Source organism: Serratia plymuthica, assembly GCF_018336935.1.
In the GTDB taxonomy this organism is placed as follows: domain Bacteria; phylum Pseudomonadota; class Gammaproteobacteria; order Enterobacterales; family Enterobacteriaceae; genus Serratia; species Serratia plymuthica_B.
This window is the reverse complement of the sequence record NZ_CP068771.1, coordinates 402918-518260: the sequence shown is the minus strand read 5'-3', so window position 1 is coordinate 518260 and position 115343 is coordinate 402918. Positions and strand designations below refer to the sequence as shown.

Sequence of the window (115343 nt, the reverse complement as noted above, 5' to 3'; positions counted from 1 at the left end):
TCGCCCAATGGAACAGCGCACGACGCAGCCAGGGCGCACGCGCTACCTTTTCATGCACCGCGCTAAAGATTTTTTCGTAGAAACGCGGCACCGCACACATCAACGTCGGGCGTACCGACGTCATGGCTTCACGCACCCAGTCAGTATTCGGCAGATACACGTTCTGCGCGCCAGTGTGCATGATGAAGAAGCTCCAGGTGCGCTCAAAAACGTGCGATATCGGCAGGAAACTGAGGGAGACATCCTCCTCGTTCACCGTCAGCCGCCCATCATGCAGATAAAGCTGCGCGGCCAAATTGCCGTAATCCAGCATCACTCCCTTTGGCTCGCCGGTAGTGCCGGAGGTATAAATCAGGGTGAACAGATCCCGCAAATCGCATTCCTCAATGCGCTGCTGCCGTTGAGACTTGAAGACCTCAACGTCTGCCCCGCGCTCAAAGGCGCTCAGGTGTTGAGCAATATCGCACCCGCGCAGATCGGCAGCATCGTCAAACACGATGATATGCCTCAACTGTGGGCATACGCCACGCAGCGCAATGGCCGCATCCAACTGCGTCTGCTCGCCGACGAAGAGAATGCGGATATCCGCATCATTAATGATAAAGGCTGCCTGGGCGGGTGTATTGGTGGCGTAAAGCGGTACGCTCACCGCACGCAATTGCAGAACAGCCAAATCCGCCAGTGACCACGCCATGCAGTTATTGGCAAAAATCGCGATGCGTTCTTGCACTTCTGTCCCCAGCGCCAGCAATGCACTGGCGATGCGGTTAGTGTGGGCATCGGCCTGCCCCCAGGTGAGTTGCGTCTCGCCATCAGGAGACCATTGGCGAAAAGCTGTGCGATCGGCACGATGGGAAACCTGGTGCTGTATACGATGAGTCAGATGGTATTGCAGCAAATTATTGATCATAGCGCTCTAAGCCTGAAATGAATCAAACAGTTAACCTCGAACAGAGCATTTCACCCCGCATCTCAGCTTACACGTGTTTACTTTTTTTCGCGCAGTCTACCTACTCTCAGGCAGCGGGAAAAGAGATTTCAGCGTAGAAGTGTGAGCCAAAACTCAGCTTAACTTCATCATCCTTCGGATTGGACAATGCGGCAGTGAAAAGATTTTACACCGGCAACAAAATGCGGCCCCTGCGGGCCGGCGATTAAAATCAGTTTAAAACACCAATAAAAATAACAAACACAGAATATAAATTCACGTTAATTATTTTTCATAAAATAGACACCCTAGCTATAAAAAAGTTATTTTCCCGACTAAAACCAAGAAACATCTTAATAAAAAGCAAGATAGTTCTTAGTTTTTAAACATAAGAAAAATACCCTCATGGAAGTGTTGCCTTTCTTTAGAAACAGTACTTCCTGAATTTACTCTGCATTGCCGGCCTCAGTCAGAACGGATTTCATCCATTGATGCCCTTTATCGCGTTCGGAAGACTCATGCCAGGAAAGGTAGCAGGTCGCTTTATTGCTTGCCGCGCATAAAGGTATCGCTTTTATTTTCAGTGATGTGGCTTGTTGCTGTACCAACCATGCAGGAGCGATAGCCACCATTTCCGTCTGGGACACCAGGTTTAATACGCTATATAAATCGGTGCACTGCTGAGTAATGGCGCGCTGCATGGCCTCCTCTATATAATAAGGCTTACTGAAAGCCCCATAACTTTCCAGCGAGACCACAGCATGTTGCTCAGATAAAACTTGTTCTGGCGTGAGACTGGCGGTTATTCTCGGGTGCGCCTGCGCCACTGCCAGCACCAGTTCATCGTCGAACAATGCCACACTGCGAAAGTCCGTCGATTCAAAACGGTTGTAGCCGATAACAAATTCGACGTCCTGATAGCGTAGCTGATGTTCAATATTATTGTTAATGTATGACTTTATTTGCAAATTAAGTTGAGGGGCGATCAGTTTGACATGATTGATTATCTTGGCACCCAATCGCAAATCAAGCGGGCTGCAGAGAGACAACGAAAAAACCCGCGAACTGGTAAGTGGTTCAAACTCCGAGCCAGGCAGCTCATTTTGCACCAATTGCAACGCCTGGCGCACGGGCCCGAACAACTGCCGGGCCCGCAGAGTGGGCTGTATCCCCCGCCCGCTGCGTACGAACAGCTCATCATTGAACATCATCTTCAAGCGTGCAACGGCATTGCTCACCGCCGGTTGCGACATCCCCAACGAAGTAGCGGCCCGCGTAATATTCTGCATTTGCATCACAGCGTCAAAAACAGTCAGTAAATTAAGATCGACGCTGCGTAAATGAATGTCCGCAGGCTCTTTCACCATGGCAATTTCTGAATCATATTCAGCCATATATCACTCCACTAAGTCCTGTGTAGATAATCCTATCCCTGTGCAGAACAAACAATGTGAAACCACACTTTGTTATTCCTACAAGATAAAATCAGTTATTCCTTCAATCGACCGATAGAAACCATCGCTATACTGCCGTGGCGCAAACCGCATATGGGGTGCATATCAGAGAATTTCGCCGCAACGGGGAAAAAGGGCACCAAGATACTACTACCAAATAGTTATCAAAATTTTCAATGCCATTAAGCAGCGAAGTTTCAATTTTAATCCATACTATAAAAACATATCACTAATCGTCTAAAAACAGATATTTTCTTATGTAAAATGGGTTAATTTATTACCTTTCTTTCAACTGATAAATAAATCATATATTTTAGAACATGATCATTTACCAGGACGATATCCCCTCTCCTCTTCCGACTGCCAGATATCTTTACCGTTTCATGATAAATCTTAACCCAATAAGATGCAGAAGCAATTGCTGCGATCCATATTCGATTAATTTATGCTAAGCAGCACGCAAAACCCCACCTGCTTTTTTGCTAATCATATGCGTTTTAACCGGATTATCCTCTACTGACATCGTTGTCCAATTCACTGACGCCTGATTACCCCTTTATTCAATCAGGTGTTGACATCGCCAGGCCAATAACGTATCAAATTAGGAACGACACAATTTAAGAGAAGCTGAACCCTCATGATCCGTACTCACCGTCTACTAAGCCTACTACTTAACGCATCTTTGCGCGGTATGCTGGTGGACGGAGTTCAGAGCTGATTCAGTCCCTCACTCATAACAAACCCGCGCTACTGCGCGGGTTTTTTTTTACCCGCTTAGCGTGAAACAAACACGATAAGGAACGCCCCGATGAGCCAACAAGTCATTATTTTCGATACTACGCTGCGTGATGGTGAACAAGCGCTGCAAGCCAGTCTGAGCGTAAAAGAGAAGATTCAGATAGCCATGGCACTGGAGAGAATGGGTGTCGACGTCATGGAAGTCGGTTTCCCGGTCTCCTCTCCGGGTGATTTCGAATCGGTGCAGACCATTGCCCGTCAGATCAAAAACAGCCGCGTATGTGGCCTGGCCCGCTGCGTAGATAACGATATCGACGTCGCCGCCGAAGCGTTGCGCGTTGCCGAGGCCTTCCGCATTCACGTGTTCCTGGCCACATCGACCCTGCACATCGAATCCAAATTGAAGCGCTCGTTCGATGAAGTACTGGAAATGGCGGTACGCTCGGTGAAACGCGCTCGCAACTACACCGACGACGTGGAGTTCTCTTGCGAAGACGCAGGCCGCACGCCAATCGATAATCTGTGCCGCGTAGTGGAAGCCGCCATCAATGCCGGTGCCACCACCATCAATATTCCGGACACCGTCGGCTATACCACGCCGAACCAGTTCGGCGGCATCATCACCACCCTGTATGACCGCGTACCGAACATTGATAAAGCCATTATTTCGGTCCACTGCCACGACGATCTGGGCATGGCGGTCGGCAACTCTATCGCCGCCGTACAGGCAGGTGCACGCCAGGTAGAAGGCACGTTGAACGGTATCGGTGAACGCGCCGGCAACACCTCGCTGGAAGAAGTGATCATGGCGATCAAAGTGCGCCAGGACATCATGAACGTGCACACCAACATTAATCATCAGGAAATCTTCCGCACCAGCCAATTGGTCAGCCAGCTGTGCAACATGCCGATTCCGGCCAACAAAGCTATCGTGGGTTCCAATGCCTTCGCCCACTCCTCCGGCATTCATCAGGACGGCGTGCTGAAGAACCGTGAAAACTACGAAATCATGTCGCCGCAGACCATAGGTCTGAAAGACGTGCAGTTGAACCTGACCTCCCGTTCCGGCCGCGCTGCGGTAAAACACCGCATGGAAGAGATGGGCTATAAGGAACAGGACTACAACCTGGACACTCTGTACACCGCTTTCCTGAAGCTGGCCGACAAGAAAGGCCAGGTATTCGATTACGATCTGGAGGCTTTGGCCTTCATTAACAAGCAGCAGGAAGAGCCGGAACATTACAGCCTGGGCTATTTCAGCGTGCAGTCCGGCACCAACATTATGGCCACCGCTTCGGTGAAACTGATCTGCGGCGATGAAGAAAAAGCCGAAGCGGCAACCGGCAACGGCCCGGTCGACGCGGTTTATCAGGCCATCAATCGCATTACCGATTACCCGATCGAATTAGTGAAGTATCAGTTGACCGCCAAAGGCCAGGGCCGCGACGCGCTGGGCCAGGTTGATATCGTGGTGTCCTACAACGGCCGCCGCTTCCACGGCGTGGGTCTGGCGACCGACATCGTGGAATCCTCCGCCAAGGCGATGGTGCACGTATTGAACAATATTTGGCGCTCCCAGCAGGTAGAAAAAGAAAAACAGCGTCTGCAGCAAAGCAAACATCAAAATAATCAGGAAACGGTGTGAACATGACGAAGACCTACCATATTGCCGTCTTGCCCGGAGACGGAATCGGCCCGGAAGTAATGGCTCAGGCGCACAAAGTGCTGGACGCAGTGCGTCAGCGCTTTGATATCCGCATCACCACCAGCGAATACGACGTCGGCGGCATTGCCATCGATCGCCACGGCAGCCCGTTGCCGCAGGCCACCCTCAGCGGGTGCGAGCAGGCCGATGCGATCCTGTTCGGTTCGGTGGGCGGCCCGAAATGGGAACACCTGCCGCCGGCAGAACAGCCTGAGCGCGGTGCGTTGCTGCCGTTACGCAAACACTTCAAACTGTTCAGCAACCTGCGTCCGGCCCGCCTGTACCAGGGTTTGGAAGAGTTCTGTCCGCTGCGTGCCGACATCGCCGCCCGCGGTTTTGACATCCTGTGCGTGCGTGAGCTGACCGGCGGTATCTACTTCGGTCAACCGAAAGGCCGTGAAGGCCAGGGCATGCAGGAACGCGCCTTTGATACCGAGGTGTATCATCGCTTCGAGATCGAACGCATTGCGCGCATCGCCTTCGAGTCCGCACGCAAGCGCCGTAACAAGGTCACATCTATCGACAAGGCCAACGTACTGCAAAGCTCCATTCTGTGGCGCGAAGTGGTGAACCAGGTTGCCAAAGACTACCCGGACGTGTCGCTGTCGCACATGTACATCGACAACGCCACCATGCAGCTGATTAAAGATCCGTCGCAGTTCGACGTATTGCTGTGCTCCAACCTGTTCGGCGATATCTTGTCCGACGAATGCGCGATGATCACCGGCTCGATGGGCATGTTGCCTTCTGCCAGCCTGAACGAACAGGGCTTTGGTCTGTATGAGCCTGCGGGCGGTTCTGCGCCGGATATCGCGGGCAAAGGCATCGCCAACCCGATCGCCCAGATCCTGTCCGCGACCCTGTTGTTGCGTTACAGCCTGGGGGCTTCTGAGGCTGCCGACGCCATTGAGCGCGCCATCAACCAGGCATTGGAACAAGGTTACCGCACCGCCGATCTGGCCGGTGAAGGCAAGGCCATCAGCACCGACGAAATGGGTGACATCATCGCCCGCTTTGTAGCTCAGGGGGCATAACATGTCGAAAACGTTATATCAGAAATTATACGATGCCCACGTGGTGTACGAAGCGCCAAACGAAACGCCGCTGCTGTATATCGATCGCCACCTGGTGCACGAAGTCACTTCTCCGCAGGCGTTCGACGGCCTGCGCGCCATGGGCCGCAAAGTACGCCAACCGGGCAAAACCTTTGCCACCATGGACCACAACGTGTCCACCCAGACCAAAGACATTAACGCCAGCGGCGAGATGGCCCGCATTCAGATGCAGGAACTGATCAAGAACTGCGCTGAGTTCGGCGTTTCGCTGTATGACCTGAACCACCCGTTCCAGGGCATCGTGCACGTCATCGGCCCAGAACAGGGCATGACGCTGCCGGGCATGACCATCGTCTGTGGCGACTCCCACACCGCCACTCACGGCGCCTTCGGTTCGTTGGCGTTCGGTATCGGCACCTCGGAAGTGGAGCATGTGCTGGCGACCCAGACCCTGAAGCAAGGCCGCGCCAAGACCATGAAAATTGAAGTGACCGGCGTCGCTGCGGAAGGCATCACCGCCAAGGACATCGTGCTGGCGGTGATCGGTAAAACCGGCAGTGCCGGCGGCACCGGCCACGTGGTGGAGTTCTGCGGCAAGGCGATTGAAGCGCTGAGCATGGAAGGCCGCATGACGCTGTGCAACATGGCGATCGAAATGGGCGCCAAAGCGGGCCTGGTCGCGCCGGACGACACCACCTTTGATTATCTGAAAGGCCGTCAGTTTGCGCCTGTCGGCGAGAATTGGGAACAAGGCGTCGCCTACTGGCGCACGCTGAAATCCGACGACGATGCCAAATTCGACACCGTAGTCACCCTGCGCGCCGAAGACATCGCGCCGCAGGTGACCTGGGGCACCAACCCAGGGCAGGTGATCGCCGTCAACCAGGCGATCCCGGCACCGGAATCCTTTAGCGATCCGGTCGAACGCGCCTCGGCCGAGAAGGCGTTGGCCTATATGGATCTGAAACCGGGCATCAAGCTGACCGAAGTGCCGATCGACAAAGTGTTTATCGGTTCCTGTACCAACTCGCGCATCGAAGATCTGCGTGCGGCGGCGGCAATTGCCAAAGGGCGCAAAGTCGCCGACGGCGTTCAGGCCATCGTGGTGCCTGGCTCCGGCCCGGTAAAAGCGCAGGCGGAAGCCGAAGGTCTGGACAAGATTTTTATTGAAGCCGGTTTTGAATGGCGTTTGCCGGGCTGCTCCATGTGCCTGGCGATGAACAACGATCGCCTGAATCCGGGCGAACGCTGCGCATCCACCAGCAACCGTAACTTCGAAGGGCGTCAGGGCCGCGGTGGGCGCACTCACCTGGTCAGCCCGGCGATGGCCGCCGCCGCTGCCGTTGCCGGCCATTTCGCCGATATCCGTGATATTCACTAAGGGGCACTACCGTGGCTAAATTTACTCAACATACCGGTTTAGTGGTGCCTTTGGATGCGGCCAACGTCGATACCGACGCCATTATTCCAAAACAGTTTTTGCAGAAAGTCACCCGCACGGGTTTCGGCCAGCACCTGTTCAACGACTGGCGCTTTTTGGACGACGCCGGTCAGCAACCGAACCCGGAGTTCGTGCTGAACAAGCCGCGCTACAAAGGGGCCAGCATCCTGTTGGCGCGTGAGAACTTCGGCTGCGGCTCCTCACGCGAGCATGCGCCCTGGGCGCTGACCGACTACGGTTTCAAAGTGGTGATAGCGCCAAGCTTCGCCGATATCTTCTACGGCAACTCATTCAACAACCAGTTGCTGCCGGTGACACTGAGCGAACAGGACGTGGATACGCTGTTCAAGCTGGTGGCCGAAAACGAAGGTACCGAGTTTGTGGTGGATCTGGAAAATCAGACGGTGAATGCCGGCGGCAAAAGCTACCCGTTCGAGATCGACAGCTTCCGCCGCCACTGCATGATCCACGGATTGGACAGCATCGGCCTCACGCTGCAGCACGAAGCGGACATCTCCCGCTACGAGGCGCAACAGCCGGCGTTTCTGAACTGATCGTCTTCTAATGCCCTAAATACCTGAAGCTGCGGCAAGGTGGCAGCTTCAGGTATGACGGGGATTACCAGTAACCCAGCCACTTCCACCACGCTCCGCCGATCAGGATCCAGATCAGCAGATTAACCACGCTCACCACAAAACCGGTTTTCCACCATTCGCCCAGCGTCACATAACCGGAACCGAAGACGATAGGCGCGGTACCGGTACCGTAATGGGTCAGCGACATCATCAGTGAAGAAACGAATGCCAGGATCAACCCCAGCAGCGCCGGCGGTGCGCCCAATGTCATTCCGGCAGCCAGAAAGGCGGCAAACATAGCGGTAACGTGAGCGGTGGCGCTGGCAAAGAAATAATGCGAATAGAGATAGATGGCGGTTAGCAAGATGGCGCCGCCGACCCAGCTCATGCCCATGTGATCGATACCGCTGCCGACGGAGTGCGACAGCCAGTCAATCAGCCCCAGCTTGCCGAGAAAACTGGCCATCATCACCAGCGCGGAGAACCACACCACCGTATCCCAGGCGCCTTTGTGCTTCAGCACGTCTTCCCAGCTCAGCACGCCGGTCGCCAGCAGCACCGCCAGGCCGATCAACGCCGCCGTGGTCGGATTGACCAGCAGCGCCGGGCCAAAGATCATCGCCGGAATGCCTGCCCACAGCACCAGCAACAGGGCAAACACCCCTAAAGTGATTTTCTCCGGCAGCGTCACCGGGCCCAATGCAGCGAGTTTTTCCCGCGCAAAACGCGGTGCGTCCGGGGTGCTTTTAATCTCCGGCGGGTACAACAGATAAAGCACCAGCGGTATCGCCGCCAACGAACAAAGCCCCGGCACCAATGCGGCGAGCGCCCACATCGACCACGACAACTCCAGGCTGCCGCCGGTGCCTTTGGCTATCAGGCTGACGATCAAAGGGTTAGACGCGGTGGCGGTAATGAACATCGCCGAGCTCACCGGGTTGATATTGTAATTCACCAGCGCCAGATAACGGCCAATCTTGCCGGAACTGTTCAGCTCCGGCCGGGATCCGAAGCTGTCGGCGATCGACTTCATTATCGGATGAATAATCCCGCCGCCACGGGCGGTATTGCTCGGGGTAACCGGCGCCAAAGTGAGTTCCGCCAGTGTCAGCGCATAGGCGATACCCAGCGTCTTTTTGCCGAACAGGGAAATAAAATAGTAACCGATCCGCGAGCCCAACCCGGTTTTGTTGAGGCTAAAGGAGATCATTATCGAGAAGCCAATCAGCCAAATCAGCTGATTGGAAAAACCGCTGAGCGCATCTTCCAAGGCCGCGCCCGGCTTGCCGGGGTTGGTGACGCCGGTTACCGCCACCAGCGCGATGGCCACCACCGAAACGGCGCCAATCGGCATCGCCTTGCCGATGATGGCGATGATAGTGCCGATAAACAGCGCCAGCAGATGCCAGGCATTGGGCTCAACCCCTTCTGGAACCGGGATGACAAACCAAATAAGCAAAGCGGCGGCAACGGCACACAGAGAGGGGACGGGTTTGAGCGGTGTTAGTTTGTCCATGGCATACCCACGTGGTCTAAACGGATCGGCATCTCAGCAGCAAGATGGGCAAGAGCGCCGCTATTGCGCTCCAGGTCCGTTTAGCTTGGGGTTCTGGCGTAATGTTCTCAATGACATGCGTCAATGTTAATGAGATTAGTGTTTACACTTCTCGTACCCGGGCGCTGATCCACAGCGCCACCACCGCCAGGGCTGTCGCCAGCCAGTAAACCGCATAGTGCCCCAGGTTTTCCACCAGCGCGCCTTGCAGCACGCCGGCCAGGATCACTCCGGTAGAAATGCTGTTGGTAAACAAGGTCGTCGCCGCACCGGGCCGCCCGGGCATCAGGTCCTGGAAATAGAGCATGCCGATACCGGCGATGATGCCGATAAATATGGCATTGAACAGCTGCAAGGCCATCAGCGCCAGCTTGAATTTAAATGCCACCAACCCGGCATAAAACAAAATGCCGGCCGCCACGGCAAACAGCATCATATTGCGTTTGCCGAAACGTTTGACGTAGTAACCGGCCAGCAGCATCGCCGGGATCTCGAGCCCGGCGGCAGTCCCCATCAACAGCCCCGCAAGGTTCTCCGGCAGGCCCAAATCGGCGGTGATATACAGCGGCATATCGATGATGTACAGAGTATTGCAAGTCCACATCAGCATAGAGGCGATAAACAGCAACCGCACATCGCGGTCTCGCCAGGCGCTGGCGGGCGCTATTGGGGCCGAAGGCGCATCGCCCCGCTCCGCCGGCTGAGTGCGCGGCACAGAAGGCAGGGTAAACCACACCAGCAAGGCGCAGATCGTGAAGGTGGCGGCGGCGATCACAAACATCCAGGTAAAGCCGTAGTTCAGCGCCAGCGTGAACGCCAGAGGTGGGCCAATCACCCACGCCAGCGACAGTTGCGCACGCATGACCGAACTGAACATCACCACTTCACGCGCCGAGTTGTCGGCATATTCCCGCGCCAGGGCGAAAATCTGCGGCATGGCGGTATTGGCAATCGCCGACATCAGCACCCCGGCGGTGATCAGCGTCAGGTAGTCGCGGTTAAAGGCAAACAACAGACAGTTGCCGACCGCCATCAGGCAACACACCAGGATCAGCGTGCGCCGGTCACCGCGCGTATCCGAACGCTTGGCCAGCAGAAAGCTGACGGCGATGCCGGCAATGGCGTTGACGGTGTAGAACAGCCCCACCCACAGCGGCCGTACCTTGACTTCGGTGGTAAGGAACAGGCTCAGCGTCGGCGCCAATAACGCCCCGGCGATCCCGGAAAGAAAAGCAATCAGCAGGAATGCGGCAAAGATGGGATTAAAGCGGCGTGGCAACCAGTACAGTCGTTTCATATCTTCGTCCCTGCCCCTAAAGCGGAAGACAAAACCTTAGGCTACGGTGAAAAAATTGCAAGAACATCATCGCGGCCAATAATAAAAAAACCAGTGGGCATGACCCCACTGGCTGGTGAACAACACCATTACTCAGAAACATTTTTGCTACCGCAACCTCAAAGATGCTCGCGGTATTGCTTGTCTGTCATATCCTTGATATCCCACTGGGTCAGGTGAGCCAGCATCTCCAACCGGGCTTGTTCCGGCACCAGCGCCAACCAGTCGGCGTGCTGGCGGCGCACTGCGCTGAAGTAGCGCTGGTAGAACTGTTTTGACAAGAAAGCTTTCATCATTCGCCCTCCCCCTTTCATTGAGGAAAATTATCGGCGTAATATGGGGAAAGATAAATTGATGAGTTGATGCCGGAGCCTTCCTCTTTTATGTCTACCTCACGTTTGCAACAGCAGTTCATTCGCCTGTGGCAGCGCTGCCACGGCGAGACCACCGACACCACGCTGCAAGAGTTGGCCGAAGTGCTCACTTGCTCGCGCCGTCACGTGCGTTCATTGCTCGGCGCCATGCAGCAACAAGGGTGGCTGACCTGGCAGGCGGAATCGGGGCGCGGCAAACGTTCGCAGCTCACCTTCCACTACACCGGCCTGGCGCTGCAGCAGCAGCGAGCGGAGGAGTTGCTGGAGCAGGACCGCATCGATCAACTGGTACAACTGGTCGGCGATAAAAACGTGGTGCGGCAAATGCTGCTGTCCCAGCTTGGGCGCAGCTTTCGGCAGGGTAAACACATCCTGCGCGTCCTCTACTATCGCCAGTTGTACAACCTGCTGCCCGGCTCGGCGCTGCGCCGTTCGGAAATTCACCTGGCCCGGCAGATCTTCAGCGGCCTGACGCGGATAAACGAGGAAAATGGGGAACTGGAGTCGGACCTGTCGCATCACTGGCAGCCGCTGACGCCCTTGCACTGGCGTTTTTATCTGCGCCCGGCGATACATTTTCATCACGGCCGCGAACTGGAAATGGACGATGTGATTCACTCCCTTACTCGTCTGATCCCTCAGCCGCTGTTTTCGCATATCGAGAGCGTGACCTCCCCGACGCCTTTCGTGATTGACGTGCGCCTGCACAGCCCCGATTACTGGTTGCCCTGGCTGCTGGGCAGCGTGCCTGCCATGATCCTGCCGCGCGAGTGGCAAAGCCTGCCGGAATTCTCGCGCCATCCGGTGGGTACCGGGCCATACAGCGTGGTGCGTAACCACCGCAGCCAGATGAAAATCCACGCCTTCGATGACTACTTCGGCTACCGGGCACTGATTGATGAGGTGAATATCTGGGTGTTGCCGGAGATCACCGAAGAGCTGGTGCATTCCGGCGTGCAACTGCAGGCGGATGACACCGGCAACAACGAACTGGAAAGCCGGCTGGAGGAAGGCTGCTATTTCCTGCTGTTCGATCAACGCTCGCCTTTGGCGGCCGATCCGGCCATTCGCGGCTGGCTGTGCGAGCTGATTAATCCCATCTCGCTGCTGAGCAACGCCGGGCCGATTTATCAACGCTATTGGTCACCGGCCTATGGCATCCTGCCGCGCTGGCATCACAATCGCGCGCTGGCGCAGCAACCCAAGCCGGCCGGGCTAACCGAGTTGACGCTGACCTACTACAGTGAACATTCGGAATTCCACGCCATTCAACAGGCCATTGAACCGCTGCTGGCGCTGCATGGGGTGCGGCTCAACGTGCAGATGGTGAGCTACGACGCCTGGCATAAAGGGGAAGCGGTCAGCGATCTGTGGCTGGGCAGCGCCAACTTCTACCTGCCGCTGGAGTTTTCGCTGTTCGCCACCCTGTATGAGCTGCCGCTGATGCAGCACTGCATGAATGAAGATCTCGCCGCAGATGCGGCGCTGTGGCGCGCCAATGCCCTGCCGCTGGCGGATTTTTGCCAACGGTTGGTCAAGGGTCACCAGTTACACCCGCTGTTTCATCACTGGCTGCAACTGCATGGTCAGCGCAGCATGCGCGGCGTACGAATGAATACCCTTGGCTGGTTTGATTTTAAATCCGCCTGGTTTGCGCCGCCGGAAGCATAAGCGCCTTTCGCCGACGTCCGTTAATCTCTACAATAGCGCCGTCTCAACGGGGTGCAAAAAACGATTCATTGCTGAGATATACCCAAAATAATTGGAGTTGCAGGTAGGCGGCAACCGAGCGAATCCCCAAGAACATAGAATTCCTCTGTGACTGGGGTGAGAGAGAAAAGCCAACACCGCTGCAACTTCAAGTATGAAGGGGATAAACCCGTCGAACCTGATCCGGTCAATACCGGCGGAGGGATTTGAGCATAGCGACCCGGTGTAATCACCTCGCCCTCAGATACCTTTGCCCCCTTATCTTTCAGGAGTGCAAAGTGGTCAAAAAAAGCCTGCCCTTATTACTGTTGCTGTGCGCCGCCGTACCGGCGTTTGCCAAGCCAACGCTGACGGTCTACACCTATGATTCCTTCGCTGCCGACTGGGGCCCTGGCCCGGCGGTGAAAAAAGCGTTCGAAGCCGACTGCAACTGCGAGCTGAAATTCGTCGCGCTGGAAGACGGCGTTTCGCTGCTTAACCGCTTGCGCATGGAAGGGAAAAACAGCACCGCCGACGTGGTGCTGGGGCTGGACAACAACCTGCTGCAGGCCGCGCAACAAACGGGTTTATTCGCGCCAAGCCGCGTTGACGGCGCCAAACTGAGCGTGCCGGGCGGCTGGCAGGATAAAATCTTCGTACCTTATGACTACGGCTACTTTGCCTTCGTTTACAACAAAGAAAAGCTGAAGAACCCACCAAAGAGCCTGCAGGAACTGGTCGACGGAGACCAAAACTGGAAGGTGATCTACGAAGATCCGCGCACCAGCACGCCAGGCCTGGGCCTGCTGCTGTGGATGCAGAAAGTGTTTGGCGATAAAGCGCCGGAAGCCTGGCAGAAACTGGCGAAGAAAACCGTCACCGTCACCAAGGGGTGGAGTGAAGCCTACGGCCTGTTCCTGAAAGGCGAAGGCGACCTGGTGCTCAGCTACACCACCTCCCCGGCGTATCATTTGATCGAAGAGAAAAAAGACAGCTACGCCGCGGCCAATTTCAGCGAAGGCCATTATTTGCAGGTGGAAGTGGCGGGCAAGCTCAAGGCCAGCAAGCAGCCTGAGCTGGCGGAACGCTTCATGCAATTTATGGTGACCCCGGCGTTCCAGAACACCATTCCAACCGGTAACTGGATGTACCCGGTGATCAAGACTCAACTGCCGGCGGGCTTTGATCAAATGACCATCCCCCAGACCGCGCTGCAATACAGCGCCGAAGAGGTCGCCAAACAACGCGGTAGCTGGATCCGGGCATGGCAAACCGCCGTCAGCCGCTGATCCCGCACTGGCTCTGGCCGGGGCTGCTGGCCGCTGGCCTGATCCTGGCCGTCGCCGCGCTGGCGATGGGCTCGCTGTGGCGGCACGCACCGGAAAGCGATTGGCGTGGCCTGTGGCAGGACAGCTACCTGTGGCACGTCGTTCGCTTTACCTTCTGGCAGGCGTTGTTGTCCGCGCTGATCTCGGTGCTGCCCGCCATAGCGCTGGCCCGCGCGCTGTATCGCCGCCGCTTTCCCGGCCGGCAGTTGCTGCTGCGGTTGTGCGCCATGACGCTGGTTCTGCCGGTATTGGTGGCGGTGTTCGGCCTGCTCAGCGTGTATGGCCGACAGGGCTGGCTGGCATTGCTGTGCGGCTGGCTCGGCATCAACTACAGTTTTTCCCCCTATGGTCTGCAGGGCATCCTGCTGGCGCATATGTTCTTCAATCTGCCGCTGGCCGCCCGCCTGCTGTTGCAGGCGTTGGAAAACATTCCGGTCGAACAGCGCCAACTGGCGGCCCAGCTTGGCATGAACGGCTGGCAACAGTTCCGCTTCGTCGAGTGGCCGGCGCTGCGCCGCCAAATCCTGCCGAGCGGCGCGCTGATCTTCATGCTGTGTTTCGCCAGCTTCGCCACCGTGCTGTCACTGGGCGGCGGACCACAGGCCACCACCATAGAACTGGCGATCTACCAGGCACTCAGCTATGACTACGATCTCAGCCGCGCCGCCCTGCTGGCGCTGATCCAGCTGGCGTGCTGCCTGGGCCTGGTCGTGCTCAGCCAGCGGCTAAGCCAGGCGCTGCCGGTCGGCAACACCCAGGCCCATATCTGGCGCAATCCCGAAGACAGCCTGTGGCGTCGCGCCGGCGATTTTCTGCTGATCGCCGCCGCCCTGCTGTTGCTGTTGCCCCCGCTGCTGGCGGTGATTGCCGATGGCGCCAATCAGACGATGGTCAGCGTCCTGCAACAGCAGGTGCTGTGGCAAGCGCTGTTCACGTCACTGCGTATCGCCCTCGGTGCCGGCGCGTTGTGCGTGGCGTTGACCATGATGCTGCTGTGGAGCAGCCGCGAACTGAAGCTGCAACAGCGGCTGCGCTGGGGCCAAACGCTTGAACTGAGCGGCATGGTGATTCTGGCGATGCCGGGGATAGTGCTGGCCACCGGTTTCTTCCTTCTGTTGAGCGATACTGTCGGGTTGCCGCAATCGCCCTATGCGTTGGTGATCCTCACCAATGCGCTGATGGCGGTACCCTACGCCCTGAAGGTGCTGGAAAACCCGATGCGAGACCTGGCCGAGCGTTACAATCCGCTGTGCCTGTCGCTGGATATGCACGGTTGGCAGCGGCTGCGGCTTATCGAACTGAAAGCGCTGCGCCGCCCGCTGGCGCAGGCGCTGGCTTTCGCCTGCGTACTGTCGATCGGCGATTTCGGCGTGGTTGCCCTGTTTGGCAACGAACAGTTCCGCACCCTGCCTTTTTACCTCTATCAGCAGATCGGCGCCTATCGCAGCAATGACGGCGCGGTCACCGCACTGTTGCTTCTGCTGCTGTGCTTCCTGCTGTTTACCCTGATCGAACGCTTACCGGGCCGCCATGATAGAGCTTGAAAAACTGACCTACCTGTATGAACACTTGCCGATGCGCTTTGACCTGCGTATTCAACCGGGTGAACGTGTCGCGGTGCTCGGCCCCAGCGGCGCGGGTAAAAGCACCCTGCTCAGCCTGATCGCCGGTTTCCTGCCGGCCGCCAGTGGCAAGCTGCTGCTGAACGGCAGCGACCACACCGGTACGCCGCCGGCCAAAAGGCCGGTCTCGATGCTGTTTCAGGAAAACAACCTGTTCGCCCACCTGAAGGTAGAGCAGAACATCGGATTGGGCCTTGACCCCGGGCTGCGGCTGAACGCGGGCCAGCAACAACAGTTGGCGCAGATTGCCCGTCAGGTGGGGTTGGAGGAGCATCTGCAGCGCCTGCCGTCGCAGCTTTCCGGCGGCCAGCGCCAGCGTGCGGCCCTGGCCCGCTGCCTGATCCGCCAGCGGCCCATCCTGCTGCTCGACGAGCCTTTCTCGGCACTCGACCCCGCACTGCGCAACGAGATGCTGCAACTGTTGCAAGAGGTTTGCGACCAACGCAACCTGACGCTGCTGATGGTGTCGCACAACCTGGATGACGCCGCACGCATCGCGCCGCGCACCCTGTTGGTGGTCGACGGGCGGATTTATTACGACGGCCCCACGCAAGCGCTGCTGGACGGCAGCGCACCGGAAGCGCGGGTGCTGGGCATTTTGCGCAAACCGTGATCTGCGGCGCGTTTTTTATGCTGAGTAAATAAACCTGTTGTGCGAATTTTTCGCCTGTGGTTTTATAAAAACCTGACTTTTATTACTGATGATAAGGTTCCCTGTGATCGCATCCTCGCTGACTTCGACCCTACTAGTTACCGCGCTACCAGCCGCGGTGATGGTCGTCGTGCGTGTGGTGGTGGTCGTCGGCAATGCGCCGTAGGGTCCGAATCAACGCATCGATTCCCAAACCCCGCCGGCGCAAACCGGGCGGGGTTTCTTGTTTTAGCCCCCTGCCCAGAAAAGCGAACCGGCCCTGAGAAAGGATAGGAACATGGCAATTTCGGGCACGCCACATCAAGGCCAACGCTTCACCGGCGCAGAACTGATCGTTCATTTGCTGGAGCGCCAGGGCATCACCACCGTAGCCGGCATTCCCGGCGGCGCGGCACTGCCGCTGTATGACGCGCTGAGCCAAAGCACCCGTATTCACCACGTGCTGGCGCGCCACGAACAGGGCGCGGGCTTTATGGCACAGGGCATGGCGCGCGCCAACGGCAAGGCGGCGGTCTGCATCGCCTCCAGCGGGCCGGGGGCGACCAACCTGGTCACCGCCATCGCCGACGCCAAACTCGACTCCATCCCGCTGGTGTGCATCACCGGCCAGGTGCCCTCTTCAATGATTGGCACCGACGCCTTCCAGGAAGTGGATACCTACGGCATCTCGATTCCCATCACCAAGCACAACCACCTGGTGCGCGACATCCGCGAACTGCCGCAGGTGATCTGCGACGCATTCCGCATCGCCGAATCCGGCCGCCCCGGCCCGGTATGGATTGACGTGCCGAAAGACGTACAAACGGCGGTGATCGGTCTGGATGAACTGCCGCCCGTCGCGGTGCCTGACGCAGCGCCGGCCTTCGAAGCCGCCGCAGTGGCGCAAGCCGCGGCGATGATCAACCAGGCCAAGCGCCCGGTGCTGTATCTGGGCGGCGGCATTATCTGCGCCAACGCTTACCAACAAGCGATTGAGCTGGCCGAACGCGCCAACCTGCCGACCACCATGACGCTGATGGCGCTGGGCGCCATGCCGGTGCAGCATCCGCTGTCGCTGGGCATGCTGGGGATGCATGCGGCCCGCAGCACCAACTTTATTCTGCAGGAAGCCGATCTGCTGATCGTATTGGGCGCCCGCTTCGACGATCGGGCGATTGGCAAAACCGAACAGTTCTGCCCTAACGCCAGCATCATCCACGTGGATATCGATCGCGCCGAACTGGGCAAGGTGAAGCAGGCGAATATTGCCATTCATGCCGACGTCGGCCAGGTGCTGCAACAGTTGTTGCCGCAGATTGAAGCGCAGCCGCGCAGCGAGTGGCTGGACACCGTCAACGGCCTGAAACGCGAGTTCCCGTTCAGCATGCCCAACGCCGAAGATCCGCTGAGCCACTACGGGCTGGTGCTGGCCGCCGCGCGCTGCGTGGATGAAAGCGCCATCATCACCACCGACGTGGGCCAGCATCAGATGTGGGTGGCGCAAGCCTATCCGCTCAGCCGGCCGCGCCAGTGGCTGACCTCCGGCGGCCTGGGCACCATGGGCTTCGGCCTGCCGGCGGCTATCGGCGCGGCGCTGGCGGAACCGCAGCGCAAGGTGCTGTGCTTCTCCGGCGACGGCAGCCTGATGATGAACATTCAGGAAATGGCCACCGCCGTCGAGCACGATTTGGACGTGAAGATTATCCTGATGAACAATCAGGCGCTGGGGCTGGTGCATCAGCAGCAAACCCTGTTCTATCAGCAGCGCATCTTTGCCGCCGCCTACCCGAAACGCACCGATTTTATCAAGATTGCCGCCGGTTTCGGGCTGGACACCTGCGATCTGAACGCCGCAGAAGATCCGCAAGCCGCGCTGGCCGAGGCTATCCAACGCCCTGGCCCGTGCCTGATCCACGCGCTGATCGATATCAATGAAAAAGTCTTCCCGATGGTGCCGCCGGGCGCCGCCAACATCGACATGATTGGAGAATAAGCCATGTCAGAACAACACAATAATCCACAGGTGATCCTTGAGCTGGCGGTCCGCAACCATCCCGGCGTGATGTCGCACGTGTGCGGTCTGTTTGCGCGCCGCGCCTTCAACGTAGAGGGTATTCTGTGTCTGCCGCTGAAAGACGGCAAGCAGAGCCGGATCTGGCTATTGGTCGCCGACGATCAGCGGCTGGTGCAGATGATAAGCCAGGTGGAAAAACTCGAGGACGTGCTGCAGGTAAAACGCCACAGCGAAGACGTGCGGGTGTTTGAACAGTTGGAAGCGTTCTTCCAGTAATTAATGTGGACAAGTACCAGGTCGATTTCACGCAGCAGTATTGTTCGCTGCCGCGTGAAAAACGACGGCGATATCAACCGGCCAGGACTTTCCACAACAGGTGACGATACACCGGCATCAGCGGCTGCTGGTGCAGGTAATAAAAGGTGCCTAACGCCAGTATCCAACTCAGCACGCAGGCCATCCGCAGCCGTACCGGCGACAGCCAGTTGCTCAGCCGATCGGCGCTGCGCTTGCCCTCACGCCACCAACGCCAGCTCAACCAGGCGGCCAGCCAAATCAACACCACCACCGCAAACAGCAACCATTTGAATAACGCGCTGTTGGCGCTGGCGGGAATGTCTATCGCCACGCCGGCCAGAATACCCGGGAAGAAATAGACCGGTGGCCAGGTGATGCAGCCGATAATGTTAGGCAGGGCGAATTTGTAGGGCGGCAGGTCAAGCATACCGGCCACCATCGGCACCAGCGGGCGCGTCGGGCCGACAAAACGACCAATCAGAATGGTCGCCATACTGTGTTGATGCAGCGCGTGCTCGGTCTTGTCCAGCATCGCCTTGTTCTTTTTTAGAAATGACCAGCGGTGCAGCGGCCCCTTGAAGGCGCGGCCGATAAAGTACGAGATCCAATCCCCCAGCAGGCAACCGAGGATCCCCGCCGCCCAGGCATAATAGAAATCCACCTGGCCGCTGCCGATCAGCGCACCGATGCTGGCCATCATTACCGTGCCGGGCAGTAACAACCCCACCAGCGCCAGCGATTCCAGAAACGCGACAAACATGACGACCATCAGAGTGAAAGCCAATGACTGGGTGATCAAATGCTGCAGATAGGCTTCCATATACCTCTACTCGTTATCAAAAGCGCGTGGGCGTGGGATTGTCCGGTGCAGCCGGAGGTGAGTCAACCGATGAATTGTATGCGTTTTTGGCAAAGCTGCCCGGCAATGGACAATTACTGTATAAAAACCCATACTATACCCGTCATACTTCAAGCTGCAGGTACGTTGGCTTTCCTCGCTCACCCCAGTCACGTACTGGGTGTACGCTCCCGGGGATTTGCTGCGTTGCCGCCTTCCTGCAACTCGAATGATTTAGGGTATATCTATTTTTCGCACGCAGCCAACAACGCTACAGCTTGAAAGACGAAGGGCTATATGATGTCACCGCAACAGGGTTTCCTGCTCACCCGCCACTGGCGCGATACGCCCGCAGGTACCGAGGTGGAGTTCTGGCTGGCGACCGACCACGGGCCGCAGCAACTTCGTCTGCCGCCGCAGACCTCCGTAGCCTTTATCCCCGCCGAACAACGCCGGCGCGCTGAGCTGTTGCTGCGCGAAGAGCGGCAACTGGAGCTGAAAACCCTGCCGTTGACCGACTTCCATCACCGCCCGGTACTGGGGCTGTATTGCCGCCAACATCGTCAATTAATCAAACTGGAAAAGCTGCTGAAAGACGGCGGCGTGAACGTCTACGAAGCCGATATCCGCCCGCCGGAACGCTACCTGATGGAGCGTTTTATCACCGCGCCGGTGTGGTTCAGCGGCCGGCCCAATGGCAGCGGCCCACTGCTCGACGGCCAGATGAAACCGGCGCCGGACTACCGCCCGACGCTGAAAATGGTCTCGCTGGACATTGAAACCACCGCCCACGGCGAGCTGTATTCAATCGCGCTGGAAGGTTGCGGCCAACGCCAGGTGTACATGCTGGGGCCGGCCAACGGCGGCAATGAACCGCTGGATTTCGAGCTGGAATACTGCACCAGCCGCCCACAGATGCTGGAACGGCTGAATCAGTGGCTGGAACGGCACGATCCGGACGCCATCATCGGCTGGAACCTGGTGCAGTTCGATTTACGCGTGTTGCAAAAACACGCCGAGCGCTATCAAATCCCTCTGCGGCTGGGCCGTGGCGGCAACCTGCTGGAATGGCGCGAACACGGCTTCAAGCAGAATCACTTTTTCGCCTCTGCCGCCGGGCGGCTGATTATCGACGGTATAGAAGCGCTGAAGTCCGCCACCTGGAACTTCCCTTCTTTCAGCCTGGAGTACGTCGCGCAGGCGCTGCTGGGAGAAGGCAAATCCATCGATAACCCCTACCAGCGGATGGCGGAAATCGATCGGCGTTTCGCCGAAGACAAACCGGCGTTGGCGCGCTACAACCTGAAGGACTGCGAGTTGGTGACGCGGATTTTCGCCAAAGCCGAGCTGCTGACCTTCTTGCTGGAGCGCGCGACCGTCACCGGGCTGGCGGCGGACCGCAGCGGCGGTTCGGTAGCCGCATTCAGTAACCTGTATATGCCGCGCATGCACCGGCTGGGTTTTGTGGCGCCCAATCTCGGCGAACAGCCGGAGGAGCACAGCCCCGGCGGCTTTGTCATGGATTCCCAACCCGGCCTGTACGATTCGGTGCTGGTGCTGGATTACAAAAGCCTGTACCCGTCGATCATCCGTACCTTCCTGATCGATCCGGTCGGGCTGGTGGAAGGTATGCAGCACCCGGACGATGCCGATTCCGTACCCGGTTTTCGTCACGCGCGTTTCTCTCGCGGCAAACACTGCCTGCCGGCGATCGTCGAACAAATCTGGCAAGGGCGCGAGGCGGCAAAGCGCCAACAGAACAAGCCGTTATCCCAGGCGCTGAAAATCATCATGAACGCGCTATACGGCGTGTTGGGATCGAGCGGTTGTCGCTTTTTCGATCCCCGGTTGGCTTCGTCGATCACCCTGCGCGGCCATGAGATCATGCGCCAGACGCGTGAACTGATCGAGGCACAGGGCTATCAGGTGATCTACGGCGACACCGATTCCACCTTCGTCTGGCTCAGGCAACCGCACGGCGAACAGCAGGCGACGCAAATTGGCAGGGCGCTGGTGCAGCAGGTAAACCAATGGTGGCAGCAGCATCTTCAGCAACAATTCGGGCTGGAGAACGCGCTGGAGCTGGAGTTTGAAACCCATTACTCGCGCTTCCTGATGCCCACCATCCGTGGCGCCGAACAGGGCAGTAAAAAACGTTATGCCGGGCTGATCGTCAAACCCGACGGCAGCGAAGAAATGGTCTACAAAGGCCTGGAAACGGTGCGTACCGACTGGACGCCGCTGGCGCAGCAGTTCCAGCAATTGCTGTACCAGCGCATATTCAAACAGCAACCGTATCAGGATTTTGTGCGCGAATACGTCAGCAAAACGCTCAACGGCGACTTTGACGATCGGCTGGTCTACCGCAAGCGCCTGCGCAGGAAACTGGACGAGTATCAGCGCAACGTGCCGCCGCACGTCCGCGCAGCACGTATCGCCGACGACTATAATCGTCAACAGGGGCGACCGCTGCAATACCAGAGCGGCGGCTGGATCAGCTACGTCATGACCGTGGCCGGGCCGGAACCCCTGGAGACCCAGCAGTCGGCGATAGATTACCAGCATTATCTGGACCGCCAGTTGCAACCGGTGGCAGACGCTATACTCCCTTTTCTGCATGACGATTTTACCACGCTGGTCACCGGGCAGATGGGGCTATTCTGACATTGCGCCCGCCATGCGGGCTTTGGCGAAGGGTTAAGAAAAATCATCGGGTTTTGCAGGTGACGAACGCGCCGCCTTCCATTACCATAGCGCCCTTCCCAAATTCTGAACCACGCTGCGCCCATGCCGTCTCGCGACGCCCGCATGGCGTGAACAGCTATTGCCCGTCAAATTAAAATAAACCGGGATTAGCAAACGTTTGATACAGGTGCCGCGGCCCTCCCCGCCCGGTAACAAGACTTACTTAAAAAGAATCGAGCCGACAATATATGCCTTTTACACTTGGTCAACGCTGGATCAGCGATACGGAAAGCGAATTAGGTCTGGGAACCGTCGTGGCGCTGGATGTGCGCATGGTTACCCTGCTTTTCCCCGCAACCGGTGAAAACCGACTCTATGCCAGAAGTGACTCGCCAATCACCCGCGTGATGTTCAATCCGGGCGACACCATCAGCAACCACGAAGGGTGGGAGCTGCAGGTAGAAGAGGTCAAAGAGGATAATGGCCTGCTGACTTATATCGGCACCCGTCTGGATACCCAGGAAAGCGGCGTGGCGATGCGCGAAGTGCTGCTGGACAGCAAGCTGACCTTCAGCAAACCGCAGGACCGTCTGTTCGCCGGCCAGATCGACCGTATGGATCGCTTCGCCCTGCGTTTTCGCGCGCGTAAATACCAGAGCGAGCAGTATCGCCTGCCGTTCGCCGGTCTGCGCGGCATGCGTGCCAGCCTGATCCCCCATCAGTTGCACATCGCTTACGAAGTCGGACAGCGCCACGCGCCACGCGTACTGCTGGCGGATGAAGTCGGTCTGGGGAAAACCATCGAAGCCGGGATGATCATCCATCAGCAACTGCTGGCTGGCCGTGCCGAGCGCGTCCTGATCGTGGTGCCGGAAACGCTCCAGCATCAGTGGCTGGTCGAAATGATGCGCCGCTTCAACCTCTATTTCTCGCTGTTCGACGACAGCCGTTACTCGGAAGCCAAACTCGACAGCAGCAATCCGTTTGAAACCGAACAATTGGTTATCTGTTCGCTGGACTTCGTGCGCCGCAACAAACAGCGCCTGGAAGAACTGGCGGACGCCCAGTGGGATCTGCTGGTGGTCGACGAAGCCCACCATCTGGCCTGGAGCGAAGACGCGCCAAGCCGCGAATACCAGGTCATCGAACAGCTGGCGGAACATATCCCCGGCGTACTGCTGTTGACCGCGACCCCGGAGCAACTTGGCCAGCAGAGCCATTTCGCCCGTCTGCGCCTGCTGGATCCAAGCCGTTTCCACGATTACCGCGAATTCGTCAGCGAACAGCAAAAATACCGCCCGGTCGCCGATGCCGTTACCCTGCTGCTGAGCGGTGAGCGCCTGGCCGAAGACAAGCTGAACATGCTGGGCGAACTGATCGACGAGCAGGACATCGAACCGCTGCTGAAAGCCGCCAATAGCGACGCCGACGGCGCCGAGCAGGCGCGCCAGGAACTGGTCACCATGCTGATGGACCGCCACGGCACCAGCCGCGTGCTGTTCCGCAACACCCGCAACGGCGTGAAAGGCTTCCCGCACCGCAATCTGCATCAGATCAAGCTGCAGCTGCCGACCCAATACCAGACCGCGATCAAAGTGTCCGGCATCATGGGGGCGAAGAAAACCGTTGAGGCGCGCGCGCGCGACATGCTGTACCCGGAGCAAATCTATCAGGAGTTCGAAGGCGAGAACGCCACCTGGTGGAACTTCGATCCGCGCGTGGAGTGGCTGCTGGACTACCTGGTCGCCAACCGCGATAAGAAAGTGCTGGTGATCTGCGCCAAGGCCGACACCGCGTTGCAACTGGAGCAGGTGCTGCGTGAGCGAGAGGCGATCCGCGCTGCGGTGTTCCACGAAGGGCTGTCGATTATCGAACGTGACCGCGCCGCCGCCTACTTCGCCTCTGAAGAAGACGGCGCCCAGGTGTTGCTGTGCTCGGAGATCGGTTCCGAAGGCCGCAACTTCCAGTTCGCCAGCCACCTGGTGATGTTCGACCTGCCGTTCAACCCGGATCTGCTGGAGCAGCGTATCGGCCGTCTGGACCGTATCGGCCAGATGCATGAAATTGAAATCATGGTGCCGTACCTGGAAAACACCGCCCAGGCGGTGCTGGTACGCTGGTTCCATGAAGGGTTGGACGCCTTTGAGCACACCTGCCCGACCGGCCGCACCATTTATGACAGCGGCTACGAGCAGTTGATCGGCTTCCTGGCTGCGCCGACCGAACATGAAGGGCTGGACGAATTCATTCACGCCTGCCGCCAGCAGCACGACCACCTCAAAGCGCAGCTGGAGCAGGGCCGCGATCGCCTGCTGGAAATGCACTCCAACGGCGGCGAGAAAGCTCAGGAGCTGGCGGAAGCCATCGCCAATCAAGACAACGACGTCAACCTGGTGGGCTTTGCGCTTAACCTGTTCGACATCGTCGGCATTAACCAGGACGATCGCAGCGACAACCTGATTGTGCTGACGCCGTCCGATCACATGCTGGTGCCGGACTTCCCGGGCCTGCCGCAGGACGGCTGCACCGTCACCTTCGATCGCGAGCAGGCGCTGTCGCGTGAAGACGCGCAGTTCGTCAGTTGGGAACACCCGATCATCCGCAACGGCCTGGATCTGATCCTGTCCGGCGATACCGGCAGCTGTGCGGTGTCCCTGTTGAAAAACAAGGCGCTACCGGTCGGCACCTTGCTGGTCGAACTGGTGTACGTGGTTGAGGCGCAGGCGCCGAAACACCTGCAACTGACTCGCTTCCTGCCACCGACGCCAATCCGCATGCTGATGGACCGTAAAGGCACCAACCTGGCGGCGCAGGTCGAATTCGAAAGCTTTAACCGCCAGTTGAACGCGGTCAACCGCCATACTTCCAGCAAGTTGGTCAACGCGGTGCAGCAAGACGTACACGCCATGCTGCAACAGGCGGAAAGCCTGGTTGAAGACCAGGCGCGCGCGCTGATTGAACAGGCGAAACAGGAAGCGGACGACAAGCTGAGCACCGAACTGGCTCGTCTGGAAGCACTGAAGGCGGTTAACCCAAACATCCGTGATGACGAAGTGGAAGCGCTGGAGTTCAACCGTAAACAGGTGTTGGTCAACCTGAATGAAGCGGGATGGCGCCTGGACGCTATCCGTCTGGTGGTGGTCACTCACCAGTAACCTGCGGCACGGGGAACTCCGGTTCCCCGTACAGTCACTTTCGGCGGAGCCAAGATGGAACCCTACAATCCCCCTCAGGACCCGATGCATATCCTGTATCAGGATGAGCACATTATCGTGGTCAACAAGGCGAGCGGCCTGCTGTCGGTGCCCGGCCGCGCGCCGGAAAACAAAGACAGCCTGATGACGCGCATTCAGGCCGATTTTCCGGCCGCCGAATCGGTGCATCGCCTGGATATGGCAACCAGCGGGGTGATTGTGGTGGCGCTGAACAAGGCCGCGGAGCGTGAGCTCAAGCGTCAGTTCCGCGAGCGCGAGCCGAAGAAATCCTATATCGCCCGCGTGTGGGGCCATCTGGAGCACGATGAAGGGCTGGTGGATTTACCGCTGATTTGCGACTGGCCGAACCGGCCGCTGCAGAAGGTGTGTTTCGAAACCGGCAAAGCGGCGCAAACCGAGTATCTGGTGCTATCGCGCGATGCCGATGGCAGCACACGGGTAAAACTGACGCCGATCACCGGCCGCTCTCATCAGTTGCGAGTGCACATGCTGGCGCTGGGCCACCCGATCCTCGGCGACGGGTTCTACGCGCATCCCGAGGCCAAGGCGATGGCGCCGCGATTGCAGCTGCATGCGCAGGAACTGCGCATCACCCATCCGGCATTCCAGACGCCGATGCATTTCCGCGCCGAGCCGGATTTCTGATAGCCCAGGGATACCCTAAATAATTCGAGTTGCAGGCAGCCAACACACCTGCGGCGCGAAGTATGACGCCGATATCCCCTAAATAATTGAAGCTGCATCAAGGCGGCAAGCCTGAAAATCCCCGGGAGCATAGGCAACTATGTGACCGGGGTGAGCAGGCGCAGCCAACAAAGAGGCAGCGTCAAGTATGACTGATCTATACCCTAAATAATTGGCGTTGCATCGAGGCGGCAAGCCTGAAAATCCCCGGGAGCATAGGCAACTATGTGACCGGGGTGAGCAGGCGCGGCCAACAAAGAGGCAGCGTCAAGTATGACTGATCTATACCCTAAATAATTGGCGTTGCATCGAGGCGGCAAGCCTGAAAATCCCCGGGAGCATAGGCAACTATGTGACCGGGGTGAGCAGGCGCGGCCAACAAAGAGGCAGCGTCAAGTATGACGGGTATCGTTATTTGAAGCCTTTCTCGCGTTTGATCAGATCGTATGCCGCCTGAATCTCCTGCGCTTTCTGCTTGGCCATTTCCATCATTTGCGGCGGCAAGCCTTTCGCCACCAGTTTGTCCGGATGGTGTTCGCTCATCAGTTTGCGGTAGGCGCGCTTGATGGTGGTGGCGTCGTCACTGCTGCTGACGCCCAGCACTTTGCAGGCATCTTCCAGCGTTGGCCCGCGCTGCGCTTGCTGATAGCCGCCTTGCTGACCGCCGCCAAACTGACGCCCGCCTTCCATCATGCTGAGGAACTGATCGAACTGCGCACGTGAAATGCCCAGTTCTTCAGCGATCACATACAGCACCTGACGTTCGTTCGGATGCAGCGAGCCGTCGGCAAACGCCGCCTGGATTTGAATTTCCAGAAACATCCGAATCAGGTCAAAACGGCCGAAACAGATGCTGCGGAACTGCTGCAGCGTCTCTCTCAGCGGGAACTGGCTCTGTTTGCCTTCGCGAAACGCCTGCTGCGCCGCCGTACGGGCTTCACCGTGCAGTTGCAGACGATCCATAAACAGGCTGGCGATCTGAATATCCGCCTCGGTAACGCGCCCTTTTGATTTGGTCAGGTGACCCATCACCTGAAAAGTGGTGCGGAAAAACAGCGTTTGCCGCGTTTGCTGATCGGCGAAAAAACCCCGGCTGCGCTTATTGCTGCGCGCAGTGTCGATCATATGACCGACAATCAGCCCCAAAACTACACCCCAGAATCCCGCGCCAGCCCAAATGGCAACGATGACCCCGAGCAGTTTTCCCCAATACTGCATATACTCCTCAATTATCATGCCGAAAGCCGCCGGCTCCCTTGTGTCTTAGATAAGGGTTAAGGCGATTTTTCCCAGGATTTGGATTATCATACCTGTCATTTATGTTTGCGCCTAACGACGACGCAAGTAAACGGCAGGATTTAACACTAGCGCAACGCAGATGAGTGATATAGTCTCTGACCGTTTGCCGGACATGACGCCTCTGATGACGGAACACCAAAACCGCGTATGAAAAAAAGTTTCCCAACACTGCTGGCCACAATGATTTGGACGGCACTCTACAGTCAGCATGCGCTGGCTGATCTGGCCGAGCAATGCATGCTTGGCGTTCCTGTTTATGACAAACCGCTGGTCAGCGGCGATCCGAACAGCCTGCCGGTCACCATCCATGCGGATGACTCCAAAGCAGACTATCCGAAAAGCGCCCTGTTCACCGGCAACGTGAATATCGAGCAAGGCAACAGCACGCTGACTGCCAAGCAAGTGGAGCTGAACCAGACGCAAAATCCGGGGCAGACCGAGCCGGTTCGTACCGTGACGGCAACCGGTGATGTGCACTACAGCGACAATCAGATCAAGCTGAAAGGCCCGAAAGCCTGGTCAAACCTGAACAATAAAGATACCGACGTCTATGAAGGCGACTACCAAATGGTAGGCCGTCAGGGGCGCGGCGACGCCGACAAGATGAAGATGCGCGGCGCCAACCGTTACACCATTCTGGAAAACGGCACCTTTACCTCTTGTTTGCCTGGTGATAACAGCTGGAGCGTCGTCGGTTCCGAAGTGATCCACGACCGCGAAGAGCAGGTCGCTGAAGTCTGGAACGCCCGCTTCAAAATCGGTGGCGTACCGGTGTTTTACAGCCCGTACCTGCAATTGCCGGTCGGCGATAAACGCCGGTCAGGCTTCCTGATCCCGAATGCAAAATACGGCAGCAACAATGGCTTTGAGTTCATGTTGCCGTATTACTGGAACATCGCGCCAAACTTCGACGCCACTATTACGCCGCACTATATGTCCAAACGTGGCCTGCAGTGGCAGAACGAATTCCGCTATCTGGTGCAACCCGGCCTGGGCCTGATGGAGTTCGACTGGCTGCCGGACGACAAGGAATACAGCAAGGACAACCCTGACGACAGCACACGTTGGTTGTTCTTCTGGAGGCACAACGGCGTCATGGATCAGGTGTGGCGTTTCAACGTTGACTACACCAAGGTCAGCGACTCCAAATACTTTACCGATCTGGACTCGAAATACGGTTCGACCACCGACGGCTACGCAACGCAGAAATTTAGCGTTGGCTACGCCATCGACAACTGGGATGCCACCTTAAGCTCCAAGCAATTCCAGGTCTACGACGACACCGATCGCGCCAATTCAGAATCCTATAAAGTGCAACCGCAGTTGGACCTGAATTACTACAAAAACGATCTCGGTCCATTCGATTTGCGTATTTACGGCCAGGCGGCCAAGTTCACCAGCGTCAACCCGTACAGCCCGGACGCCACCCGTTTGCACCTGGAGCCAACGCTCAGCCTGCCGTTGACCAACGGCTGGGCCAGTCTGAACACCGAAACCAAACTGCTGGCCACCCATTATCAGCAGGATATTCCCGACGGTTTCGCCAACAACTACAAGAGCCGTACCGGCAACGATGCGCCAGGCCTAGAGGATTCGGTCAACCGCGTGTTGCCGCAGTTCAAGGTCGACGGCAAAATGGTGTTCGACCGCAACATGAACTGGTCGGAGGGTTATACCCAAACCCTGGAGCCACGCGTGCAGTACCTGTACGTGCCGTACCGCGACCAGAGCAACATCTATACCTACGACACCACCCTGCTGCAAACCGACTACTCCGGCCTGTTCCGCGACCGCACATACAGCGGCCTGGATCGCATCGCTTCGCAGAACCGTGTTTCCACCGGTTTAACCACGCGAATTTATGATGATGCGCTGGTTGAACGTTTTAACGCATCCGTAGGTCAAATCTACTACTTCAGCCGTTCACGCACCGGTGACCAGACAAGCGGTTACGATAACAATGACGATACCGGCAGCCTGGCATGGGCTGGCGATACTTATTGGAAGATTGATGACCATTGGGGCCTGCGTGGCGGGATGCAGTACGATACGCGTCTTGCCAGCATCTCATTGGGTAACGGCGTGCTGGAATACCGTAAGGATGCAGAACGCGTTCTGCAGTTGAACTACCGCTACGCCACGCCGGAATATATCCAGACGGCGCTGAACACCGCGCAGGTTCCAGCCTATCAGGACGGGATCTCTCAGGTGGGCGTAACCGGCAGTTGGCCGATTGTCGATCGCTGGTCAATCGTAGGCGCTTATTACTACGACACCCGCGCGCAACAGTCCGCCGATCAATTGCTCGGTCTGAAGTACAACACCTGCTGCTGGGCAGTGACTCTGGGCTATGAGCGCAAGATCACCGACTGGAACAACAGCAACCAAAGCAGCGTTTATGACAACAAAGTTTCATTCAATATCGAACTGCGTGGCCTGAGCAGCGATCATAGCCTGGGCTCCGCGGAAATGCTGCGTTCCGGCATTCTGCCTTATCAGCGTGCATTTTGATGCTTTGTATACCCGTCATCTTTCAAGCTGCAGCGTTGTTACCTGCACTTGCTCACCCCGGTTACTTACTTGAGTAAGCGCCTGGAGATGAGCAAGTTGGGCGCCTGGCCGCAACTTGAAAGCTATAGGGTATAGCACTTTTGAAAACGAGAACTTTCACCCGCATTTGCGGATTACAGAATGGGAAATGTATGAAGAACTGGAGAACGCTTATTCTCGGATTGGTGGTTTGCGCCAATACCGCGTTCGCAGCACCCCAAGAAGTGGATAAAGTCGCCGCCGTCGTGGATAACGGCGTAGTGCTGGAGAGCGACGTCAGCAGTCTGTTGCAATCGGTGAAGCTCAACGCACAACAGGCCGGCCAGCAATTGCCGGATGACAATACGCTGCGTCACCAGATCCTCGAACGTCTGATCATGGATAACATCCAGCTGCAGATGGCCAAGAAAATGGGGATCGCCGTTTCCGATGCCGATCTGGACAAAGCCATCGGCAATATCGCCGCACAGAACAAAATGAGCATCGATCAGATGCGCAGCCGCCTGGCGTACGAAGGGTTGAACTACAACACCTATCGTTCCCAGATCCGCAAGGAAATGCTGATTTCTGAAGTGCGCAACAACGAAGTGCGCCGTCGCGTCACTATTCTGCCTCAGGAAGTGGACGCGCTGGCAAAACAGGTTGGCGCCCAGAACGGCAGCGATACCGAGATGAACATCAGCCACATCCTGATCCCGCTGCCGGAAAACCCGTCGCAGCAGCAGGTTGACGAAGCGGAAGCCATGGCCAAAAAGCTGATGGGTGAAATCAACGGCGGCGCCGATTTCGGCAAGCTGGCGATCTCCTATTCTGCCGACTCCCAGGCGCTGAAAGGCGGCAACATGGGCTGGGGCAAGCTGCAGGAAATCCCTACCCTGTTTGCCGAAAGACTGGTTAACGCCAAAAAAGGCGACGTGGTCGGCCCAATCCGCTCCGGCGTCGGTTTCCACATTCTGAAAGTGAATGATATCCGCGGTGCCAACCAGTCCGTATCCGTGACCGAGGTTCATGCACGCCATATCCTGCTGAAGCCTTCCGTGGTACTGACCGACGATCAGGCGCGCGCCAAATTGCTGGCGGTAGCCGAAGCGATCAAGAGCGGCACCGCCAAGTTTGCCGACGAAGCCAAACAGCTTTCTCAGGATCCGGGTTCTGCACTGCAGGGCGGCGATCTGGGCTGGGCTTCTCCGGACATTTACGATCCGGCCTTCCGCGATGCGTTGATGAAACTGAGCAAAGGCGAAGTCAGCCAACCGGTTCACTCGTCCTTCGGCTGGCACCTGATTCAGTTGCTGGATACGCGTCAGGTGGACAAAACCGACGCTGCGCAGAAAGATCGCGCTTACCGCATGCTGTTCAACCGCAAGTTTGCTGAAGAAGCGCAGACCTGGATGCAGGAACAACGTGCTCAGGCTTACGTGAAGATCCTTGACGGTAATGCACAACAATAATCGCATAGTCATCACCCCCGGCGAACCCGCCGGGGTTGGGCCGGATTTAGTGGCAGCGCTGGCGCAACAGGATTGGCCTGTTGAGCTGGTGGTGTGCGCGGATCCGGCCTTGTTGCTTGAGCGCGCCCGGCAGTTGAACCTGCCGTTGCAGCTTCGCGACTATCAGGCGGGCCAACCCGCCCAGCCGCAGCGCGCAGGGACCCTGACGGTGCTGCCGGTCGCTACCGCTCATGCGGTGGTGGCGGGCGAGCTGAACGTGGGCAACAGCGCCTACGTGGTGGAAACCCTGGCACGCGCCTGCGACGGTTGCCTGAACGGTGAGTTCGCCGCGCTGATCACCGGCCCGGTGAACAAAGGCGTGATCAACGACGCCGGCGTGCCCTTTATCGGCCATACCGAATTCTTTGCCGATCGCAGCGGTTGCGATCGCGTAGTGATGATGCTGGCAACCGAAGAACTGCGCGTGGCGCTGGCGACCACTCACCTGCCGTTGTTGGCGGTGCCTGGCGCCATCACTCGTCAAAGCCTGTTCGAAGTCATTCGCATCCTCGACCACGATTTGAAAACCAAATTTGGCATCGCCCAGCCGCAGATTTATGTCTGCGGATTGAACCCGCACGCGGGGGAAGGCGGCCATATGGGGCGCGAAGAGATCGATACCATCATCCCGGCGCTCGATGCGTTGCGCGAGGAAGGCATCGTTCTTATCGGCCCGCTGCCGGCGGACACCCTGTTCCAGCCCAAGTATCTGCAACATGCCGATGCGGTGCTGGCGATGTATCACGATCAGGGTCTGCCGGTGCTAAAATACCAAGGGTTCGGCCGGGCGGTAAATATCACCCTCGGTTTGCCTTTTATTCGTACCTCGGTCGACCACGGTACCGCTCTGGAACTGGCCGGCACCGGCACCGCCGATGCGGGCAGTTTCAAAACGGCCTTGAATCTCGCCATTAAAATGATAATTAATTGTAATGAATAACAGAGTCCACCAAGGGCACTTTGCCCGCAAACGCTTTGGACAAAACTTTTTAACCGATCAGTTTGTCATCGATAGCATCGTCTCCGCCATTCACCCGCAGCCGGGCGAAGCGGTGGTTGAGATCGGCCCCGGCCTGGGCGCACTGACCGAGCCGGTCGGCGCACGCATGGACCGCATGACGGTGATTGAGCTGGACCGCGATCTGGCGGCCCGCCTGGCAAACCACCCGCAGCTGAAAGACAAACTGACCATTCACCAGCAAGATGCCATGACGGTGAATTTCGCCGAAATGGCCGAGCAGGCCGGCCAACCGCTGCGCGTGTTTGGCAACCTGCCGTATAACATTTCGACGCCGCTGATGTTCCACCTTTTCAGCTATACTCAGGCCATTCGCGACATGCACTTTATGTTGCAAAAAGAGGTAGTCAACCGCCTGGTTGCCGGCCCGAACAGCAAAGCCTACGGGCGTTTGACCGTGATGGCGCAGTACTACTGCAACGTGATCCCGGTGCTGGAAGTGCCACCAACCTCGTTCACGCCGGCGCCGAAAGTGGACTCCGCCGTGGTACGTCTGGTGCCGCACCAGGTGAACCCGAACCCGGTGGGCGACGTGCGTATGCTGAGCCGCATTGCAACTCAGGCATTCAACCAACGCCGGAAAACCGTTCGCAACAGCCTGGGCGATCTGTTCACCCCAGAGCAGTTGACGGAATTGGGTGTCGATCCGGCGTTAAGAGCAGAGAATATTTCTGTGGCGCAATACTGTAAGCTGGCTAACTGGCTTTCAGCCAACCCCGCGCCGCAGCAATAAGGAGTAGTGGTTATGATTGATTCGCCCCGTGTATGTATTCAGGTACAAAGTATCTACGTGGAATCACAGTCGATACCTGAAGAAGAACGTTACGTCTTCGCTTATACCATCACCATCCGCAACCTGGGGCGTTTCAACGTGCAGCTGCTGGGTCGTTATTGGCTAATCACCAACGCCAATGGCCGCCAAACCGAAGTTCAGGGCGAAGGCGTGGTCGGCGAACAGCCGCTCATCCAGCCCGGCGGCGAATTCCAATATACCAGCGGCGCGATCCTTGAAACGCCGCTGGGCACCATGGAAGGCCATTACGAAATGGTTGATCATCAGGGTCAACCGTTCCGCACCGCTATTCCCGTGTTCCGCTTAGCTATCCCAACGCTGATTCACTAACTATGTCGACATATCTTATCGGCGACGTTCATGGCTGTTTTGATGAACTGCAGTCGCTATTGGCTCAGGCTGCCTTCGATCCGCAAAACGATCGGCTGTGGCTGACCGGCGATCTGGTCGCCCGTGGCCCCGGTTCTCTGGACGTATTGCGCTACGTGCGTTCGCTCGGCCCTGCAGTGCGCATGGTGTTGGGCAACCACGATCTGCATTTGCTGGCCGTCTATGCCGGCATTAGCCGCAACAAACCCAAAGACCGCATCACCCCACTGCTGGAAGCCCCGGACGCCGATGAGCTGATCAACTGGCTGCGCCGCCAACCGGTGCTGCAGGTGGATGAAGAGCTTAAACTGGTGATGGCGCATGCCGGCATCACGCCACAGTGGGACATCGAAACCGCCCAGGTGTGCGCCCGCGAAGTAGAAGCGGTACTGAGCAGCGACAGCTATCCGTTGTTCCTGGATGCCATGTACGGCGATATGCCGAACAATTGGATCCCGGAACTGAGTGGGTTGGCGCGCCTGCGTTTCAGCACCAATGCGCTGACGCGCATGCGTTACTGTTTCCCGAACGGCCAGCTCGACATGATCTGTAAAGATGCGCCGGGCACTGCCCCTGCGCCGCTGAAACCCTGGTTTGAATTGCCGCGTTTAGTGGATCCTGAATACACCATTATTTTTGGTCATTGGGCATCGCTGGAAGGTAAAGGCACGCCAGAGGGCATCGTGGGCCTCGATACCGGCTGTTGTTGGGGAGGCGATCTGACCATGTTGCGCTGGGAAGACCAGCAGTACTTCACTCAACCTTCGAACCGCCGCGACATACTCGACGGCGCGAATACGCTGGCAGCGTCATAATAAAACCGGGGCAGTTCGACGCTGCCCCGGCCTTTTCTGCTTTTAAGCTTAAGCGCCAATCACCCCGCCATCCTCACGCGTAATCATCAATACTGACGAACGCGGACGCGGGCTGTTGTTCGGGAAATGAGAATCGCCTTCTTCCCCTGGGTGCTGCACGTTGACGAACATCGTCTTGTAATCCGGCGTGAAGGTGATGCCGGTCAGCTCGCACGATTTCGGCCCAACCATAAAGCGGCGGATTTCACCGCTCAGCGGGTCCCCCACCAGCATTTGGTTATTTCCCTGCCCGGCATAATCGCCCTTGTTGCTGTACTTGCCGTCGGTGAGGATCCACAGGCGCCCCGTCTTATCAAAACCCAGCCCGTCCGGGCTGTTGAAGGTGTTATCCGCAGTGATATTCGGCGAACCGCGATTGACCCCTTCCGGGTGCGCGATCGGGTTGCCGCACAGCGCATAAATATCCCAGGTAAAAGAGGTGGCGGTGGCGTCGCCGCCCTCATCCCAGCGGATAATCTGGCCGTAAACGTTGTTCGGTCGCGGATTGGCGGCGTTCAGCGGCATCCCTTCCTCGCCACGCTTGCTGTTATTGGTCAGCGTGCAATAAGCGCGCCCGTCATGAGGGTTCACGGCGATCCATTCAGGGCGATCCATTTTGGTCGCCCCCACCTGCGCCGCGGCCTTGCGCGCGAAGATCAACACCTCCGCCTCATCGCGGAAGCCGTTTTCCGGCGTCAGGCCGTTTTTGCCGAACTCCAGCGCAATCCAGCGCCCCGTCCCCTTCAGCGGCGTACCGGCAGCGTCACCGTCAAACTGCGCCACATACAGTGTGCCTTCATCGAGCAGGCTGCGGTTATTGGCCGGATTGGCGATATCGACCAGGCCCCTGGAGACATACTTATAGATATGCTCGCCACGCTCGTCGTCGCCCATGTACACCACCAGACGCCCGTCTTTGGCAACGGTCACTGCGGCATTTTCATGCTTGAAGCGGCCCAGCGCAGTGTGTTTGATTGGCGTTGACGTGGGGTTCATCGGGTCGATTTCGACGATCCAACCGTGGCGGTTGAATTCGTTCGGGTTCTTCGCCACGTCAAAACGCTCGTCATAGTCCGGCCAGTTGCGCTCGGGTTCGCTGACCTTCAGCGTATAGCGCTTCTGTTCCGCCGTGGTCTTGTAATCGGCCTGGTGGGTACCGAAATAGGTATCGAAATTCTCTTCGCAGGTCAGATAGGTGCCCCAGGGAGTTTTGCCGTTGGCGCAGTTGCCGAAAGTGCCCAGCACCTTGCGTCCGCTGGGATCGGCCGCGGTTTGCAGCAGCGGATGACCGGCGGCCGGGCCGCTGAACTGCATCTCGGTGTTGGCGGTGATACGGCGGTTATAGCGCGAAGGGCGCTCCACCTCCCAGCGTTGGCTATCCCCGGCGCGCTTCACCGCCACGATGGAAACGCCGTGCGCCGCCTGGGATTTACGTACGTCCTCCAGGCTGGTGGCCTTGCTGCCGCCGTGGGCGAACAGATATTGCTCGTTAACGTATTCGTTGTTGATGGCCATCACGCCGTGATTGTCATCAATCGGGAAGAAGCTCATGCCGTCATTGTTGTCGCCAAACTGTTTTTCCTGATCGGCAGCGCTGTTGTTGCCCTGGGGGTCAAACGCGGCGGCGCCCTCCACCAACGGCTCCCCCCAGGAGATCAGCACCTCGGCGCGATACCCCGGCGCGATCACCACCTCATCCGCAGTGGAGGCCGCAATGCCTTTAAAGCCCAGCAGTTTGTTCGGTGGCAAATCCTCGGCCAGCGCCTCGGCGGAAACCGTCCAGATGCCGCCGCCAAGGAAACCCGCCAGGCCCACGGCGCCCGCGCTGCCGAGCAGCAGTTTACGACGGGTGGGATCGGTCAGGCGGTCGGCGTCTAATTGCTCAATTTTGCTCGTCATGGTCTCATTTCCTTTTTTAATGGCGCCGCGATCAAGATTCACCAGAGTTGCCGGGCGCTCGAAGTTGAGCTTCATACTAATCAGGAAGTGTGACGGAAATGTTACGACCAAAGGGTGCGAAAACGACAAAGGGCACAATCTCTTGTGCCCTTTGGGAGGAGGTGACTAACGCCCGAAAATCAACGGCGCTCTAAAATCTCAAAGCAGTAGCTGTGAGAGTTCAGTTCGTCAGCGTCATGGAATTCGCTGAACGAAGTTTCCCACTCGTCCGGCTCATAGTCCGGGAAATGGGTGTCGCCGCCGACTTCGGCGTCGATATGCGTCAGATACATGCGGTCAGCACGGGCCAGGAACTGGGTGTAGATATGCCCACCGCCCATGACCATCACTTCTTCGACATCACCGGCCGCAGCCAGCGCTTCGTCCAGAGACGTGGCCCAGGTCACCCCGGTTTCACTGCCGGGACGGCTGCTTAAAACGATGTTATGGCGGCCCGGCAGCGGACGACCAATGGACTCGAACGTTTTACGGCCCATAATAACCGGTTTATTCAGCGTGTTACGTTTAAACCACGCTAAGTCCGCCGGCAGGTGCCACGGCATGGCGTTTTCCATGCCAATAACGCGATCCGCCGCCAAGGCAGCGATCAGGCTGATAATCATTGTTAAACCCTGTGTAGGCAGCAAAATTGCTCACACTATACGTAAAGGCCTATCTGCCGTCGATAGGCTAATCAAGCAAGATGAATATATAAGATAGCTCTTATCAGCATATCTAATAACCCGCGTTTACGACCCTCGGATTTTATACCCCAGGACGTTTTCTATACAGCCACAACCCCGGCAATGACAGCCCTATCGATAACGCGCCAACGATAAAACACGCCTTGAGAAAATGGGTCATCATGGTAGCCATCAGCGCCTCGCTGTAACCCAGGTGCGAAATCTCCACCACGGTGATCATCGCGGTATAAGCGGAGATGCCCGGGAACATCGGGATCACCGCCGCCACGGTAAACACTTTCGGGTGCGCCAACAACCAACGCGACCAGTAAATACCGATCATGCCGATTAAAATCGCCGCCAGAAAAGACGCCCATTCGATGTTCATGCCCGCATGGATCATCAGCATGCGCGAGCCCCGGCCTGCCGCGCCGAGCAGAGCGCAGTAGCGCAGCGCGCGCAGCGGCACGTTGAACAGCATAGCGAAACCCAGCGCCGGCACCGCCGCCAGCAGCATCTCTTGCAGCAAAGCCCACAACAGACTCATGACCACCCCCGCAAATCCCACAGCGACATCGCCATCACCACGCCGATACAGGTAGCCAGCGTCAGCAGGCTGGCCATCGCCCAACGCGCCAATCCGGTATTGACGTGGCCTTTGAACATATCCGCCACCGCGTTAATCAACGGGAATCCCGGCACCAACAACAGCACGCTGGCGGCCATCGCCACGGTGGAGGTTTCGCTGAACGTCGGTAACCGCAATAACAAGCCGGAAACCGAGGTGGCGACAAACGCCGTGAGACAAAAGTTTATCAGTGGATTCATATGGCGGGCTGTGAGCATCTGGCGCACCCACATCGCCAGGCCGCTGGCGATAAAGGTCACGGCAAACGCCTTGTTGTCGCCGCCGTTCAGCATGCTGAAACAGCCGCACGACAGCGCCACCATCAGTACCACCAGCCAGCGCGGATAGCGCAGTGGGCGAATTTTCGCAAAGCGCCTGGCGACATCGTGCGCATCCGCCAACCGATGCTCCGCCAGAATGACGATATGCTGCACCTCGGTCACCATCTGCATATTGATGCCGCGATCGATATTTTTGCGCGTGGTGGTCAGGCATTCGCCATGACTGATGGTGGTCAACACCACCGCATTGGCCGAAATGGAGCTTTCCACGCTGTCCATGCCCAGCGCTATGCCCAGCCGGGTCGATAACTGTTCCACCACCATGCTTTCGGCGCCGTGCTGCAACAACAGCAAAGCGCATTGAATGCACAGGCGAGTGATTTCACGTTGTTGCCGGTGCGGCTCCGGCATTTCTATCGTTGTGGTTTGATTCATAGTGTCCCATGGTGCGCCCTGAATAAAAGTTCATCATATTGCCTAACGGGATCCCAATGGGTTGATGCTAATCAGGAGAAGCGGCGTTATTATCGGTGCAATTACGCCTTTTGTGCAGAGACTCAAACCATGCTTGAAACTTCGCTGTTCGTCGCCGGCATTGCCGCCCTGGGCATGCTGTCGCCCGGCCCGGACTTTTTCCTGGTGATCAAGAATGCCGCTCGCTATCCGCGGCCCGCTGCCATGATGACCGCCTTCGGGGTGATCTGTGGCGTCGCGACCCACATGTCTTACTGCGTTGCCGGGTTGGCGGTGGTGATCACCACTACGCCGTGGCTGTTCAACGTGCTGAAATATGCCGGCGCGGTCTACCTGATCTGGGTGGGCATTCAGGCGCTGCTGTCGCGTGGGGGCGGCAAGATGAACGTCGGTAACCTGCCGCAGCAGCAAGTGAGCCTGAAAAGCGCTTTTGTGCAGGGTTATCTGTGCAATCTGCTCAACCCCAAAGCCACGTTGTTCTTCCTGGCGGTCTTCACGCAGGTGCTGCAGATCGACTCCGGGCTGGGCGAAAAACTGTGGTATGCGGGGATTATCCTGGGCCTGTCCGCCGTCTGGTGGCCAGTATTGGTGTTCTTGTTCCAGAGCGGACCGGTGCGTCGCGGGTTGGAAAAAACGCAGAAGGTGGTCGACAAGCTGCTGGGCGGCATGTTGATCGCGCTGGGCATCAAGGTCGCGCTAAGCTAATTTACCCTTCATACCTGTCGCTGCCGCGTTGTTGGCGGCGTACATTTACCCCGGTCACTTGGCTCACCAAGCTCCCGGGGATTCACGTACTTGCCGCCTAGCCGCAGCACCACGTATTTTGGGTAAACAATATCATTGTGATTATCCCTTGGCTTCCACCACCTCGTCTTCCGGTGCCTTGCCGTCGATACTGCCGCGCCAGCCGGTTTGCGGTACCTGAGCCAACCGGTTTTGATCCTGCTGAATGGCATTGCTGAGCATTTCTTTCGCCCGTTGCAAGGTGGCAATACGGAATTCCGTATCCTCGTAATTTTCCATCATCGCTTCCAGCATCTGCAGGTTGTAACGCCGGAAAGTATCCGCTTTCTCCCGCGCCTCGTAGGCGTCCAACCCCAGCAGCTCCAGCGCCTCTCGGCCAATGCGCAGCGAACTTTCGAAGGTTTCGCGTTCCGGGCTTTCCACCCCTAACTGCCGCAGTTGATACCAGTGATCGACATCGCGCGCGCGCGCCACGATTTTCAGGTGCGGGAAGTGTCGCTTGGCCAATTCGGTCAGTTGCAGGTTGGCTTCCACGTCGTCGATGGCGTTAATCAGCACCTTGGCATGTGCCGCGCCCGCCGCCTCCAGCAGATCGGCGCGGGTGGCGTCGCCGTAAAACACTTTGGTGCCGAATTTTCGCAGCGTTTCTATGTGGTCAGGATCGTGATCCAATACCACGGTGTGGACGCCGTTGGCCAACAGCAAACGGCCGGCAATCTGGCCGAAACGGCCGAAACCGGCGATGATCACGCTGGCGTTTTCTTCATCAATCACATCCGCCGGACGTTCGTCCTTCGGCGCATTTTTCTCCAGCCTTGCGGCCACCACCAGTAACAGCGGCGTCGCCGCCATCGACAGAGCGACCGCCAGCGTCAGCGATTTAGCCCAGTCCGCCGGCAACACGCCGGCCAGCTGCGCGGCGCCGAAGATCACGAAGGCAAACTCACTGCCCTGCCCCAGCAAAATGGCAAACATGCCGCGCTGGCGTTTCGGCACGCCCAGCCACGGCCCAATCAGCCACAGCAACGCCGCCTTGATCAACATGAAACCCAATAACAGCGAAGCGATCAGCAACGGATGGTGGAACAGAGTACCGAAGTCGATCGACATGCCGACACCGATAAAGAACAGCCCCAGCAATAAGCCCTTGAAGGGTTGAATGTCGCTTTCCAGCGCATGACGATATTCCGAACTCGCCAGCAGCACCCCGGCAAGGAACGCGCCCATCGCCATCGACAGCCCGGCCATTTCCAGCAGGATGCCAAAACCGAATACCAGGAACAGCGCCACGGCGCTGAACACTTCACGCATGCCGGACCGGGCGACAAAGTGCAGCAACGGGCGGGTGACATAGCGGCCGAGCAGCACCACGATCGCCAGCGCGCCCACCACCTTCGCCGCCGACAGCGCGAACGCGCCCAGGGTGGTGGTGGCGCCGCTGCTGGCCAACAGAGGGATCATCGCCACCAGCGGGATCGCCGCGATATCCTGGAACAACAGCGCCGCGAACGAGCTGCGGCCAATCGGCGCCGGCGTCAGGTTACGCTCGCTCATCGCCTGCATGGCGATGGCGGTCGAAGACAGCGCCAGCGTCAGGCCAATCAGCAGCGCCACCTTCCAGTCCAGCCCGAGGAAATAACAAAACGCGCTCAGCGCCAGCCCACACCCCACCATCTGGATACTGCCACCGCCAAACACCGAGGCGCGCAGCGTCCACAACCTTTTAGGATCCAGCTCCAGCCCGATGATAAACAGCATCAGCACCACGCCAATCTCGGCGAAGGTCAGAATAGACTCTGCGTCGGAAACCAGCTTCAGCCCCCAGGGGCCGATAATGCAGCCGGCGATCAGGTAGCCGAGCACCGAGCCCAGCCCGAGACGCACCGCAATCGGCACGAACAGCGCGGCCGATCCGAGATAGATCAGCCCCTCAATCATCATGTTGTGATTATCCATGGCCGACTCCCTGATCCGCAGGCTCACTGTGTTCCATCAGATACTCTACCAAACGCTGGCGGTAGGCCTCGCCGGCGGCAATCAGCGCCGGTTCGTTGCAGGTAAAGGTATTATGCACGGCAAAGTAGGGTTGCCAGTTCATGCCGCAGTAGAGTGCGGTCGCCTGCAGCGGCTGCCCCAGCGCGGCAAAATTTGGGTAATCGCCCAGTTCGAAATGATGCTCGTCCCCGCCGCTGGTCACCGCCCACAGACAATCTTTGCCCACCAACGCATCGCCGTCATGGCCATAGGCCCAGCCGTGCTCCAGCACCTTGTCGATCCACAGTTTCAGCAGCGGCGGCAGGCTGTACCACTGCATGGGATGTTGAAACACCACCATGTCGGCGCGCGCCAGCGCACTCTGCTCGGCGTTGATATCGATGTTGAAGTCAGGATACAGCTCATAGAGCGAGCGTACTTCCACGTCAGGAATGTCTTTTACCGCCTGCAGCAGACGGTGATTGGCATGCGAATGCCGGGGATACGGGTGAGCGTAAATAATCAGAATCATGGGGGGTTGTCGTTCCTTCATTCCTTGCCAATGCTTCAAGCATATACCAATCACACAGAGTGACAGTTTGGTGAATGATTGATAGCGGAAATTTCTAATTCAAGGCAACAAATTTGCTGAACAAGATAAAAAAATAAGGGCGCTGCATGTGCAGCGCCCTCAGGCATTACGGCATCACTGAATTACTTGGTGATACGAGCGTGCAGCTCCTGCACCGAGGTAACCTGCTCGGTCGGATCCGCTTTCAGCGCCATCGCGGTGGCAAAGCCGCCGTTCAGGGTGGTGTCGTAATGCACCTTGTACTGCAGCGCGCTGCGGCGAATCAGCTTGGAATCTTCAATCGCCTGACGACCCGCCGTGGTGTTTACGATATAGGTGTACTCGCCATTCTTGATACGGTCTTGAATGTGCGGACGGCCTTCATGCACCTTGTTGACCAGGCGCGGGTTAATGCCCGCCTCGCCCAACACCACCGCAGTGCCGTGGGTCGCGTCCAGCTCGAAGCCCTGTTTCAGCAGGCTTGCCGCCAGATCCACCACGCGGGCCTTATCGCCTTCACGCACCGACAGCAGCGCACGGCCTTGTTTCTTCATGCCTGACTGGCTGCCGAGCATCGCCTTGGAGAAGGCCTCCGCGAAGGTGCGGCCCACGCCCATCACTTCCCCGGTAGAACGCATTTCCGGCCCCAGAATCGGGTCGACGCCAGGGAACTTGTTGAACGGCAGCACCACTTCTTTCACTGAATAGTAAGGCGGGATAACTTCTTCCGTCACGCCCTGCTCGGCCAGCGTCTTGCCCGCCATGACCCGTGCGGCTACCTTGGCCAGCGGCACGCCGGTGGCTTTGGAAACGAACGGCACGGTACGTGCGGCACGCGGGTTGACTTCAATCAGGTAGACTTCGTTGTTCTTCACCGCGAACTGTACGTTCATCAGACCGCGCACCTGCAGTTCGAACGCCAGTTTCTCAACCTGTTGGCGCATCACGTCCTGAATGTCTTTGCTCAGGGTGTAGGCCGGCAGTGAGCAGGCGGAGTCACCGGAGTGCACGCCCGCCTGTTCGATATGCTCCATGATGCCGCCAATCAGCACGCGCTCACCGTCGCAAATGGCATCGACATCCACTTCTACCGCGTCATCCAGGAAGCGGTCCAGCAGCACCGGTGCGTCGTTGGATACGCTGACGGCGTTCTGGAAGTAACGGCGCAGGTCGATTTCGTCGTAGACGATCTCCATCGCACGGCCGCCCAGCACGTAGGAAGGACGCACCACCAGCGGGTAACCGATGCCGGACGCTTTCTCTACCGCCTGTTCGATGGTGGCAACGGTGGCGTTGGCCGGCTGTTTCAGGCCCAGACGATGTACCGCCTGCTGGAAACGCTCACGGTCTTCGGCACGGTCAATCGCATCCGGGCTGGTGCCGATAATCGGCACGCCAGCGGCTTCCAGCTCACGCGCCAGCTTCAGCGGAGTCTGGCCGCCGTACTGCACGATCACGCCTTTCGGCTTCTCGATGCGCACGATTTCCAGCACGTCTTCCAGCGTCACCGGCTCGAAATACAGGCGGTCAGAGGTGTCGTAGTCGGTGGAGACGGTCTCCGGGTTACAGTTGACCATAATGGTTTCGTAACCGTCTTCGCGCAGCGCCAGCGAGGCGTGCACGCAGCAGTAGTCGAACTCGATGCCCTGGCCGATACGGTTAGGACCGCCGCCCAGCACCATCACTTTCGGACGGTCGTTGGTCGGGTTGGACTCGCACTCTTCTTCATACGTGGAGTACATGTAAGCGGTGTCGGTGGCGAATTCCGCCGCGCAGGTATCCACACGCTTGTAAACCGGGTGCAGGCCATAACCGTGGCGCAGCTTGCGGATTTCGCTCTCTGCTACGCCGGCCAGCGTAGCCAGGCGCGCATCGGCGAAGCCTTTACGCTTCAGGGTACGCAGGAACTCGTGGCTCAGGCCGTTGATGCCGGATTCGGCAACCTGCTCTTCCAGACGCACCAGCTCTTCAATCTGCACCAGGAACCAGCGGTCAACGTTGGTCAGGTTAAACACGCCGTCTACCGACATACCGGCACGGAACGCGTCCGCGATGTACCAGATACGGTCGCAACCGGCATCTTTCAGTTCGCGACGGATTTTGGTCAGCGCTTCCGGATCGTCCAGGCTCACTTTCGGGTCGAAGCCGGTGGCGCCCACTTCCAGACCACGCAGCGCTTTCTGCAGCGACTCTTGCTGAGTACGGCCAATCGCCATCACTTCGCCGACGGATTTCATTTGAGTGGTCAGGCGGTCGTTAGCGCCGGCAAATTTCTCGAAGTTAAAGCGAGGAATTTTGGTGACCACGTAGTCGATGGACGGCTCAAACGACGCCGGAGTGCGGCCGCCGGTGATGTCGTTCATCAGTTCGTCGAGGGTGTAACCCACCGCCAGCTTGGCGGCGATTTTGGCAATCGGGAAGCCGGTGGCTTTTGACGCCAGCGCCGAAGAACGGGACACGCGCGGGTTCATTTCGATGACGATCAGGCGACCGTTTTTCGGGTTGACCGAGAACTGCACGTTGGAACCGCCGGTTTCCACGCCGATTTCACGCAGCACCGCCATCGAGGCGTTACGCATGATTTGGTATTCTTTGTCGGTCAGCGTTTGCGCCGGCGCCACGGTGATGGAGTCACCGGTATGGATGCCCATGGCATCGAAGTTTTCGATAGAGCAGACGATGATGCAGTTATCGTTCTTATCGCGCACCACCTCCATCTCGTACTCTTTCCAGCCGATCAGCGATTCGTCGATCAACAGCTCTTTGGTCGGCGACAGATCCAGGCCGCGCTCGCAGATCTCTTCGAACTCTTCGCGGTTGTAAGCGATGCCGCCACCGGTGCCGCCCATGGTAAAGGAAGGGCGGATGATGCACGGGAAGCCAACGTCAGCGGCAACCGCCAGCGCTTCTTCCATATTATGCGCGATGCCGGAACGCGCGGTATCCAGGCCGATTTTCTTCATCGCCACGTCGAAACGGCGGCGGTCTTCGGCTTTATCGATAGCGTCGGCCGTGGCGCCAATCATGGTCACGCCGAACTCGGCCAGCACGCCCTGACGTTCCAGCTCCAGCGCACAGTTCAGCGCGGTCTGGCCGCCCATGGTCGGCAAGACCGCATCCGGGCGCTCTTTTTCGATGATCTTGCGCACCACTTCCCAGTGGATCGGCTCGATGTAGGTCGCATCGGCCATTTCCGGGTCGGTCATGATGGTGGCCGGGTTGGAGTTGACCAGAATGACGCGGTAACCCTCTTCACGCAGCGCTTTACAAGCCTGGGCACCCGAGTAGTCGAACTCACACGCCTGGCCGATAACGATCGGGCCAGCGCCGAGGATCAGGATGCTTTTTATATCAGTACGTTTTGGCATTTTTTCGCTCCTCGAACCCGTTTACTCTCTGCTGCTCTCGGTGATGCTTCGTCAAAACCGGCTCAAAATGCTCATTTACTGAGTGTAAACGCTGCTTTTTCGCCTATTTTTTCCTTGCCTGACCTTCGCTCGCGACGAGACTAAACATGTTCTTGATTATTTGGCGTTAGAACGGTAAGTCTCGATCAGTTCGATAAAGTGGTCGAACAGCGGCGCAGCGTCGTGCGGGCCCGGGCTGGCTTCCGGGTGGCCCTGGAAGCTGAACGCCGCTTTATCGGTGCGGTGAATGCCCTGCACCGTGTGGTCAAACAGCGATTTGTGCGTGACGCGCAGTTCGGCCGGCAGGTTATTTTCGTCCACCGCAAAACCGTGGTTCTGTGCGGTGATCATCACGCAGTCGTTATCCAGATCTTTCACCGGATGGTTACCGCCGTGGTGACCCAGCTTCATCTTCACGGTTTTCGCACCGCTGGCCAGCGCCAGCAGCTGGTGGCCGAGGCAGATGCCGAACACCGGAATGTCGGTTTCCAGGAACTGTTTGATGGCGGTGATGGCGTAATCGCAAGGCTCCGGGTCGCCCGGGCCGTTGGACAGGAAAATGCCGTCCGGATTCATCTTCAATACTTCATCTGCCGGGGTCTGCGCCGGCACTACCGTCAGGCGGCAGCCGCGATCCACCAACATGCGCAAGATGTTGCGCTTGGCGCCGTAGTCGTAAGCCACCACGTGGAACGGCAGCTCGGAGGCCGGCTTGGTTTCCGGCAGGTCGCCTTCAAGCGTCCAGCTACCCTGCTGCCAGCTGTAGGCTTCTTTGGTGGTCACTTCTTTCGCCAGATCCATCCCTTTCAAACCCGGGAAACCCTGCGCCTTGGCCAGCGCCAGCGCGGCGTCCGGTGAATCGGCGGCGATGATGCAGCCGTTCTGTGCGCCTTTCTCGCGCAGCAGGCGGGTCAGCTTGCGGGTATCGATATCGGCAATCGCCACGATGTTATGACGCTTCAGGTATTCTGACAGGCCTTCTTCGCTGCGGTAGTTGCTGGCAATCAAAGGGAGATCACGAATGACAAGGCCTTGGGCGTGTACCGCGGAGGATTCTTCGTCGGAAGCATTGGTGCCGACATTGCCGATATGAGGATAAGTAAGAGTAACGATCTGGCGAGAGTAGGAAGGATCAGTGAGGATTTCTTGATAGCCGGTCATCGACGTATTGAAGACCACTTCCCCCACTGCCGTACCCTCTGCCCCGATGGCCCGACCGTGGAATTGGGTTCCGTCTTCCAGAACCAATAGCGCTGACTTAATCAAAACACCCTCCGAGGAATAATCAATCACAATATCTGCATATTAATTCAGATATCGCGATCTAAATCAATGCAAAAACCGCCATCAAGGCCAATTTTTGGCAAATTGGGCGCATTTTAATGATGAGTGCTCCACTTGTCTAGCCAAAGCGCCATTTTTTCTCTTATTTTTGCACTTCTCGACGTTTAATAGGGTCAGCAGCCATAAAAACACAGCTAAACTCGGGTGGGTAAACGGTTGCGAGGAAGAATGACAAAAAAACACCTTTCCAAAGGTCTGTTATCGGTTAAAAAGTATCTTTCAGGGAAATTACTCGCCACAAAACACAAGTAAACTATAAAAAATAATAATTAATTAAAGAAAAATAGGTCAATGCTTCATTTTCAATGTTAAAAAAAAGGACAATAAAATTATTGTCCGTTAATCATAGCCTTATGATAAATACAACCACATCACGATGGTATTCAAATCGATTATAACTGGTCCAATCCGAGCACGTCACGCATATCAAACAGGCCTTTATCGCGATCATGCAACCAGGATGCTGCCCGAACCGCACCAGTGGCAAAAGTCATGCGACTGGAGGCCTTATGGGTGATTTCTACCCGTTCTCCGATGTCGGCAAACATCGCGGTATGCTCCCCGACGATATCGCCGGCACGAATGGTGGCGAAGCCTATGCTCTTGGGATCGCGTTCGCCGGTATAACCTTCGCGCGCATAGACGGCGCACTCTTTCAGGTCACGCCCCAGCGCGCCGGCAATCGCCTCGCCCATGGCCAACGCCGTGCCCGAAGGGGCATCCACTTTATGGCGGTGGTGCGCCTCAACAATCTCAATGTCGGTGTAATCGCCCATCACCTGAGCGGCTTTTTCCAACAGTTTCAGCACCAGATTGACGCCCACGCTGAAGTTGGCGGCGAACACGATGCCAATCTGCTGGGCGGCGGCGCGGATAGCCTCTTTGCCTGCATCGTCAAAACCGGTGGTGCCGATCACAATCGCCTTGTGATGTTCGACGCAGAAAGCCAGGTACGCCAGCGAGCTCTCCGGCCGGGTGAAGTCGATCAGAATATCGAAGTCATCGACCACCTTTTCCAGGCTGTCGCTGACGGTAATGCCCAGCGCGCCCACGCCCGCCAGTTCACCGGCATCGGTGCCGATCAGGCTTGAACCCGGACGCGACACCGCAGCCCCCAGCACCACGCCCTGCGCCTGATGTACCGCCTGGATCAATTGGCGCCCCATGCGGCCGCCGGAACCCGCAATCGCAATGCGGATTTGTGAATCAGTCATGCTTGCTCTCTTCTTGATTAGACGCCTACTCCATAGGCTATAAGTTTAGGGTAACTGCCCCACAGGATCACCGCCAGAAGATTCATTTCATAATTAGAAAATTATGATATCCCCCGCTTTTCATCAGTAATGTTGTCAATAGGTTAACAATCGGTCAAATAAAACCCGTTTTTCAATTGTACATAATCATGCAAATTTGATGAGAGATATATGCATAAAAAAGGCGCCGCAAAGGGCGCCCGGAGAAACTCGATGACGGCTTTCAGGCGGTTAAGGCTGCCACCTCTTCGGCAATCGCCGCCAATGCATCATGGCAGGCATAGTCGGCCTGTACCAACGCCGCACGCTGCCGATAAACCGGCTGCGACAGGAGCTGCTGCACGGCCTGCCGCAATTGCGCCTCATCCGGCTCGCTGGTGTGCAGGTTAATCCCGCAGCCCGCAGCCACCACCCGAGAGGCCGCCTCGAGCTTATCTTCGCCGGTACCGGCGACAATCAGGGGCACGCCATGATCCAGCGCGTAGTTGATCGAGCCATAACCGCCATTGGTGACCAACAACGCCGCCTGCGGCAGCCAGTGCTCGAAAGAGATAAACTGCCGTACTCTGGCGTTGTCCGGCAGTTGCGCCAGCACGCCGTCAACCGGGCGGCCGCCGCTGGTCGCCAGCACCCGCACCGGTAACCCGGCCAGCGCTTTTAGCGTCGGAACAATCAACTGGCGCAGATCGACATTCGCCAGCGTACCCTGCGTCACGATAACCAACGGGCGAGGATCCGTTTCATCCCACTCGTCCCCGCCTTGCTGTGCCGCCACCGCACCGCGCAACGGGCCGATAAATCGCACACTTGCCGGCAGATCCTCACGCGGATACTCCAGCGCCGGGGTAGCCAGTTGCAAAAAGCGATTGCAGCCGCCTATCAACGCATCCGTGAACGGCTGTTGCAGCGCCCTGCCGCCGGATTGCACCATCGCGGAATTGAAACGCTGTTGTACCTCATCGATCAACGCGCGAGTGGCTTCGTCCACCAGTTGTTCGCGTTGCAGTTCGCGCGGCAACAGCGCCGGGGGAATGCGCGGCCCGTAGAAGATGGAGTCGCGTGAAGAATACGACAACGGCGTCACGCCAATGCCGATCACCGGCAGGCGGTCGCTTGCCTGCAACAGCGGCAATACCCCGTAAAAGCAGTTTTCCACCATCAGCAGATCGGTCGCCTCGGCGGCTATCGCCGCCCTGAGTTGCCGGTCCAGCAACGGGATCGGCGCGGCGAAGAAATCTTTCAGCGCCAGCGCCATCTGCGCATTGCCCGGCGGCAGCGCGGCGCGTTCGGGAAAATGCTGCTCCAGGTAACGATAATCGAAATCCACCTGCGCATCGAAAGGCACAAACTGCGCGCCCACCGCTTCGGCGCGTTCGCGGAACAGCGCACCGGTCATCACTCGCACCCGGTGGCCCTGGGCAATCAAGTGCCGGGCGATAGCCAACATCGGGTAAACGTGCCCCGGGGTGGCGACCGCCGCCATCAGTATTCTTGCCATAATGTCCCGTTACGCCTCCGCGTTGGCCGGCTTCAGCGCCAGGTTGGCGCACACCGGGTTGCTCTGAATATGCACGCGCTGCAGATGACGGGCGGAGCGGGCGGTGAAACCTTCCCGTCCGTGCAGCAGCGAGAAGTTATCCGCTACCACCACATCGCCCCGCTGCCACCGGTGGGCGTAATAATGACGGGGATCGTAGAGATGCTGTTGCAGAGTCTGATGAAAAGCCTCCTGCTCTTCCTGCGGCACGCCATGGTATTCAAGCGCATGCTGGTTAAGGAACTTCTTGCCCTCCGTCGGCGGTTCGTTGTAACGCATGATCAACCCGCTGCCGCTCGGATGCGTCACCACCAGCGGCGAACAGACCTCGCCGCCATAGTGAACCACTTGCTTGATCCGATAAGAAATAGACACCTTCAGCCACTGCGCCAGCAGCGACTCATCGGCATTGGCCAGCAGCCGCGTGGTATCCACAAAGGTGGTGCGGCCGCCTTCATCCTGCGACGGCGCCGCCACGCAGTGGAATAACTGAAACTCCGGAATGGTCGGCTTGTACATGCCATCCCAGTGCAAGGGGACATAGCTGCTGTCGAAAATGTGATCTTTGGCGTCCGGGTGCTCCTTCACGTCCAGCACGGCGCCGAACGGCCACATCATGATCTCTCCCCAACCGCCGGCATAGCGGGTCAACACCTGAGGATCGGTAAAGCCGGAATCGAAACCGCGCAGCACCAGCAGATGGTGTCTTTGCGCCAGCGCCCGCAGCGCCGCTACCGGCAGAGAGGCGATCTGCTGCCCGGGATGTTGCGGGGTCAGCACTGCGCCAAACGGGGTATTCAGTTCAATGCGGCAATTCAGTTGTTGATTGTCCATCGGTGACTCTCCTTGAAGCGAATTTGCTGCTCACACGGCAACCATGCCGTTAAAACACGCCCGCCAAGGTTGCGGGCGTAACGTGGCGCGTTACGCCACCTGAGGCTGTTCGATCAGGTAATGGCTTGGCGTGCCGCGGATCGCCACCAGCTCACCCGCCAGTCGCTGCGCGTCTTTGCGCTTCATCAGCACGAACTGGCCGTTGACGTTTACCGCCACACCGTGCCACGGCGTCAGCCAGTCGTCTTTGGTCGGCATCATATGGATGCCCATTTTCAGGCTGTCGGCGGGTTGCGGGTGGATCGACAGGCGTATCGCCGCCGGGAAATGTCGGGCCAGCAGATTGCCCCAGGCCCAACTGCGCTGTATCACGCCGCAGGCGCGCTGTTTGGCGTCTTTCTGCAATGCCGCGTTGGAGCCGCTGTAACCCGGCAACTGGCTGTCTTCATACAGAAAACGGGTAATGGCGCGATACAGCTGCAGCCCCTGCTCGTCCTGCATCAGTTGCCGTTTGATTGCCTCCTCCGGTTCGGCGTAGCCGTCGACCAGCAGTTGACGCAGCAGGTCATAATCGTCGGTATGTTCCGCCAGCCCTTCGACGTCACCCAGGTTGAACACGCTCAGGTGCGTCGCCCCCACCTCGTGCAGCAGGTTTTCAATTTCGCGCTGATAATGGTTGATGGCATCGTCGCTGACGCGGATCAAATCGCCGAACACATGACCATCGGAGCAGATCACGATATGCGCTCCCGGCGGATAATAAAGCTGGATGCGCTGACACAGAGAATTAAGGAATATCAGCGATAGGCGTTCCGCCATATCGGGAACCGCCCCTATCACTTTATTGGTATTGGGCGATTTTGTCGGGAAGGCCGGCAGCACAAATTCGAGACGCTGATTGTTTGCAATGAATGCCCGAATACGCGGCAATTGCACCTGAGAAACGACCCGCTCCTCCTCAGTATTTGACGCTTCAAGGCCGGGAAAGCGACGCCGATATTGTAATAGCTCATGCAGGATTTTTAATGACACGGTTTCAATATGGGCATTATCCACAATTAACTCCTGTTCAGATGTGGCGTAAGAGATTTATTCGCAAACGCAATAAGACTTATCAAAAAAGGAATGACGAACAGGCAATAAGTCTCACCGTGGCGTTTATCGACTTCAGGAAATATAGAAGAGATAATGCTATATTATTAGCCCTTATAATTTGCAATCTTGGTTAAGTTGAACTTAACAAACTATGAGTAATATTCTAAAACGCATGGCTATTTTTTCTAAAGTTGTCGATTGCGGCGCGTTCAGCATGGCAGCCAAAGAATTAGGCATTACCACCTCAGCCGTCAGCCAGCATATCCGCCAGCTGGAAAACGAACTGGGCATTCAATTGCTTCTGCGATCTACCCGCTCACTGAGCCTGACCGAAGCCGGCCAATGTTTTTATGAGGATTGCGTGTTGATGATCCATGCCGCCGAGCGGGGCCAACAGCGTATTGCCGCGCTGCGCGGCGAACTGGCCGGTGAACTGCGCGTCGCCACCTCCACGGAGTTCGCCACCCATTATCTGGTACCGGCGTTGCAAAGTTTCCTGGATGAACACCCGCGCATCACTCTGCGGCTGGAAATCCATGACGAAAAAATCGACCTGATAGGACAGCGGATAGATTTGGCGATCCGTGGCGGCGTGCTGGCCGATTCCAGCTACGTCTCCACCCGCCTGGCGCGCTTTCGCGAAGTGTTGTGCGCCTCTCCAGCCTACCTTGCCGAGCACGGCGCGCCGGAGACGCCACAGGCGCTCACCCGCCATCAATGGGTCACCTTCACCCCTTTGGGGAACCCGCAATTTGTCAGGCTGGTCCACGCGAATGGCGATGAACACCGGCTACGCATGACCGGGCGCTTATTTACCAATAACGGCATGGCGATGAAAGAATTGGCGCTGGCCGGCAAGGGGATTATCCGTAATTTCTTTGTCAATGTTGAACGTGAATTGCGCAGCGGTGATTTGGTGGAAGTGTTGCCTGCATGGCGGTTGCCGGAGATTAATTGCTATGCGATTATGCCGCGCCGGGACAGCCAACCATTAAAGGTTCGCCGTTTACTGGAGCATATGAAAATCCATTTAAAAGAAAAAGAACAAAATTCAGAAAATCAGTTACGCACTTAATTAAATAAGAAGTGTCTGTAACGCTAATTAATTTAGTTTATTAACTTTTCAGCCGATTGCTGACCAGCACCAGCGCGTTATTTTTAGATTGCAGCCTAATAATATTATCCTTAATAACTTTACTTTCGCCAATATAAGCGTTTATCCAAAATCAATTCAAATAGTCAGAACGAACGGGGCTTTAAGTAACAGAAAATTTGAATCAACCCCTCTCTATTTCTCAATTCTGCCATTTCCCCGCAGCTTATCCCCAAAATGCAAAACGGGGAGCTGATAGCTCCCCGCGGTAACACTTTTGCCAAAAGGCTTACTCGACCTGTCTGATATCGACACGCAGCTCTTTGGGCACTTCAAATACGATATTCTCTTCACGGCCACTGACTTCATGCACATCCACCCCGCCCATCGCTCGCAGGCGGCTGATGACGTCCTGAACCAGCACATCCGGCGCCGAAGCCCCGGCGGTCACGCCGATGTTACTGGCGTTTTTCAACCAGGCTTCCTGAATATCCGCCGCGGAGTCGATCAGGTACGCCGGCTTGCCGACGCGCTGAGCCAGCTCGGCCAGACGATTGGAGTTGGAAGAGTTCTTCGACCCGACCACCAGCACTACGTCCGCATCGCCGGCCAGGTTGCGCACCGCTTCCTGACGGTTAGTCGTGGCGTAGCAGATGTCGTCCTTGCGCGGCCCGATAATGCTCGGAAAACGCTGGCGCAGGGCATCGATCACTTCTGAGGTGTCATCCACCGACAGCGTGGTCTGCGTCATAAAGCACAGGTTCTTTTCGTCCTTCACCTGCAGCTTCCACACGTCTTCCGGCGACTCCACCAAATACATGCCGCCTTTCGGGTTGCTGTACTGGCCCATGGTGCCTTCCACTTCCGGATGGCCGGCATGGCCAATCAGGATCGCCTCGGTACCCCGGCGGCTGGCTCGCGCCACCTCCATATGCACCTTGGTCACCAGCGGGCAGGTAGCGTCAAACAGCATGGTCAGATCACGGGCTTTGGCTTCTGCCCGCACCGCCTGGGAAACCCCGTGCGCCGAGAAGATCAGAATCGACCCGTCCGGCACTTCGGCAATCTCTTCGATGAACACCGCCCCACGCTCGCGCAGGCTGTCTACCACGTAGCGGTTATGCACCACTTCGTGACGCACGTAGATAGGCGCGCCGTAAATCTCCAGCGCGCGCTCAACGATACTGATCGCACGATCAACCCCGGCGCAAAAGCCGCGTGGGTTAGCCAGCAATATTTGCATGCGTCTCCTCCTGCTGCGGGTCAATCTCCAGCACTTCGATATCGAAGCTCACCGGATGGCCCGCCAACGGATGGTTGAAATCAACGGTAATCGAATCTTCCGCTACTTCACGCACCACACCCGGCATTTCGCTGCCGTCGATGGCGGTAAACAGCATGATGGTGCCCACGTCCGGCACCCCGGTTTCCGCGAAATCACGGCGTGAGAAAAACTGGACCAGATCCGGATTCTCTGCGCCGAACGCCGCTTCCGGCTGCAGGGTAAAGGCGCATTTGTCGCCCGCACGCAGGCCGAGCAGTTGCTCTTCCAACGGAGCCGACAGGCTGCCGTCACCCAGGCGGAACAACGCCGGTTTGCCGTTACCGCGGGTCGACTCTGCCGTTGAGCCGTCTTCCAGTTTCAGCGTGAAATGAACCAATACGGCGCTGTCACCGTTAACCTGAGCCGTCATATTACTCACCTTTACTCTTTGCGCCTTTGCTCGCCGGCGACAGGAAACCTTCCAGCACAATCATCGCCGCCCCCACGCAGATAAAGCTATCCGCCAGGTTGAAGGTCGGGTAATGCCAGTTGCCCACATAGAAATCGATAAAATCGACCACGAAACCGTGCCAAAGACGATCGAACAGGTTGCCGAGCGCACCGCCGATGATAAAAGCATAGGCGATGTTGTTCAGCTTCTGCTGCGCCTGGCTGCGGTACATCATCACCAGCAGCACCGCCACGATGGCGACAGCGATGCCGGCGAAGAACCAGCGCTGCCAGCCGCCGTGATCGGCGAGGAAGCTGAATGCGGCGCCGTAGTTGCGCGCATAGAACAGATTGAACGACGGGATCAACGGCTGGGACTGGCCCAGCACGAAGTTACCGAGGATCCACTGCTTGCTGGCAAAATCCAGCACCAGCACCACTACCATCACCCATAGCCAACGCAGGCCGGTCGAACAGATTGGTTTACTCATCAGGCACTTGTTCTCAGGCGTAGTTACGCTTTTCGCCGTCGCCGGCTACGTTGATCACACAGCGGCCGCAGATGTCTGCGTGATCCGCCACCAGGCCGATGTCAGTGGTGTAATGCCAACAACGCGGGCATTTCTCGCCTTCCGCAGTGCTGAAGGCAATCTTCAGACCTTTCACCAGCTCTGATTGCTGCGCGTCCGCCGGCGCATCCGCCAGAGGTGCAACGCGTGCCGCCGAGGTCAGCAGCACGAAGCGCAGCTCGTCTTTCAGGCTATTAAGGCGCTCAGCCAGCTCGCTGTCGGCATACAGCGTGACCGCAGCCTCCAGAGAACCGCCAAGGCGTTTATCGGCTCGCGCCTGCTCCAGAACCTTGTTCACTTCGCCACGCACTTTCAGCAGCTCGGCCCAGAAGGCATCGTTCATGCTTTCGCCTTCGGCCAGGCCGAACAAGCCGTCGTACCACTCCTCGGTAAACACGTACTGCGTGCGTTTGCCCGGCAGGAAGCCCCAGATTTCGTCAGCGGTGAACGACATGATCGGTGCCATCCAACGCACCAGCGCTTCCGCGATGTGGAACAGCGCGGTCTGGCAGCTGCGGCGAGCGACGCTGTCGCTCTTCGCGGTGTACTGACGATCCTTGATGATATCCAGGTAGAAGGAGCCCATCTCGACCGAACAGAACTGCATCAGACGCTGCACCACTTCATGGAAATCGTAGTTGGCGTAGGCCTGCTCGATATCCTGCTGCGCCGCCAGCGCACGGCCGACCGCCCAGCGATCCAGCACCACCATGTCTTCCGGTGCCACGCAGTCGGTGCTCGGCTCGAACCCGTTCAGGTTGGCCAGCAGGAAGCGCGCGGTGTTACGGATACGGCGGTAAGAATCGGCGGAGCGCTTCAGAATTTCATCGGAAACCGCAATCTCGCCGGTGTAATCGGTCGAAGCTACCCACAGACGCAGAATGTCGCCACCCAGCTTGTTCATCACGTCCTGCGGACTGATGGTGTTGCCGATCGACTTGGACATCTTGCGGCCCTGACCGTCAACGGTGAAACCGTGGGTCAGCACTTCTTTATAAGGCGCCTTGCCCTTCATGGCGGTGGAGATCATCAGCGATGACATGAACCAGCCGCGATGCTGATCCGACCCTTCCAGATACATGTCGGCGCCGTGGCCGTTAAACTCAGGGCGTACGTCCACGACCGAAGAGTGGGTTGAACCTGAGTCGAACCACACGTCCAGGGTATCAGGTACTTTCACGTAGTCGGCGGCGTCGGCACCGAGGATATCGGCCGCGTCCAAATCCCACCAGGCTTGAATGCCGTCCTGCTCAACGCGTTTGGCGACTTCTTCCATCAGCTCGACGCTGCGCGGATGCAGTTGCTCGGTGTCTTTGTGCACGAACAGCGACATCGGCACACCCCAGGTACGCTGACGCGAGATGCACCAGTCCGGGCGGTTAGCCACCATCATTTCGATACGCGCCTGGCCCCATTCAGGGATCCACTGCACGCCTTTGATCTCTTCCAGCGACTGCTGACGCAGGCCTTTCTGATCCATGCTGATGAACCATTGCGGGGTCGCGCGGAAAATGATCGGCGTCTTGTGGCGCCAGCAGCATGGGTAGCTGTGAACCAGTTTTTCCACGTGCAGCAACGCACCTTTCTCACGCAACAGTTCGACGATCAGATCGTTGGCCTTGAACACGAACTTGCCATCCAGCAGCGGGTAGGTGCCGGTCAGGTAGCAACCGTTCGGCCCCACCGGGTTGGCCACTTCCAGGCCGTATTTCTGGCCGATCACGAAGTCGTCCGGGCCGTGGCCAGGCGCGGTATGCACCGCACCGGTACCGGCGTCCAGCGTGACGTGCTCACCGAGGATTGCCGGCACGTCGAAGCCCATGAACGGGTGTTCGAAGCGCAGCAGCTCCAGATCGGCGCCTTTGCAGCTGCCCAACACGCTCCACTCGCTGATGCCGGCGCGTTTCATCACGCTCTCGACCAGTTCGGCCGCCAGGATCAGGCACTGGCCTTCAACCTGCACCAGTTGATAAGCAAACTCAGGGTGCAGCGAGATAGCGCGGTTAGCCGGCAGCGTCCACGGCGTCGTGGTCCAGATCACCAGAGAAACCGGGCCGTTAAAATGGGTCACGCCAAATTTGGCCGCCACGGCAGCCGCGTCAACCGCGTGGAAGGCCACATCGATAGACGGCGAGGTTTTGTCGTAATACTCGACTTCCGCTTCCGCCAGCGAAGAGCCGCAGTCGGTACACCAATGCACCGGCTTCGCGCCTTTCAGCAGGTGGCCGTTGCTGATGATTTTGCCCAGCGCGCGGATGATGTTGGCTTCTGTTTTGAAGTCCATGGTCAGGTACGGGTGATCCCAGTCGCCCAGCACGCCCAGACGGATGAAGTCTTTCTTCTGACCTTCAACCTGTTCGGCGGCATACTCGCGGCATTTCTGACGGAATTCCGCCGGGGTGAGCTTCTCGCCCGGCTTGCCGTACAGCTGCTCTACTTTCAGTTCGATCGGCAGGCCATGGCAGTCCCAACCCGGAATATAAGGCGAGTCGAAACCGGACATCCCTTTAGACTTGATAATAATGTCTTTGAGAATCTTGTTAACCGAGTGACCAATGTGAATGCTGCCGTTCGCATACGGAGGGCCGTCATGCAAAATGAAGGATTTCTTGCCCTTTTTGGCAGTACGAATCATCCCGTACAGATCCTGCTCATACCAACGTTGCAGCATGCCAGGTTCACGCTTGGCGAGATCGCCGCGCATCGGGAACCCTGTTTCCGGCAAGTTCAGGGTATTCTTGTAGTCACTCATGAGATTCTCGTTTCCGTTTTCGGCTATTTACCCGTCACACTTCAAGCTGCATCTTTGTCGGCCGCCCTTTCTTACCCGAATCACTTGCCTGTGCAAGCTCATCGGGGTTCGCGCGGTTGCCGCCGCGATGCCACTCGAATTGTTTAGGGTAAACGATTAAACCAGTGTTTTTAACCCGAAGAACTTTCGGGCCGTCACCACATCATTGGCGATTTGCTGCTTCAGCGCATCGAGCGAAGCAAAACGCTGTTCATTGCGCAATTTCGCGCGGAGCACCACGTCAATATGGCGCCCGTAAAGATCCATTGTGACATCCAGCAGGTGGACTTCCAGCTGCTGCCGCACGCCGGCAACGGTTGGGCGCGTGCCGATATTGGCCACGCCCGGGAGCGGTTCAGGGCCCAGACCATAAACATCCACGGCATAAACCCCTTTCACCGGCGCAACCAGGCGCTTCAGCGGCAGGTTGGCGGTTGGGAAGCCAATGGTGCGGCCCAGTTCATCGCCGTGCACCACCCGGCCCGAAATGCTGTACGGATGGCCCAGCAGCGCTTCTGCCTGCGCCAGGTCGTCATCGCGCAGCGCATTGCGAATAGCCGTGCTGCTGATGCGTTGATCGCCTTCACGGAAGGTCGGCGTGCTGATCACCTCAAAGCCGTATTCTTCCCCGGCTTTCTGCAATAGCGGAAAATCGCCCTGGCGAGCTGCACCAAAGCGAAAATCATCCCCGACCATCAGGAATTTTACGCCAAGCTTTTCCACCAGCAGTTCGGCGACGAACGCTTGGGCGGTATTGGCGGCGAAACGCGGATCAAACTTGACGCACAGCAGGTAATCAACCCCCGCCTGCGCCAGGTATTTGGCCTTGTCACGCAAACGCGTGAGACGGGCCGGCGCCTTGTCCGCTGCAAACATTTCCAGCGGCTGCGGCTCAAAGATCATGACCATCACTGGCAGCCCGAGGCGCTGCCCTTCTTGTTTCAGCTGCTCCAGCAACGCCTGGTGACCGCGATGTACGCCGTCGAAGTTGCCGATGGTGAGCACGCAACCATGGTGACGTGCCCGGATATTGTGAACGCCGCGAATTAGCTGCATAGCTGGCTCAAAACAGTGGAAATCGCCGGATTATACCTTGTACAGCGGTTAAGGTTAACCCGCGATTGGTGCCTTTATGTAATAGACATACCATACCGGAGATAATCGGCAGGTGAAACGTCCTGACCGCAGTTTATCCGGCGCCATAAACGCGATTACCGACTACGGCCAATGGCTTGCGACCACCGCGACAAATCATTGGCGAATTTTCTCGCGAAAGACTGTATTCCCATGACCGAAGCTGGTAAAATCCTGCGCCATCACAACGTAGCAAGTGCCGCCCGTACAAACGGCGCTTATTTGCACAAATTCATTGACAAACGCAGGCCAAAAGGGCATATTCCTCGGCCTTCGAATTGTCCTCAATAGAATATATTTGGGAGTTGGACCTTGGCTAATATCAAATCAGCTAAGAAACGCGCCGTACAGTCTGAGAAACGCCGCAAGCACAACGCTAGTGGTCGTTCAATGATGCGTACCTACATCAAGAAAGTAGAAGCGGCAATCGTAGCTGGCGACAAAGAAGTAGCACAAAACGCATTCAACGTAATGCAACCAATCGTGGACCGCAAGGCTGCTAAAGGCCTGATCCACAAAAACAAAGCAGCACGCCATAAGTCAAACCTGTCGGCGCGCATCAACGCAATGCAATAAGCATCGTGTTGTCTGCTTGATAAAAAAAACCGGCTCAGGCCGGTTTTTTTACGTCTGTAATACCCGGTCTAGTAAGCAAACAGCGCCGAGAAATCCTTGTTGCACACCCTTTGTACCGCCGGATGCTGGATCATTCGCTCGGCAAAGATGATGTAGTACTCTTCCTGTACGCTATCAATACGCCCAATCTCCACCACGTCATCATCGTTATAAGTGTCCTGCGCATACAGCGTCGGCGCAACGAAGATCGCGTTGTGGTACATGCCAAATGTCTTCATCAGCGCGGCATCATCAAATTCGCCCAGAATCTCCACCTGAATGCCCTGGGTGTTAAACCAGTTGAGCAGTTTACGCCCCAGCATCGAACGGCGGCCGGGTATCAGCAGCTTGCGTTGCTCCAGACAGGCGGGAAACGGCAGATCCGGTGCCGGCTGGCGGCAAAAGAAGCTAATGCCGCACTCACCCAGCTTGAGCGAAAATAACCCTTCCTGCTGGCTGGAATCCACCGGGCAGTCTGACAGGATCATATCCAGCTTGTGCTGGCTGAGCTGTTCCAACAGCATCTCGTGCGTTGATTCAAAGCAACGCAGGTGAATTTGCTCGTTATCCACCACCACTGCCGTTTCCAGAACCTGACTCACCAGGCGTTTGGAAAGCGCATCCGCTACCCCCACGTCGAACAGCAGGTTGGATTCTTTGCGATAATTGACGATATCCAGCATTTCCTGGCTGAGCATGAACATCTTGTCGGCGTAACGAAAAACCAGTTGCCCCAGCTCTGAAGGCACCAGCCCACGCCCCTGACGCTTGAACAGCTTGCCGTCCAAACGTTCTTCCAGCGCTTTGATCTGGCCGGTAATGGTCTGCGGCGTCAGAAACAACGCTTCGGCGGCGCCGACCACCGAACCTTCTTTGCAGACCTGCCAGAAGTAGTAAAGGTGATTAAAGTTGATATGCGACATCCTCACGAGGTGCTCTCCTTAACGTTTCGCATCGGCAAAGGGTCTGCCGTGATGAGCGATTAATGTCCTTGCTGTATTTCAGACAACCTGTTGCTGCATTCGTCCCAAACCGAATGGCCGAAACTGAACATATTTTAGACCGAACAGCTCCGACCAGCTATTGTAGTGTTTCCCCATCAACAGGGGATCCCCTAAAGGAGTTATCTGACTCGCGGTAACGACAGGCGCAACAGACCGTATCCCACCACCGCCGCGGTAGTGGAACCAATCAGGATACCCAGCCGCGAGTAGGTGCTTAATGCCACGTCGGCATCGCCAAAGGCCAGCGAAGCGATGAAGATAGACATGGTGAAGCCAATGCCACAGAGCACAGAAACGGCAAACACCTGTTTGAACCCCATTCCTTCAGGCAGGCGGGCGATACCCAGCTTCACCGCCAGCAGGCTAAAAGTGAAGATGCCCAAGGGTTTACCGATAAACAGACCCACTGCGATCCCCATCGGCAACAGCGAGGTCAGCCCGCTCAGCGACACGCCCTGCAATGAAACGCCGGCGTTGGCAAAAGCAAACAGCGGCAGTATCAGGAACGCCACCCAGGGATGCAGCCCATGCTCCAGCGTCTCTGACGGCGACGGCCCCTTCTTCACATGCAGCGGTATCATAAAGCCGACGATCACCCCGGCCAACGTAGCATGCACCCCGGACTTCAGGATCGCTACCCACAGCACCAGGCCGACAAGCATATAGAGCGAGGTTTTCCCCACGCCGCGCCAGTTCATCAACGCCAGCACGGCAATGGAAGCCGCCGCCACGCCCAGCGCCGTCATCGACACTTCATGGGTATAAAACAGCGCGATAATCACGATCACGCCCAGGTCGTCGATAATCGCCAACGCCAACAGGAACACCTTCAGACTGGTGGGTACACGGTTACCCAACAGCGCCATGACCCCAAGGGCGAACGCAATGTCGGTAGCCGCCGGGATAGCCCAGCCCTGACGGGTGACCTCGTCCGCGCCGTTGAACATCAAATAAATCAGCGCCGGCGCCAGCATACCGCCCAACGCGGCGATCGCCGGAAATACCGCCTTGTCACGCCCGGCCAGCGAGCCTTCCATCAACTCACGTTTAACCTCCAACCCGACCACCAGGAAAAAGATCGCCATCAGGCCGTCGTTAATCCATAGCAACAAGGGTTTGCCAATCTCCAGCGAGGAGATTTTCACCATGACAGGTAAATCGAGAAAAGCGTGATAAATCCCCTGAGCCGGGGTATTGGCCATGATCAACGCGATAATCGCGGCCACAATCAGGATAATGCCGCCCGCGGCTTCCTGACGTAAAAACTGACGAATAATGTTGGTCACAATACGTCTCTCCACAGCATTGCGGGGCAGAAGAAACGCCCCGCGGACAAAATAATGGAATGAGTATAGACGCCGTTTAAGCTCGAAAAAACACGTTTATAAATGCTATAAAGATCGCAAAAACCGAGCAATTGAAGATGTGAGTCACATTTAAATGTGGGGGCGGTAAAAGGCCCGAGGCAATAAAAAACCCCGGATTCGACGCCGGGGTTTCATGCAACAAGCTAGTGAAAACAGTAAATTAACGCGTCAAATCGTCAAAAAACTTTTTCACACCGTCGAAGAAGCTCTTCGAGCGCGGGCTGTTTTTGTCGCCGGATGGGCCACCGAGGCTCTCTTCCAGCTCTTTCAGCAACTGCTTCTGCTTGTCGTTCAGGTTAACCGGGGTCTCCACCACCACGCGGCACAGCAGGTCACCCTGGCTGCCGCCACGCACGGATTTGACACCCTTGCCGCGCATGCGGAACAGTTTGCCCGTCTGGGTTTCTGCCGGTACTTTCAGCTTCACGCGGCCATCCAGCGTCGGCACTTCAATCTCGCCGCCCAATGCCGCCATCGCGAAGTTAATCGGCACTTCGCAGTACAGGTTATTGCCTTCGCGCTCGAAGATCGGGTGCGCTTTCACCTGAACCTGAACGTACAGATCGCCCGCCGGTGCGCCATGCTCACCCGCTTCACCCTCACCCGCCAGGCGGATGCGGTCACCGGAATCTACGCCGGCCGGGATTTTCACCGACAGCGTTTTGGCTTTCTCTACGCGGCCGTGGCCATGGCAGCTGTTGCAAGGGTCTTTGATGATCTGACCGCGGCCATGACAGTGCGGACAGGCCTGCTGCACGGTAAAGAAGCCCTGGCGCATTTGCACCTGGCCCTGGCCATGACAGGTCGGACAGGTGACCGGCGAACTGCCGGGTTTCGCGCCGCTGCCGTGGCAAACACCACACTCTTCCAGCGTCGGGATGCGGATCTCTTTGGTAACGCCACGAACCGCTTCCTCGAGGGAGAGCTCCATGTTGTAGCGCAGATCGGAACCGCGGCTGGCGCGGCTTCGGCGGCCACCACCGAAGATGTCGCCGAATACGTCGCCAAAGATATCGCTGAAGTCGGCGCCACCGCCGCCAAATCCGCCGCCGCCCATGCCACCCTGTTCAAAGGCGGCATGGCCGTATTGATCGTAGGCCGCACGCTTTTGCTCGTCGGTCAGGACCTCGTAGGCTTCCTTGACCTCTTTAAATTGGGCTTCGGCGTCTTTCTCCTGGTTGCGGTCAGGATGGTATTTCATCGCCAGGCGCTTGTACGCCTTTTTTATCTCACGCTCTTCCGCCGTCTTGGAGACGCCGAGAATCTCGTAATAGTCTTTCTTCGCCATTATTTCTCTTACCCTTAACATGCGTGCACGGGCGTAGAGTTGCCTCGACGCCCGTGCTGGTTTCCGGTAACGGCCTGACGGCCGTTCCGTGCCCGCTTAAGGGCGATTATTTCTTGTCTTTGACTTCTTCGAACTCAGCGTCAACCACGTCGTCGTCTTTCTGCGCCGCGTTGTCGGCACCGGCATCAGCGCCTTGCTGAGCCTGCTGCGCCTGAGCCATTTCCAGCAGCTTGCCGGAAACCTGCACCAGCGCCTGGGTCTTGGCTTCGATATCGGCTTTGTCTTCGCCTTTAACCGCAGCTTCCAGATCTTTCAGCGCCGCTTCGATAGCCGTTTTATCTTCCGCCGGCAGTTTGTCGCCTGCTTCTTCCAACTGCTTGCGGGTGCCGTGGATCAGGTGATCGGCCTGGTTACGGGTCTGCACCAGCTCTTCGAACTTACGGTCAGCTTCGGCGTTCAGTTCGGCATCGCGCACCATTTTCTGGATTTCTTCTTCGTTCAGACCGGAAGAAGCCTTGATGGTGATTTTCTGCTCACGGCCGGTATTCTTGTCTTTGGCAGACACGTGCAAAATACCGTCGGCGTCGATATCGAAGGTCACTTCGATCTGCGCCATACCGCGTGGAGCAGCCTGGATGCCGTCCAGGTTGAATTGGCCCAGCGACTTGTTATCGTTAGCGCGTTTACGCTCACCCTGCAGCACATGGATGGTTACCGCAGACTGGTTGTCTTCAGCGGTAGAGAACACCTGGCTGTGCTTGGTCGGGATAGTGGTGTTTTTGGTGATCAGCGGAGTCATCACGCTGCCCATGGTTTCGATACCCAGCGACAGCGGGGTAACGTCCAGCAGCAGAACGTCCTTCACATCACCGGCCAACACGCCGCCCTGTACCGCAGCACCCACCGCAACGGCTTCGTCCGGGTTAACGTCTTTACGCGGTTCTTTACCGAAGAAATCAGCCACTTTCTTCTGAACCATTGGCATACGGGTCTGGCCGCCCACCAGGATCACGTCCTGAATGTCGGAAACCGACAGGCCTGCGTCTTTCAGCGCAACTTTCAGCGGCTCGATGGAACGCGCAACCAGATCTTCGACCAGCGACTCGAGTTTGGCGCGGGTCACTTTGATGTTCATGTGTTTCGGGCCGCTCGCGTCCGCCGTGATGTACGGCAGGTTGACGTCGGTCTGCTGAGCGGAAGACAGCTCAATCTTCGCTTTCTCTGCGGCTTCTTTCAGACGCTGCATTGCCAGCGGATCTTTACGCAGATCCATACCCTGTTCTTTCTTGAATTCTTCAACCAGGTAGTTGATCAGACGGCTGTCGAAGTCTTCGCCACCCAGGTGGGTATCACCGTTGGTTGCCAGAACTTCGAAGGTTTTTTCGCCGTCAACGTCGTCGATTTCGATAATGGAAATATCGAAAGTACCGCCGCCCAGGTCATAAACCGCGATGGTGCGGTTGCCGACTTCTTTGTCCAGGCCGTAAGCCAGAGCCGCAGCCGTTGGTTCGTTGATGATGCGTTTTACTTCCAGACCTGCGATACGGCCGGCGTCTTTGGTCGCCTGACGCTGTGCGTCGTTGAAGTAGGCAGGTACGGTGATAACCGCTTCAGTTACCGGTTCACCCAGGTAATCTTCCGCCGTTTTCTTCATTTTCTTCAGCACTTCAGCAGAAATCTGCGGAGGCGCGATTTTCTGGCCTTTCACTTCGATCCAGGCGTCGCCGTTATCCGCCGCCACGATTTGGTACGGCATGATGTCTTTATCACGCTGTGCTTCTTCGTCCTGGAAACGACGGCCAATCAGGCGCTTGATCGCAAACAGGGTATTTTGTGGGTTAGTCACAGCCTGACGCTTAGCCGGCTGACCAACCAGAATCTCACCGTCTTGGGTGTAGGCGATAATAGAAGGAGTTGTGCGGTCGCCCTCGGCGTTTTCCAGCACGCGCGCCTTACCACCATCCATAATTGCTACGCAGGAGTTGGTAGTCCCCAGGTCGATACCAATAATTTTGCCCATCTAAACGTCTCCACTAATAAATTCATAATTCGGTCAGGTTGCTAACCTATATGCGGGCGATTTTTTGCTTTTCAACTGCCCGCTATCTCAGTCTTTCCCGCGGTCAGCAACTGCGGTTGCAAATAAGATGGGGCCATCCAACTCAGCATCAAGGGGCAAGGTGAAAAAAATTTCTTTTTTATCGTCACTCAGATCATTGTTTCCTGCTCAGGGGATCATTATGATGCCGCGCGCTCTGATGGAAGTTACGGGTTTTTCGGCCATTCAGACCATTTATGAATTTACTTAGCTATTTCCGTTAACTTTCTGTTATCGCAGAGGACATATGCACACCAACAAGTTGGCAAATCCCGGCCCGCTCGGCCTGATGGGCTTCGGGATGACCACCGTCTTGCTGAACCTGCACAACGCGGGCTTTTTCCCACTGACCTCCGTCATCATCAGCATGGGGATTTTCTTCGGTGGCCTGGCCCAGATTATGGCCGGCCTGCTGGAATACAAGAAGGGCAATACCTTCGGCATGACTGCCTTTATCTCCTACGGCAGCTTCTGGCTGAGCCTGGTCGGCATTCTGCTGCTGCCGCGCCTGGGCCTGGCCGAACCGACCGACGCGACCGTATTGGGCGTCTATCTGGCGCTGTGGGGCGTTTTCACCCTGTTCATGTTCTTCGGCACGCTGTGCGCCAACCGTGCGCTGCAGTTCATCTTTGCCAGCCTGACGCTGCTGTTCGCCCTGCTGGCGATTGGCAACATCACCGGCAACCACGCGCTGCTGAACTTTGCCGGCTATGAAGGGGTGATTTGCGGCGCCAGCGCCATTTACCTGGCCATGGCGGAAGTGCTCAACGAGCAGTTCGGTCGCACGGTGCTGCCGATTGGCCAAGTGACGGCCAAACGTGCGGAGCCCACTCTGGCAACGGCGTAATTGCCTTTGGCCTGAAACAAAAAACCCTGCGACGCAGGGTTTTTTTTAGCTGTAGGAACCGGCGCGTTGCGCCTTGGTTTCACTGTTTAAATCGCGGTGCAGGTAGATGCCCAGCAGCAACCCGATGCCGGACAACGCCAGCACGTAGTAAGCAGGCGCTAACGGGGTTAATTTCATGATCAGCGTCACAAATATTGGGGTTAAACCACCAAAAACAGCGTATGCAACATTGTATGAGAACGAAATCCCGGTAAATCGCACTTCCGCCGGAAAAGCCCGCACCATCACGTAAGGCACCGCGCCTACGACCCCAACACTGAAGCCCACCAGAGCGTAACCGGCGAACAGCATTTCCGGATGCGCCCCCACCGTCCGATAGAACAGCCAGCTGCAGCCGGCCAGCAATAAACTGCCGACGATAAAGGTTTTACTGGCACCGAAGCGATCCGCCGACAGCCCGGCGGCAATGCACCCGGCAATCAGCATGATGGTGGCAATGCTGTTAGCCTGCAGCGACAGCGCCGGGGCGATGCCAAACTGCTTTTGCAGGTAGGTTGGCGTCATCAGAATGACCACCACGATACCGGCGGACAGTAGCCAGGTGAGCAGCATAGAAACCGCCACTTCCTTGCGATGATTAAGCACCACGGATTTGAGCGGCAGCTCACTGGCCAGCGCTTTGCGCGCCTGCATCTCGACGAAGATGGGCGTTTCCTGCAGCCAGCGGCGCAAATACATCGCCACCAGCCCGAAGATACCGCCGAGCAGGAACGGGATGCGCCAGCCGCCGCCGAGAATGGTTTGTTGGCTTAATGTGGTGTTGAGCACCGTCGCGACCAGCGATCCCAGCAGAATGCCGACGGTCAGCCCGGCGGTCAGCGTGCCACAGGCGAAGCCGATACGGCGGCGCGGCACATGCTCAGCGACAAATACCCAGGCGCCCGGCACTTCACCGCCAATCGCCGCCCCTTGCAACACGCGCATCAGCAACAGTAACAGCGGCGCGGCAATGCCGATATTGGCGTAGGTGGGCAACAGGCCCATCGCCAGGGTCGGTAACGCCATCAGCAGAATACTCAGGCTGAACATTTTTTTGCGGCCAACCCGATCGCCGAAATGCGCCATCACGATGCCGCCCAGCGGCCGGGCCAGATAACCGGCGGCGAAGATACCGAAGGTCTGAACCTGTCGCAGCCATTCCGGCATGTCCGCCGGGAAAAACAGCTCACCCATCACCGCGGCAAAGAAGACGAAAATGATGAAGTCATAAAACTCCAGCGCACCGCCGAGGGCAGCCAACGTCAGAGTTTTGTAGTCTTGCCGGTTTAACCGGCGATTATTATCGTGAGGCATAGGGTACCGTCGGAAAAGGCCGTAGAAATAAAAGCCGCAGGCTTTCTGTAAACGAATTCTTACTATAGCGGCAAATTATTTTCACACCAGACGGACTGAAGCTAATCTCACAGATTGCTGAAATTTAGAGGTTTATCTCGCGGCGCGCGTTCTTCGGGCGAAATGCTGCTACCACCGTCTCCTGCGTTTCCACATAAGGCCCTTCGAGCAGTTGAATGCAATAAGGCACGCTGGCGAAAATGCCGTGCACCACCGTCTTGCCCTGCTCATCCTTCACCCCTTCCAGCGTTTCCTTGATCGACTTCGGCTGCCCGGGCAGGTTGATGATCAGCGCCTGTTTGCGGATCGCCCCCACCTGACGCGAAAGAATTGCCGTTGGCACATAGTGTAGGCTGATTTGCCGCATTTGCTCGCCGAAGCCGGGCATCACGCGATCGGCTATCGCCAGGGTGGCATCAGGCGTCACGTCGCGCCGGGCCGGGCCGGTACCGCCGGTGGTCAACACCAGATGGCAGCCCATCTCGTCCACCAGCTCGCACAGGGTCTGTTCGATAAGCGTCTGCTCATCGGGGATCAGGCGGGTTTCCACTTTAAAGGGTGAGGCGAGTGCGGCGGTCAGCCACTCTTCCAATGCCGGAATGCCTTTATCCTGGTAAACGCCGCCGGAAGCGCGGTCGGAAACAGAAACCAAACCAATACGTAATATGTCCATGCGTAACCTCTACAGCCTGATGGGTTCACTTCCCATCCTGTTATTAATCCTGAGAGTATAAAGTGTCTGCCCTCCGCCGGGCGCAGCGAGCATAAAAAAAGGCGGCCTGAGCCACCTTTTTCGCGCTGATTGCGGTAATTACAGCAGATCGGCGATCATTTTTTCCAGCTTGCCCTGGTCTACGGCAAACTTGCGGATACCGTCGGTCAGTTTCTCAACCGCCATTGGATCCTGGTTGTGCTGCCAGTAGAACTCAGGCTCGGTCAGCGCAGCAGGGCGCGCTTTCACTTCGCCGGTGTAAGCCAGTTTACGCTCCAGTGCGCCTTCGCTCTCTGCCAACTCTTTCAGCAGCGCAGGGGCAATGGTCAGACGGTCGCAACCGGCCAGTTCAATGATTTCGCCCACGTTACGGAAGCTGGCGCCCATCACCACGGTCTTGTAGCCGTGCTCTTTGTAGTACTGGTAGATCTCGGTCACGGAAACCACGCCCGGATCTTCGTTTGGCGCGAACTCTTTCTTGTCGCCATTGGCTTTGTACCAGTCGAGGATACGGCCAACGAACGGAGAAATCAGGAACACGCCGGCTTCAGCACAGGCACGCGCCTGAGCGAAGGAGAACAGCAGGGTCAGGTTACAGTTGATGCCTTCTTTTTCCAGCTGTTCCGCTGCGCGGATGCCCTGCCAGGTAGAAGCCAGTTTGATCAGGATGCGATCGTTGCTGATGCCGGCATCGTTGTACAGTTTGATCAGGCGCTTGGCCTTGGCAACGCTGGCTACGGTGTCGTAGGACAGGCGTGCGTCCACTTCTGTGGAGATACGGCCCGGAACCAATTTAAGGATTTCCAGACCGATGTTGACGGCCAGCTTGTCGGCGGCATCGGCAATCTGCTGTTCGCGATCGCTGCTCTGCTCGCGCGCCCAGGCAACGGCTTCGTCAATCAGTTTACGGTATTCAGGAATTTGAGCTGCATTGAGGATCAGCGAAGGATTGGTTGTGGCGTCTTGCGGTTGATACAGCTTCATTGCCGCGATATCGCCCGTGTCCGCAACCACAGTAGTAAGCTGGCGCAGGGAAGTTAATTTATCGGTCATGTTGGCATTATCTCATCGTTTGTGCATGAACTTTTGGCATCGTTCAACCATGCCCTGCCTTGATAATAACATGCGCAAGGCCCGGTGCAAGGCTGGAAAATCGCGGCCAGGCGGCGTTGGTTTTTTCCTTGGGCGAGCAACCGTTTACGCAGATATCTTTCGTCATTTCCGAACTAATGAAAAGGCAATAACGTGCTATCGATGAAATGAATTATGTTAAATTCTCGCCAAATTAGGCGATAGCGGCGCAGAGATGAGAAAAATCTCAATTCATCTGAATCCGACGACTCTCGGCTAAGCTCTTGTAAAAACACGCTCAAGGTATTTTCACCCGCAGTGGATACTGTGCGGTGCGCAATAAATTTCAACCAGGAGGGATCCGTGACGGACCTGATAGATTTTATAAACGCCGTTTTGTGGGGTTCGGTGCTGATTTATTTGCTGCTGGGTACGGGCATTTATTTCACCCTGCGTACCCACTTTATTCAGGTTCGCCATTTCAGCCACATGTTTTCGGTACTGAAGCACAGCAACAAAAGCGACAGCGCAGGCATCTCTTCTTTTCAGGCGCTGTGTACCACCCTGGCGGCGCGCGTCGGTACCGGTAACCTGACCGGCGTGGCGATAGCCCTCACCGCCGGCGGCCCAGGGGCTATCTTCTGGATGTGGATCGTGGCGTTTATCGGCATGGCTACCTCGTTCGTTGAAAGCAGCCTCGCCCAGCTCTACAAAACCAAAGACGATCAAGGCAATTACCGCGGTGGCCCGGCTTACTATATGGAAAAGGGCCTGGGCATGCGCTGGATGGGCGTGCTGTTCTCCCTTTTCCTGATCATCGCCTTCGGGCTGGTGTTTAATGGCGTCCAGGCCAACTCCATCGCCCAAGCCTCCGCCATCGCGTTCAACGCGAAGCCGCTGCATGTGGGGATCGGTCTGGTGTTGCTCAGCGGCATCGTGATCTTCGGCGGCATCCGTTCCGTCGCGCGCGTGGCCGAACGAATAGTACCGCTGATGGCCGGTGCCTATCTGCTGCTGGCTTTCTGGGTGATTGGCCACAACATTGATCAGATGTCGGCAATCCTCACGCTGGTGGTCAAGAGCGCCTTTGGGCTGCAGGAAGCGGCGGCCGGTGCCGTCGGCTATGGCATTTCGCAGGCCATGACCCAGGGCGTTCAGCGCGGTCTGTTCTCCAATGAAGCCGGCATGGGCTCCGCGCCCAATGCGGCAGCCTCCGCATCACCTTACCCGCCGCATCCCTCCTCGCAGGGCTACGTGCAAATGCTCGGGGTATTCATCGACACTATCGTTATTTGCAGCGCCACCGCCGCGATCATTCTCTCCTCCGGCGTGTTGGATCAGCCGACAACCAGCATCAGCGGTATCGATATGACCCAGCGGGCCCTCTCCGCCGCCGTCGGCAATTGGGGCGCGCCGTTTGTCGCCGTCGCCATTTTCTTTTTCGCTTTCACCTCGATCATTGCCAACTATGCTTACGCCGAGAGCAATCTGGTGTTCCTGGAACACAACCACCCGGCCGGGTTGACGATTTTCCGCTGCGCGGCGTTGGGTATGGTGATGTTTGGCGCCCTGGCCGAGCTGCCGGTGGTGTGGAAAATGGCCGACACGTCGATGGCGCTGATGGCGATCACCAACCTGACGGCTCTCCTGCTGCTGTCGCGCGTGGCGCTGAAACTGGCCAACGACTACCACCGCCAGCGCAAGTTGGGGATATTGCCCACTTTCGACGCCAACCGTTTTCCCGAGCTGAAACCCCAGCTTGAACCTGGCGTATGGGATAAAGGCTGACTTTTGCGGGCGTGTATCACTGCTCTCTTCCTATACCCTATGCATTTCGAGTTGGCCGCTCTAGCGCATCCATGCGCTCGCGGCATTTGTACATCCCTGTACGGCACAGCCAGGCGGTAAAGTCGCTTGCCCCAGGCGCTTACTGGAGTAAGCGCCTGGGGCCAACAACGCTGCAGCTTGAAAGGCGGCGGGTATCAGACCCATTGCCCCTTTTTCTCGCGCTTTTTGCTACAGTATCGGTTCTTGGATAAACAGGATTTGGCCATGCTCGTTATTATTTCACCTGCAAAAACCCTTGATTACGAAAGCCCGCTGGCGACAGAACGCTTCACGCAGCCCGAATTGCTGGACAAGTCGAAGCAACTGATCAAAATCTGCCGCGAACTGACGCCGGCACAAATCTCCAGCCTGATGGGCATCAGCGATAAACTGGCCGGTCTGAATGCCGCTCGCTTCAGCGACTGGCAGCCTAAATTCACCCCAGACACCGCCCGCCAGGCGTTATTGGCGTTTAAAGGCGATGTGTATACCGGCCTGCAGGCGCAGGACTTCAGCGAAGAGGACTTTGATTTCGCTCAACAGCACCTGCGGATGCTGTCCGGCTTATATGGCGTGCTGCGCCCCCTCGATCTGATGATGCCTTACCGGCTTGAGATGGGCATCAGGCTGGAGAATCCGAAGGGCAAGGATTTGTACGGTTTCTGGGGCGAGCAAATCACCAAAAAGTTGAACGAGGCGCTGGAACAACAGGGTGACGACCTGGTGGTCAATCTGGCTTCCGACGAGTACTTCAAATCGGTGAAACCGGCCAAACTGCACGGTACGCTGATCAAACCGGTGTTTCTCGACGAGAAAAACGGCAAATATAAGGTGATCAGTTTCTACGCCAAAAAAGCGCGTGGGTTGATGAGCCGCTTTATCATCAAAAACCGCCTGACGCAGCGCGAACAGCTGCTTGGTTTCAATCTGGAAGGCTACACCTTTGATGAAGCCGACTCCAAAGGCAATGAACTGGTGTTCAAACGCCCCGAACAGTAAAAAGAACGCAAAAAAAAGCCGTCGCAATGACGGCTTTCGTTTTTAGGCTGAGCGGTATCAGGCCGGCAGAGCCATCAGGAATTTACGCAGCTCGGCGAAACCGGCCGGCAGGTTGTGGGACAGCAGCGGTAAATCGGCACGCAGCGCCAGCGCTTTCGGCAGCGGCAGTTCCTGGCCGAGGATCTCTTCCACGCTCTCCTTGAACTTGGCCGGATGCGCAGTGCCGAGGAACAAACCAAACTCCCCTTCTTGCAACTGATCGCGCAGAGCGCGGTAAGCAATCGCAGCATGCGGTTCTGAGAGATACCCCAATTGCGCCAGCTCCCGCATGGTGTCCCTGGTGGTTTCATCACTCACCGCCGCACGGCCCAGCTCTTTCAACTGCCAGATTTTACGGCGGAACAGCTCCTCCACGCGCGGCCAGTTGTTCGGCTGGCTTACGTCCATCGCATTCGACAGCGTAGCGACCGTAGCGTGCGGCTGCCACTGACCGTTGGTCAGGAAGCGCGGCACGGTGTCGTTGGCATTGGTGGCAGCGATAAAACGCTTCACCGGCAGCCCCAGCGACTTGGCCAGCAGGCCGGCGGTCAGATCGCCGAAGTTACCGCTTGGCACCGAGATAACCAGTTGATTGCGCGCTTCCTGCGGCAATTGCGCCACCGCTTCGAAGTAGTAGCAAATCTGCGCCAGCAGGCGGCTGATATTGATGGAGTTTGCCGAGTTCAGGTGCAGCGCCTCTTTCAACTCCTGATCGTCAAAGGCCTGTTTCACCAGCGCCTGGCAAGCATCGAAGTCACCATCGATCGCCACGGTGTGGATATTGCCGCCCAAAGTACAGAACAGTTTTTCCTGCAGCGGGCTGATTTTGCCCTGCGGATACAAGATGACCACGCGTACGTTCTTCAGGCCATAGAAAGCGTGCGCCACGGCGGCGCCGGTATCGCCGGAGGTCGCCGTCAGGATGGTCACCGGCTGATCGCCCGCCACTTCCGCCAGCATCTGCGCCATAAAGCGGCCGCCGAAGTCTTTGAACGCCAGCGTCGGGCCGTGGAACAGCTCCAGACAGGCAATGTCGTCTTCCACTTGCGCAACCGGCGCAGGGAATTCAAACGCCGCCGCCACGCGCTTATGCAGCGCCTCTTCCGACACTTCATCGCCGATAAACGCCGACAGGATTCGGGTGCTGCGGGTGACAAAGTCCTGCTCCAGCAGGTGATCGATTTCGGTCAGTTCAAACTCCGGCAGATCCAGCGGGAAAAACAGCCCCTGCTGTTTGCCCAGGCCCTGTTTGATCGCCTGCGCGAAGCTGACCTGCTCGTTGTGATCCTTAAGGTTGTACAGTTTCATGCGTTATCCCAGTAGTCGTGCGCCTGCGGTATCCAGACGGCAAATATGAACAAAACCTTCGTCGTTTTGCAGATAGTGATTGGTCAGCCAGTCGGCCATGCGTTGTGCGGTGGCGCCATCGTCACAGACGGCGAACAGCGTCGGGCCGGAGCCGGAGATGCCGCAAGCCAGAGCGCCGATGTCCTGCGCGGCCTTGCGCGCGTCGGCAAAGCCCGGCAGCAGGCGGGTACGGTACGGCTCGGCAATCACGTCCTGCATCAGTTTGGCTGCCAGACGCGGCTGCTGGGTGTGGCAGGCATGGATAAAGCCCGCCAGATAGCGACCATGGCTGATGCAGTCCTGACGGCGGTACTGCGCGGGCAGGATAGCGCGCGCTTCGGCGGTGGACACCTTGATGCCCGGGTAGGCCATCACCCACAGCCAGTCTTTAAAGCAGGGCACTTCCTGGCTGATGAAGCCCTCTTCTTCCAGCATCAACTGCAGGCCGCCCAGGTAGCATGGCGCGACGTTGTCGTAATGCACGCTGCCGGAAATACGACCTTCCAGCTCGCCCATCAGGCCCAGCAGCGTCATTTCATCCAGCGGACGGTTGCAGAATTCATTCATCGCCATCAACCCGGCGACCACCGAACAGGCGCTCGAGCCCAGGCCGGAACCGATCGGCATGTTTTTCTCCAGCCGCATCGCCACCGGGATCTGCCGGCCTATCTCCTGGCAAAAACGCTCCCAGCATTGATAGACGATATTTTCTTTCGGATCGTCAGGCAGTTTGCTGACAAAGCGGCCGGCGTTTTGCAGGCTGAACGTTTCGGCGGCTTCCACGCTGACGCAGTCGCCCAACAGAGTGCCGTCGATCGGAGACACCGCCGCACCCAGAACGTCGAAGCCGACGCTGACGTTGCCAATTGAGGCCGGTGCATACACCTTAACCATATTAAACTCCCAACTTCCATGACAGTGTGCGCAACAGGTCGGCAAATACCCCCGCCGCAGTCACATCATTACCGGCGCCGTAACCGCGCAGCACCAAAGGTAATGGTTGATAGTAACGGCTGTAGAAAGCCAGGGCGTTCTCACCGTTCTTCACTTTATACAACGGATCGTTGCCGTCTACCGCATCAATGCGAACCTGACAGCGGCCATCTTCGATCACGCCGACATAGCGCAACACCTTACCCTGCTCGGCGGCGTTAGCCACGTTGCGGGCGTATTCTTTATCCAGTTCCGGCAGGCGTGCCAGGAAGGCCTCCACATCTCCGGAGGCGTCAAAGGACGGCGGCAGCGCCGACTCGACCTCGATGTCCTCCAGCTCCAGCTTGTAACCCGCCTCACGGGCCAGGATCAAAAGCTTGCGGGCCACGTCCATACCGGAAAGATCGTCACGCGGATCCGGCTCGGTATACCCTTTGGCCCTGGCCTCCAGGGTCGCCGCCGACAGCGACATGCCTTCGTCCAGCTTGCCGAAAATAAACGACAGCGAACCGGACAGGATACCGGAGAAACGCGTCAACTCATCGCCTGCGTTCAGCAGATTTTGCAGGTTCTCAATCACCGGCAAACCCGCACCGACGTTGGTGTCGTACAGGAACTTGCGGCGTGAACCGGCAGCGGCGGTGCGCAGCTGTTGATAGTAGTTCATCGACGAGGTGTTGGCCTTCTTGTTCGGCGTCACCACGTGGAAACCATCGGCCAGGAAATCCGCGTATTGGTCGGCAACCGCCTGGCTGGAGGTACAGTCGACGATCACCGGGTTCAGCAGGTGATACTCCTTAACCAAACGGATCAGGCGGCCAAGATTGAACGGTTCTTTGGCTGCGGCCAGCTCCTCGTTCCAACTCTCCAGAGCAATGCCGTGCACATTGGTCAGCATGGCGCGGGAATTGGCGATACCGCAAATGCGCAGATCGATATGCTTTTGCTTCAGCCACGGCTGCTGGCGATAAATCTGCTCGATCAACGCGCCGCCGACGCCGCCGACGCCGATGACAAACACTTCAATCACCTGATCGGTATTGAACAGCATCTGGTGGCAGACGCGAACGCCGGTGGTGGCGGAATCGTTGCTGACCACCACCGAGATGGAACGCTCCGACGAGCCCTGAGCGATGGCGACAATGTTGATATTGGCGCGCGCCAGCGCAGAGAAGAAGCGGGCCGAGATGCCGCGCAGAGTGCGCATGCCGTCGCCCACGACCGAGATAATCGCCAGCTTTTCCATCACGTCCAGCGGCTCGAGCAAACCGTCTTTCAGCTCAAGGTAGAATTCGTCTTCCAGCGCACGGCGCGCACGCCGCAGCTCGCTCTGCGGCACGCAGAAGCTGATGCTGTACTCGGAAGAGGATTGGGTAATCAGCACCACCGAAATCCCGGTGCGCGACATGACGGCGAACACCCGCGCGGCCATGCCGACCATGCCCTTCATCCCCGGCCCGGAAACGTTGATCATCGCCATGTTGTTCAGATTGGTGATGCCCTTTACCGGGGTATCGCTATCCACATTTTCACCGCCGATCAGCGTGCCGGGGGCCTGCGGATTGGAGGTGTTTTTGATCAGGCAAGGGATTTGGAACTGGGCAATCGGGGCGATAGTCCGAGGGTGAAGTACGCTGGCGCCGAAATAGGAAAGCTCCATCGCCTCCTGATACGACATCGATTTAAGCAACCTGGCGTCCGGCACGGTGCGCGGGTCGCAGGTATAAACGCCATCGACGTCGGTCCAGATCTCGCAACAGTCCGCGCGCAGACAAGCGGCCAGCACCGCGGCAGAGTAGTCGGAACCGTTACGGCCCAGCACCACCAACTCGCCTTTGTCATTACCGGCGGTAAAACCGGCCATCAGCACGATGTGATCCGCCGGGATAGCTGCGGCGGCGATGCGCAAGGTGGATTCGGTGATATCCACCGTCGACTCCAGATAATGCCCCTGCGCCAGCAGCTTCTCTACCGGGTTGATCACCGTCACCGGGAAACCTTTGGCGTGGAATACGCCTTCCATGATGGCGATGGAGAGCTTCTCGCCACGGCAGATAATCGCCGCATTCACGCTGTCCGGGCACTGCCCCAGCAGCGCTACGCCGTGCAGCACCTGCTTCAGTTGGGCGAACTCCTGATCGACAAAGGTCTTCAGGCGATCGTATTCAAACCCCGGCAGAGCCTGTGCCAGGCCGCTCAGCAGATCGGCGAAGATACGCTCCGCATCGCTCATATTTGGCAGAATGTCTTGCCCGGCCACCGTTTTTTCAATCATCGCCACCAAGTGATTGGTGATCTTTGCAGGCGCGGACAATACCGTGGCCACCTGTCCCTGACGTGCGTTACTTTCCATGATGTCGGCAACGCGCAGAAAACGTTCTGCATTCGCTACCGAGGTTCCGCCAAATTTCAGCACTCGCATTTCTGATCTCTCCCGAATTTAAGCCGAAAAAAAAGCCCGCACTGGTTAGGTGCGGGCTTTTTTCTTTTGTTTCCTGTACGCGTCAGCCCGCCCCGTTACCTGTGGTTTCGGTGGTGGTAATAATTGTGATATTCAGGCTGATGTTTCGCATTTTTCTGTCTGTCTCATTAAATACTCTGTCCCCTCTATTGGTTAAAGCAATCGCTTTCCCAAGTCAAATTATTTCTTGTTTTTGCTCATTGGCCGCCCTGCCTGACGGGTGAGTAATGCGATAGCAGAAAAACCAAATGACAGAACAAAAAAACAACCTGAAGGCACTTTTGCAGTGGATCATACTGCTTAATGGCCGGCACTTGCGGGTATCACTTTGTGAGCTTTTTTTCGATGTCATGCAGCAAAGTATGCAACATCGCCGTATCCCGTTGTGGCAGCGCACCCAGCCGCTGATGCAGCCAATCGCGCAATTTTTGGTCATCGCCGACCCCCAGCGCGCCCAATAATCCTTCGGCGCGCTGACGTAACGCGCGCAATTGCCCCTCGTTGGCCATCGTCTCCTGCGGCGCCCTGACGCTCATCAGTTCCGACAACTGGTAGCAATACACCATGACCGCCTGACCGAGATTCAGCGAAGGGTAGTCCGCCTGCATAGGTACGCCGGTCAGCAGATCGGCCAGTTCCAGCTCTTCATTGGTCAGGCCGGAATCTTCGCGACCAAACACCAGCGCAGCCTGGTTCACCCACTGGCTGCGCTCGCCCAACTGCCCCAACAGTTGCTGCGGCGTACAGTAATAATGGAAACGCGCACGGCTGCGGGCCGTGGTGGCTACGGTGAAGTCCACGTCCGCCAACGCCTGTGCCAGAGTGGGGTAAGTTTGCACGCCGTCGAGGATATCCCCCGCTCCATGAGCGACCCAGCGCGCGGCGGGTTGCAGATGCGCTTCGCTGTCGACGATGCGCAACGAGGTGAATCCCATGGTTTTCATCGCCCGCGCCGCTGCGCCGACGTTTTCCGGCCGTGCCGGAGCCACTAAAACAATATGAAGCTGCATCAATACTCCACAGAAAGAGGAATCGCGAGTTTTTGACTGTTCAGGACAGTCTGATTATATTTACAACTGCGCAACAAAAATCCCGGCAATTGCTACAGAAATGTGTAAATGGGTTATTGAACAGATAAATTGAGTGTAATAGATATTATTACTACTTATCTTTTACTCTTCTTATTAATCAATACGTTAAAATAATGCCTTCATCAATAAGCCCATAATTGTAACCCATTAAGCGCAACAATGCTGAATCGTAGACAGAATTTGTGGTCCTGTGACTTAAGCTGGCAGTTCTGTAAGTGTTTTTCACAAAACTGTTAACGTGCTACAATTGAATTTGATATATGTCAACAAAGCGTAGTTTTGTTGGGTGATGAATTCGGCACGCACTGTTATATTGCTGTTAATAGGGTTAGGATAACCGCCGTTTTGGCACCTTTGGGGCGTAGGGAATAGCCGCCCCACCAAGCTAGCGATCTTGTTGACATTAGATGGAAAGTGCATCAAGAACGAGTTTACGTACTTTAGTCATTTGGTAAGAGGGAACGTGAGCGCTATCTCTGCCCTCGTCTAAGAAAACAAAGACTTCTGTACTTCCTATTTTCTATTTTGTTGGCAATTTTAGGTAGCAAATATGCAGACCCCGCACATTCTGATTGTCGAAGACGAGTTAGTCACTCGTAACACCCTGAAGAGCATTTTCGAGGCGGAAGGCTACGTTGTTCATGAAGCCAATGATGGTGCAGAGATGCACAACATCCTGTCTGAAAATGATATCAATCTGGTTATCATGGACATTAATCTGCCAGGCAAAAATGGCCTGCTGCTGGCGCGTGAACTGCGCGAACAGGCCAGCGTTGCGCTGATGTTCCTGACCGGCCGCGATAATGAAGTGGATAAGATCCTCGGATTGGAAATCGGCGCTGATGACTACATCACCAAGCCGTTCAATCCTCGCGAATTGACCATTCGCGCACGTAATCTGCTGTCCCGAACCATGAACCTGGGCAGCGTCGGCGAAGAACGTCGACTGGTAGAAAGCTATAAATTCAACGGTTGGGAGTTGGACATCAACAGCCGCTCACTGATCAGCCCGGCGGGCGAGCAGTACAAGCTGCCGCGCAGCGAATTCCGCGCCATGCTGCACTTCTGCGAAAACCCGGGCAAGATCCAATCCCGTGGCGAGCTGCTGAAAAAAATGACCGGCCGTGAGCTGAAACCGCATGACCGTACCGTAGACGTGACCATTCGCCGTATCCGCAAGCACTTCGAATCCACCCCGGATACGCCGGAAATCATCGCCACCATTCACGGTGAAGGCTACCGTTTCTGCGGCGATCTGGAAGAGTAATTCCTCCCGTTCTAAAAACATCAGGGGTTCAATTGAACCCCTGATTTTATTTTGCCTCACCCCAAGGGATGATTGGCACCGCGCTCAGCGCATTCTTCGGTGAACCATCCACCACACGGTCTGAATAGCTCAGATAAATCAGCGCATTGCGGGTAGCATCGTAGAAACGCACCACCTGCAGCTTTTTGAATACCAGCGACGTCCTTTTTTGGAACACCACCGTCCCTTCCGCCTTGCCGTTTTTAATTTTATCGTTCAGGGTAATCGGCCCCACCTGTTGGCAGGAAATAGCCGCATCTGCGGTATCTTCCGCTAATCCCAGGCCGCCTTTGATGCCGCCGGTTTTTGCCCGACTGATATAACAAGTTACATTTTTAACATCCGGATCGTCGAACGCTTCCACCACAATTTTGTGGTCCGGACCAAAGAGTTTAAATACCGTATCGACCGATCCCACCTGTTCGGCCTGCGCGCTATTTACCGTTGCGCAAACTAAACCAAACAAAAATATCCATCCTTTTTTCATTCACTTAACTCCAACGGCTACCGCCTGAAAAAACAGGCTCAGCGATCAATATTGTTTATGTTATAGGTCACAGAATCGGGATTTTTCTGGTCCGCACCGATCTTTTTAGCACAGAGCGTGAAAAAAATCTTTGGGAGTCTCGGAGGAAAAAAATTGCTATTATGCGGCGTCGTTATTTCTTTGCGCCCGTTTAAGGTGTGTCCCTGTCCAACTCTTGCGCAACGTGCTGCAAGAAGCAAAGAGTGCTACGCAAAATGGCTCATGGATTGGTCTGATAGCGCAAGCACCTGCGTAATGAATAAACACCACCCTAAAGCTCTACGAGGAAGATCTATGGATCAAGCCGGTATCATTCGTGATCTGCTTAGCTGGCTGGAAAGCCATTTGGACCAACCTTTGTCGCTGGACAACGTGGCGGCAAAAGCGGGCTACTCTAAATGGCATCTGCAACGGATGTTCAAAGATATTACCGGTAACGCCATCGGCGCTTATATCCGGGCAAGACGACTGTCTAAAGCTGCGGTGGCGCTGCGTTTAACCAGCCGACCGATTTTGGATATCGCCTTGCAGTATCGCTTCGACTCGCAGCAGACTTTCACTCGCGCATTTAAAAAACAGTTTGCGCAAACGCCGGCATTGTACCGCCGTGCCGAAGACTGGAACGCGTTCGGCATCTGCCCGCCAATCCGCCTGGGCGCCTTCACCCTGCCGCAGCCGGAATTCGTCACCCTGGCGGAACAGCACCTGATTGGCCTGACACAGAGCTATTCCTGCACGCTGGAACAAATTTCCAATTTCCGTACCGAGCTGCGCTCGCAGTTCTGGCGCCAATATCTGGGCGAAGCCGAGACGCTGCCACCGGTGCTCTACGGGCTGCACCACTCCCGCCCGAGCCAGGAAAAGGACGACGAGCAGGAAGTGCTGTACACCACGGCGCTGGAACCGCACCACGTGCCGGAGAAAGTCCAGGAAGGCCAGCCGGTGGTGTTGCAGGGCGGCGAGTACGCGATGTTCAGCTATGAAGGACCGGCCTCTGGCCTGCAGGACTTTATTCTGACGCTGTATGGCACCTGCCTGCCGGCGCTCAAACTGACGCGCCGCAAAGGGCACGACATCGAGCGCTTTTATCCCAAGGGTGACCGCCGGCCACCCCAGCCGCCGACCGAGATCAACTGCGACTACCTGATCCCGATCCGCCGTTAACGCTGCAGTTCGTCCAGCGCGGGCATGTCCAGATGCGTGACATCGCCCGCCGTTTCCACGATCCAGCCGGAAGCCAACCACGGGCTCTGCTGATGATCAACGCGCGACAACGAACAGTTACGCAAACGCAGGCGGCGCTCGGCATAGGCCGGCAACCCAAGCACAGTGCTGATCAGGCAGCCCAGCGCAATACCGTGGCTGACAATCAGCGGTTTACTGCCTTCAGGCAGCATCAGGCAACTTTCCAATGAGGCGCGCATGCGTTCACCCAGCTCGTTCATGGATTCACCTTGAGGGATACGGCCGTCAGCAGTGCCATCGACCATCTGTTTGCGCCACTGTTCTTCCTGCGGCGTCAGGCTGTCGATCAGACGTTCTTCCAGCACCCCCATATGCAATTCGCGCAAACGCGGATCGCTAATCACTTCGCAGCCGCAGGCTTCTGCGATGATTTGCGCGGTGCGGCGGGTACGCCCGAGATCGCTGGTAATAACGTGCGTGATGCCCTCTTTACTGACACGCCGGGCAACCAGATGCGCCTGATGTTCACCTTTGGCGGTTAACGGGCTGTCGGACTGGCCCTGGATACGGCGAGCCGCATTCCATTCCGTTTCGCCGTGGCGAACGAGGTATACCTGTAACATTTTGCTTTTCCGTTATACTGCGTGAAACCTGAGTTTATCTTCGTCAAAAGCGGCTTGCGCAAGCTTCTGACGCAGTGAATAGGCTCTTAGCTTAAGGATGCCAAACCCGTTATGTATCATGTTGTCGCTGCAACTACCAACCCGGCAAAGATCAAGGCTATTCAACTGGCCTTCGATGACACCTTTGGCGCGGACCAATGTCGCATTGAATCTGTCGACGTCGCCAGCGGCGTCTCGCTGCAACCGATAGGCAATCACGAAACCCGTACCGGCGCGCGCCAACGCGTGATGGAAGCCCGTCAGGTTCGCCCGGAGGCCGACTTTTGGGTCGGCGTGGAGGCAGGCATAGAAGAAAATATGACCTTCGCCTGGATGACGGTGGAAAGCCCACAGACCCGTGGCGAATCGCGCTCAGCCAGCCTGATGCTGCCGGAGACAATTTTACAGGGAATTCGCGCCGGCCGCGAACTGGGCACGGAGATGGCGGCCATCACCGGCAATATCGACGTAAAGCGCCAGGGTGGCGCTATCGGCATCTTTACCGATGGGCGATTGAGCCGCACCAGCGTTTATCATCAGGCTCTGCTGCTGGCATTGGTGCCTTTTCACAATCCTGTCTACCAAAGCCACAACGGCACGCCGAATAAATAACCGCTACCGGGCGCGGCGCTACTGCGCATCGCCCAGTAACTGTTGCTCCAGCCACTGTTTCAACGCCGGCGTCGCCGCTTTCAGGCTGTTCGAACCGCGTGTGATGGTGGCAATCCCCGCACCCAGTTCATTCTTCAGCTCGCGCTGGCTCATCTCACCGCGCATCAGCTCCTGAATAATCCGTACCCGCGTGCCTAAAGCCGTACGCTCATCCGGTGTCAGCAACAGTTGCATCAGCGGCTGGTGCAACTCCTGAGCGAACGAATTTTGCAGCAGCGCGACAAAGCGCAGCCAATCCTCATTACCTTGTTCAGAAAGAGCCGGATCGTTAAGCGATAATTGCGTCATGGCAAGCCACCATACTATTTAACTAGTACAGCAGCATACCATAGCGCCGTCAAAATCAATAACGTCTCTGCCACTCGGCATCGGTCAATACCTTGGCCGGGCGGTGCATCAAATAACGGTAAAACGCGTCGTAAGCCAACACGTTCTTCACGTAGGAACGGGTCTCCGAGAACGGGATGCTTTCAACAAAAGCCACCGCATCGACACGCCCTTCGCTGTTGCCCAACCAGGTATTCACCCGCGATGGGCCGGCGTTATAGGCTGCCGACGACAGGATACGGTTACGGCCAAACTGCTGGTAAACGTACTCCAGGTAACTGGTGCCGATAGTAATATTGGTGCGCGGATCAAGCAGTTGGCTCGGGCTTGAGTAACCGGGAATATTGTACATTTGCACGGTATGTTGCGCGGTCCGCGGCATCACCTGCATCAGGCCGCTGGCCCCCACCGGCGACTGGGCCTTCGGGTTCCAGGCGCTCTCCTGGCGAGCAATCGCCATGGCGTAGCTCGGCGTGATGCCCTTGTCATCGGTAGCGCTGCGGAACTCTTGCGACCAGGCCACCGGGAAGCGCTCCTCGATGTGATCCCACAGCTTGCCGACGATGGTCGCCTGCACGCTGAGATCGGCCCATTTCTGCTCGAAGGCGAAACGCGCCAGCGCTTCCTGTTCAGGCCGGCTGCGGCTGGCAACGAACGAGGTCCACTCGCTGCGCGCCAGGTTATCCATGTTCCAGTACATCAGTTCACGTACGCGGGCGATTTCCGGCCCGTCCACCAGCGAGGCGCGGGGTTTTGCCGCCACCGCCACCATGACCGGGTACGGCTTATTCAGTTTCTGCGCCGCCACCATAGGGTAGAAACCGCGTTCGTTCATCAGGCTGCGCAGCATCTCTTCACCCTCGCTGCGTTTGCCCTCATCCAGCAAGATACTCGCGCGCCAGTAACGCCATTCGTCTTTATCGCGCGATTCTGCCGGCAGGCGCGAAAGCCAGGTGGCCACCCCCTGACGATCGCCGTTGCCCAGCGCCATGCGCACACGGCGTTCCAGCAACGTCGGAGACTGGCTGCGCAGGATCACCTTATCGCGCCACTGGGTCTGCTCGAAGGTGGCATCGCTGCCCATCAGGCGCCACGCCACCGCCTCTTCCAACCCCAACCGCTCGCTGTCGCTCATTTTCTGCAGACGAGCGATACTCGGGATCATCGCGCGGGCGTTTTCCGCATCCTGGCGCGCCAGCCGCTCGAAAGCGATACCGGTCGCCGCACGGGTAAAGTCGGTCGGCCCGACGCTGCGGGCAAAAGCCTCTACGGTGGCGGGATCGTTTTGCAGGCGCACCAGCGCATCACCCATGGTCTGATATTCTGACGGCAACTGGCGATAGAGGCTGTTAACCAGACTGCTGTTGCCCTCTTTTAACGCCAGCTTCATGCGTTCCAGAGTATTCAGCGGCGTTTGTTTGCCGGCACCCTGCCAGACGTTGAACAGTTTATCGCAGGCGCCCGGCAGCGTTTTACCGCTCATCCAGAGATCGTCCGCGCCGCTCCAGGCCGCCTGTTGATCGCCGGTAGCCCATTTGGCGTAGTAGTAGTTACAGCGCGCCGCGACCGGTTTGGGGGCCTGCGGACTGAAAGCCAACAGAGTGCGCCAGTCTTCACGACGCGCCAATTCATTGACAAAACGAGGCGCCAGCGACTTGGCGGGTGGCAGCGTCGGGTGCTGCTTGATAAAGTCATTCACCTCGGAGAAGCCGGCCTGGCTGAGATCCTGCGTCAGTTCGCGGTATTCCAGATAAGGATAAAGCGGGTAATCACGCAGCGTCGGCATCAGTTGCGCCACGACATCCATCTGATTGCTGTCCCACGCCTGCTTGATTTGCAGGTAGCGCTGACGCTGTGCGTCGAGAGAGTCCGCCAGCGCCGCGCCCGAGAATGCCGTCAGGCACAGCCCCACGGCCAACAGCCGCCATTTGTCTACCTTGACCATACTTACTCTTTCCTCGCTGGTTGTGTTGCCGGAACCCTTTCCCTCCCCTTGCCGCGCTGCGCCAGCGGTCAAGGCCCGGAGAAACCGGCTCTTCGAGTGTTTCGCGCCCTGAAGTGGAATGCACGTCAGAGCAAAAAGTGTGCTGAGCGATAAGCTCAGGCATCTACCATAGACAGCGCAATTGCCTATCCATTCAACTACTGTAGAAGAAGAAGTTTATCGTCATGAGGGATGCCAGGTAAAAAACGTTTACCCTGGCTGACAAATTAAATAAAGGTGTCGCATAAATCGCCGCACTGCCGCCCAATCCCGCTTTCTTTGCCGAAAACGCCTGGCAAACACCCCGGGCCGTTTTTATACTGTTAAAAAAAGATAGGATAAATCCGAGAAAACGGCACATAAAGCGCGCAACAGCGATATCTTATAATACAATCCGCGCCAATTATGGGTTAGATAGTGTTCATCACACAGTGCAATTGATAGTGCTTAGTATTACGTTTACCCCTTCGGTTGGGTCAGGTTTTTCATTGTTAGATCACCGCTACCGTACTGCGGATGTTGGCAGGAATGGCAGATGAAGATGGCAAAAAATGCCGTGATGATAGCAACCAGTACAGAAAGCTCATTCACGAGCTTCGTTTGCGCACGTCTGGGTAGCGACCGCCTATTCTCACTCATTATGGCCTTACTGTTGGCGTTTCCGGGAATGGCTCGCTCCGACACGGGCAATGTCTATCAGAATCGCACTCATGCCGTCACCACCGTCGTGGTCGGCATCATCAGCTATGCCCGCTGGCCCAGTAAACCCAACCCCATCCGCCTGTGCGTAACGGCGCCGACCCAATATGCCGAAGGCCTGTTCGACCCTATTTTGCTGAGCGCTCCCCGGCCGATCAAAGCCACGCGAGTGCCCTTTGACAGCCCTGTGCTGAGCACCGGTTGCGACGTAATTTATTTGGGCAATATCAACGCCGGCCAGAAACAAAACTTTATGCAGCGCATCCAGGGTCATTCCATTCTCAGTATCAGCGAGAACGACGGCGAATGCTCTGCCGGCAGCGCTTTTTGCCTGCAGATTGACGGCGACCAGGCCAGTTTCAAAGTGAACCTGGACGCTCTGGCGCGCAGCGGCGTTCGCGTTCATCCTAACGTGCTGCAGCTGGCGCGAAAACAGGCGCCGCCGCTATGATCTGGTTGCGCAAGAACCGTTCCGGGCACTCGCGGCCTACGTTGGGCCGGGTACTGCAACGAGCCAATCTCGGGTTGGCGCTGATTGCCGTCGGCACCGCCGGGATATTCTTGACGCTGGTGGCGCTGTTCGCGCTGCGCGCCTACGCCAACCACAACCTGCACCTTATTGCGCGATCCATCAGCTATACCGTGGAAGCCGCGGTGGTGTTCGGAGATCGCCCCTACATTCGCGAGGCGATGGTACTGATCGCCTCCAAAGAAGAGGTGTCGGAAGCCAAAATCCTGGACAACAGCGGTAACGTGCTGGCCAGTTGGCATCGTCCCAAGGATGGCCCGCTGCACGGCATGGAGCAGATTGTCGCCCACTGGGCGCTGCCGGAGCCGGTGGTCTTGCCGATCACCCACGAGAGCAAGCAGGTCGGCAAGGTCTGGCTGAGCGGCAACGGCGGCAGCCTGCTGCGCTTTCTGTTACGGGGTATACTGGGCATGATCGCCTGCCTGGTACTCAGTACCCTGTGCGCACTGGTTCTTTCCCGCCGTATGCTGCAAGGCATAGTCAGTTCGCTGGATGATATCGCCAACGTGGCGCATGCGGTGCGACGCGAGCGCACTTTCGGGCTGCGGGTACCGTCGGCGCCGATTGCCGAACTGCACGAACTGAGCAACGACTTCAACGGCCTGCTCGATGAGCTGGAGGCCTGGCAGGCGCACCTGAAACAGGAAAATGATTCGCTGACCCACAGGGCGACCCACGACAGCCTGACCGGATTGCCGAATCGCGCCTTTTTTGAAGGCCGGCTGAGCCGTGCACTGGGCGACATTAAACCGACAGAAAAGCTTGCGGTGTTGTTTATCGACGGCGATCGCTTCAAGGAGGTGAATGACAGTTACGGCCACGCCGCCGGTGACGCGGTGCTGACCACCATTGCCGGGCGCATTCGCGCGCAACTGCGTGAAAGCGATCTGGTCGCGCGTTTAGGCGGCGATGAGTTCGCCGTGCTGTTGGCGCCGGTTCACAGTACGGAAGATGTGCTGCAAATTGCCGACAACATTATCGACTGCATGACCCAACCGGTAATTTTGCCGAACGACGAGGCGGTGACGACCTCTCTGAGTATCGGTATTGCGCTTTACCCTGAACATGCACTAACGCCTCAGGGTCTTTTGCACGAAGCTGACGATGCGATGTATCAGGCAAAGCATCGTTATAACGGAGGCTGGCGGCTGGCAATACAGAAATAAAGCCCCAGCGATACCCAAAATACTTGGCGTTGCATCAAGGCGGCCAGAGTGGGAATCCCCAGGAGCTTACCGAAGTGAGTGACTGGGGCGAGCGCTCGCAGCCAACACAGATGCAGCGTCAAGGATGGCGGGTATATAAAATTAAAACCAGGGATTTGATTATGATACAGCAAACACTAAAAAACCGTTTCTCACTGCTGGCGATAATGTTTGTCGCCCTGCTCGCCCTTGCCGGGTGCCAGAGCAAACCGCAGGGCCTGACGCCCGAGCAGGTCGCGTTGTTGCAGTCTCAAGGGTTCAAACTGACGGATAACGGCTGGGAATTCGGCCTCTCCGACAAGGTATTGTTCGGCAACAACATCGGCAAACTGAACCCGGAAAGCACCGAAACGGTCCAGAAAATGGGCCGCGCGCTGATGAGCGTCGGTATCACCAAGTTCCGTCTGGATGGTCATACGGATAACTACGGTGAAGACAGCTACAACGACCAGCTTTCGCTGCGCCGCGCCAATGCAGTGGCCGATTTGCTGGCCAGCGTAGGCATCCCGCGCGCCAATATCGAAACTCGCGGCATGGGCAAGCTCGATCCGGTCGCCGATAACCGCACCTCCAGCGGCCGCGCGGAAAACCGCCGCGTCGCGATCGTCGTCACACCTTAATCTGTCCTTTATGCGCCGGTTAAAGGCGCATAAAGGGTTATACTTAGCGATCGCTGATGATGTCTGGGATCCGTGTTCGAAACGGGCTACACTCCGCAGCCAGACATCCTATAAAAACTGATATAGAGAGGCTAGAGCAACGTGGCTCAATACGTCTATACCATGCATCGCGTCGGCAAAGTGGTTCCGCCGAAGCGTCACATCCTGAAAAATATCTCCCTGAGCTTCTTCCCTGGCGCCAAAATTGGCGTGCTGGGCCTGAACGGTTCCGGTAAATCTACCCTGCTGCGCATTATGGCCGGTATCGATACCGATATCGAAGGCGAAGCGCGCCCACAACCGGGGATTAAAATCGGCTACCTGCCGCAGGAACCGCAACTGAACCTGGAGCACAGCGTTCGCGAATCGGTTGAAGAAGCGATGGCGGAAGTCGTCGGCGCCCTCAAGCGACTTGATGAAGTGTACGCGCTGTACGCTGAAGAAGGCGCCGACTTCGACAAGTTGGCCGCTGAACAGGGCCGCCTGGAAGAGATCATTCAGGCCCACGATGGCCACAACCTCAACACCCAGTTGGAGCGTGCCGCCGATGCCTTGCGCCTGCCGGAGTGGGACGCAAAAATCGCCAACCTTTCCGGTGGTGAGCGCCGCCGCGTAGCGCTGTGCCGCCTGCTGCTGGAAAAACCGGACATGCTGTTGCTGGACGAACCGACCAACCACCTGGATGCCGAATCCGTGGCCTGGCTGGAACGCTTCCTGCACGACTTCGAAGGGACCGTAGTGGCGATCACCCACGACCGTTACTTCCTTGATAACGTGGCCGGCTGGATCCTCGAGCTGGACCGTGGCGAAGGCATTCCGTGGGAAGGCAACTACTCTTCCTGGCTGGAGCAGAAAGACGCTCGTCTGGCACAGGAAGCCTCAACCGAAGCCGCTCGCCGCAAGTCGATCGAGAAAGAGCTGGAGTGGGTACGCCAGGGCGCCAAGGGCCGTCAGTCTAAAGGCAAGGCCCGTCTGGCACGCTTTGAAGAGCTTAACAGCACCGAATACCAGAAACGTAACGAAACCAACGAACTCTTTATCCCACCTGGCACCCGCCTGGGCGATAAAGTGGTTGAAGTTAACAACCTGCGTAAATCCTACGGCGACCGCCTGCTGATTGACGATCTGTCATTCGCCGTACCTAAGGGCGCGATTGTCGGCATCATCGGTCCGAACGGCGCGGGTAAATCCACGCTGTTCCGCATGATGTCCGGCCAGGAGCAGCCTGATTCCGGCAGCATCGTGCTGGGCGATACCGTCAAGCTGGCTTCCGTCGATCAGTTCCGCGACAGCATGGATAACGCCAAAACCGTGTGGGAAGAAGTGTCCGGCGGCCAGGACATCATGCGCGTGGGCAATACCGAAATGCCAAGCCGTGCCTATGTCGGCCGCTTTAACTTCAAGGGCGTCGATCAGGGCAAACGCGTGGGCGAGCTGTCCGGTGGTGAGCGTGGCCGTCTGCATCTGGCCAAGCTGCTGCAGGTTGGCGGCAACGTGCTGCTGCTCGATGAACCGACCAACGACCTAGATATCGAAACCCTGCGCGCGCTGGAAAACGCCCTGCTGGAGTTCCCGGGCTGCGCGATGGTCATCTCGCATGACCGTTGGTTCCTTGACCGTATTGCCACTCACATTCTGGACTATCAGGATGAAGGCAAGGTGGAGTTCTTCGAAGGCAACTTTACCGAATACGAAGAGTACAAAAAGCGTACTCTGGGTGCCGATGCGCTGGAACCTCGCCGTATCAAGTACAAGAAAGTCACCAAGTAACATCAGGTTGGCACTCTATGCTCTCAAGCCCGCATCTTGCGGGCTTTTTGTTATCCCCAATCCAGTGCCTGTGCGTAGTCTACAAATACCGGGTGCTGCACCACCACATCGATAAAACAAGCCAGCGCCGGCGAATTCAGCTTGCGGCTCGGATAGACCAGATACAGTTCATTCCCCTCCACCCGCCATTCCGGCAAGACTTCCACCAGCTGTTTCTGCGCCACCACCTCGCGGCTGAGGAATGCCGGCAACAGGGTAATGCCGGCGCCGGAGATGGCACACTCGCGCGCATACAGCAGGTTGTCAGTGATATGCAGCATCGGCAGTTGCCAACGGTAATACTCATCGCCCCGCCGCAGATTCCAGGCCGTCCAGGCGCGGTGCGCAATGCAACGGTGCTGCTGCAACTGCTGCGGATGAAGGATCGGCGGGAACTGCGCCAGATAAGCCGGCGCCGCCAGCAAATAACGCGGGGCATGCCCCAGACGGCGGCCAATCAGCGAGGAGTCCTGTGGTTTGCCGGTGCGCAACGCGGCGTCATACCCCTCTTGCACCAGATCCACCATCGCGTCGGACACCGAGACTTCGAGCGAGACATCCGGATACTGGCGCTGAAAATCCGCCGCCAGCCGCGCCAACAGCGTCGCCCCCAACCCGGCGGGCGTCGAGATGCGCAACCGCCCGCTCGGGTTGTCACGCAACCGCTGCAAGGCCAGATCGGCGCGCTCGGCGGCGGACATCATCTCCTGACAGTGCACCAGATAGCGTTCGCCGGCGAAGGTCAGATTGAGCTGGCGGGTGGTACGGTTGAGCAGCCGCAAACCCAGCGCCTGTTCCAGTTGGCTGATGCGCTGGCTGACGCTGGATTTCGGCAAACCGGCGCGGTTGGCGGCGGCGGTAAAACTGCCGCACTCGGCCACCAGCGCGAACAGCGCCATGTCCTGCAGCTGTTTAAACATCATTGTTCACCTCAAACGAACACTTAGTTAGCTATTGTCCATCTTATCACTCCCCTCGCGGAGGTCTACACTGAGGGTATTCATTCTAAAGGAGCACAGTCATGCCGATTAAAGCCATTGCCGTAGACCCGAAAAACCCCGCCGGTTTCATTGAAATCAACCCGGAAAAACCGGCCCCAGGCCAATACGATCTGCTGGTGGAGGTCAAAGCGGTGTCGGTCAATCCGGTGGATACCAAAGTCCACGCCAGCCTGCAAAAAAGCGGCTTGCAACAGCCGCGTATCCTCGGTTGGGACGCCAGCGGCGTGGTGCTTGAGGTGGGCAGCGGCGTCAAAGGTTTCAAAGCCGGCGATGAGGTTTGGTACGCCGGTGATCTCACCCGCCCGGGCAGCAACAGCACTCAGCAGTTGATTGATTCGCGCATCGTTGCACATAAGCCAAGCAGCCTGAACTGGGCCGAAGCCGCCGCCATGCCGCTGACCGCCCTCACCGCCTGGGAAGCGTTGTTCGAGCACCTGAAAATTCAGGACGCGGCGGAAGGTAAAACCCTGTTGATTATCGGCGGTGCCGGCGGCGTTGGCTCGCTGGCGATCCCGTTCGCCGCCCAGTTGAGCAAGGTGAAGGTGATTGCCACCGCTTCACGCCCCGAGTCGGCTGCCTGGTGCCGGGAACGCGGCGCCGATCTGGTGGTGGATTATCGTGATCTTAAAGGGAATCTGGCGCAGCAGGGCATTGAAAACGTCGATTATATTCTTTGCCTGAACGATACCGATGGCCACTGGAAAGCGATCTCGGATCTGATTGCGCCGCTGGGCCACATCTGCACCATTGTGGAGAACCAACAGCCGCTCGATCAGGACACGTTGAAGCTGAAAAGCGCCGCGCTGCATTGGGAGTTGATGTTTACACGCAGCATGTTCACCACGCCGGACATCGCTCAGCAGGGCGAAATCCTCAGGCAGGTGGCGCAGTTGCTGGACGAAGGAAAGCTGAGCACCACACTGAGCGAAACGCTGCAGGGGCTGACGGTGGAGACCCTGACCGCCGCGCATAAAAAGCTGCTCGACGGGCATATGCAGGGCAAACTGGTGATTGTTTACTGAGGCAGCACGCTGCGCCTCCGGTTTATTCCGACGTGACGCCCACCAATCGGCTGGCATCGGCCGCCAACAGCTGTTTTACCAGTTCGACGCAGCGCAGGAAGCGCTCCTCATAGTCGCTGGACTCCACGTGTACATACTCGATATTGTTGGCGCGCAGCATCTCTTCCAACAGGTGCTGGAACGCCTTGCGATCGGTCGGTGCGCCGAGGCTGCGCAGGCCATCCGCCACCCACGGGGTGTTATTTTCCAGCAGGATCACCAGGTCAAACCGGTACTCGTCGATCAGCGCCTGCACGAAGGGGTGTTCGCGGCCTTCGTACTTTTTGCAGAACGCCTGGGTAGTGACAAAATCGGTATCGATAAACGCCACTTTGTTGGCGTATTTCACTGCAAAGTCAACGTACTGCGCCTGCCCTAACGCAATCTTGTCGTAGTCGGAATATTGCAACGCCATCTCATCGCCACCCAGGTGCGAGAACACATAGTCGCGGCCGTATTCCCAGGCGCTGGTGGTGTTAAAAATGTTCGCCAACTTGTTCACCAGCGTCGATTTGCCGCTCGACTCACCGCCGAGGATCGCCACGGTGCGCACAAAGAACGGCTTCACTTCGGTCGGAATGTAATCCCAATAGCGGAACGGATCCTGACGGATTTGGCTGCCGCTGATGTTCATGAATGAGCGTTCGGGATCGATCAGAATGGTTTCCACCGCCAGGTGCTCGCGATAACGCGGGGCGTCTTGCGTTTCGCTGGAATAGATAAAGCTCGGCACGATGCCCTTCTGTTCCATGAAAGCTTTCATCCCGTCGCTCCACACGTTCCAGCCGTGCGGATAGGGTTCGATACCCTGCTCGTCGAACGAATGAATATGGATGTTTTTCTGGTACTTGAAGGTTTGCAGCAGCCAGCGCAGACGGTCGCTGACCGTGGGCTGTTGCGACATCGAGCTGTTTTCGAACAGTTCCCGGTCACGCGGTTCGTCATGACACAAAATCACGTGCAGCTCATCCACCTGGCTGCAAGCGCGCTGAATCAGGTAAATATGGCCGGTGTGCAGTGGGTAAAATTTACCAAACACCACGCCGACCTTTTTCTCGCGACGCGGAAACTCCAGGCCAAGAAAGCGGTGCAACGCTTCCAGTTTCTGAGCGCTTGGGCTTTTGATTTTGTCGTTCAACAGCTGGCTGAGGTAGCCTTTGGTCATGCCGCTGGCATCCGCCACCTGCTGCAGGGTACAGCTCTTCTGCTTGATAGACGCCTTCAGGTAGTCGAATTGCCGCATAACCCCTCCGTTTAATATGCTAAACAAAATAGCATGTTCTGCGCATCACGTGGCAATTAATAGAATTGTTCCAGCACGTCCAGGGCATCCGCCAGCTTCTTCACGCCGAACACCTGCATATTTGCCGGCGGCTTTTTCGGCACGTTGGCGTGCGGCACGATAGCCCGTTTGAAGCCGTGCTTCGCCGCCTCGGAAATACGCTCCTGCCCGCTCGGCACCGGGCGAATCTCGCCCGCCAACCCCACTTCGCCGAACACCACCAGATCGTTCGGCAACGGGCGATCGCGCAGGCTCGACACCAGCGACATCAGCAACGCCAGATCGGCGCTGGTTTCACTGACTTTCACCCCGCCGACCACGTTCACAAACACATCCTGATCCGACATCTGCAACCCACCGTGGCGGTGCAGCACCGCCAACAGGATCGCCAGCCGGTTCTGCTCCAAGCCGACCGCGACCCGGCGCGGGTTGGACATCATCGAATGATCCACCAGCGCCTGGATCTCGACCAGCAGCGGCCGGGTTCCTTCCCAGACCACCATCACCGAACTGCCGGAAGTGACTTCGTCGCCACGGCTGAGGAAGATGGCGGACGGGTTGCTGACTTCACGCAGGCCCTGCTCGGTCATGGCGAATACCCCCAGCTCATTCACCGCACCGAAGCGGTTTTTATGGCTGCGCAGGGTGCGAAAACGTGAATCGGCATCGCCGTCCAGCAGTACCGAACAGTCGATACAGTGTTCCAGCACCTTCGGCCCGGCCAGCGAGCCGTCTTTGGTGACATGGCCAACCATGACAATCGCCACGCCGCGCGTTTTGGCAAAGCGCGTCAGGTAGGCGGCGGTTTCCCGCACCTGCGCCACGCTGCCCGGCGAAGACTGAATATCCGCCATGTGCATCACCTGGATCGAGTCGATCACCATCAGCTTCGGCTGCTCTTGTTCGGCGATCAGGCAGATCTGCTCGATACTGGTTTCCGACAGCATGTTCAGGCTGCCGGTCGGCAACCCGAGGCGGTGAGCGCGCATCGCCACCTGTTGCAACGATTCCTCGCCGGTGACGTACAGGGTTTTCATCTGCTCGGACAGCTTGCACAGCACCTGCAACAGCAGAGTACTTTTACCGGCGCCGGGGTTGCCGCCGATCAGGATCGCGCTGCCCGGCACCACGCCGCCGCCCAGCACGCGGTCAAACTCGATAAAGCCGGTGGAAAAACGCGGCAACTCGTCCAGGCTGATGTCCGAGAGTTTTTGCACCTTGCTGATGCCGGCATCACCGGCATAGCCGCTTAAACGCTCGGAGCGAGAAGAAGAGGACACCGCAGCCAGACGAACTTCTGTAATGCTGTTCCAGGCGTGACAAGCGCTGCACTGTCCCTGCCAGCGCGGATAATCTGCGCCGCACTCATTACATACGAACGCCCGTTTTGCTGCTTTTGCCACGTATTACCTCAATCTTTTGTTTAAACCCTAAATCATTGGAGTTGCATCACAACAAAACCAAGGGTTTTGTTGAACTGCGCTTGCGCAGGCCCCGGCGGGGCTAACGCAGCCAGAGCGAACATCCTCAGGAGCTTACTCAGGTAAGTGACTGAGGTGAGCGCTTCGAGTATGACGAGGTTAGCGAACTTCGTGTTTCAGGCTGCCGGTCAGTACGCACAGCACCCCCATCAGATCGGCATGGCGAATGGACACCTGCGCCTTGTCATACACTTTCGGTTTGGCGTGGTAGGCAATGCCCAGCCCGGCCGCCTGTATCATTTTCAAATCATTGGCGCCGTCGCCGACAGCCACGGTCTGCTGCGGCGGAATACCCAGCTTTTCCGCCAACGCGACCAGCGTATCGGCCTTGAACTGCGCGTCAACGACCGGCCCCAGCACTTCGCCGGTCAGTTTGCCGTCGCGGATCCCCAACTCGTTGGCCGCCACCGCCACCAGCTTCAGTTTATCGCGCAGATATTCGGCGTAGTAAGTGAAGCCGCCGGAGGCGATCGCCACATGCCAGTCCATCGCCTGCAGCTTGCGCACCAGGTTGATCAACCCCGGCATCAGCGGCAGTTCATCGCGTACCTGTTTAAGGATATTGGCATCGGCGCCTTTCAGCTTTCCAACGCGCTGACGCAGGCTGGCGGTAAAATCCAGCTCGCCGCGCATGGCGCGTTCGGTCACTTCCGCCACCTCATCACCCACGCCCGCCAGCTTGGCGATTTCGTCGATGCATTCAATCTCGATCGCGGTGGAGTCCATGTCCATCACCAGCAAGCCAGGGGTGCGCAAATGGGGGATCTTGCCGAGCGGCGCCACGTCCAGCCCGTTCTCCGCCGCCAGTATTTTGGCGCGCGCCGTCAGGGTGCCCGCCAGCCGTACGACCTGATAGTCCTCTACGCACCAGGCGGTGACGATCACCATCGCCGCACCCAGCTTGCGCTGGAAATGAGTAATGCGCGTTTTATCCAGCTCTCTGCCATATAATAGCCAACCGGTATGGCCCGCCCGATAATCCAGCGGCATCACTTCGTCGCCGCTCAGCGAAAGGGGAAGACCCGGCCATTGAGAGATCTCTGCCGGGAGATCGCAATAGGTCAGACTATTCGACATCATTAACTCCTGAAAAAACGCTGCATGATAAAACGACGCATCAAGCTATCCTATCGCCATTGGTTCTGGCAACATAAAGTGTCCAAGATGCCCAAGGAACCTGAATGGCTCGCGCTAAACTGAAATTCCGCCTGCACCGCACCGCTATTATCCTGATTTGCCTGGCTTTGCTGGTGCTATTGATGCAGGGCGCGTCCTATTTTAGCCTGAGTCACCAGTTGGCGCGATCCGAACAGGTGGAAGAACTGGCGCAAACGCTGACCAAACAGGTGGCCTCCAGCCTGGCGCCGTTGCTCGATGACGACAGCGACGTCGACAACCAGCGCGTCGACGCCATCCTCAAACAGCTTACCGACCACAGCCGCATTCTGGACGCCAGCGTCTATCAGTTGGACGGCACGCTGGTTTCCCACGCCGGTGAACAGATCAGTATACGCGATCGTCTGTCGCTTGACGGCAAACGCGCCGGCAGCTATTTCAATCACCAGTTGGTGGAATCCATTCAGGGTAAAGACGGCCCGATAGGCTTTATCCGCATTACGCTGGATACCCACGTGCTGGCGACCGAATCCAAACAGGTGGACAACACCACCAACCTGTTGCGCCTGATGATCCTGCTGGCGCTGGCCATCGGCATTATTCTGGCGCGCACCCTGCTGCAACATCGCCGCAGCCGCTGGCAGCAATCGCCGTATCTGCTGACCGCCAATACGCCGCTGGAAGAAGGCAATACGGTGGAAGACGACGATGACAAGCCACAGGATAAAGAAGAAGCGAAACAGCCTTAAGCCAGGCGCTGGATGCGTTCGTTCAGCCCCTGAACCTGCGCCAGCATCTGGCTGGCAATCGTGCAACGCATAGCGAGTGGCCCGGCTTCCTTTGCCAATAGCCAATACCGCTTCCGCCAAGTCGCGGATACGGCGCGATAGCGACGGCTGGCTGATGCCCAGCGCATCGGTGAGCACTTTTGACGTAACCGAACCGTTACGCAGAACTTGCTCGAGGGGAGTCATAAATGAATAGATTGGTGAATAGATTCTTGAATAAGGTAATAGCGTTAATTAACTGTAAGGTAAGGTATTTAAAGAAAATGATGGGCACAGGATGAATAGATTGGCATAGGGGCGCAGCAGGATGCTGCGCCCGCAGTATGATTACGCTTTGTCGCCCAACAGCACGGATTCCAGCGCGATAACGATCATCTCGTTAAAGGTGGTTTGGCGCTCTGCGGCGGTGGTGGCTTCGTGACGCAGAATGTGGTCGGAAACGGTACAGATGGTCAGCGCCTTACAGCCGAACTCTTCATACAGCTCCGCCGCCACGCCGTAGATGCCGGCCGCTTCCATTTCTACACCCAGGATGCCGTACTTCTTCATCACCTGGAACATGTCCGGATCCGGCGTGTAGAACAGATCGGCGGAGAAGATGTTACCCACGCGAGCCGGGATACCTTGCGCCGCGGCGGCGTCTACCGCGTTGCGCACCATGTCAAAGTCGGCAATCGCCGCATAGTCATGATCTTTAAAACGCATGCGGTTCACTTTGGAATCGGTGCAGGCACCCATGCCGATCACGACGTCACGCAGTTTGATATCGTCGCGCACTGCGCCGCAAGAGCCCACGCGGATGATTTTTTTCACGCCGAACTCGGCAATCAGTTCACGCGCATAAATGGAGCAGGACGGGATACCCATACCGTGGCCCATTACGGAGATTTTGCGGCCTTTGTAAGTCCCGGTGAAGCCCAGCATGCCACGCACGTTGTTCACTTCCACCGCGCCTTCCAGGAAGGTTTCCGCAATGTATTTTGCACGCAGCGGATCGCCCGGCATCAGTACGACGTCAGCGAAATCACCCATTTCAGCATTAATGTGCGGCGTAGCCATAATTGTCTTCCTTTAGAAATCTTGTTTAATAAAAACGTCGAACATCTAAGCCCTGGATTTCGAGTTGCAGCCAGGCAGCTAGCGGGGGAATCCCCAGGAGCTTACTTGAGTAAGTGACTGGGGTTCGCTCGTGAAGCTAACAACGCTGCGGCTTGAAAAACGGGTCTTAGAACATGGATTTACCGTATTCCATCGGCGACACGCCAAAGTAACTGGCAACGGTCTGGCCGATGTCGGCAAAGGTCTCACGGTGGCCCAGCGAGCCGGGTTTCACTTTCGGGCCGTAAACCAAGACCGGAATGTGCTCACGGGTGTGGTCGGTGCCCGGCCAGGTCGGGTCGCAGCCGTGGTCGGCGGTGAAGATAATGATGTCTTCGTCTTTCACCAATTTCAGCAGCTCCGGCAGGCGGCGGTCAAACAGCTCCAGCGCGGCGGCATAACCCGCCACGTCGCGGCGGTGGCCGTAAGAGGAGTCAAAATCAACAAAGTTGGTGAACACTATGGTGTTGTCGCCGGCTTTTTCCATTTCGATCAGGGTCGCGTCAAACAGCGCGTCGATGCCGGTGGCCTTCACCTTTTTGGTGATGCCGACGTTAGCGTAGATATCGGCGATTTTACCGATCGACACCACTTCACCGCCCTTCTCGTCCACCAGTTTTTTCAGCACGGTAGGTGCCGGTGGCTCTACCGCCAAGTCGTGACGGTTGCCGGTACGCTGGAACTCGCCCGGTTTGTCGCCGAGGAACGGACGCGCGATCACGCGGCCAATGTTGTAACCGCCTTCGGTCAATTCTTCGCGGGCGATTTCACACAGCTCATACAGACGGTCCAGGCCGAAGGTCTCTTCGTGACAGGCGATCTGGAACACCGAGTCGGCGGAGGTATAGAAAATCGGTTTGCCGGTTTTCATGTGCTCTTCGCCGAGTTGATCGAGGATCACGGTGCCGGAGGAGTGGCAGTTACCGAGGTAACCCGGCAGATTGGCGCGCTCCACCAGCTTGTCCAGCAGTTCCTGCGGGAAGCTGTTGTGTTCGTCGCTGAAATAGCCCCAATCGAACAATACCGGCACGCCGGCGATTTCCCAGTGGCCTGACGGCGTATCTTTACCGGAAGAGAGTTCGCTGGCGTAAGCATAGGCACCGATGATGTCCGCATTGCTGTCCAGCCCCTGCGGGAAGGTGCCGGTGGATTCTTCCGCCGCTTTACCCAGGCCCAGACGGCTCAGGTTAGGCAGGGTCAGCGGGCCCTGACGACCAACGTTGGCTTCACCGCGCGCGCAAACCTCGGCAATGTGGCCCAGGGTATCGGAACCCTTGTCGCCAAAACGCTCGGCGTCTTCGCTGGCGCCGATGCCGAATGAGTCTAGTACCATAATAAATGTGCGTTTCATCTGTGCTCTCCTGTATACCCGTCGTCTTTCAAGCCGCAGGGGCGTTGGTTGCCTTCACTCACCCCAGTCACTTGGCTTACCAAGCTCCCGGGGATTCCTTCGGTTACCGCCAACCTGCATCTTGAAATCCATTGGGTATAGCGGCAGCGAGTTTTGCTGCCGCTATAAATGTTGTAAAGGTAATACTTATTCCGACACGCGTTTGTAAACCACTGGCGTCTCTTCCGGCGCTTTATCGCTCAGCACCATAGCGCTGCGTACCGCTTCGGCCGCCTGTTGCCAACTCTCTTCGTCGTTGGCGTGGATCACCGCCAGCGGCTGCCGGGTATCCACTTGATCGCCCAGGCGCACCATGCCGGTCAGGCCGACGCTGTAATCGATACTGTCGGTCGCACGGCGACGGCCGCCGCCCAGCGACACCACCGCCATGCCCAGCGCACGAGTGTCCATCGCGCTGACAATGCCCTGTTTTTCGGCGTAAACCGGCTTGCTGAGGGTCGCGACCGGCAGATAGCTGTCGTAGCGCTCGACGAAATCGGTCGGGCCCTGCTGCGCCGCCACCATACGGCCAAACACTTCTGCCGCTTTGCCATTGTCCAGCACCGCCTGCAGCTTGGCGCGCGCGTCGGCGTCATCTTTCGCCAGGCCGCCGGAAAGCAGCATTTCCACGCACAGCGCCATCGTCACTTCCAGCAGGCGTGGGTTGCGATATTCGCCGGTCAGGAAACGCACCGCTTCACGCACTTCCACCGCATTGCCGGCGCTGGAGGCCAGTACCTGATTCATGTCGGTCAGCAGCGCGGTAGTTTTGCACCCTGCACCATTGGCCACGCCAACGATCGCCTGCGCCAGATCGGCTGACAGCGCATAGGTCGGCATAAAGGCGCCGGAGCCGACTTTAACGTCCATCACCAGCGCATCCAGACCTTCCGCCAGCTTCTTCGCCAGAATAGAGGCGGTAATCAGCGGGATAGAATCTACGGTGGCGGTGATGTCGCGGGTGGCGTAGAAACGCTTGTCCGCCGGTGCCAGCGAGCTGGTCTGGCCGATAATCGCCACGCCAACGTCCTGAATAATCTTGCGGAAGGCGCTGTCGTCCGGGAAGATGTTAAAGCCCGGGATCGCCTCCAGCTTGTCCAGCGTGCCGCCGGTATGGCCCAAACCACGGCCGGAAATCATCGGCACGTAGCCGCCGCAGGCGGCCACCATCGGACCGAGCATCAGCGAAGTGACATCGCCCACGCCGCCGGTGGAGTGCTTGTCGACCAGCGGCCCGTTCAGCGACAGGCTTCGCCAATCCAGCACGGTGCCGGAATCACGCATCGCCATGGTGAGCGCCACGCGCTCCGGCATGGTCATATCGTGGAAATAAATGGTCATCGCCAGCGCGGCGATCTGACCTTCTGAAACCACGTTGTCACGGATCCCATTGATGAAAAAGCGGATTTCCGCTTCATTCAACGGCTGACCGTCACGTTTTTTACGAATAATTTCTTGTGCCAGGAACAAAGCATCCCCCTGATTGAGCTAATGTAGGGTGCAGGCAGGCGCTGCGTCGCGCCTTGCCGACGTTATCGATCAATAACCGCTGCCGGATGCTGCGGTGCTGTGCCCCAGCGTCGTCAGCAGGCTGGCCAACAGGCTGGAAGCGCCGAAACGGAAATGACGCGCGTCGGCCCAGCCTTCACCCAGAATACGATCGGCAAGTTGCAGATAATGCAGTGCATCTTCCGCCGTGCGCACGCCGCCGGCCGGTTTGAAGCCCACCGTTTTGGCGACGCCCAGATCGCGGATCGTCGACATCATCAACTCTGCGCTTTCCAGGGTGGCGTTGACCGGCACTTTACCGGTAGAGGTTTTGATAAAATCGGCACCGGCGTTAATAGCAATTTCCGACGCTTTACGGATCAGATTGGCCTGCTTCAACTCACCGGTTTCAATAATCACTTTCAGCAGCACGTTGGCCGCCTGGCAGGCTTGCTTGCACTGCTTCACCAGCTCAAAACCGACCTGCTCATTACCGGCGATCAACGCGCGATAAGGGAACACCACGTCGACTTCATCGGCGCCATAGGCGATAGCCGCACGGGTTTCCGCCAACGCGATGTCGATGTCGTCGTTGCCATGCGGAAAGTTGGTGACGGTCGCGATGCGGATGTCCGGCGTCCCTTGCTCACGCAGGGCCTTGCGCGCCACCGGAATAAAGCGCGGATAAATGCAGATGGCCGCCGTATGGCCGGCCGGGCTGTTGGCCTGACGACACAGCGCGATCACTTTTTCATCGGTGTCGTCGTCATTCAGCGTGGTCAGGTCCATTAAATTCAGCGCACGTTGCGCCGCTGCGGTTAGTTCGGTCATAAAACTCTCCAACTTGAACTCCCACTCAGGCTATTTTTCTTGCCATTTCGGGGTTGGGCAGTGCTCAAAATCCTCACGTACTGCGTGTACGCTGCGGTTTTTCCGCGCTGTCCGCCCCCAAACCGGCTGCGACAATAACACCTGATTGGGAAGTTCCAATAACACTCGTGTGTGTTGGCGAGCGGACTTGGTTCCTTGAAGATAGCGCCGGGGAACGGGTCCCCACGGCGGCAACTGAGATCCTTCTCACCGCACTTGGTCCCGCACATCGTCCAGGACCAGGAATAGCTATTTGAACACGATCGCCCGGGGCAATTCGCGCTCAGAGTCACATTATATGAAATAACACTGTAACAGGCCGGAATTATATGTGAAGAGCATCACAAAATAACGCGATATCGTTCACAAATTCGCTAAAGAAACGGATGCGGACAACGGGCACGACATCGCGTGCCCGTCTTAGAGTATAGGCGGTGTCCCGCAACAGGGCTTGGCGCACACGTGCGGAACCTTGCCTGGCTTACAGCGCCAAAAAGAATCCGGCGATGGTGGCGCTCATCAGGTTGGAGAGCGTGCCGGCTGCAACCGCCTTCAGGCCGAAGCGCGCGATATCGTGACGACGGTTCGGCGCCATGCTGCCCAAACCGCCGAGCAGGATCGCCACCGATGACAGGTTGGCAAAGCCGCACAGCGCAAAGGAGATGATCGCCTTGGTATGCGTCGACAGCACCTGCAGCCCTTCCGCCGCTACCACGTCGTCCGGGCGCAAATAGGCGCCGAAGTTCATGTAAGCGACAAATTCGTTGACGATAATCTTCTGGCCGATAAACGAACCGGCGGTCATCGCCTCATGCCACGGCACGCCAATCAGGAAAGCGATAGGCGAGAAGACCCAACCGAGGATCAGCTCCAGCGACAGCTGCGGGTAGTCGAACCAGCCGCCGATCCCGCCAAGGATGCCGTTCAGCAAGGCGATCAGCGCGATAAACGCCAGCAACATCGCGCCGACGTTCAACGCCAGTTGCATGCCGGATGCCGCGCCGGACGCCGCCGCATCGATCACGTTGGCCGGGCGTTGGTCTTCGGCGATCAGTTTCGTCGCATCGTCTTTATCGTGGGTTTTTTCGGTTTCCGGCACCATCAGTTTGGCGAACAGCAGCCCGCCCGGCGCGGCCATAAACGACGCGGCAATCAGGTACTCCAGCGGTACGCCCATCTGGGCATAGCCGGCCAGCACCGAACCGGCCACCGAAGCCAGGCCGCCGCACATAACGGCGAAAAGTTCTGACTGGGTCATGGTGGCGATATACGGACGCACCACCAACGGGGCTTCGGTTTGGCCGACGAAGATATTGGCGGTCGCCGACAGCGATTCGGTGCGCGAGGTGCCCAACAATTTGTGCAAGCCGCCGCCCAATACGCGGATTACCAGTTGCATGATGCCGAGGTAATACAGTACGGCAATCAGCGAGGAGAAGAACACGATCACCGGCAGCACGCGCAGAGCGAAAACGAAACCGCCGCCACCGAATACCTCAAACATCTTGTCGGAGACCAGCCCGCCGAAGATAAACGAAATCCCCTGATTACCGTAGGCGATCACGTTAGCCACCCCGGCCGACATACCGCCGAGAATGCTGCGGCCCACCGGCACGTAGAGCACCAGCGCGCCAATGGCCACCTGAATGATGAATGCCCAGACAACGGTGCGCAATTTAATGGCACCTCGGTTGCTGGAGAGCAGCACGGCTATGGCGATCAGTGCCGCCATGCCTACCAGGCTCATGATGAGTTGCATGCAAAGTATCCCTGTTGCGAAAAAAAGAAATGCATCCCTACCCGGTAGAAACGAGAGGTCCGCTGAAAAGTGATTTCGGGGTGCGATTATACGGAGCGAGACTCCCCCCGCTCCGATTTATGTCACAAATGCATACAACAGGAAGCAAATGAAAATCTTATAACGTGATATGAATCACACTTTTTAACTCATTTATCGTTCAGAGGCGAAACAGGGCGTGGGTGTTGTGCTGCAGGTGAGCGGCAATGTCATCAGGGGATTCCGGGCGCAGTTGGCACAATATCTGGAACACCTCTGCGGCGCGTTCGGGGCGGTTAGGTTGCCCCTGGTAACCGGCCAGCGGCATGTCCGGCGCATCGGTTTCCAGCAACAGGGAGGTCAGCGGCAATTGAGCCATCACACCGCGGGTTTTCTGCGCGCGCTCATAACTGATGGTGCCGCCGACGCCAATGTAATAACCCAGGCGAATAAATGCCTGCGCCTGCGACAGGCTGCCGGCAAAGCCATGGACCACGCCACGGCGCGGTACTGGCACGCGGCGCAGCGCGGCGGCCAGCTGATCGTGCGAGCGGCGAGAGTGCAGGATCACCGGCAGACCATGCTGTTTTGCCAGTTTCAACTGGGCAATCAACAACCGCTGCTGGCGCTCAAACTGCGGGTTTTCCATGAACAGATCGAGCCCTATCTCCCCAACCGCCACCAGCTTCGGCGGCCGGCTGGCCAGGAACCCGGCCAACTGCTCAAGCTGCGGCTCCTGATGCTGGGCAATATACAGGGGATGCAACCCCAACGCGGCATACAGTGGCTGATGATCGCGCGCCAGCTTCAACACCCGCACAAAACGATCGGCAGTCACCGTCGGCACGATAATTCGCCGCACACCCGCTTGTTCGGCCAGCGCCAGGCTCTCGCTCTCATGATCGCTGAAAGGCGGAAAATCGAAATGGCAGTGGGTGTCGGTAAAATCGTGACTCACAGCCCGCCCCCCTCGCCCGGCGGCACGTCACCCGGCAAGATAATTTTCGGCGCGACCAGGCTGGCATCCGGCTGCGCCGCAAGGCCTTGCGGATGATTGACATCGGTTATGATCGGCGATGGCATTCTGACATTCTCCGGCTGGAGCAAACGCCGCGACAGCGCTTTTTTCACTTTGATGCCGTCCCGCTCCTCTTGCTGCATCAGCCAGTGGCCAACGGTCGCCAGGAAGTAGCGCCCACAGCGACGGCCCAAATGATAATCCTGATTCAGCGACGTCAAGCGGCTGCCCAACGCATTGCTGGCCAACGGTTTGGGCGGGAAAATCTCAAAGATGCGCAGCTTGCCCGGCGGTTTCTCAATAAACTGCTGGATGCGGTGATAGCTTTGCTCATGGTGTTGCAGAATGCGCACCATCTGCTGCAGGCTGCTTTCGCTCAGCCAGTGCTCCATGCGTTTCATCCACTGCGGCGTGTAATACATTTGAGAAGGCACGGTGCGGATCACCACAATAGTATCTGCGCCGCGGCGGTAGGCCTCTTCAACGGGGATAGCGTCACTGATGCCGCCGTCTTGATAGCTGACGCCGTCCAGCTCTACGCCCATGCGGTAAAAGCCGGGGATGGCGCTGGAGGCTTTGATCGCCGGCAACCAGCTGTCACGCTGCGCCGGCAGGTAAGTCGGTTCGAAGTCATCGCTGCGGCAGGCGCACATCAGGAATTCACGGCCATCAACCAGGTGCTTTTCGGCCACGTCCATCGCCAACGGCAAGTGTTGCGAAGTCGTGTCGACCAGCCAATCGAGATCAATCAGGTGCCCACCGCGCACAAAGCGCAGCGGGTTAAAGAAGTCAGCGGTGGTGGTGTAGCGGGTGATGACCCGTCGTGCATAGCCCATCTGGCCGCAAATAAAGGCCGAGAGGTTTTGCGCGCCGGCAGAAGTACCGATCATCAGGTCAAAAGGGTTAAAGCGGGCACGCTGAAACTCGTCCAGCACACCGGCGGTAAAAATGCCGCGCTGCCCGCCCCCTTCACATACCAACGCCATTTTACCGGGCCGGTATGGTTTATACGCCAGCGGTTCTATATTGCCGAGCGTGATGGGTATTCTGTATCCCAACCCTGTATCCTCAGTGAGACGTTTGTTCCGAGGATACCTCGTCTTGCTCTCTTCCGTAATCCTCTTGCAGCACGCCAGAGAGGCAGTCATTGCTGCCCATCAACCAAATGCAGTCGCTGCCGGACCATTCCGCCACGGCCTGACATACCTGCCCCCTCAGCTGTTTCCAGCGTCCGAGGATGATGTCGCTGTTCATGACGCACCTCCCTACTGCAAGAAATGGAATCAAGCTTTGTTACACTTTGAAGGGATCTACAGGCGTCGGCGACCGGTAAACAGGCTGATCAGGAACAGGATAATACCCACGACGAAGACGATTTTTGCGGCCCAAGCGGCGGTCCCCGCCAGCGTCCCAAAACCTAACGCCGCCGCAATCAATGCAATGACTAAAAAGATAATGCCCCAACGAAACATAAGCCTCTCCTTACCATAGTGAAAAAAATCATCACAACCTGCGTCCTTCTCGGACATCCTCAGGTTGCGGGTTAATTTCTTTTTTGGTGGTACATCCCGGGTTGACCTCGTGGCCAACCCGGGAGGATCTGGTGCTTGTTGTTACGCGAACTAAGAATTATGGCTTAACGACCAGGTCGTTCTTGACGCTTTTCACGCCGTCGATAGCCTTGGCGATGCTCTCTGCGCGTTCAGCCTGCGCCTGGGTTTTCACTTCGCCGGAAAGCTGCACCACACCGTCGGTGGTTTCTACTTTCACGTTGCGCGAAGGCACGATGTCATCGGCCAGCAGTTTGGCTTTCAGTTCGCTGGTGGTTGCGGTGTCACCGGCGTAAGCCTTCACCGACTGTTTGGCTTCATCTTTCACGTGCAGCTTGTCGCTGACGGATTTCACGCCGTCCACCTTGCCGGCCACTTCAACCGCGTGCTCGGCCTGCGCCTGGCTGCCGACAAAACCGCTCAGGGTCACGGTGCCTTTTTCCGTTTTCACGGAAATGTCGGTGCTTTTGATAGTTTTATCGTCGACCAGCGCACTTTTAACTTTAGCCGTTGTTGCGCTGTCATCCATGTAACCGTCAACTTTTTTCATGGAGCTATCGATTTTGGCACCCGCGCTATCAGCGGCACTTGACGCTTTATTGAGCAGCGTATCTTCAGCCAGCGCGCTGCCACTAACCAGTACGAAACCCAAAACAACAGCCATCAGTGATTGTGCAAATTTGGTATTTTTCATCGATCTCTTCCTTTGGTTACGGATCCAAATGATTGCGGATCCTTCAGCCGCCATGATGCGGCCCACTCAGTAAATACTTCACGATTTCTATACGATCAAACGTTCACGCTAAAACGATTGCTGTCACACAAGGATTATTGCAACACCTGTGCCAATCATAAAATACCGTTAAAAATCAATAATAAATAAAATATAGCTCATTGTTTGACCTGAAATATGTCGCCAATAAGCGACAATGACAACCTGCAAAAACAACACTTTAGCTATCTTATTGATCTTTAACAAAACGACCTGTCTCTAATTGGCAACACTACCGAATAACTCTCTGAATAAAAAGTAAAATGCAGTTAATTACGCTTAGTGGATACGCCATACCCTGTTAAATATAGACCATAGGGCAGAAAACGCAGGAAGTACCGGTGAAACCCTGGCGGCGGCGGGGTAAAGGAACTGATGAGGGAGATTTATTAATTAGCAGAATGAGTGCGCTAACATAACAACAGGGCGCCCTAAGGCGCCCTGTTGTTCTATCAGTGTTCGCGCGTTTTGCGGAACACCACTTCCGGATAACGTTCCTGTGTGATATTCAGGTTAACCATGGTTGGCGCGATGTACGACAGATTGTCGCCGCCGTCCAACGCCAGGTTAAGCTCGCACTTGCGCTTGAAGTCTTCGAATTTTTTCACGTCGCTGCACTCGACCCAACGGGCGGTCGAGACGTTGACCGACTCATACAGGGCTTCCACGTTGTATTCGCTTTTCAAGCGTGCAACCACCACGTCGAACTGCAGCACACCCACAGCCCCGACGATCAGATCGTTGTTGGCTATCGGCCGGAACACCTGCACCGCCCCCTCTTCGGACAGCTGAACCAGGCCTTTCAGCAGCTGTTTCTGCTTCAGCGGATCGCGCAGACGGATACGGCGGAACAGCTCCGGCGCAAAGTTCGGGATACCGGTGAACTTCATGTTTTCACCTTGGGTGAAGGTATCGCCGATCTGAATGGTGCCGTGGTTGTGCAGGCCGATAATGTCGCCAGGATAAGCCTCTTCCACGTGCGAGCGGTCACCCGCCATGAAGGTCAGCGCATCGGAGATCACCACGTCTTTGCCGGTACGTACCTGGCGCAGCTTCATGCCTTTCTCATAACGGCCGGAAACCACACGCATAAAGGCTACGCGGTCGCGGTGTTTCGGATCCATATTGGCCTGGATCTTGAACACGAAGCCGGTGAATTTATCTTCCGCAGCCACCACTTCGCGGGTGTCGGTTTTGCGCGGCATCGGCGCAGGCGCCCACGTCACCAAACCGTCCAGCATATGGTCCACGCCGAAGTTGCCCAGCGCAGTACCGAAGAACACCGGCGTCAAGTCGCCGCTCAGGAAAGCGTCGCGATCGAACTCGTGCGAAGCGCCTTGCACCAGTTCCAGCTCTTCACGCAGCTGCGCGGCCAGATCCTCGCCAACCGCGACGTCCAGTTCCGGGTTGTTCAGGCCCTTGACGATGCGCACTTCTTGAATGGTGTGGCCTTTGCCGGTCTGGTACAGGTAGGTTTCATCCTTGTACAGATGATAAACCCCTTTGAACAGCTTGCCGCAGCCGATAGGCCAGGTGATTGGCGAACAGGCGATTTTCAGCTCACGCTCAACCTCGTCCATCACTTCCATAGGATCGCGAATATCGCGGTCCAATTTGTTCATAAAGGTCAGGATCGGCGTGTCGCGCAGACGGGTAACTTCCATCAGCTTACGGGTACGATCCTCAACGCCTTTCGCGGCGTCAATCACCATCAGACAGCAGTCAACGGCGGTCAGGGTACGGTAGGTATCTTCGGAGAAGTCTTCGTGCCCCGGGGTATCCAGCAGGTTAACCAGACATTCGCGGTACGGGAACTGCATCACCGAGGTGGTGATCGAAATACCGCGCTGCTTTTCCATCTCCATCCAGTCGGATTTGGCGTGCTGGTTCGAGCCGCGGCCTTTTACCGTACCGGCGGTCTGGATAGCCTGTCCGAACAGCAATACCTTTTCGGTAATGGTGGTTTTACCGGCATCGGGGTGCGAGATGATGGCGAAAGTTCTTCTTTTCGAGACTTCGCGGGCAAATTCACTAGGAGACATGTTTTTCAGATTCTACGGTTAGTCCGCCCTGCGACATCATCAGAACGCGCCGCGCACGGCGCCAGGCAAAGCGGTAAATAAAAGATAATAGCCGGGCATTTTCGCTGATTTGTCAACCGGTGACAATCAATGCTTTTCCCGGCGGGGAAGATAGGCTAGGTACACCCGCTAGGCCAGCGGCAGCGCCATCACTATCGCATCTTCGCGCCCGTTGGCGCTCGGGTAGTAATTGCGGCGGAGAGTCACTTCGTTGAAGCCGAGATCTTCGTACAGCGCAATGGCCGCACGGTTAGAGGCGCGCACTTCAAGCCACAGCGTGACGACACCGCGGGCTTCCAACTGCGCAATCAGCGCTTCCAGCAGAAAACGGCCGAACCCGCGACGCTGCCAGTCAGGATGAATCGCGATATTGAACAACGTCGCTTCGTCGAGCACGATCTGGGTAATGGCGAAGCCCGCCATCTGCCCTTCGGCTTCCAGTTTCAGGTTAAGGTAACGATCGCCCTGATTGCCGGCAAAAGTGGCTTGCGTCCAGGGAAAAGCGTGGCTGGCCTGCTCAATCTTGAATGCCGTGGCCAGATCGGCCGGCGTCAGGGTAGAAATAGTGTTCATGATGACAAATCTGCTGCCAGAGTGCGCGCTTGGCACTCGCGTCGAGGGAAAGCTCGGCCAGTGCCGGGCTGTGTAGTTGTGCGCCGGCCACCGCGAGCGGCTCCGCGACGCCCAGCCGCCAACTGTTGCATTCGGTATCCTCAGGCAGCATCGCTACCTGGTCCGGCGTCAGGCCGTAGGTTTGCGCCGGGGTCAGCCCCAGGCTGCGCAACACGTCGCAAAACAGCGGATCGTTATGCTCGGGCAGCGGCTGCGCCACCACCAGCAAACGCACATCGGGCGGCAGGCTGACCGCTACTTCGCCCTGCAACACGCCCGGGCGGCGCAATGTCCACTGCGTAATACCCAGTTGTTGTAACAGCCAGTCGCGTTTTGATGCCATGCCGATTCCTGTCAGGATCTACCCGTTGCGGTGCGCCATGCCTGCCATGCGCCGCGCTATGCTAACAAACCCGCGCGGCCTGCGCCAACAAACCCGTCGAACATATCGCCACAAAGCTCTATAATCGCCAGCTTAATTTCCAGGAGCAAAAAACCGATGTCTGCATTAACCCCCGCCAGTGAAGTCATGCTGCGCCACAGTGATGAGTTTATTGAACGCCGCGTACTGTTCGCCGGTGACCTGCAGGACAGCCTGCCGGCCCAATTCGAAGCCGCGGATGTACGTGTCCATACCCAGCAATACCATCACTGGCAGTTACTGAACCGGGCGATGGGTGACAACGTGCAGTTCGGTCTGACCCTCGATGCCGAGTTTGTCGCCGAATGCGATACGCTGATCTACTACTGGCCGAAAAGCAAACAGGAAGCGCAGTTCCAGCTGTGCAACATTCTGGCGTTGCTGCCGGTGGGCGCAGAGGTGTTCGTGGTCGGCGAGAACCGCAGCGGCGTGCGCAGTGCGGAACAGATAATTGAAGACTACGCCACCTTGGTGAAAATCGACAGCGCCCGTCGCTGTGGCCTGTATCACGGCCGCCTGGATACCCAAACCGAATTTGATTTGGACGACTGGTGGGAAAGCTACCCGTTGCACGATCTGGAAGTGAAAACCCTGCCGGGCGTGTTCAGCCGCGATGGGCTGGACGTAGGCAGCTCGCTGCTGCTGTCGACCCTGGAAAAACACATGAAGGGTAAAGTGCTGGATCTGGGTTGTGGTGCCGGCGTGATGGCCTCGGTGCTGTCAAAACTCTCGCCCAAGGTGAAGCTGACGCTCAGCGACGTGAACGCCGCCGCAGTGGAATCCAGCCGCGCTACGCTGGCCGCCAACGGTATCGAAGGGGAAGTGATCGTCAGTAACGTCTATTCCGACATTACCGGCCGCTTTGACATGATCATCTCCAATCCGCCGTTCCACGATGGCCTGCAAACCAGCCTGACCGCAGCCGAAACCCTGATCCGCGGTGCGTTAAAACACCTGCCGATAGGCGGTCGTCTGCGCATCGTGGCCAACGCCTTCCTGCCGTACCCGGACATTCTGGACGCCACCTTCGGCAGCCACGAAGTGCTGGCGCAAAACGGCCGCTTCAAGGTGTATCAAGCCACCGTCGCCCGTGCGCCGCGCGACGCGAAGAAAAAGAAATAACCACCAGCCGCCGAATATCATGGCCAAGAGCGCAGCGTTTTCACGCTGCGCTTTTTTTTAGCCGTTGATGTAGGTCATCGACTCGGCGCCATAACGCGGGCCAGCCGCCGCCTGGAACGGGAACACCGCCTCAATCGCCGCCAGTTCAGCCTCGCTCAGCGTCAGTTCAGCCGCCGCGATATTCTCCTCCAGATAACGGCGGCGTTTGGTGCCCGGGATCGGCACAATGTGTTCGCCCTGCGCCAATACCCAGGCCAGCGCCAGCTGTGACGGTGCGACGCCTTTGCGTTTCGCCAGCTCGGTGACCTTTTCCACCAGCGCCAGATTGCGGGCAAAGTTCTCGCCCTGGAAGCGCGGGTTGCTGCGGCGGAAATCGTCGGCGTCCAGATCCTCCGGCCGCCGGATCGCCCCGGTCAGGAAACCGCGTCCCAGCGGGCTATAAGGCACAAAGCCGATGCCCAGCCGCGAGCAGGCCGCCAACGTTCCCTGCTCGGCATCGCGCGTCCACAGAGAATATTCGGTTTGCAACGCGGTAATCGGGTGTACCTTGTGCGCACGCTCCAGCGTGGCGACCGAAGCCTCACTCAGCCCGATATAACGAATTTTACCTTCGCTAATCAGGTCCGCCATGGTGCCAACCACTTCCTCAATCGGCACTTCAGGATCCACGCGGTGCTGGTAGTAAAGATCTATCACTTCAACCCCAAGCCGCTGCAGGCTGCCCTCCACCGAGCGGCGGATATATTCCGGCCGGCTGCTGACGCCCCGGGCGGCGGGATCGGCAGGATCGCGCAGAATGCCGAATTTGGTGGCCAGAAAGACCTGATCCCGTTTGCCCTTGATCGCTTTGCCAATCAGTTGCTCATTGGTATGCGGCCCGTACATATCGGCGGTATCCAGCAGGGTTACCCCCAACTCCAGTGCCCGGTGCAAAGTGGCAATGGCTTCTTTTTCATCGGAATCGGTTGAGTAAAAGTCGCTCATGCCCATGCATCCCAAACCCAGAGCGGAAACGACCGGCCCGTTAAACCCTAATGTGCGCTGTTGCATTGTGCTGCCCTCTTGCTGTTTTTTAACCGGAGTGGTGTTGCAACAAAGTCTGGTTGTTTACCCTGCAAAGATAAATAATGCGGATTGCTCATCACTGTTCAAAAATCGCTAACAATGACGGACGGTAAAATGGATCAGGTTCAGGCCATGCGTATTTTCACTCGTATCGTCGAGCTGGGCAGCTTCAGCCAGGCGGCCGAGCGCTTGCAACTGCCGCGCGCCACGGTCAGCAACGTGCTGAAACGGCTGGAGCTGCGCCTCGGCGTACGGCTGCTGATCCGCACCACCCGTCAGGTGCAGGTGACCAGCGAAGGCACGCTCTATTATCAGCGGTGCATACAGCTGCTGGGCGCGCTGGAAGAAGCGGATACGCTGTTCAGCAGCCATAAGCTGCAGCCTTCCGGCAAGGTGCGTATCGATATGCCGCATTCGCTGGCGCGTGAAATCGTTATTCCGGCGCTGGATGATTTTTATCGGCGCTACCCGGACATTACGCTGGCGTTAGGCGCCAATGACACTCACGTGGATCTGCTGCGCGAAGGCGTGGACTGCGTGCTGCGCGCCTGGGAAACCGAAGACGACAGCCTGGTGGCGCGACGCATCGCCATGCTGCCGCAATTGACCTGCGCCTCTCCCGCTTATCTGGCGGCGCTCGGCGTTCCGCAGTCCATCGACGACCTGCAGCGACACCGCGCGGTGGGGTATTTTTCCCTCGCCAACAACCGTGATTACCCGCTGGAATTTTGCCGCAACGGAAAAGTGGAACGGCGCGAACTGCCCGCCAGGCTGAGCGTCAGCGGCGCCGATGCTTACACCAGTGGCTGCCGCGCCGGCATGGGGTTGATACAGGCGGCGCGCTATTCGTTGGCGCCGTGGCTGGAAAACGGGGAATTGGTGGAAGTGCTGGCGGAAACGCCGCCGCCGCCAATGCCGATTTACATCATGTATCCGCCCGGCCGATTCCTTGCGCCACGGGTAAGAGTATTGATTGACTGGCTGATTTGGCTGTTTGAAAACCCTAAAAGCAGCGATATGGCTGTTTTTCCAGCAAACGCCAGCAAACAGGGGAAATAACTATTGACGTACCCGCCAAAATCTCTAGAATTCGCCTCCGTGGTAACGTTACTCCGGTAATGTTTCTTGGAATGCGAAGGTGGCGGAATTGGTAGACGCGCTAGCTTCAGGTGTTAGTGTCCTTACGGACGTGAGGGTTCAAGTCCCTCTCTTCGCACCAAATAACCACATGATTTATATTGCACGCAGCATCGATGCGAAGGTGGCGGAATTGGTAGACGCGCTAGCTTCAGGTGTTAGTGTTCTTACGGACGTGAGGGTTCAAGTCCCTCTCTTCGCACCAAGCTGGCGACGTAATATAAATCTAAAAGCAACAACATCGACTGTGCGAAGGTGGCGGAATTGGTAGACGCGCTAGCTTCAGGTGTTAGTGTCCTTACGGACGTGAGGGTTCAAGTCCCTCTCTTCGCACCAATTGATGAGTTTCCTCCGGTTGTTCCTCTGAAGTCCCCCAAAAAACACCAAAGACTCTCCGCTCAAGCGGCTTTTCGCGTTTTTAACTGAAGCTGAAATTCAGGCTGACCGCCGCCAATCCACCGGCCAGCGCCATGCACGAAGGCAGCAGCAAATAATGACGCCAGCGGCTGTTAAACAGCATAACCAGTGTCGCTAACATGGCGATCACGATGAGCGTGCGCAGTTGCATCATATCCAGGTCAATCAACGCCAGTAACGGCATTAAGGCGCAAGGCAGCAAAACGCCCCAGGCGCTGGACAGACGGTTGCCAAGACACCAGCTAACCCCCCACAACCCACATGCGGTAATCATGGCTGCAAGCATGATAACCCTACCCTTCAAGTGATAATGATAACCAATATCATATAACACTTTTTTTCACTGCGCATCATTTTCGCCGCAGCGGCCAAACGCGGATGACAGAATGGTGAAAAAATGATAGTTTGCCATAAGAAAATTCTTACTCGAAGTAGCGTGCTAATAATCACAATTAAAAACCATTTAGTCCGGGTGTTTAATTTGCACTGAAAGAATTTTTCCAACCTTATTTTTCGACAGATCGATATTGTAAAGAGTGAACCCCGTATGAACGCGCGTTCTTATCAGGAACTGCTGACCAGCAAGCACCGCTTATCATTGTTTTTATTTTTGTTGATGAATGCGGCCTCTTCTTTATTTACAATATTGGTCCCATTTCAGGATAAACCTGCATTTACCCTGCCTTTATTAGCCATACCGCTATTTTGTCTGGTTGCATTGTTATTTACTCTGCATTCCATGCAGAAGTTCGTCAAAAAACTTAATCTTTTTGCCTGCGTTATTGGCCTGCTGTGGGCGGCACATATTTACATTAAAAGTCAGTACCTGGCGCCCAACAATCAAAGTTTTTTATTACTTAGCCTGTTCAGTATGTTCTTTATCAGTGCCATTGCCTTAACCGATAACTTTATTGCCTTTTGTCTGCATGCCGTCCCTTCCGCGCTGGTCATTCTATTACTGGACGGTATGCACAATACCGTACGGATAGTATTCACCACGGTGCTGCCCATTATCGCTTTCTCAATCCATCACCTCATGCTCAAGCGCAGCGAAGCCTTTACTCAGACGTTGGTGGCTAATTTGTATAACGAACGAGACAGGTTCAGTAATTTAAGCATGATCGATCCTTTAACCGGCCTTTATAATCGGCGTGGTTTGGAAAACAAGATCAATATGTTGCCGGAATCCCAATCGGGTCGCCATTTCGTTTTGCTGCTCGATATCGATCACTTCAAGGCCTATAACGATAACTATGGTCACACCATGGGCGATCAAGCGCTGGTGCAAGTGGCCATCGCCATCCGCGACTCGGTACGTTCGCGCGATATTGTGGTGCGCTACGGCGGGGAAGAGTTTCTGGTACTGCTGACCAACGTCAGAGAAGATTACGCCGCGCAACTGGCCGAAAGGGTGCGCCAGCGCGTGCAAGAATTGAAAATCCCCCACCGCTTTAACCAGTTGGAGGAGACTACCGTCACGCTCAGCGCCGGCATCTCCATGCTGGACAAGCTCGACGTGGCCTCGGCGATCCGCGCGGCCGATGCGGCGCTGTATCTGGCTAAAAACAACGGTCGCAACAATATCCAACTGGCGGAAAACGTGCAGGCTGCGGTAACCCCATGACCCGCTGGCCGCCGGCGGTGGCCCTCTAATGCAAAAATCCGTGCATGCTCCCTGATGGTCCATTGCGGCCCGCCGCTGTCTGAGCCGGCGGGCCGTGGACTTAGCGGCGGCGCTGCCGCATACCGTAAACAAACACCACGGCAAAGCACAGCAACGGCAGCAGGTACGACAGCGCGGTGCTGTATCGGTCCGCCAGCGCCCCCATAAAGTAAGGCATGATGGCGCCGCCGACGATCGCCATAATCATAAAGGAACTGGCGCGCTTGGTGTGTTTACCCATATTTTTCACCCCCAGGGCGAAAATGGTCGGAAACATGATCGACATAAAGAAGAACACGCCAATCAACGCCACCACCGAGATCCCGTCGATACTGAGCATCACCACGCCGCACAGCAGAATATTGATCAGCGAGTAAAGCATCAGCAATGTGGCGGGTTTCACTCTGCCCATCAGCCAGGTGCTGAAGAAGCGGCCGATCATAAAGCAAATCATGGCGATGGAGAGCAGGTAGGAGGCGCTCTGGTTGGAAACATCGCTCCAGTGTTCGGTGGCGTAGTTAATAAAGAACGCCCCCACGCCGACCTGCGCCGCCACGTAGAAGAACTGGGTAATCACCCCGCCGACAAAATGCTTGTGCTGCCACAACCCGTGCGCGATTTCGCCCTGTTCCGGCTGCTCTTCCTCACGGATATCCGGCAGCCGGGTGCGGCTGAACAACAAGGCAATCAGCAGCACCAGCACGGCGATCGCCACATAAGTCACCTTCACCGCGCTCTGGTCGCCGCCGCTTGCCCCCTGGGTTGCGGAGAAAAACAGCGTACCGCCGATCATCGGCCCGATGAATTGCCCCAGGCCGTTAAAAGACTGAGCGAGGTTGAGCCGCCGTTCCGCGCCCTGCGTATCGCCCAGCACCGTA

General features: G+C 57.2%; 99 protein-coding genes, 3 tRNA genes and 1 other annotated feature (2 of these 103 cut by a window edge). Of the genes, 41 read left to right on the top strand and 61 right to left on the bottom strand.

Going from position 1 to position 115343, the window contains the following annotated elements:
- Both JK621_RS02410 and leuO read right to left on the bottom strand, forming a co-directional pair.
- A protein-coding gene (locus JK621_RS02410) for an AMP-dependent synthetase/ligase (RefSeq protein ID WP_212558497.1) crosses the window boundary here: on the bottom strand, positions 1–910 show its 5' portion. The gene continues 899 nt to the left of window position 1, outside the view; only the first 910 of its 1809 coding nucleotides appear in the window; its start codon is at positions 908–910; its stop codon lies off the left edge, out of view.
- A 464-nt stretch (positions 911–1374) separates the two neighbouring features.
- The gene (leuO, locus tag JK621_RS02405; protein ID WP_212558496.1) at positions 1375–2322 is read right to left on the bottom strand and encodes a transcriptional regulator LeuO; all 948 of its coding nucleotides are present in this window, start codon (positions 2320–2322) and stop codon (positions 1375–1377) included.
- A gap of 868 nt (positions 2323–3190) precedes the next feature.
- On the opposite strand from leuO, the gene leuA reads away from it, so the two are divergent.
- Genes leuA through leuD form a run of 4 tightly spaced genes read left to right on the top strand, consistent with a single transcriptional unit; the run spans position 3191 to position 7875 of the window.
- Complete coding sequence (leuA, locus tag JK621_RS02400; RefSeq protein ID WP_004950113.1) at positions 3191–4765, top strand: 2-isopropylmalate synthase; 1575 nt, start codon at positions 3191–3193, stop codon at positions 4763–4765.
- Positions 4766–4767: 2 nt separating this feature from the next.
- Positions 4768–5859, top strand: a complete 1092-nt coding sequence (leuB, locus tag JK621_RS02395; RefSeq protein WP_004950110.1) for a 3-isopropylmalate dehydrogenase — start codon at positions 4768–4770, stop codon at positions 5857–5859.
- Position 5860: 1 nt separating this feature from the next.
- A complete protein-coding gene (gene leuC, locus JK621_RS02390) occupies positions 5861–7261 on the top strand; it encodes a 3-isopropylmalate dehydratase large subunit (protein ID WP_212558495.1) in 1401 nt (466 codons plus the stop codon).
- Positions 7262–7272: 11 nt separating this feature from the next.
- Positions 7273–7875, top strand: coding sequence for a 3-isopropylmalate dehydratase small subunit (leuD, locus tag JK621_RS02385; RefSeq protein WP_004950106.1), 603 nt, complete (start codon positions 7273–7275; stop codon positions 7873–7875).
- 64 nt (positions 7876–7939) lie between these two features.
- On the opposite strand, the gene JK621_RS02380 is transcribed toward leuD, so the two are convergent.
- The 3 genes from JK621_RS02380 to sgrT form a co-directional block, all read right to left on the bottom strand.
- Entirely contained in the window at positions 7940–9412 is a 1473-nt protein-coding gene (locus JK621_RS02380) for an anion permease (protein WP_212558494.1), read from the bottom strand.
- Between the two features lie 142 nt (positions 9413–9554).
- Positions 9555–10748 (bottom strand): sugar efflux transporter, encoded by a 1194-nt coding sequence (locus JK621_RS02375; protein ID WP_212558493.1) that lies wholly within the window; start codon positions 10746–10748, stop codon positions 9555–9557.
- Between the two features lie 158 nt (positions 10749–10906).
- Positions 10907–11083, bottom strand: coding sequence for a glucose uptake inhibitor SgrT (gene sgrT, locus JK621_RS02370; protein WP_212558492.1), 177 nt, complete (start codon positions 11081–11083; stop codon positions 10907–10909).
- An 87-nt stretch (positions 11084–11170) separates the two neighbouring features.
- Between sgrT and sgrR the strand changes: the two genes are divergently transcribed.
- From sgrR to ilvN, 7 genes are all read left to right on the top strand, one after another.
- Complete coding sequence (sgrR, locus tag JK621_RS02365; protein ID WP_212558491.1) at positions 11171–12832, top strand: HTH-type transcriptional regulator SgrR; 1662 nt, start codon at positions 11171–11173, stop codon at positions 12830–12832.
- 317 nt (positions 12833–13149) lie between these two features.
- Complete coding sequence (thiB, locus tag JK621_RS02360) at positions 13150–14139, top strand: thiamine ABC transporter substrate binding subunit (protein ID WP_212558490.1); 990 nt, start codon at positions 13150–13152, stop codon at positions 14137–14139.
- A complete protein-coding gene (thiP, locus tag JK621_RS02355) occupies positions 14115–15722 on the top strand; it encodes a thiamine/thiamine pyrophosphate ABC transporter permease ThiP (RefSeq protein WP_212558489.1) in 1608 nt (535 codons plus the stop codon). The genes thiB and thiP overlap by 25 nt, the downstream gene beginning before the upstream one ends.
- Entirely contained in the window at positions 15709–16413 is a 705-nt protein-coding gene (thiQ, locus tag JK621_RS02350; protein ID WP_212558488.1) for a thiamine ABC transporter ATP-binding protein ThiQ, read from the top strand. The genes thiP and thiQ overlap by 14 nt, the downstream gene beginning before the upstream one ends.
- An 88-nt stretch (positions 16414–16501) precedes the next feature.
- Positions 16502–16618, top strand: coding sequence for an ilvB operon leader peptide IvbL (gene ivbL / locus JK621_RS02345; protein ID WP_208295193.1), 117 nt, complete (start codon positions 16502–16504; stop codon positions 16616–16618).
- Positions 16619–16729: 111 nt separating this feature from the next.
- Positions 16730–18424 (top strand): acetolactate synthase large subunit, encoded by a 1695-nt coding sequence (ilvB, locus tag JK621_RS02340; protein WP_212558487.1) that lies wholly within the window; start codon positions 16730–16732, stop codon positions 18422–18424.
- Between the two features lie 3 nt (positions 18425–18427).
- Positions 18428–18721: an acetolactate synthase small subunit gene (gene ilvN, locus JK621_RS02335; RefSeq protein ID WP_212558486.1), complete on the top strand. Its 294-nt coding sequence runs from the start codon at positions 18428–18430 to the stop codon at positions 18719–18721.
- A 73-nt stretch (positions 18722–18794) separates the two neighbouring features.
- Here the strand turns inward: ilvN and JK621_RS02330 are convergent, their stop codons facing one another.
- On the bottom strand, positions 18795–19562 hold the full coding sequence (locus JK621_RS02330) for a DedA family protein (protein WP_212558485.1): 768 nt from the start codon (positions 19560–19562) through the stop codon (positions 18795–18797).
- A gap of 318 nt (positions 19563–19880) precedes the next feature.
- Between JK621_RS02330 and JK621_RS02325 the strand changes: the two genes are divergently transcribed.
- The 3 genes from JK621_RS02325 (at position 19881) to rluA (ending at position 26125) form a co-directional block, all read left to right on the top strand.
- Positions 19881–22244, top strand: a complete 2364-nt coding sequence (locus JK621_RS02325; protein ID WP_212560108.1) for a DNA polymerase II — start codon at positions 19881–19883, stop codon at positions 22242–22244.
- Positions 22245–22513: 269 nt separating this feature from the next.
- Positions 22514–25420 carry an RNA polymerase-associated protein RapA gene (gene rapA, locus JK621_RS02320; RefSeq protein ID WP_212558484.1) on the top strand — a complete coding sequence of 969 codons (2907 nt, stop codon included), beginning with the start codon at positions 22514–22516 and terminating at the stop codon, positions 25418–25420.
- 54 nt (positions 25421–25474) lie between these two features.
- The gene (gene rluA, locus JK621_RS02315) at positions 25475–26125 is read left to right on the top strand and encodes a bifunctional tRNA pseudouridine(32) synthase/23S rRNA pseudouridine(746) synthase RluA (protein WP_212558483.1); all 651 of its coding nucleotides are present in this window, start codon (positions 25475–25477) and stop codon (positions 26123–26125) included.
- Positions 26126–26575: 450 nt separating this feature from the next.
- Here rluA and djlA read toward each other — a convergent pair whose 3' ends face one another.
- Positions 26576–27382 carry a co-chaperone DjlA gene (gene djlA / locus JK621_RS02310; RefSeq protein ID WP_212558482.1) on the bottom strand — a complete coding sequence of 269 codons (807 nt, stop codon included), beginning with the start codon at positions 27380–27382 and terminating at the stop codon, positions 26576–26578.
- 228 nt (positions 27383–27610) lie between these two features.
- Between djlA and lptD the strand changes: the two genes are divergently transcribed.
- From lptD to apaH, 6 genes are all read left to right on the top strand, one after another.
- On the top strand, positions 27611–29974 hold the full coding sequence (gene lptD / locus JK621_RS02305; protein WP_212558481.1) for an LPS assembly protein LptD: 2364 nt from the start codon (positions 27611–27613) through the stop codon (positions 29972–29974).
- A 191-nt stretch (positions 29975–30165) separates the two neighbouring features.
- Entirely contained in the window at positions 30166–31464 is a 1299-nt protein-coding gene (gene surA, locus JK621_RS02300) for a peptidylprolyl isomerase SurA (protein ID WP_212558480.1), read from the top strand.
- The gene (gene pdxA, locus JK621_RS02295; RefSeq protein WP_212558479.1) at positions 31451–32443 is read left to right on the top strand and encodes a 4-hydroxythreonine-4-phosphate dehydrogenase PdxA; all 993 of its coding nucleotides are present in this window, start codon (positions 31451–31453) and stop codon (positions 32441–32443) included. The genes surA and pdxA overlap by 14 nt, the downstream gene beginning before the upstream one ends.
- The gene (rsmA, locus tag JK621_RS02290; RefSeq protein WP_212558478.1) at positions 32436–33254 is read left to right on the top strand and encodes a 16S rRNA (adenine(1518)-N(6)/adenine(1519)-N(6))-dimethyltransferase RsmA; all 819 of its coding nucleotides are present in this window, start codon (positions 32436–32438) and stop codon (positions 33252–33254) included. The genes pdxA and rsmA overlap by 8 nt, the downstream gene beginning before the upstream one ends.
- A gap of 12 nt (positions 33255–33266) precedes the next feature.
- Positions 33267–33644, top strand: a complete 378-nt coding sequence (gene apaG / locus JK621_RS02285; protein WP_212558477.1) for a Co2+/Mg2+ efflux protein ApaG — start codon at positions 33267–33269, stop codon at positions 33642–33644.
- 2 nt (positions 33645–33646) lie between these two features.
- Positions 33647–34498, top strand: a complete 852-nt coding sequence (apaH, locus tag JK621_RS02280; RefSeq protein ID WP_212558476.1) for a bis(5'-nucleosyl)-tetraphosphatase (symmetrical) ApaH — start codon at positions 33647–33649, stop codon at positions 34496–34498.
- A gap of 48 nt (positions 34499–34546) precedes the next feature.
- Here the strand turns inward: apaH and JK621_RS02275 are convergent, their stop codons facing one another.
- From JK621_RS02275 to JK621_RS02260, 4 genes are all read right to left on the bottom strand, one after another.
- Positions 34547–36436, bottom strand: a complete 1890-nt coding sequence (locus tag JK621_RS02275) for a PhoX family protein (protein ID WP_212558475.1) — start codon at positions 36434–36436, stop codon at positions 34547–34549.
- Between the two features lie 179 nt (positions 36437–36615).
- Positions 36616–37098, bottom strand: coding sequence for a type 3 dihydrofolate reductase (gene folA, locus JK621_RS02270; RefSeq protein WP_004950065.1), 483 nt, complete (start codon positions 37096–37098; stop codon positions 36616–36618).
- Between the two features lie 142 nt (positions 37099–37240).
- A complete protein-coding gene (locus tag JK621_RS02265) occupies positions 37241–37705 on the bottom strand; it encodes a threonine/serine exporter (protein WP_212558474.1) in 465 nt (154 codons plus the stop codon).
- Complete coding sequence (locus tag JK621_RS02260) at positions 37702–38502, bottom strand: threonine/serine ThrE exporter family protein (protein WP_212558473.1); 801 nt, start codon at positions 38500–38502, stop codon at positions 37702–37704. Before JK621_RS02260 ends, JK621_RS02265 begins: the two co-directional genes overlap by 4 nt.
- 129 nt (positions 38503–38631) lie before the next feature.
- Here JK621_RS02260 and JK621_RS02255 point away from each other — a divergent pair, with 129 nt between their 5' ends.
- On the top strand, positions 38632–39246 hold the full coding sequence (locus tag JK621_RS02255; RefSeq protein ID WP_212558472.1) for a LysE family translocator: 615 nt from the start codon (positions 38632–38634) through the stop codon (positions 39244–39246).
- A 141-nt stretch (positions 39247–39387) separates the two neighbouring features.
- Here JK621_RS02255 and kefC read toward each other — a convergent pair whose 3' ends face one another.
- The 8 genes from kefC to pvcA all read right to left on the bottom strand — a co-directional run bounded on the left by kefC (position 39388) and on the right by pvcA (position 51261).
- The gene (kefC, locus tag JK621_RS02250; RefSeq protein WP_212558471.1) at positions 39388–41241 is read right to left on the bottom strand and encodes a glutathione-regulated potassium-efflux system protein KefC; all 1854 of its coding nucleotides are present in this window, start codon (positions 41239–41241) and stop codon (positions 39388–39390) included.
- On the bottom strand, positions 41234–41791 hold the full coding sequence (gene kefF / locus JK621_RS02245) for a glutathione-regulated potassium-efflux system oxidoreductase KefF (protein WP_212558470.1): 558 nt from the start codon (positions 41789–41791) through the stop codon (positions 41234–41236). The genes kefC and kefF overlap by 8 nt, the downstream gene beginning before the upstream one ends.
- A gap of 182 nt (positions 41792–41973) precedes the next feature.
- Entirely contained in the window at positions 41974–45198 is a 3225-nt protein-coding gene (gene carB / locus JK621_RS02240; RefSeq protein ID WP_212558469.1) for a carbamoyl-phosphate synthase large subunit, read from the bottom strand.
- A 156-nt stretch (positions 45199–45354) separates the two neighbouring features.
- Complete coding sequence (gene carA / locus JK621_RS02235) at positions 45355–46503, bottom strand: glutamine-hydrolyzing carbamoyl-phosphate synthase small subunit (RefSeq protein WP_212558468.1); 1149 nt, start codon at positions 46501–46503, stop codon at positions 45355–45357.
- Between the two features lie 470 nt (positions 46504–46973).
- On the bottom strand, positions 46974–47795 hold the full coding sequence (gene dapB / locus JK621_RS02230; protein ID WP_212558467.1) for a 4-hydroxy-tetrahydrodipicolinate reductase: 822 nt from the start codon (positions 47793–47795) through the stop codon (positions 46974–46976).
- A gap of 262 nt (positions 47796–48057) precedes the next feature.
- Complete coding sequence (locus JK621_RS02225; RefSeq protein WP_212560107.1) at positions 48058–49317, bottom strand: glycosyltransferase; 1260 nt, start codon at positions 49315–49317, stop codon at positions 48058–48060.
- A 24-nt stretch (positions 49318–49341) separates the two neighbouring features.
- Positions 49342–50205, bottom strand: coding sequence for a TauD/TfdA dioxygenase family protein (locus tag JK621_RS02220; protein ID WP_212558466.1), 864 nt, complete (start codon positions 50203–50205; stop codon positions 49342–49344).
- A 90-nt stretch (positions 50206–50295) separates the two neighbouring features.
- Entirely contained in the window at positions 50296–51261 is a 966-nt protein-coding gene (gene pvcA, locus JK621_RS02215; RefSeq protein ID WP_212558465.1) for an L-tyrosine isonitrile synthase, read from the bottom strand.
- A 190-nt stretch (positions 51262–51451) separates the two neighbouring features.
- Between pvcA and JK621_RS02210 the strand changes: the two genes are divergently transcribed.
- Positions 51452–52375, top strand: a complete 924-nt coding sequence (locus JK621_RS02210) for a LysR family transcriptional regulator (protein WP_212558464.1) — start codon at positions 51452–51454, stop codon at positions 52373–52375.
- Between the two features lie 307 nt (positions 52376–52682).
- On the opposite strand, the gene ispH is transcribed toward JK621_RS02210, so the two are convergent.
- From ispH to ribF, 5 genes are all read right to left on the bottom strand, one after another.
- Positions 52683–53636 (bottom strand): 4-hydroxy-3-methylbut-2-enyl diphosphate reductase, encoded by a 954-nt coding sequence (gene ispH / locus JK621_RS02205; protein WP_212558463.1) that lies wholly within the window; start codon positions 53634–53636, stop codon positions 52683–52685.
- The gene (fkpB, locus tag JK621_RS02200) at positions 53617–54087 is read right to left on the bottom strand and encodes an FKBP-type peptidyl-prolyl cis-trans isomerase (protein WP_212558462.1); all 471 of its coding nucleotides are present in this window, start codon (positions 54085–54087) and stop codon (positions 53617–53619) included. Before fkpB ends, ispH begins: the two co-directional genes overlap by 20 nt.
- A gap of 1 nt (position 54088) precedes the next feature.
- Positions 54089–54598 carry a signal peptidase II gene (lspA, locus tag JK621_RS02195; RefSeq protein ID WP_004950035.1) on the bottom strand — a complete coding sequence of 170 codons (510 nt, stop codon included), beginning with the start codon at positions 54596–54598 and terminating at the stop codon, positions 54089–54091.
- Positions 54599–54611: 13 nt separating this feature from the next.
- A complete protein-coding gene (ileS, locus tag JK621_RS02190) occupies positions 54612–57428 on the bottom strand; it encodes an isoleucine--tRNA ligase (protein WP_212558461.1) in 2817 nt (938 codons plus the stop codon).
- Positions 57429–57584: 156 nt separating this feature from the next.
- Positions 57585–58523: a bifunctional riboflavin kinase/FAD synthetase gene (gene ribF, locus JK621_RS02185; RefSeq protein WP_212558460.1), complete on the bottom strand. Its 939-nt coding sequence runs from the start codon at positions 58521–58523 to the stop codon at positions 57585–57587.
- A 390-nt stretch (positions 58524–58913) separates the two neighbouring features.
- Between ribF and rpsT the strand changes: the two genes are divergently transcribed.
- A complete protein-coding gene (rpsT, locus tag JK621_RS02180; protein ID WP_006317535.1) occupies positions 58914–59177 on the top strand; it encodes a 30S ribosomal protein S20 in 264 nt (87 codons plus the stop codon).
- A gap of 68 nt (positions 59178–59245) precedes the next feature.
- On the opposite strand, the gene nhaR is transcribed toward rpsT, so the two are convergent.
- The 4 genes from nhaR to dnaK form a co-directional block, all read right to left on the bottom strand.
- Positions 59246–60145 (bottom strand): transcriptional activator NhaR, encoded by a 900-nt coding sequence (gene nhaR / locus JK621_RS02175; RefSeq protein ID WP_004950031.1) that lies wholly within the window; start codon positions 60143–60145, stop codon positions 59246–59248.
- 194 nt (positions 60146–60339) lie between these two features.
- On the bottom strand, positions 60340–61506 hold the full coding sequence (gene nhaA, locus JK621_RS02170; protein WP_212558459.1) for a Na+/H+ antiporter NhaA: 1167 nt from the start codon (positions 61504–61506) through the stop codon (positions 60340–60342).
- Positions 61507–61747: 241 nt separating this feature from the next.
- Positions 61748–62875 carry a molecular chaperone DnaJ gene (gene dnaJ, locus JK621_RS02165; RefSeq protein WP_212558458.1) on the bottom strand — a complete coding sequence of 376 codons (1128 nt, stop codon included), beginning with the start codon at positions 62873–62875 and terminating at the stop codon, positions 61748–61750.
- Between the two features lie 106 nt (positions 62876–62981).
- Positions 62982–64895, bottom strand: coding sequence for a molecular chaperone DnaK (gene dnaK, locus JK621_RS02160; RefSeq protein WP_212558457.1), 1914 nt, complete (start codon positions 64893–64895; stop codon positions 62982–62984).
- Between the two features lie 325 nt (positions 64896–65220).
- Here dnaK and satP point away from each other — a divergent pair, with 325 nt between their 5' ends.
- Complete coding sequence (gene satP, locus JK621_RS02155) at positions 65221–65820, top strand: acetate uptake transporter (protein WP_212558456.1); 600 nt, start codon at positions 65221–65223, stop codon at positions 65818–65820.
- 45 nt (positions 65821–65865) lie between these two features.
- Here satP and JK621_RS02150 read toward each other — a convergent pair whose 3' ends face one another.
- The 3 genes from JK621_RS02150 to tal form a co-directional block, all read right to left on the bottom strand.
- Positions 65866–67173, bottom strand: coding sequence for an MFS transporter (locus JK621_RS02150; RefSeq protein WP_212558455.1), 1308 nt, complete (start codon positions 67171–67173; stop codon positions 65866–65868).
- 124 nt (positions 67174–67297) lie between these two features.
- Complete coding sequence (mog, locus tag JK621_RS02145; RefSeq protein ID WP_212558454.1) at positions 67298–67885, bottom strand: molybdopterin adenylyltransferase; 588 nt, start codon at positions 67883–67885, stop codon at positions 67298–67300.
- A gap of 138 nt (positions 67886–68023) precedes the next feature.
- Positions 68024–68977, bottom strand: a complete 954-nt coding sequence (gene tal, locus JK621_RS02140; protein ID WP_126480147.1) for a transaldolase — start codon at positions 68975–68977, stop codon at positions 68024–68026.
- Positions 68978–69358: 381 nt separating this feature from the next.
- On the opposite strand from tal, the gene JK621_RS02135 reads away from it, so the two are divergent.
- Both JK621_RS02135 and yaaA read left to right on the top strand, forming a co-directional pair.
- A complete protein-coding gene (locus JK621_RS02135) occupies positions 69359–70783 on the top strand; it encodes an alanine/glycine:cation symporter family protein (protein WP_212558453.1) in 1425 nt (474 codons plus the stop codon).
- 264 nt (positions 70784–71047) lie between these two features.
- Complete coding sequence (gene yaaA, locus JK621_RS02130) at positions 71048–71821, top strand: peroxide stress protein YaaA (protein WP_212558452.1); 774 nt, start codon at positions 71048–71050, stop codon at positions 71819–71821.
- A 57-nt stretch (positions 71822–71878) separates the two neighbouring features.
- Here the strand turns inward: yaaA and thrC are convergent, their stop codons facing one another.
- The 5 genes from thrC to JK621_RS02105 form a co-directional block, all read right to left on the bottom strand.
- Complete coding sequence (thrC, locus tag JK621_RS02125) at positions 71879–73168, bottom strand: threonine synthase (protein WP_212558451.1); 1290 nt, start codon at positions 73166–73168, stop codon at positions 71879–71881.
- Positions 73169–73171: 3 nt separating this feature from the next.
- Positions 73172–74101, bottom strand: a complete 930-nt coding sequence (gene thrB / locus JK621_RS02120; protein ID WP_212558450.1) for a homoserine kinase — start codon at positions 74099–74101, stop codon at positions 73172–73174.
- A 1-nt stretch (position 74102) separates the two neighbouring features.
- On the bottom strand, positions 74103–76562 hold the full coding sequence (gene thrA / locus JK621_RS02115; RefSeq protein WP_212558449.1) for a bifunctional aspartate kinase/homoserine dehydrogenase I: 2460 nt from the start codon (positions 76560–76562) through the stop codon (positions 74103–74105).
- A gap of 25 nt (positions 76563–76587) precedes the next feature.
- Positions 76588–76706, bottom strand: a sequence feature (Thr leader region).
- On the bottom strand, positions 76645–76713 hold the full coding sequence (gene thrL / locus JK621_RS02110) for a thr operon leader peptide (protein WP_100220745.1): 69 nt from the start codon (positions 76711–76713) through the stop codon (positions 76645–76647). (Overlaps the previous feature by 62 nt.)
- A 211-nt stretch (positions 76714–76924) precedes the next feature.
- A complete protein-coding gene (locus tag JK621_RS02105; RefSeq protein WP_212558448.1) occupies positions 76925–77611 on the bottom strand; it encodes a tRNA/rRNA methyltransferase in 687 nt (228 codons plus the stop codon).
- Between the two features lie 631 nt (positions 77612–78242).
- Between JK621_RS02105 and arcA the strand changes: the two genes are divergently transcribed.
- The gene (gene arcA / locus JK621_RS02100; protein WP_004949989.1) at positions 78243–78959 is read left to right on the top strand and encodes a two-component system response regulator ArcA; all 717 of its coding nucleotides are present in this window, start codon (positions 78243–78245) and stop codon (positions 78957–78959) included.
- A 46-nt stretch (positions 78960–79005) separates the two neighbouring features.
- Here the strand turns inward: arcA and creA are convergent, their stop codons facing one another.
- Positions 79006–79485 carry a protein CreA gene (gene creA, locus JK621_RS02095; protein WP_126480137.1) on the bottom strand — a complete coding sequence of 160 codons (480 nt, stop codon included), beginning with the start codon at positions 79483–79485 and terminating at the stop codon, positions 79006–79008.
- 333 nt (positions 79486–79818) lie between these two features.
- Here creA and robA point away from each other — a divergent pair, with 333 nt between their 5' ends.
- Positions 79819–80688 (top strand): MDR efflux pump AcrAB transcriptional activator RobA, encoded by an 870-nt coding sequence (robA, locus tag JK621_RS02090; protein ID WP_212558447.1) that lies wholly within the window; start codon positions 79819–79821, stop codon positions 80686–80688.
- On the opposite strand, the gene gpmB is transcribed toward robA, so the two are convergent.
- The gene (gene gpmB / locus JK621_RS02085; protein WP_126527468.1) at positions 80685–81332 is read right to left on the bottom strand and encodes a 2,3-diphosphoglycerate-dependent phosphoglycerate mutase GpmB; all 648 of its coding nucleotides are present in this window, start codon (positions 81330–81332) and stop codon (positions 80685–80687) included. The genes robA and gpmB overlap by 4 nt on opposite strands.
- A gap of 111 nt (positions 81333–81443) precedes the next feature.
- Between gpmB and yjjX the strand changes: the two genes are divergently transcribed.
- Positions 81444–81983, top strand: coding sequence for an inosine/xanthosine triphosphatase (gene yjjX, locus JK621_RS02080; RefSeq protein ID WP_212558446.1), 540 nt, complete (start codon positions 81444–81446; stop codon positions 81981–81983).
- An 18-nt stretch (positions 81984–82001) separates the two neighbouring features.
- On the opposite strand, the gene trpR is transcribed toward yjjX, so the two are convergent.
- Both trpR and sltY read right to left on the bottom strand, forming a co-directional pair.
- Positions 82002–82331 carry a trp operon repressor gene (gene trpR / locus JK621_RS02075; RefSeq protein WP_004949979.1) on the bottom strand — a complete coding sequence of 110 codons (330 nt, stop codon included), beginning with the start codon at positions 82329–82331 and terminating at the stop codon, positions 82002–82004.
- Positions 82332–82386: 55 nt separating this feature from the next.
- On the bottom strand, positions 82387–84315 hold the full coding sequence (sltY, locus tag JK621_RS02070; protein WP_212558445.1) for a murein transglycosylase: 1929 nt from the start codon (positions 84313–84315) through the stop codon (positions 82387–82389).
- Positions 84316–84889: 574 nt separating this feature from the next.
- Between sltY and JK621_RS02065 the strand changes: the two genes are divergently transcribed.
- From JK621_RS02065 to ettA, 4 genes are all read left to right on the top strand, one after another.
- A complete protein-coding gene (locus JK621_RS02065; protein ID WP_212558444.1) occupies positions 84890–85504 on the top strand; it encodes a YfiR family protein in 615 nt (204 codons plus the stop codon).
- The gene (locus tag JK621_RS02060; RefSeq protein WP_212558443.1) at positions 85501–86748 is read left to right on the top strand and encodes a diguanylate cyclase domain-containing protein; all 1248 of its coding nucleotides are present in this window, start codon (positions 85501–85503) and stop codon (positions 86746–86748) included. The genes JK621_RS02065 and JK621_RS02060 overlap by 4 nt, the downstream gene beginning before the upstream one ends.
- 161 nt (positions 86749–86909) lie before the next feature.
- Positions 86910–87407 (top strand): OmpA family protein, encoded by a 498-nt coding sequence (locus JK621_RS02055; protein ID WP_212558442.1) that lies wholly within the window; start codon positions 86910–86912, stop codon positions 87405–87407.
- 141 nt (positions 87408–87548) lie between these two features.
- Positions 87549–89216 (top strand): energy-dependent translational throttle protein EttA, encoded by a 1668-nt coding sequence (ettA, locus tag JK621_RS02050; protein ID WP_212558441.1) that lies wholly within the window; start codon positions 87549–87551, stop codon positions 89214–89216.
- 50 nt (positions 89217–89266) lie between these two features.
- On the opposite strand, the gene JK621_RS02045 is transcribed toward ettA, so the two are convergent.
- On the bottom strand, positions 89267–90178 hold the full coding sequence (locus JK621_RS02045; RefSeq protein ID WP_212558440.1) for a LysR family transcriptional regulator: 912 nt from the start codon (positions 90176–90178) through the stop codon (positions 89267–89269).
- A 98-nt stretch (positions 90179–90276) separates the two neighbouring features.
- On the opposite strand from JK621_RS02045, the gene JK621_RS02040 reads away from it, so the two are divergent.
- Positions 90277–91278, top strand: coding sequence for a zinc-binding alcohol dehydrogenase family protein (locus tag JK621_RS02040; RefSeq protein ID WP_212558439.1), 1002 nt, complete (start codon positions 90277–90279; stop codon positions 91276–91278).
- Positions 91279–91300: 22 nt separating this feature from the next.
- Here JK621_RS02040 and nadR read toward each other — a convergent pair whose 3' ends face one another.
- From nadR to serB, 3 genes are all read right to left on the bottom strand, one after another.
- Positions 91301–92560: a multifunctional transcriptional regulator/nicotinamide-nucleotide adenylyltransferase/ribosylnicotinamide kinase NadR gene (gene nadR / locus JK621_RS02035; protein WP_212558438.1), complete on the bottom strand. Its 1260-nt coding sequence runs from the start codon at positions 92558–92560 to the stop codon at positions 91301–91303.
- A 56-nt stretch (positions 92561–92616) separates the two neighbouring features.
- Positions 92617–94002: a DNA repair protein RadA gene (radA, locus tag JK621_RS02030; RefSeq protein ID WP_212558437.1), complete on the bottom strand. Its 1386-nt coding sequence runs from the start codon at positions 94000–94002 to the stop codon at positions 92617–92619.
- Positions 94003–94179: 177 nt separating this feature from the next.
- Entirely contained in the window at positions 94180–95157 is a 978-nt protein-coding gene (gene serB / locus JK621_RS02025; protein WP_212560106.1) for a phosphoserine phosphatase, read from the bottom strand.
- A gap of 104 nt (positions 95158–95261) precedes the next feature.
- On the opposite strand from serB, the gene JK621_RS02020 reads away from it, so the two are divergent.
- Positions 95262–95945, top strand: coding sequence for a YtjB family periplasmic protein (locus tag JK621_RS02020; protein ID WP_212558436.1), 684 nt, complete (start codon positions 95262–95264; stop codon positions 95943–95945).
- Here JK621_RS02020 and JK621_RS02015 read toward each other — a convergent pair.
- From JK621_RS02015 to JK621_RS01950, 14 genes are all read right to left on the bottom strand, one after another.
- Positions 95942–96112, bottom strand: a complete 171-nt coding sequence (locus JK621_RS02015) for a hypothetical protein (protein WP_212558435.1) — start codon at positions 96110–96112, stop codon at positions 95942–95944. The genes JK621_RS02020 and JK621_RS02015 overlap by 4 nt on opposite strands.
- A gap of 199 nt (positions 96113–96311) precedes the next feature.
- Entirely contained in the window at positions 96312–97043 is a 732-nt protein-coding gene (gene deoD / locus JK621_RS02010) for a purine-nucleoside phosphorylase (RefSeq protein WP_212558434.1), read from the bottom strand.
- A gap of 166 nt (positions 97044–97209) precedes the next feature.
- Positions 97210–98433 carry a phosphopentomutase gene (gene deoB / locus JK621_RS02005; protein WP_013811425.1) on the bottom strand — a complete coding sequence of 408 codons (1224 nt, stop codon included), beginning with the start codon at positions 98431–98433 and terminating at the stop codon, positions 97210–97212.
- A 186-nt stretch (positions 98434–98619) separates the two neighbouring features.
- Positions 98620–99942 carry a thymidine phosphorylase gene (gene deoA / locus JK621_RS02000; RefSeq protein ID WP_212558433.1) on the bottom strand — a complete coding sequence of 441 codons (1323 nt, stop codon included), beginning with the start codon at positions 99940–99942 and terminating at the stop codon, positions 98620–98622.
- Positions 99943–100011: 69 nt separating this feature from the next.
- Entirely contained in the window at positions 100012–100791 is a 780-nt protein-coding gene (deoC, locus tag JK621_RS01995; protein ID WP_212558432.1) for a deoxyribose-phosphate aldolase, read from the bottom strand.
- A gap of 520 nt (positions 100792–101311) precedes the next feature.
- The gene (locus JK621_RS01990; protein WP_249337133.1) at positions 101312–102589 is read right to left on the bottom strand and encodes a NupC/NupG family nucleoside CNT transporter; all 1278 of its coding nucleotides are present in this window, start codon (positions 102587–102589) and stop codon (positions 101312–101314) included.
- A gap of 199 nt (positions 102590–102788) precedes the next feature.
- Positions 102789–103565, bottom strand: coding sequence for a TatD family hydrolase (locus JK621_RS01985; RefSeq protein ID WP_212558431.1), 777 nt, complete (start codon positions 103563–103565; stop codon positions 102789–102791).
- Entirely contained in the window at positions 103562–104683 is a 1122-nt protein-coding gene (locus JK621_RS01980; protein WP_212558430.1) for a patatin-like phospholipase family protein, read from the bottom strand. The genes JK621_RS01985 and JK621_RS01980 overlap by 4 nt, the downstream gene beginning before the upstream one ends.
- Positions 104684–104693: 10 nt before the next feature.
- Positions 104694–104879, bottom strand: coding sequence for a CsbD family protein (locus JK621_RS01975; protein ID WP_212558429.1), 186 nt, complete (start codon positions 104877–104879; stop codon positions 104694–104696).
- Positions 104880–104935: 56 nt separating this feature from the next.
- Positions 104936–105097, bottom strand: coding sequence for a DUF1328 domain-containing protein (locus JK621_RS01970; RefSeq protein WP_126480098.1), 162 nt, complete (start codon positions 105095–105097; stop codon positions 104936–104938).
- A gap of 157 nt (positions 105098–105254) precedes the next feature.
- Complete coding sequence (osmY, locus tag JK621_RS01965; RefSeq protein WP_212558428.1) at positions 105255–105869, bottom strand: molecular chaperone OsmY; 615 nt, start codon at positions 105867–105869, stop codon at positions 105255–105257.
- A 530-nt stretch (positions 105870–106399) separates the two neighbouring features.
- Complete coding sequence (prfC, locus tag JK621_RS01960; RefSeq protein WP_212558427.1) at positions 106400–107989, bottom strand: peptide chain release factor 3; 1590 nt, start codon at positions 107987–107989, stop codon at positions 106400–106402.
- A 168-nt stretch (positions 107990–108157) separates the two neighbouring features.
- The gene (gene rimI, locus JK621_RS01955) at positions 108158–108601 is read right to left on the bottom strand and encodes a ribosomal protein S18-alanine N-acetyltransferase (RefSeq protein WP_212558426.1); all 444 of its coding nucleotides are present in this window, start codon (positions 108599–108601) and stop codon (positions 108158–108160) included.
- Positions 108546–108983: a DNA polymerase III subunit psi gene (locus tag JK621_RS01950; protein ID WP_212558425.1), complete on the bottom strand. Its 438-nt coding sequence runs from the start codon at positions 108981–108983 to the stop codon at positions 108546–108548. The genes rimI and JK621_RS01950 overlap by 56 nt, the downstream gene beginning before the upstream one ends.
- Positions 108984–109139: 156 nt before the next feature.
- On the opposite strand from JK621_RS01950, the gene rsmC reads away from it, so the two are divergent.
- Positions 109140–110183, top strand: coding sequence for a 16S rRNA (guanine(1207)-N(2))-methyltransferase RsmC (rsmC, locus tag JK621_RS01945; protein WP_212558424.1), 1044 nt, complete (start codon positions 109140–109142; stop codon positions 110181–110183).
- Positions 110184–110240: 57 nt separating this feature from the next.
- Here the strand turns inward: rsmC and JK621_RS01940 are convergent, their stop codons facing one another.
- Positions 110241–111233, bottom strand: coding sequence for an aldo/keto reductase (locus tag JK621_RS01940; protein ID WP_212558423.1), 993 nt, complete (start codon positions 111231–111233; stop codon positions 110241–110243).
- 129 nt (positions 111234–111362) lie between these two features.
- On the opposite strand from JK621_RS01940, the gene JK621_RS01935 reads away from it, so the two are divergent.
- The 4 genes from JK621_RS01935 (at position 111363) to JK621_RS01920 (ending at position 112721) form a co-directional block, all read left to right on the top strand.
- Positions 111363–112307 (top strand): LysR family transcriptional regulator, encoded by a 945-nt coding sequence (locus JK621_RS01935; protein ID WP_212558422.1) that lies wholly within the window; start codon positions 111363–111365, stop codon positions 112305–112307.
- Between the two features lie 73 nt (positions 112308–112380).
- Positions 112381–112467: transfer RNA gene (locus JK621_RS01930), tRNA-Leu, on the top strand.
- Positions 112468–112503: 36 nt separating this feature from the next.
- Positions 112504–112590: transfer RNA gene (locus JK621_RS01925), tRNA-Leu, on the top strand.
- Positions 112591–112634: 44 nt separating this feature from the next.
- Positions 112635–112721 (top strand) — tRNA-Leu (locus JK621_RS01920).
- Positions 112722–112803: 82 nt separating this feature from the next.
- Here JK621_RS01920 and JK621_RS01915 read toward each other — a convergent pair.
- Positions 112804–113088 (bottom strand): DUF1435 domain-containing protein, encoded by a 285-nt coding sequence (locus tag JK621_RS01915; RefSeq protein WP_212558421.1) that lies wholly within the window; start codon positions 113086–113088, stop codon positions 112804–112806.
- A 261-nt stretch (positions 113089–113349) separates the two neighbouring features.
- Between JK621_RS01915 and JK621_RS01910 the strand changes: the two genes are divergently transcribed.
- Positions 113350–114426: a diguanylate cyclase gene (locus JK621_RS01910; RefSeq protein ID WP_212558420.1), complete on the top strand. Its 1077-nt coding sequence runs from the start codon at positions 113350–113352 to the stop codon at positions 114424–114426.
- 100 nt (positions 114427–114526) lie between these two features.
- On the opposite strand, the gene fucP is transcribed toward JK621_RS01910, so the two are convergent.
- A protein-coding gene (gene fucP / locus JK621_RS01905) for an L-fucose:H+ symporter permease (RefSeq protein WP_212558419.1) crosses the window boundary here: on the bottom strand, positions 114527–115343 show its 3' portion. The gene runs 413 nt beyond the window's last position; the window shows 817 of its 1230 coding nt (coding positions 414–1230); its start codon lies off the right edge, out of view; the stop codon is at positions 114527–114529.

Excerpts from the sequence above, each read along its gene's own strand:
- thrB (WP_212558450.1), bottom strand. The coding sequence starts at position 74,101 with ATGGTTAAGGTGTATGCACCGGCCTCAATTGGCAACGTCAGCGTCGGC.
- JK621_RS01990 (WP_249337133.1), bottom strand. The coding sequence starts at position 102,589 with ATGCAACTCATCATGAGCCTGGTAGGCATGGCGGCACTGATCGCCATA.
- dnaK (WP_212558457.1), bottom strand. The coding sequence starts at position 64,895 with ATGGGCAAAATTATTGGTATCGACCTGGGGACTACCAACTCCTGCGTA.
- nadR (WP_212558438.1), bottom strand. The coding sequence starts at position 92,560 with ATGCGGCAATTCGACTACCTGAAGGCGTCTATCAAGCAGAAGAGCTGT.
- JK621_RS02210 (WP_212558464.1), top strand. The coding sequence starts at position 51,452 with ATGAGTAATATTCTAAAACGCATGGCTATTTTTTCTAAAGTTGTCGAT.
- lspA (WP_004950035.1), bottom strand. The coding sequence starts at position 54,598 with ATGAGTAAACCAATCTGTTCGACCGGCCTGCGTTGGCTATGGGTGATG.
- JK621_RS02225 (WP_212560107.1), bottom strand. The coding sequence starts at position 49,317 with ATGGCGGCGGTCGCCACCCCGGGGCACGTTTACCCGATGTTGGCTATC.
- apaG (WP_212558477.1), top strand. The coding sequence starts at position 33,267 with ATGATTGATTCGCCCCGTGTATGTATTCAGGTACAAAGTATCTACGTG.
- leuC (WP_212558495.1), top strand. The coding sequence starts at position 5,861 with ATGTCGAAAACGTTATATCAGAAATTATACGATGCCCACGTGGTGTAC.
- JK621_RS02015 (WP_212558435.1), bottom strand. The coding sequence starts at position 96,112 with ATGCGCTGGGCATCAGCCAGCCGTCGCTATCGCGCCGTATCCGCGACT.
- JK621_RS02275 (WP_212558475.1), bottom strand. The coding sequence starts at position 36,436 with ATGACGAGCAAAATTGAGCAATTAGACGCCGACCGCCTGACCGATCCC.
- dnaJ (WP_212558458.1), bottom strand. The coding sequence starts at position 62,875 with ATGGCGAAGAAAGACTATTACGAGATTCTCGGCGTCTCCAAGACGGCG.
- JK621_RS02255 (WP_212558472.1), top strand. The coding sequence starts at position 38,632 with ATGCTTGAAACTTCGCTGTTCGTCGCCGGCATTGCCGCCCTGGGCATG.
- deoD (WP_212558434.1), bottom strand. The coding sequence starts at position 97,043 with ATGGCTACGCCGCACATTAATGCTGAAATGGGTGATTTCGCTGACGTC.
- JK621_RS02060 (WP_212558443.1), top strand. The coding sequence starts at position 85,501 with ATGATCTGGTTGCGCAAGAACCGTTCCGGGCACTCGCGGCCTACGTTG.
- surA (WP_212558480.1), top strand. The coding sequence starts at position 30,166 with ATGAAGAACTGGAGAACGCTTATTCTCGGATTGGTGGTTTGCGCCAAT.
- JK621_RS02020 (WP_212558436.1), top strand. The coding sequence starts at position 95,262 with ATGGCTCGCGCTAAACTGAAATTCCGCCTGCACCGCACCGCTATTATC.
- creA (WP_126480137.1), bottom strand. The coding sequence starts at position 79,485 with ATGAAAAAAGGATGGATATTTTTGTTTGGTTTAGTTTGCGCAACGGTA.
- fkpB (WP_212558462.1), bottom strand. The coding sequence starts at position 54,087 with ATGACGGCTCAGGTTAACGGTGACAGCGCCGTATTGGTTCATTTCACG.
- JK621_RS02040 (WP_212558439.1), top strand. The coding sequence starts at position 90,277 with ATGCCGATTAAAGCCATTGCCGTAGACCCGAAAAACCCCGCCGGTTTC.
- JK621_RS01910 (WP_212558420.1), top strand. The coding sequence starts at position 113,350 with ATGAACGCGCGTTCTTATCAGGAACTGCTGACCAGCAAGCACCGCTTA.
- leuA (WP_004950113.1), top strand. The coding sequence starts at position 3,191 with ATGAGCCAACAAGTCATTATTTTCGATACTACGCTGCGTGATGGTGAA.
- arcA (WP_004949989.1), top strand. The coding sequence starts at position 78,243 with ATGCAGACCCCGCACATTCTGATTGTCGAAGACGAGTTAGTCACTCGT.
- thrA (WP_212558449.1), bottom strand. The coding sequence starts at position 76,562 with ATGCGAGTGCTGAAATTTGGCGGAACCTCGGTAGCGAATGCAGAACGT.
- JK621_RS02045 (WP_212558440.1), bottom strand. The coding sequence starts at position 90,178 with ATGATGTTTAAACAGCTGCAGGACATGGCGCTGTTCGCGCTGGTGGCC.
- thiQ (WP_212558488.1), top strand. The coding sequence starts at position 15,709 with ATGATAGAGCTTGAAAAACTGACCTACCTGTATGAACACTTGCCGATG.
- JK621_RS01975 (WP_212558429.1), bottom strand. The coding sequence starts at position 104,879 with ATGAACAGCGACATCATCCTCGGACGCTGGAAACAGCTGAGGGGGCAG.
- ilvB (WP_212558487.1), top strand. The coding sequence starts at position 16,730 with ATGGCAATTTCGGGCACGCCACATCAAGGCCAACGCTTCACCGGCGCA.
- thrC (WP_212558451.1), bottom strand. The coding sequence starts at position 73,168 with ATGAAACTGTACAACCTTAAGGATCACAACGAGCAGGTCAGCTTCGCG.
- JK621_RS01950 (WP_212558425.1), bottom strand. The coding sequence starts at position 108,983 with ATGGCATCAAAACGCGACTGGCTGTTACAACAACTGGGTATTACGCAG.
- rsmC (WP_212558424.1), top strand. The coding sequence starts at position 109,140 with ATGTCTGCATTAACCCCCGCCAGTGAAGTCATGCTGCGCCACAGTGAT.
- mog (WP_212558454.1), bottom strand. The coding sequence starts at position 67,885 with ATGGACATATTACGTATTGGTTTGGTTTCTGTTTCCGACCGCGCTTCC.
- kefF (WP_212558470.1), bottom strand. The coding sequence starts at position 41,791 with ATGATTCTGATTATTTACGCTCACCCGTATCCCCGGCATTCGCATGCC.
- JK621_RS02375 (WP_212558493.1), bottom strand. The coding sequence starts at position 10,748 with ATGAAACGACTGTACTGGTTGCCACGCCGCTTTAATCCCATCTTTGCC.
- prfC (WP_212558427.1), bottom strand. The coding sequence starts at position 107,989 with ATGTCTCCTAGTGAATTTGCCCGCGAAGTCTCGAAAAGAAGAACTTTC.
- rapA (WP_212558484.1), top strand. The coding sequence starts at position 22,514 with ATGCCTTTTACACTTGGTCAACGCTGGATCAGCGATACGGAAAGCGAA.
- tal (WP_126480147.1), bottom strand. The coding sequence starts at position 68,977 with ATGACCGATAAATTAACTTCCCTGCGCCAGCTTACTACTGTGGTTGCG.
- thiP (WP_212558489.1), top strand. The coding sequence starts at position 14,115 with ATGGCAAACCGCCGTCAGCCGCTGATCCCGCACTGGCTCTGGCCGGGG.
- yjjX (WP_212558446.1), top strand. The coding sequence starts at position 81,444 with ATGTATCATGTTGTCGCTGCAACTACCAACCCGGCAAAGATCAAGGCT.
- rsmA (WP_212558478.1), top strand. The coding sequence starts at position 32,436 with ATGAATAACAGAGTCCACCAAGGGCACTTTGCCCGCAAACGCTTTGGA.
- yaaA (WP_212558452.1), top strand. The coding sequence starts at position 71,048 with ATGCTCGTTATTATTTCACCTGCAAAAACCCTTGATTACGAAAGCCCG.
- apaH (WP_212558476.1), top strand. The coding sequence starts at position 33,647 with ATGTCGACATATCTTATCGGCGACGTTCATGGCTGTTTTGATGAACTG.
- dapB (WP_212558467.1), bottom strand. The coding sequence starts at position 47,795 with ATGACTGATTCACAAATCCGCATTGCGATTGCGGGTTCCGGCGGCCGC.
- ileS (WP_212558461.1), bottom strand. The coding sequence starts at position 57,428 with ATGAGTGACTACAAGAATACCCTGAACTTGCCGGAAACAGGGTTCCCG.
- JK621_RS02065 (WP_212558444.1), top strand. The coding sequence starts at position 84,890 with ATGAAGATGGCAAAAAATGCCGTGATGATAGCAACCAGTACAGAAAGC.
- pdxA (WP_212558479.1), top strand. The coding sequence starts at position 31,451 with ATGCACAACAATAATCGCATAGTCATCACCCCCGGCGAACCCGCCGGG.
- sgrR (WP_212558491.1), top strand. The coding sequence starts at position 11,171 with ATGTCTACCTCACGTTTGCAACAGCAGTTCATTCGCCTGTGGCAGCGC.
- JK621_RS02380 (WP_212558494.1), bottom strand. The coding sequence starts at position 9,412 with ATGGACAAACTAACACCGCTCAAACCCGTCCCCTCTCTGTGTGCCGTT.
- lptD (WP_212558481.1), top strand. The coding sequence starts at position 27,611 with ATGAAAAAAAGTTTCCCAACACTGCTGGCCACAATGATTTGGACGGCA.
- sgrT (WP_212558492.1), bottom strand. The coding sequence starts at position 11,083 with ATGATGAAAGCTTTCTTGTCAAAACAGTTCTACCAGCGCTACTTCAGC.
- rluA (WP_212558483.1), top strand. The coding sequence starts at position 25,475 with ATGGAACCCTACAATCCCCCTCAGGACCCGATGCATATCCTGTATCAG.
- trpR (WP_004949979.1), bottom strand. The coding sequence starts at position 82,331 with ATGACGCAATTATCGCTTAACGATCCGGCTCTTTCTGAACAAGGTAAT.
- JK621_RS02325 (WP_212560108.1), top strand. The coding sequence starts at position 19,881 with ATGTCACCGCAACAGGGTTTCCTGCTCACCCGCCACTGGCGCGATACG.
- JK621_RS02265 (WP_212558474.1), bottom strand. The coding sequence starts at position 37,705 with ATGAGTCTGTTGTGGGCTTTGCTGCAAGAGATGCTGCTGGCGGCGGTG.
- carB (WP_212558469.1), bottom strand. The coding sequence starts at position 45,198 with ATGCCAAAACGTACTGATATAAAAAGCATCCTGATCCTCGGCGCTGGC.
- sltY (WP_212558445.1), bottom strand. The coding sequence starts at position 84,315 with ATGGTCAAGGTAGACAAATGGCGGCTGTTGGCCGTGGGGCTGTGCCTG.
- robA (WP_212558447.1), top strand. The coding sequence starts at position 79,819 with ATGGATCAAGCCGGTATCATTCGTGATCTGCTTAGCTGGCTGGAAAGC.
- kefC (WP_212558471.1), bottom strand. The coding sequence starts at position 41,241 with ATGGATAATCACAACATGATGATTGAGGGGCTGATCTATCTCGGATCG.
- JK621_RS01935 (WP_212558422.1), top strand. The coding sequence starts at position 111,363 with ATGGATCAGGTTCAGGCCATGCGTATTTTCACTCGTATCGTCGAGCTG.
- rimI (WP_212558426.1), bottom strand. The coding sequence starts at position 108,601 with ATGAACACTATTTCTACCCTGACGCCGGCCGATCTGGCCACGGCATTC.
- JK621_RS02105 (WP_212558448.1), bottom strand. The coding sequence starts at position 77,611 with ATGCAGCTTCATATTGTTTTAGTGGCTCCGGCACGGCCGGAAAACGTC.
- satP (WP_212558456.1), top strand. The coding sequence starts at position 65,221 with ATGCACACCAACAAGTTGGCAAATCCCGGCCCGCTCGGCCTGATGGGC.
- JK621_RS02150 (WP_212558455.1), bottom strand. The coding sequence starts at position 67,173 with ATGCCTCACGATAATAATCGCCGGTTAAACCGGCAAGACTACAAAACT.
- djlA (WP_212558482.1), bottom strand. The coding sequence starts at position 27,382 with ATGCAGTATTGGGGAAAACTGCTCGGGGTCATCGTTGCCATTTGGGCT.
- JK621_RS02055 (WP_212558442.1), top strand. The coding sequence starts at position 86,910 with ATGATACAGCAAACACTAAAAAACCGTTTCTCACTGCTGGCGATAATG.
- ribF (WP_212558460.1), bottom strand. The coding sequence starts at position 58,523 with ATGCAGCTAATTCGCGGCGTTCACAATATCCGGGCACGTCACCATGGT.
- serB (WP_212560106.1), bottom strand. The coding sequence starts at position 95,157 with ATGTCGAATAGTCTGACCTATTGCGATCTCCCGGCAGAGATCTCTCAA.
- JK621_RS02330 (WP_212558485.1), bottom strand. The coding sequence starts at position 19,562 with ATGGAAGCCTATCTGCAGCATTTGATCACCCAGTCATTGGCTTTCACT.
- leuO (WP_212558496.1), bottom strand. The coding sequence starts at position 2,322 with ATGGCTGAATATGATTCAGAAATTGCCATGGTGAAAGAGCCTGCGGAC.
- JK621_RS02260 (WP_212558473.1), bottom strand. The coding sequence starts at position 38,502 with ATGAATCAAACCACAACGATAGAAATGCCGGAGCCGCACCGGCAACAA.
- JK621_RS01940 (WP_212558423.1), bottom strand. The coding sequence starts at position 111,233 with ATGCAACAGCGCACATTAGGGTTTAACGGGCCGGTCGTTTCCGCTCTG.
- deoB (WP_013811425.1), bottom strand. The coding sequence starts at position 98,433 with ATGAAACGCACATTTATTATGGTACTAGACTCATTCGGCATCGGCGCC.
- leuB (WP_004950110.1), top strand. The coding sequence starts at position 4,768 with ATGACGAAGACCTACCATATTGCCGTCTTGCCCGGAGACGGAATCGGC.
- ilvN (WP_212558486.1), top strand. The coding sequence starts at position 18,428 with ATGTCAGAACAACACAATAATCCACAGGTGATCCTTGAGCTGGCGGTC.
- osmY (WP_212558428.1), bottom strand. The coding sequence starts at position 105,869 with ATGAAAAATACCAAATTTGCACAATCACTGATGGCTGTTGTTTTGGGT.
- JK621_RS01915 (WP_212558421.1), bottom strand. The coding sequence starts at position 113,088 with ATGCTTGCAGCCATGATTACCGCATGTGGGTTGTGGGGGGTTAGCTGG.
- deoC (WP_212558432.1), bottom strand. The coding sequence starts at position 100,791 with ATGACCGAACTAACCGCAGCGGCGCAACGTGCGCTGAATTTAATGGAC.
- JK621_RS01970 (WP_126480098.1), bottom strand. The coding sequence starts at position 105,097 with ATGTTTCGTTGGGGCATTATCTTTTTAGTCATTGCATTGATTGCGGCG.
- gpmB (WP_126527468.1), bottom strand. The coding sequence starts at position 81,332 with ATGTTACAGGTATACCTCGTTCGCCACGGCGAAACGGAATGGAATGCG.
- ivbL (WP_208295193.1), top strand. The coding sequence starts at position 16,502 with ATGATAAGGTTCCCTGTGATCGCATCCTCGCTGACTTCGACCCTACTA.
- JK621_RS02220 (WP_212558466.1), bottom strand. The coding sequence starts at position 50,205 with ATGGACAATCAACAACTGAATTGCCGCATTGAACTGAATACCCCGTTT.
- ispH (WP_212558463.1), bottom strand. The coding sequence starts at position 53,636 with ATGCAAATATTGCTGGCTAACCCACGCGGCTTTTGCGCCGGGGTTGAT.
- folA (WP_004950065.1), bottom strand. The coding sequence starts at position 37,098 with ATGATTATCAGCCTGATCGCTGCCTTGGCGGCGGATCGCGTTATTGGC.